99 protein-coding genes, 3 tRNA genes and 1 riboswitch (1 of these 103 running past the window's edge) are annotated in these 115,343 nt (G+C 60.0%); of the genes, 53 read left to right on the top strand and 49 right to left on the bottom strand.

Going from position 1 to position 115,343, the window contains the following annotated elements:
• The 3 genes from M5G18_RS14730 to M5G18_RS14720 all read left to right on the top strand — a co-directional run.
• On the top strand, positions 1–2,112 hold the 3' portion of the coding sequence (locus tag M5G18_RS14730; protein WP_273899566.1) for an efflux RND transporter permease subunit. Its footprint begins 987 nt before the window's first position; only the last 2,112 of its 3,099 coding nucleotides appear in the window; its start codon lies off the left edge, out of view; the stop codon is at positions 2,110–2,112.
• Between the two features lie 79 nt (positions 2,113–2,191).
• Complete coding sequence (locus M5G18_RS14725; protein ID WP_273899567.1) at positions 2,192–2,833, top strand: DUF1345 domain-containing protein; 642 nt, start codon at positions 2,192–2,194, stop codon at positions 2,831–2,833.
• 158 nt (positions 2,834–2,991) lie between these two features.
• Positions 2,992–3,441: a hypothetical protein gene (locus tag M5G18_RS14720; protein WP_273899568.1), complete on the top strand. Its 450-nt coding sequence runs from the start codon at positions 2,992–2,994 to the stop codon at positions 3,439–3,441.
• 57 nt (positions 3,442–3,498) lie between these two features.
• Here the strand turns inward: M5G18_RS14720 and M5G18_RS14715 are convergent, their stop codons facing one another.
• From M5G18_RS14715 to M5G18_RS14705, 3 genes are all read right to left on the bottom strand, one after another.
• Entirely contained in the window at positions 3,499–5,946 is a 2,448-nt protein-coding gene (locus M5G18_RS14715; RefSeq protein WP_273899569.1) for an autotransporter outer membrane beta-barrel domain-containing protein, read from the bottom strand.
• A gap of 253 nt (positions 5,947–6,199) precedes the next feature.
• Complete coding sequence (locus tag M5G18_RS14710) at positions 6,200–8,320, bottom strand: hypothetical protein (RefSeq protein WP_273899570.1); 2,121 nt, start codon at positions 8,318–8,320, stop codon at positions 6,200–6,202.
• A 157-nt stretch (positions 8,321–8,477) separates the two neighbouring features.
• Positions 8,478–9,311, bottom strand: a complete 834-nt coding sequence (locus tag M5G18_RS14705) for a hypothetical protein (RefSeq protein ID WP_273899571.1) — start codon at positions 9,309–9,311, stop codon at positions 8,478–8,480.
• 241 nt (positions 9,312–9,552) lie between these two features.
• Here M5G18_RS14705 and M5G18_RS14700 point away from each other — a divergent pair, with 241 nt between their 5' ends.
• The 5 genes from M5G18_RS14700 (at position 9,553) to M5G18_RS14680 (ending at position 14,811) form a co-directional block, all read left to right on the top strand.
• On the top strand, positions 9,553–10,578 hold the full coding sequence (locus M5G18_RS14700) for a LacI family DNA-binding transcriptional regulator (RefSeq protein WP_273899572.1): 1,026 nt from the start codon (positions 9,553–9,555) through the stop codon (positions 10,576–10,578).
• 64 nt (positions 10,579–10,642) lie between these two features.
• The gene (locus M5G18_RS14695; protein ID WP_273899573.1) at positions 10,643–11,425 is read left to right on the top strand and encodes a sugar phosphate isomerase/epimerase family protein; all 783 of its coding nucleotides are present in this window, start codon (positions 10,643–10,645) and stop codon (positions 11,423–11,425) included.
• Positions 11,418–12,455, top strand: a complete 1,038-nt coding sequence (locus M5G18_RS14690; RefSeq protein ID WP_273899574.1) for a sugar kinase — start codon at positions 11,418–11,420, stop codon at positions 12,453–12,455. Before M5G18_RS14695 ends, M5G18_RS14690 begins: the two co-directional genes overlap by 8 nt.
• A gap of 58 nt (positions 12,456–12,513) precedes the next feature.
• The gene (locus M5G18_RS14685; RefSeq protein ID WP_273899575.1) at positions 12,514–13,812 is read left to right on the top strand and encodes an MFS transporter; all 1,299 of its coding nucleotides are present in this window, start codon (positions 12,514–12,516) and stop codon (positions 13,810–13,812) included.
• 21 nt (positions 13,813–13,833) lie between these two features.
• Positions 13,834–14,811, top strand: a complete 978-nt coding sequence (locus M5G18_RS14680) for a 2-hydroxyacid dehydrogenase (RefSeq protein WP_273899576.1) — start codon at positions 13,834–13,836, stop codon at positions 14,809–14,811.
• 124 nt (positions 14,812–14,935) lie between these two features.
• On the opposite strand, the gene M5G18_RS14675 is transcribed toward M5G18_RS14680, so the two are convergent.
• The 4 genes from M5G18_RS14675 to M5G18_RS14660 all read right to left on the bottom strand — a co-directional run bounded on the left by M5G18_RS14675 (position 14,936) and on the right by M5G18_RS14660 (position 20,368).
• Complete coding sequence (locus tag M5G18_RS14675; RefSeq protein ID WP_273899577.1) at positions 14,936–16,123, bottom strand: pyridoxal phosphate-dependent aminotransferase; 1,188 nt, start codon at positions 16,121–16,123, stop codon at positions 14,936–14,938.
• Positions 16,124–16,164: 41 nt separating this feature from the next.
• Positions 16,165–17,784 carry a methyl-accepting chemotaxis protein gene (locus M5G18_RS14670; protein WP_420793901.1) on the bottom strand — a complete coding sequence of 540 codons (1,620 nt, stop codon included), beginning with the start codon at positions 17,782–17,784 and terminating at the stop codon, positions 16,165–16,167.
• A 228-nt stretch (positions 17,785–18,012) separates the two neighbouring features.
• Positions 18,013–19,152: a glycerate kinase gene (locus M5G18_RS14665; protein WP_273899579.1), complete on the bottom strand. Its 1,140-nt coding sequence runs from the start codon at positions 19,150–19,152 to the stop codon at positions 18,013–18,015.
• A 91-nt stretch (positions 19,153–19,243) separates the two neighbouring features.
• Positions 19,244–20,368, bottom strand: a complete 1,125-nt coding sequence (locus M5G18_RS14660; RefSeq protein WP_273899580.1) for a sugar diacid recognition domain-containing protein — start codon at positions 20,366–20,368, stop codon at positions 19,244–19,246.
• A 171-nt stretch (positions 20,369–20,539) separates the two neighbouring features.
• Here M5G18_RS14660 and M5G18_RS14655 point away from each other — a divergent pair, with 171 nt between their 5' ends.
• Entirely contained in the window at positions 20,540–21,850 is a 1,311-nt protein-coding gene (locus M5G18_RS14655) for an MFS transporter (protein WP_085603380.1), read from the top strand.
• Positions 21,851–22,119: 269 nt separating this feature from the next.
• Here the strand turns inward: M5G18_RS14655 and M5G18_RS14650 are convergent, their stop codons facing one another.
• Positions 22,120–22,479, bottom strand: coding sequence for a DUF6124 family protein (locus tag M5G18_RS14650; RefSeq protein WP_273899581.1), 360 nt, complete (start codon positions 22,477–22,479; stop codon positions 22,120–22,122).
• 1,328 nt (positions 22,480–23,807) lie between these two features.
• Positions 23,808–24,173 carry a VOC family protein gene (locus M5G18_RS14645; protein WP_273899582.1) on the bottom strand — a complete coding sequence of 122 codons (366 nt, stop codon included), beginning with the start codon at positions 24,171–24,173 and terminating at the stop codon, positions 23,808–23,810.
• Positions 24,174–24,270: 97 nt separating this feature from the next.
• On the opposite strand from M5G18_RS14645, the gene M5G18_RS14640 reads away from it, so the two are divergent.
• Positions 24,271–25,200, top strand: coding sequence for a LysR family transcriptional regulator (locus tag M5G18_RS14640; RefSeq protein WP_273899583.1), 930 nt, complete (start codon positions 24,271–24,273; stop codon positions 25,198–25,200).
• On the opposite strand, the gene M5G18_RS14635 is transcribed toward M5G18_RS14640, so the two are convergent.
• Together M5G18_RS14635 and M5G18_RS14630 are read right to left on the bottom strand one after the other, a co-directional pair.
• On the bottom strand, positions 25,176–26,780 hold the full coding sequence (locus tag M5G18_RS14635) for an OTU domain-containing protein (RefSeq protein WP_273899584.1): 1,605 nt from the start codon (positions 26,778–26,780) through the stop codon (positions 25,176–25,178). The genes M5G18_RS14640 and M5G18_RS14635 overlap by 25 nt on opposite strands.
• Positions 26,781–26,782: 2 nt before the next feature.
• Positions 26,783–27,136, bottom strand: coding sequence for a hypothetical protein (locus tag M5G18_RS14630; RefSeq protein WP_273899585.1), 354 nt, complete (start codon positions 27,134–27,136; stop codon positions 26,783–26,785).
• A 211-nt stretch (positions 27,137–27,347) separates the two neighbouring features.
• Between M5G18_RS14630 and M5G18_RS14625 the strand changes: the two genes are divergently transcribed.
• Together M5G18_RS14625 and rarD are read left to right on the top strand one after the other, a co-directional pair.
• Positions 27,348–28,361, top strand: a complete 1,014-nt coding sequence (locus M5G18_RS14625; protein WP_273899586.1) for an aldo/keto reductase — start codon at positions 27,348–27,350, stop codon at positions 28,359–28,361.
• Positions 28,362–28,646: 285 nt separating this feature from the next.
• Positions 28,647–29,528 carry an EamA family transporter RarD gene (gene rarD / locus M5G18_RS14620; protein WP_127798276.1) on the top strand — a complete coding sequence of 294 codons (882 nt, stop codon included), beginning with the start codon at positions 28,647–28,649 and terminating at the stop codon, positions 29,526–29,528.
• 63 nt (positions 29,529–29,591) lie between these two features.
• Here rarD and hppD read toward each other — a convergent pair whose 3' ends face one another.
• Together hppD and M5G18_RS14610 are read right to left on the bottom strand one after the other, a co-directional pair.
• Positions 29,592–30,668, bottom strand: a complete 1,077-nt coding sequence (gene hppD / locus M5G18_RS14615) for a 4-hydroxyphenylpyruvate dioxygenase (RefSeq protein ID WP_273899587.1) — start codon at positions 30,666–30,668, stop codon at positions 29,592–29,594.
• A gap of 246 nt (positions 30,669–30,914) precedes the next feature.
• Positions 30,915–31,862, bottom strand: a complete 948-nt coding sequence (locus M5G18_RS14610) for a DMT family transporter (RefSeq protein ID WP_273899588.1) — start codon at positions 31,860–31,862, stop codon at positions 30,915–30,917.
• A 77-nt stretch (positions 31,863–31,939) separates the two neighbouring features.
• Between M5G18_RS14610 and M5G18_RS14605 the strand changes: the two genes are divergently transcribed.
• The 3 genes from M5G18_RS14605 (at position 31,940) to M5G18_RS14595 (ending at position 35,054) form a co-directional block, all read left to right on the top strand.
• The gene (locus M5G18_RS14605) at positions 31,940–32,812 is read left to right on the top strand and encodes a LysR family transcriptional regulator (protein WP_273899589.1); all 873 of its coding nucleotides are present in this window, start codon (positions 31,940–31,942) and stop codon (positions 32,810–32,812) included.
• Between the two features lie 106 nt (positions 32,813–32,918).
• Positions 32,919–34,454 carry an EAL domain-containing protein gene (locus M5G18_RS14600; RefSeq protein WP_273899590.1) on the top strand — a complete coding sequence of 512 codons (1,536 nt, stop codon included), beginning with the start codon at positions 32,919–32,921 and terminating at the stop codon, positions 34,452–34,454.
• Between the two features lie 234 nt (positions 34,455–34,688).
• Entirely contained in the window at positions 34,689–35,054 is a 366-nt protein-coding gene (locus M5G18_RS14595) for a histone-like nucleoid-structuring protein, MvaT/MvaU family (protein WP_011334329.1), read from the top strand.
• A 207-nt stretch (positions 35,055–35,261) separates the two neighbouring features.
• Here the strand turns inward: M5G18_RS14595 and M5G18_RS14590 are convergent, their stop codons facing one another.
• Entirely contained in the window at positions 35,262–35,780 is a 519-nt protein-coding gene (locus tag M5G18_RS14590) for a DUF4946 domain-containing protein (protein WP_007958947.1), read from the bottom strand.
• Between the two features lie 142 nt (positions 35,781–35,922).
• Here M5G18_RS14590 and gloA point away from each other — a divergent pair, with 142 nt between their 5' ends.
• Positions 35,923–36,444 carry a lactoylglutathione lyase gene (gene gloA, locus M5G18_RS14585; RefSeq protein ID WP_065260490.1) on the top strand — a complete coding sequence of 174 codons (522 nt, stop codon included), beginning with the start codon at positions 35,923–35,925 and terminating at the stop codon, positions 36,442–36,444.
• 82 nt (positions 36,445–36,526) lie between these two features.
• On the opposite strand, the gene ahpF is transcribed toward gloA, so the two are convergent.
• The 3 genes from ahpF to M5G18_RS14570 all read right to left on the bottom strand — a co-directional run bounded on the left by ahpF (position 36,527) and on the right by M5G18_RS14570 (position 39,858).
• Complete coding sequence (gene ahpF / locus M5G18_RS14580) at positions 36,527–38,089, bottom strand: alkyl hydroperoxide reductase subunit F (protein ID WP_273899592.1); 1,563 nt, start codon at positions 38,087–38,089, stop codon at positions 36,527–36,529.
• A 130-nt stretch (positions 38,090–38,219) separates the two neighbouring features.
• Positions 38,220–38,783 carry an alkyl hydroperoxide reductase subunit C gene (gene ahpC / locus M5G18_RS14575; RefSeq protein ID WP_007958941.1) on the bottom strand — a complete coding sequence of 188 codons (564 nt, stop codon included), beginning with the start codon at positions 38,781–38,783 and terminating at the stop codon, positions 38,220–38,222.
• Positions 38,784–38,919: 136 nt separating this feature from the next.
• Positions 38,920–39,858, bottom strand: a complete 939-nt coding sequence (locus M5G18_RS14570) for a site-specific integrase (RefSeq protein ID WP_129973257.1) — start codon at positions 39,856–39,858, stop codon at positions 38,920–38,922.
• Between the two features lie 177 nt (positions 39,859–40,035).
• On the opposite strand from M5G18_RS14570, the gene M5G18_RS14565 reads away from it, so the two are divergent.
• Positions 40,036–41,040, top strand: coding sequence for a DNA-binding protein (locus tag M5G18_RS14565; RefSeq protein ID WP_273899593.1), 1,005 nt, complete (start codon positions 40,036–40,038; stop codon positions 41,038–41,040).
• Here the strand turns inward: M5G18_RS14565 and gorA are convergent.
• Together gorA and galU are read right to left on the bottom strand one after the other, a co-directional pair.
• Positions 41,037–42,395, bottom strand: a complete 1,359-nt coding sequence (gene gorA, locus M5G18_RS14560) for a glutathione-disulfide reductase (protein ID WP_273899594.1) — start codon at positions 42,393–42,395, stop codon at positions 41,037–41,039. The genes M5G18_RS14565 and gorA overlap by 4 nt on opposite strands.
• A 129-nt stretch (positions 42,396–42,524) precedes the next feature.
• The gene (galU, locus tag M5G18_RS14555) at positions 42,525–43,364 is read right to left on the bottom strand and encodes a UTP--glucose-1-phosphate uridylyltransferase GalU (protein ID WP_007958937.1); all 840 of its coding nucleotides are present in this window, start codon (positions 43,362–43,364) and stop codon (positions 42,525–42,527) included.
• Positions 43,365–43,611: 247 nt separating this feature from the next.
• Between galU and M5G18_RS14550 the strand changes: the two genes are divergently transcribed.
• Together M5G18_RS14550 and M5G18_RS14545 are read left to right on the top strand one after the other, a co-directional pair.
• Positions 43,612–43,800, top strand: a complete 189-nt coding sequence (locus M5G18_RS14550) for a hypothetical protein (RefSeq protein WP_007958936.1) — start codon at positions 43,612–43,614, stop codon at positions 43,798–43,800.
• 140 nt (positions 43,801–43,940) lie between these two features.
• The gene (locus M5G18_RS14545; protein ID WP_127798285.1) at positions 43,941–44,237 is read left to right on the top strand and encodes a hypothetical protein; all 297 of its coding nucleotides are present in this window, start codon (positions 43,941–43,943) and stop codon (positions 44,235–44,237) included.
• Between the two features lie 2 nt (positions 44,238–44,239).
• On the opposite strand, the gene M5G18_RS14540 is transcribed toward M5G18_RS14545, so the two are convergent.
• Positions 44,240–44,470, bottom strand: a complete 231-nt coding sequence (locus M5G18_RS14540; RefSeq protein ID WP_011334337.1) for a hypothetical protein — start codon at positions 44,468–44,470, stop codon at positions 44,240–44,242.
• Between the two features lie 73 nt (positions 44,471–44,543).
• Entirely contained in the window at positions 44,544–44,900 is a 357-nt protein-coding gene (locus M5G18_RS14535) for a hypothetical protein (protein ID WP_273899596.1), read from the bottom strand.
• Positions 44,901–45,111: 211 nt separating this feature from the next.
• Here M5G18_RS14535 and M5G18_RS14530 point away from each other — a divergent pair, with 211 nt between their 5' ends.
• From M5G18_RS14530 to ada, 5 genes are all read left to right on the top strand, one after another.
• Positions 45,112–45,414, top strand: coding sequence for a DUF1883 domain-containing protein (locus M5G18_RS14530; protein ID WP_007958929.1), 303 nt, complete (start codon positions 45,112–45,114; stop codon positions 45,412–45,414).
• A 34-nt stretch (positions 45,415–45,448) separates the two neighbouring features.
• On the top strand, positions 45,449–45,619 hold the full coding sequence (locus M5G18_RS14525; protein ID WP_007958927.1) for a hypothetical protein: 171 nt from the start codon (positions 45,449–45,451) through the stop codon (positions 45,617–45,619).
• Between the two features lie 90 nt (positions 45,620–45,709).
• Positions 45,710–46,423, top strand: a complete 714-nt coding sequence (locus tag M5G18_RS14520; protein ID WP_273899597.1) for a 2OG-Fe(II) oxygenase — start codon at positions 45,710–45,712, stop codon at positions 46,421–46,423.
• 5 nt (positions 46,424–46,428) lie between these two features.
• Positions 46,429–47,091 (top strand): DNA oxidative demethylase AlkB, encoded by a 663-nt coding sequence (alkB, locus tag M5G18_RS14515; protein WP_273899598.1) that lies wholly within the window; start codon positions 46,429–46,431, stop codon positions 47,089–47,091.
• Positions 47,092–47,179: 88 nt separating this feature from the next.
• Positions 47,180–48,247 (top strand): bifunctional DNA-binding transcriptional regulator/O6-methylguanine-DNA methyltransferase Ada, encoded by a 1,068-nt coding sequence (gene ada, locus M5G18_RS14510; protein WP_273899599.1) that lies wholly within the window; start codon positions 47,180–47,182, stop codon positions 48,245–48,247.
• On the opposite strand, the gene M5G18_RS14505 is transcribed toward ada, so the two are convergent.
• Both M5G18_RS14505 and acuI read right to left on the bottom strand, forming a co-directional pair.
• The gene (locus M5G18_RS14505) at positions 48,244–48,702 is read right to left on the bottom strand and encodes a GyrI-like domain-containing protein (protein WP_273899600.1); all 459 of its coding nucleotides are present in this window, start codon (positions 48,700–48,702) and stop codon (positions 48,244–48,246) included. The two genes, ada and M5G18_RS14505, sit on opposite strands and share 4 nt — an antisense overlap.
• Before the next feature lie 61 nt (positions 48,703–48,763).
• A complete protein-coding gene (gene acuI / locus M5G18_RS14500; protein ID WP_273899601.1) occupies positions 48,764–49,747 on the bottom strand; it encodes an acrylyl-CoA reductase (NADPH) in 984 nt (327 codons plus the stop codon).
• 214 nt (positions 49,748–49,961) lie between these two features.
• Between acuI and M5G18_RS14495 the strand changes: the two genes are divergently transcribed.
• From M5G18_RS14495 to M5G18_RS14455, 9 genes are all read left to right on the top strand, one after another.
• Positions 49,962–51,023, top strand: coding sequence for an NAD(P)H-dependent flavin oxidoreductase (locus M5G18_RS14495; RefSeq protein ID WP_273899602.1), 1,062 nt, complete (start codon positions 49,962–49,964; stop codon positions 51,021–51,023).
• Between the two features lie 173 nt (positions 51,024–51,196).
• Positions 51,197–51,952: a molybdate ABC transporter substrate-binding protein gene (gene modA, locus M5G18_RS14490; RefSeq protein WP_273899603.1), complete on the top strand. Its 756-nt coding sequence runs from the start codon at positions 51,197–51,199 to the stop codon at positions 51,950–51,952.
• Positions 51,953–52,633: a molybdate ABC transporter permease subunit gene (gene modB / locus M5G18_RS14485; RefSeq protein ID WP_007958914.1), complete on the top strand. Its 681-nt coding sequence runs from the start codon at positions 51,953–51,955 to the stop codon at positions 52,631–52,633.
• A 3-nt stretch (positions 52,634–52,636) separates the two neighbouring features.
• On the top strand, positions 52,637–53,716 hold the full coding sequence (modC, locus tag M5G18_RS14480; protein WP_273899605.1) for a molybdenum ABC transporter ATP-binding protein: 1,080 nt from the start codon (positions 52,637–52,639) through the stop codon (positions 53,714–53,716).
• Between the two features lie 73 nt (positions 53,717–53,789).
• The gene (locus tag M5G18_RS14475; RefSeq protein ID WP_273899606.1) at positions 53,790–54,827 is read left to right on the top strand and encodes a DNA topoisomerase IB; all 1,038 of its coding nucleotides are present in this window, start codon (positions 53,790–53,792) and stop codon (positions 54,825–54,827) included.
• Positions 54,828–54,970: 143 nt separating this feature from the next.
• Positions 54,971–56,596: an ABC-F family ATP-binding cassette domain-containing protein gene (locus M5G18_RS14470; protein WP_273899607.1), complete on the top strand. Its 1,626-nt coding sequence runs from the start codon at positions 54,971–54,973 to the stop codon at positions 56,594–56,596.
• A gap of 71 nt (positions 56,597–56,667) precedes the next feature.
• Positions 56,668–56,898: a hypothetical protein gene (locus M5G18_RS14465; RefSeq protein ID WP_273899608.1), complete on the top strand. Its 231-nt coding sequence runs from the start codon at positions 56,668–56,670 to the stop codon at positions 56,896–56,898.
• 120 nt (positions 56,899–57,018) lie between these two features.
• Positions 57,019–57,249, top strand: a complete 231-nt coding sequence (locus M5G18_RS14460; protein WP_007958902.1) for a hypothetical protein — start codon at positions 57,019–57,021, stop codon at positions 57,247–57,249.
• An 83-nt stretch (positions 57,250–57,332) separates the two neighbouring features.
• Entirely contained in the window at positions 57,333–57,617 is a 285-nt protein-coding gene (locus tag M5G18_RS14455) for a hypothetical protein (RefSeq protein WP_273899609.1), read from the top strand.
• 86 nt (positions 57,618–57,703) lie between these two features.
• On the opposite strand, the gene M5G18_RS14450 is transcribed toward M5G18_RS14455, so the two are convergent.
• From M5G18_RS14450 to M5G18_RS14415, 8 genes are all read right to left on the bottom strand, one after another.
• Complete coding sequence (locus M5G18_RS14450) at positions 57,704–57,997, bottom strand: hypothetical protein (RefSeq protein WP_273899641.1); 294 nt, start codon at positions 57,995–57,997, stop codon at positions 57,704–57,706.
• Between the two features lie 192 nt (positions 57,998–58,189).
• A tRNA-Leu gene (locus M5G18_RS14445) sits at positions 58,190–58,276 on the bottom strand.
• Between the two features lie 195 nt (positions 58,277–58,471).
• Positions 58,472–58,545, bottom strand: a tRNA-Cys gene (locus tag M5G18_RS14440).
• Between the two features lie 46 nt (positions 58,546–58,591).
• Positions 58,592–58,667 (bottom strand) — tRNA-Gly (locus M5G18_RS14435).
• Positions 58,668–58,727: 60 nt separating this feature from the next.
• Entirely contained in the window at positions 58,728–59,288 is a 561-nt protein-coding gene (gene pgsA / locus M5G18_RS14430) for a CDP-diacylglycerol--glycerol-3-phosphate 3-phosphatidyltransferase (RefSeq protein ID WP_085603312.1), read from the bottom strand.
• Between the two features lie 32 nt (positions 59,289–59,320).
• Positions 59,321–61,144, bottom strand: coding sequence for an excinuclease ABC subunit UvrC (gene uvrC, locus M5G18_RS14425; RefSeq protein WP_085603310.1), 1,824 nt, complete (start codon positions 61,142–61,144; stop codon positions 59,321–59,323).
• Between the two features lie 2 nt (positions 61,145–61,146).
• Positions 61,147–61,788, bottom strand: a complete 642-nt coding sequence (gene gacA, locus M5G18_RS14420; protein ID WP_032829778.1) for a response regulator transcription factor GacA — start codon at positions 61,786–61,788, stop codon at positions 61,147–61,149.
• Positions 61,789–61,915: 127 nt separating this feature from the next.
• Positions 61,916–62,359: a GNAT family N-acetyltransferase gene (locus tag M5G18_RS14415; protein ID WP_273899642.1), complete on the bottom strand. Its 444-nt coding sequence runs from the start codon at positions 62,357–62,359 to the stop codon at positions 61,916–61,918.
• A gap of 650 nt (positions 62,360–63,009) precedes the next feature.
• Here M5G18_RS14415 and M5G18_RS14410 point away from each other — a divergent pair.
• On the top strand, positions 63,010–64,080 hold the full coding sequence (locus M5G18_RS14410) for a 3-deoxy-7-phosphoheptulonate synthase (RefSeq protein ID WP_273899610.1): 1,071 nt from the start codon (positions 63,010–63,012) through the stop codon (positions 64,078–64,080).
• Between the two features lie 63 nt (positions 64,081–64,143).
• Here the strand turns inward: M5G18_RS14410 and M5G18_RS14405 are convergent, their stop codons facing one another.
• A complete protein-coding gene (locus tag M5G18_RS14405; RefSeq protein WP_273899611.1) occupies positions 64,144–65,343 on the bottom strand; it encodes a hypothetical protein in 1,200 nt (399 codons plus the stop codon).
• 256 nt (positions 65,344–65,599) lie between these two features.
• Between M5G18_RS14405 and M5G18_RS14400 the strand changes: the two genes are divergently transcribed.
• From M5G18_RS14400 to M5G18_RS14355, 10 genes are all read left to right on the top strand, one after another.
• Positions 65,600–66,469, top strand: a complete 870-nt coding sequence (locus M5G18_RS14400; RefSeq protein ID WP_273899612.1) for an esterase/lipase family protein — start codon at positions 65,600–65,602, stop codon at positions 66,467–66,469.
• Positions 66,470–66,565: 96 nt separating this feature from the next.
• Positions 66,566–66,847 (top strand): peptidylprolyl isomerase, encoded by a 282-nt coding sequence (locus tag M5G18_RS14395; RefSeq protein WP_007952068.1) that lies wholly within the window; start codon positions 66,566–66,568, stop codon positions 66,845–66,847.
• Positions 66,848–66,982: 135 nt separating this feature from the next.
• Positions 66,983–68,851, top strand: coding sequence for an extracellular solute-binding protein (locus tag M5G18_RS14390; protein ID WP_273899613.1), 1,869 nt, complete (start codon positions 66,983–66,985; stop codon positions 68,849–68,851).
• A complete protein-coding gene (locus M5G18_RS14385) occupies positions 68,851–69,912 on the top strand; it encodes a microcin C ABC transporter permease YejB (protein WP_007952064.1) in 1,062 nt (353 codons plus the stop codon). Before M5G18_RS14390 ends, M5G18_RS14385 begins: the two co-directional genes overlap by 1 nt.
• Positions 69,912–70,934 carry an ABC transporter permease gene (locus M5G18_RS14380; RefSeq protein ID WP_007952058.1) on the top strand — a complete coding sequence of 341 codons (1,023 nt, stop codon included), beginning with the start codon at positions 69,912–69,914 and terminating at the stop codon, positions 70,932–70,934. Before M5G18_RS14385 ends, M5G18_RS14380 begins: the two co-directional genes overlap by 1 nt.
• Positions 70,935–70,947: 13 nt before the next feature.
• The gene (locus M5G18_RS14375) at positions 70,948–72,522 is read left to right on the top strand and encodes an ABC transporter ATP-binding protein (RefSeq protein ID WP_273899614.1); all 1,575 of its coding nucleotides are present in this window, start codon (positions 70,948–70,950) and stop codon (positions 72,520–72,522) included.
• A 40-nt stretch (positions 72,523–72,562) separates the two neighbouring features.
• Positions 72,563–73,978 carry a sigma-54 interaction domain-containing protein gene (locus M5G18_RS14370; RefSeq protein WP_273899615.1) on the top strand — a complete coding sequence of 472 codons (1,416 nt, stop codon included), beginning with the start codon at positions 72,563–72,565 and terminating at the stop codon, positions 73,976–73,978.
• Positions 73,979–74,252: 274 nt separating this feature from the next.
• On the top strand, positions 74,253–75,644 hold the full coding sequence (locus M5G18_RS14365; protein WP_273899616.1) for a GntP family permease: 1,392 nt from the start codon (positions 74,253–74,255) through the stop codon (positions 75,642–75,644).
• 7 nt (positions 75,645–75,651) lie between these two features.
• The gene (hbdH, locus tag M5G18_RS14360) at positions 75,652–76,425 is read left to right on the top strand and encodes a 3-hydroxybutyrate dehydrogenase (protein WP_273899617.1); all 774 of its coding nucleotides are present in this window, start codon (positions 75,652–75,654) and stop codon (positions 76,423–76,425) included.
• Between the two features lie 63 nt (positions 76,426–76,488).
• Positions 76,489–78,444: an acetoacetate--CoA ligase gene (locus M5G18_RS14355; protein WP_273899618.1), complete on the top strand. Its 1,956-nt coding sequence runs from the start codon at positions 76,489–76,491 to the stop codon at positions 78,442–78,444.
• A gap of 46 nt (positions 78,445–78,490) precedes the next feature.
• Here the strand turns inward: M5G18_RS14355 and M5G18_RS14350 are convergent, their stop codons facing one another.
• Together M5G18_RS14350 and M5G18_RS14345 are read right to left on the bottom strand one after the other, a co-directional pair.
• A complete protein-coding gene (locus M5G18_RS14350; RefSeq protein ID WP_273899619.1) occupies positions 78,491–82,294 on the bottom strand; it encodes a hypothetical protein in 3,804 nt (1,267 codons plus the stop codon).
• 127 nt (positions 82,295–82,421) lie between these two features.
• Positions 82,422–83,528, bottom strand: a complete 1,107-nt coding sequence (locus M5G18_RS14345) for a PilT/PilU family type 4a pilus ATPase (RefSeq protein ID WP_273899620.1) — start codon at positions 83,526–83,528, stop codon at positions 82,422–82,424.
• Between the two features lie 127 nt (positions 83,529–83,655).
• Between M5G18_RS14345 and M5G18_RS14340 the strand changes: the two genes are divergently transcribed.
• A complete protein-coding gene (locus M5G18_RS14340) occupies positions 83,656–86,193 on the top strand; it encodes a PAS domain-containing hybrid sensor histidine kinase/response regulator (RefSeq protein ID WP_273899621.1) in 2,538 nt (845 codons plus the stop codon).
• A 50-nt stretch (positions 86,194–86,243) separates the two neighbouring features.
• Positions 86,244–86,519, top strand: coding sequence for a peptidylprolyl isomerase (locus M5G18_RS14335; protein WP_007952044.1), 276 nt, complete (start codon positions 86,244–86,246; stop codon positions 86,517–86,519).
• A gap of 157 nt (positions 86,520–86,676) precedes the next feature.
• Here the strand turns inward: M5G18_RS14335 and M5G18_RS14330 are convergent, their stop codons facing one another.
• From M5G18_RS14330 to M5G18_RS14295, 8 genes are all read right to left on the bottom strand, one after another.
• Positions 86,677–87,609, bottom strand: coding sequence for a sugar kinase (locus M5G18_RS14330; RefSeq protein ID WP_273899622.1), 933 nt, complete (start codon positions 87,607–87,609; stop codon positions 86,677–86,679).
• Positions 87,609–88,829 carry an amino acid deaminase gene (locus M5G18_RS14325; RefSeq protein WP_273899623.1) on the bottom strand — a complete coding sequence of 407 codons (1,221 nt, stop codon included), beginning with the start codon at positions 88,827–88,829 and terminating at the stop codon, positions 87,609–87,611. Before M5G18_RS14325 ends, M5G18_RS14330 begins: the two co-directional genes overlap by 1 nt.
• 39 nt (positions 88,830–88,868) lie before the next feature.
• A complete protein-coding gene (locus tag M5G18_RS14320; protein ID WP_085745508.1) occupies positions 88,869–89,633 on the bottom strand; it encodes an IclR family transcriptional regulator in 765 nt (254 codons plus the stop codon).
• A gap of 311 nt (positions 89,634–89,944) precedes the next feature.
• Entirely contained in the window at positions 89,945–90,334 is a 390-nt protein-coding gene (locus tag M5G18_RS14315) for a RidA family protein (protein WP_007912330.1), read from the bottom strand.
• Between the two features lie 31 nt (positions 90,335–90,365).
• A complete protein-coding gene (locus M5G18_RS14310) occupies positions 90,366–91,163 on the bottom strand; it encodes an amino acid ABC transporter ATP-binding protein (RefSeq protein ID WP_273899624.1) in 798 nt (265 codons plus the stop codon).
• The gene (locus M5G18_RS14305) at positions 91,160–91,822 is read right to left on the bottom strand and encodes an amino acid ABC transporter permease (protein ID WP_007960241.1); all 663 of its coding nucleotides are present in this window, start codon (positions 91,820–91,822) and stop codon (positions 91,160–91,162) included. The genes M5G18_RS14310 and M5G18_RS14305 overlap by 4 nt, the downstream gene beginning before the upstream one ends.
• 9 nt (positions 91,823–91,831) lie before the next feature.
• Positions 91,832–92,494: an amino acid ABC transporter permease gene (locus tag M5G18_RS14300; protein WP_007960243.1), complete on the bottom strand. Its 663-nt coding sequence runs from the start codon at positions 92,492–92,494 to the stop codon at positions 91,832–91,834.
• Positions 92,495–92,545: 51 nt separating this feature from the next.
• A complete protein-coding gene (locus tag M5G18_RS14295; protein WP_085603277.1) occupies positions 92,546–93,394 on the bottom strand; it encodes a transporter substrate-binding domain-containing protein in 849 nt (282 codons plus the stop codon).
• Positions 93,395–93,733: 339 nt separating this feature from the next.
• Between M5G18_RS14295 and M5G18_RS14290 the strand changes: the two genes are divergently transcribed.
• From M5G18_RS14290 to M5G18_RS14265, 6 genes are all read left to right on the top strand, one after another.
• Positions 93,734–94,165, top strand: coding sequence for a thioredoxin family protein (locus M5G18_RS14290; protein ID WP_273899625.1), 432 nt, complete (start codon positions 93,734–93,736; stop codon positions 94,163–94,165).
• A 175-nt stretch (positions 94,166–94,340) separates the two neighbouring features.
• A complete protein-coding gene (gene wecB, locus M5G18_RS14285) occupies positions 94,341–95,495 on the top strand; it encodes a non-hydrolyzing UDP-N-acetylglucosamine 2-epimerase (protein ID WP_085603273.1) in 1,155 nt (384 codons plus the stop codon).
• On the top strand, positions 95,492–97,666 hold the full coding sequence (gene nfrB / locus M5G18_RS14280; protein WP_273899626.1) for a cyclic di-3',5'-guanylate-activated glycosyltransferase NfrB: 2,175 nt from the start codon (positions 95,492–95,494) through the stop codon (positions 97,664–97,666). The genes wecB and nfrB overlap by 4 nt, the downstream gene beginning before the upstream one ends.
• A complete protein-coding gene (locus M5G18_RS14275; protein ID WP_273899627.1) occupies positions 97,663–100,821 on the top strand; it encodes an NfrA family protein in 3,159 nt (1,052 codons plus the stop codon). Before nfrB ends, M5G18_RS14275 begins: the two co-directional genes overlap by 4 nt.
• Positions 100,821–101,699 (top strand): DUF4434 family protein, encoded by an 879-nt coding sequence (locus M5G18_RS14270; RefSeq protein WP_273899628.1) that lies wholly within the window; start codon positions 100,821–100,823, stop codon positions 101,697–101,699. The genes M5G18_RS14275 and M5G18_RS14270 overlap by 1 nt, the downstream gene beginning before the upstream one ends.
• The gene (locus tag M5G18_RS14265; protein WP_273899629.1) at positions 101,683–102,759 is read left to right on the top strand and encodes a GGDEF domain-containing protein; all 1,077 of its coding nucleotides are present in this window, start codon (positions 101,683–101,685) and stop codon (positions 102,757–102,759) included. The genes M5G18_RS14270 and M5G18_RS14265 overlap by 17 nt, the downstream gene beginning before the upstream one ends.
• Positions 102,760–102,764: 5 nt before the next feature.
• On the opposite strand, the gene M5G18_RS14260 is transcribed toward M5G18_RS14265, so the two are convergent.
• Positions 102,765–104,321 (bottom strand): TerC family protein, encoded by a 1,557-nt coding sequence (locus M5G18_RS14260; RefSeq protein WP_007960262.1) that lies wholly within the window; start codon positions 104,319–104,321, stop codon positions 102,765–102,767.
• A 301-nt stretch (positions 104,322–104,622) separates the two neighbouring features.
• A complete protein-coding gene (locus M5G18_RS14255; protein ID WP_085695943.1) occupies positions 104,623–105,027 on the bottom strand; it encodes a MerR family transcriptional regulator in 405 nt (134 codons plus the stop codon).
• 79 nt (positions 105,028–105,106) lie between these two features.
• Between M5G18_RS14255 and M5G18_RS14250 the strand changes: the two genes are divergently transcribed.
• Positions 105,107–106,330, top strand: a complete 1,224-nt coding sequence (locus M5G18_RS14250) for an NADH:flavin oxidoreductase/NADH oxidase family protein (RefSeq protein ID WP_273899630.1) — start codon at positions 105,107–105,109, stop codon at positions 106,328–106,330.
• Here the strand turns inward: M5G18_RS14250 and M5G18_RS14245 are convergent.
• Genes M5G18_RS14245 through cobW form a run of 5 tightly spaced genes read right to left on the bottom strand, consistent with a single transcriptional unit; the run spans position 106,327 to position 114,539 of the window.
• A complete protein-coding gene (locus M5G18_RS14245) occupies positions 106,327–107,973 on the bottom strand; it encodes a phospholipase D-like domain-containing protein (protein ID WP_273899631.1) in 1,647 nt (548 codons plus the stop codon). The two genes, M5G18_RS14250 and M5G18_RS14245, sit on opposite strands and share 4 nt — an antisense overlap.
• Positions 107,974–108,013: 40 nt before the next feature.
• Positions 108,014–108,697 carry a vWA domain-containing protein gene (locus tag M5G18_RS14240; RefSeq protein ID WP_420793318.1) on the bottom strand — a complete coding sequence of 228 codons (684 nt, stop codon included), beginning with the start codon at positions 108,695–108,697 and terminating at the stop codon, positions 108,014–108,016.
• On the bottom strand, positions 108,679–109,680 hold the full coding sequence (locus M5G18_RS14235) for a magnesium chelatase ATPase subunit I (RefSeq protein ID WP_273899632.1): 1,002 nt from the start codon (positions 109,678–109,680) through the stop codon (positions 108,679–108,681). Before M5G18_RS14235 ends, M5G18_RS14240 begins: the two co-directional genes overlap by 19 nt.
• An 8-nt stretch (positions 109,681–109,688) precedes the next feature.
• Positions 109,689–113,462, bottom strand: a complete 3,774-nt coding sequence (cobN, locus tag M5G18_RS14230) for a cobaltochelatase subunit CobN (RefSeq protein WP_273899633.1) — start codon at positions 113,460–113,462, stop codon at positions 109,689–109,691.
• Positions 113,463–113,465: 3 nt separating this feature from the next.
• Positions 113,466–114,539 (bottom strand): cobalamin biosynthesis protein CobW, encoded by a 1,074-nt coding sequence (gene cobW / locus M5G18_RS14225; RefSeq protein WP_273899634.1) that lies wholly within the window; start codon positions 114,537–114,539, stop codon positions 113,466–113,468.
• Between the two features lie 99 nt (positions 114,540–114,638).
• Positions 114,639–114,848: riboswitch (cobalamin riboswitch) on the bottom strand.
• Between the last annotated feature and the right edge of the window lie 495 nt (positions 114,849–115,343).

Below are 115,343 nucleotides of genomic sequence, written 5' to 3'. Positions count from 1 at the left end.
CCATTCGTGAAGGTATCGATCACCAAAGTGGTCTACACCCTCGGCGAGGCGATGCTGCTGGTGTTCGCGGTGATGTTCCTGTTCCTGCAGAACATCCGCTACACCCTGATTCCGACGCTGGTGGTGCCAGTGGCGCTGATGGGCACCTTCGCGACCATGCTGGCGCTGGGGTTCTCGATCAACGTGCTGACCATGTTCGGCATGGTGCTGGCCATCGGCATTCTGGTGGATGACGCCATCGTCGTGGTGGAGAACGTCGAGCGGATCATGGCCACCGAAGGCCTGTCACCGAAAGAGGCGACACGCAAGGCAATGACCCAGATCACCGGGGCAATCATCGGCATTACGCTGGTGCTGGTGGCGGTGTTCATTCCGATGGCGTTCATGCAGGGTTCGGTGGGCGTGATTTACCGGCAGTTCTCGCTGTCGATGGCCACCTCGATCCTGTTCTCGGCGTTCCTCGCCCTGACCTTGACCCCGGCACTTTGTGCAACCTTGCTCAAGCCGATCGCCAAGGGCGAACACCACGAGAAAACCGGGTTCTTCGGCTGGTTCAACCGTCGCTTCGAGCAACTGACCGATCGCTACCAGGGTTGGGTCGGTTACGCGCTGAAACGCACCGGCCGTTATCTGCTGATCTACGTTGTATTGCTGGTCGGCCTGGGCCTGTGCTTCGCGCGCCTGCCCTCCTCGTTCCTGCCGGTCGAGGATCAGGGTTACACCATCACCGACATCCAGCTGCCACCGGGTGCAACGAAGAATCGTACGGTGCAAGTCGCCGAACAGCTTGAAACGCACAACAACGGTGAACCGGGTGTCAGCGACAGCGTGGTGATTCTGGGCTTCAGCTTCTCCGGCAGCGGGCAGAACGCCGCATTGGCGTTCACCACGCTCAAAGACTGGTCGCAACGTGGCAGCGACGACTCGGCCAGCTCGATTGCCGACCGCGCCAACATCGCCCTCAGCCAGATCAAGGATGCGATGGCGTTCTCTGTTCTCCCGCCGCCGGTTGACGGTCTCGGCACCTCCAGCGGATTCGAGTTCCGCCTGCAGGATCGCGGCGGCCTCGGCCACGCGACATTGATGCAGGCGCGCACCGAATTGCTCGCCGCCGCCGAGAAAAGCCCGATCCTGATGAACGTGCGCGAAAGCGCGCTGGCCGAAGCGCCACAAGTGCAACTGGAAGTGGACCGCAAGCAGGCCAACGCGCTGGGCATTTCCTTCGCCGACGTCGGCAACGTGCTTTCCACTGCCATCGGTTCTTCGTACGTCAACGACTTCCCCAATCAGGGGCGCATGCAACGGGTTGTCGTGCAGGCTGAAGGCGACCGCCGCAGTCAGGTCGACGACTTGTTGAAAATGCACGTGCGCAACGACGCCGGGAAAATGGTGCCCCTGTCGGCGTTCGTCAAAGCCACGTGGACTCAGGGTCCGGCGCAGTTGACCCGCTACAACGGCTACCCGGCGATCTCGATTTCCGGCGAACCGAAACCCGGTCACAGCACCGGCGAAGCCATGGCAGAGATCGAACGGCTAGTAGCCCAGGGACCGAAAGGTCTGGGTCAGGAATGGACCGGTCTGTCGCTGCAGGAGCGTTTGTCCGGAAGCCAGGCGCCGATTTTGCTGGGCCTGTCGCTGCTGATCGTGTTCCTGTGTCTGGCGGCGTTGTACGAGAGCTGGTCGATTCCGACATCGGTATTGCTGGTGGTTCCGCTCGGCGTACTGGGCGCGGTGCTGGCGGTGACCTTGCGCGGGATGCCCAACGACGTGTTCTTCAAGGTCGGCCTGATCACCATCATCGGCCTGTCGGCGAAGAACGCGATCCTGATCATCGAGTTTGCCAAGAGCCTGTATGACGAAGGCCACGATCTGATCGACGCAACGCTGCAAGCGGCGCGTCTGCGGTTGCGGCCGATTGTCATGACTTCGCTGGCGTTCATTCTGGGCGTGGTGCCGCTGGCGATTGCCACGGGCGCAAGTTCGGCGAGCCAGCAGGCGATCGGTACCGGGGTGATTGGCGGGATGATTACCGCGACGTTGGCGGTGATCTTTGTGCCGGTGTTCTTCGTTGTGGTGATCAAGCTTGTGCGCAGGTTCGCCAAGCCTGATTGATTGACCGCTTCCGGCGCGGTGGCCACAGGTCGCCGCGCTGGGCTAAGGTTGTCTGCACACCCTGGCCCATCGAGCTCCCATGCGCTTCCTCGCCCGCACCCACCCTCGCCTCTCTGCCGCCTTCCTGTTCGGCCTCGCCGTCGGCCTGCTGGCGCCCGCCGATTCCATCATCAGCAAGATCCTCATCGGCTGGAATGCCGGGGTCTGGACCTACCTGGCGCTGATGCTTTGGCTGACCGCCCGGGCCAAGGCTCCGGACGTCAAGCAGATCGCCGTCGTCGAAGATGAAAACGCCGGGCTGGTGCTGTTCGTGGTGTGTATTGCGGCGCTGGCCAGCCTGGCGACCATCACCCTGGAACTTGTCGGCAGCAAGGATCTGGATACCCACCACAAATTGATGCACTACGGTTTTACCGCACTGACGGTCATTGGCTCATGGCTGCTGATCGGGGTGATTTTCTGCGTCCACTACGCCCGGCTGTTTTACACCTGGGACGGCAAGGAACCGGCGCTGCGCTTTGCCGAAGGCCTGACGACGCCCAACTACTGGGACTTTCTGTACTTCTCGTTCACCATCGGGGTGGCGGTGCAGACGGCGGATGTTGGCGTGGCAACGCGGGAGATCCGCAAGATCGTGCTGGCGCAGTCGTTGATCGGTTTTGTGTTCAATACGGCGATTCTGGGTTTCTCGATCAACATTGCTGCTGGTTTGTTTGGCTGAGGGTTGGTGTAAGAGGCTATTCGCTCACAGATTTCAAGGGCTGTAACCTGTCAAGTCTGACAGTGTACAGATCGCCTGAATCGCGTTTTTATGATGCATCCAGAGTTAGGGCCCAATGGCCTTTGGATACTTCCCCAAAGTGAACGGAGATCCAATTCATGAACGCTGTGATCAGACGCACCAGTTTTGCCCCCGGTAATTTTGTGACCGCAAAAGTTTTCGCCAACGGTGGAGCCCCTGTCGCGGACTTCATTGCCTCTTCCCGACTGATTGACACCCTAAAGGTCGGCCCTGACAAAATCGACGCGGTACAGATCACCGCCATTGACCGGCCACCTTCGGGAACGAAAGCCAAAACCTACGCGGCACGCGAACTGACCCTGATCGTCCCCAAAGGTTTCCCGATCGGGAAACATGTCTTGACCAGTGGCTCTGACGTAGCCGTCAGCTATAAAGACGGCACTGCGATCAGTGAAGGCATTTCAGGTGACATCGAGATCAAGCCTGCGAGCGATCAAAAGAATGTCGCGGCCGATTTCAATGTGACACTGGAGAACGCCGATGGCACTACCTTCCAGTTGAAGGGAGGTTTTCAAGTCTTGAAGTGATGCAGCCGCAGGCACAAAAAAGGGAAGCCAACGCTTCCCTTTTCAGTTTCCGTTCACTCAGAACCTGTAATGCGCCCCCATGTTCACACCGAAGTCCTTGGTGACGTTGTCGCCCTTGCTGGTGTCCAGCTCTGCGTGCAGTTGCCAGCGGTCATTCAGGGTCCAGGATGCGCCCGCAGCCACTTCGAAGCGCGTGCCGGAAAGATCATTGTTGAACTTGTTGTCGTTGACCCGCACCTCGTTGGTTTTGACGAATTCATGAACGGCAGCCACCCGCACGTGGGGTTGCAGGACGCTGCCATCCGCCAGTTTCATGCCTCGCCCTACGGTCACACCCGCCTTGCCCAGCATGGAACGGGTGGTATCAGCGTCGACACTCAGACCATTGTCCAGACGAAAGTCCTTGCCTTGTACCGAGGCTGCCTGCCATTGGGTGAACGGTTCAATGTAGTAGCCATCCGCGAACTCAATATGCTTGCCGAACTCCACCGACGCGCTGGCACCCAGATTGTTGTAGCTGCCTTTGGTTTTGGTGTTGTCACTCAGCATCACGTCGGCCTTGTTGCGAAAGTGATTGAGCTTGGCCACCGTGTCCAGGTAGTAACCGCTGTCGCCCAGCCAGGTGCCGTAGAGACCCAGCGATGTACTGCCGATTTCACCCGAGCTGCCGCGGCTCAGATCCAGATCGGATTTGCTGTAACCGGCAAACACACCGAGCAGTACCCGCTCACCGGCGATTTGCACCGGCGTATCGACGCCCATCGACAAACCATACTGTCGTTGTTTGTAACCATTTCCGTAAGCATTGTTACTGATGCTGTACTGGCTGCCGAAAGAGCGCACCCAGCCGCCCGTTTGCCCGCCATTGACCCGCAAATCACCCATGCGATTGTTCAACAGAACCATTTCGCCGTAGATCGCTGTCGGGGCGGTACCGGCAATGGCCAATGCTGCGCGTGTCGGTGTGCTGACAACGGTCTTGTCCGGTTGCAGGAACCAGTCATCCCCCTTCTTCACCAGACGATAAATGAATGCACCTACGTCGACACGGTTGTTCACCAGGCCGTACTGCGCACCTGACGCCACGCTCTGCACCACTTTGATGGGCGAGTCATTGACGGGATCGAGACCGGAACTGGTGACCAGCAACTGGTGGTTGCCGGAGGCACTGCCCGTGACATTCAGCAGGTCGCTGAGTCCCTGATTGAAGTCGGTGCCCATCCGGAACGTGCCGTTGCCCGACAGGTTGGCGACGTTCAATTGAAAGTATTGCTGAGGCGTGCCAAAACCTACCGTGCCGCCATTGCCCAGCGACAGATTGTTCACCGATTGACTGCCGGTCATCTGCCATAGCGCCTGATTGTTGATCGCAAAATTGGCGACATTGTTCACCTGGCCGGTCAGCGTGGCAGCATTGTCCAGCGTCAGACTCGAAGCACTGTTGGCAGAAGCGTTGACGTCACCGGTCATGACGCTCTGATTGTTGATTGTCACGGTGGCGACATCGTTCAGATTGCCGGTCAGGGTCGAACCGTTGTCGAGCGTTACGCTCGAAGCCCCCAACACATTACCGGTCATACGCGCCTGGTTGTTCAACACGGCGGTCGTGACGTTTTGCAGATCACCGGTCAGCGACGCATTGTTCTGCAGTGTGACATTCGCGGAACTGCCCGAAACCACCGTGACGTTACCGGTCAAATCACTGTTATCGACGAGAAACCCTGCCGAGGCACCTTGCCGGACTTCAAGCAACGTGTTGTTTCCGGCCACCAGCGTCGAACGGTTACGCACTTCGATGTCTGCCACTGTCGGGAAATTCGGCGCGTTGATGCCGACCACCAGTGCCGAGCCGGTCTGGCCTTCGACGCGAGTGCCATCCAGGACTATTTTGGTCGGGATAACGGCGGTTACCTGAGTGTCTGTACCCACCGTCACGCCGTTAAGGCCGCCGGTTATCGTACTGCCTGTGGCCGACAGGGAACCTTCCAGCATCCTGATCCCGAAGCTGTTGGCGCCAGTGCCTACGGCAGTAGAGTTTTGCAGACTGATGACGCTGAATCGGTTGCCCGCAATGCCCCCGGTCAGGCCCTGAGCAACTGAACCATTACGCAGCGTCACGCTTGAACCACCTACGCTGGCGGGGCTACGGACCGCCGAGATGCCGATACCGGCTGCACTGGTAACCGTTGAGCTGTCCAGAACTGCGCTGGCGTTAGTCAGAAAAATCCCTGAGCCCGCCGCGGCGCTGACATTCGAGCCTGTCAGGTTGATCAGGCCACCGGCAGAACTGGTCATTTCCAGTGTCGTGGCATTGGTGGCGTTCAAGATGGCGTTGTTTTCAAGTTGCCAGGATTGCACCGGCGTCGTGCCGTCAATGGGAAGCGTGGTACCCGCCGGAACGGTAGCCGCCTGGGTGAGCGGCGAATTCATCAATAGGGGCAGCAGGGTCAAGATTCCCAAGCTGATCGAGGTTTTCTGAAACGGGGTGTGCAATTTGGGCGACATGGTTGAGTCCTACTCGATTACATTCCGTGAGGAACGAGCGTCCGACTCAAACAAGTTGCGAGCCGGAACTGAAGCGGCCGCCAGACTACGGATAACTTTCCGAGGGATATGTAGGACTAATCTCCATCTTCGTACGATTTATCCCCTTGTCTCGTAAGAGCACCCGTATCTGACTTCGATTCCTACGATGGGGACGGTATTCACTGCCGTCCCCATCGCAGGAAACTTCACTCGAAGTACTGTTGATCCACGATCAAGGACGGTTCTGTTCGCAATACACCAGGCTCGAGTTCAAGAGCGCGACAGCGACGATGACCGACGCTGTAATGCCGTTGACCACATACTCGATGTACGCATATTGAGTCGCCGGGCGCTGGCCAGGGCCGGGGCTCGGCAGCTGGATCGGACGGACATTGGCGTACGGCACGTCAAACTCCAGAGGGCCCGTTGCAGGCATGGGTTTGGAAGCGGTTACAAGCGTGCCCCCTATCACCGTCCCGCCAGCTCCGTTGGTCGTCCGCCCCTCGAATTTGAACGCAACCGTTGCACCTGTCGGGATGTTGGCATCCCGCTCGACCCTGATCCGCAGTCTGCGTGTAGCCTCATACGGCGGCATCGGTCCGTTCGCGACTGCCGGGTGATCCAGACTCGGGCAGTTGACGGACGTCACGAAACGCTCGGGAACCACGGCACCGGTGGGGGTTCTGAACGCCGAAACGACAATCTTCGGTGCCGGCAGATTGATCACGATCGCTGTCACGTTGACCGGCGTGACAGGTGTCTGCGTCATCGGGTTTGCACTGCCGGGGTAGGAGACAACAATGTAGGCCTCGCGCGCGGTAGCGCCAGTGCCGTTTCCTTCCGCCAGAATCGTGGTCCAAGGCAATCGCGTGGTGACCGTCGTCGCGCCTGCTTGTACGCCAACGGGCGTTCCCACTTGTTTGCCCTGGTAGAAGAACGTGACGATTTCACGACCGGTAATCGGCCGCAGAGGATCCGTCCACAAGTTCCAGATCATGGTTGCATCAAGACCGGCCTGATTCGGGCCAAGTGTGTTTGGCGCAGGTACGGGTGTGCCGCCACCCTGAACCTCCACCGGATCGATATTGGGGTTTTCCAGATCAGGAAGGTTTGGCTGCTCCGACCCGGCGTATGCAAAATCGATAGTGGCAAATTGCTGAGGCGTGGAAACCAGATTGACAGGTTTCGTCGGGTCTATGTATTCGAACCAGTACTCGACCACATGGTCGGTGTCCCGGTTAGGATCGCCGAAGACCGGCGCCAAAAAGGCGTAATCCAACACGAATTTAAGTGGGCCCGAAGTGCCTGGCGCCGGGATTGATTGTTCCGGAAGATCATAGACAATGCCAGTCTCATCCATGATATGCGGCAGGATCTTGTGACCTTGCAGCGAATTGAGCGGGAAATCGATCTCCATGACCACTGCATTTGGATCAGGTCTGAATGACGCGAACGTAATGGGCGTCTGACCGTTGGTACCGGTCACCGGAATCCTTGGAATACCCAGCACCGGCGCCGGTGCGCTGACCCGATTGAACAGCAGCGTGATGGCCGAGTTGTTGCTGATATTGCCTGGGTCATCCTCGAGGTTGTAGGAGTAATAATACGCGCCATCCTTCAACGCTTGCAGAGCAGTCAGTGGAATATTGATAACGCCATTAGCCGGTACCGGGAAATCAGCAACGATGGCGCCCTCACCCTGCATGCCCGTGAATGTCGTGAGCTGGGAGATGAAGAAGTTGACCAGATCAATGCCTGCTTCAAAATTAACCCAGGCCGTTGAAATGGTAATGTTCAAGCCGCCCGCGTTGTTGTTCAACCAATTGTCGTCGATAAGGGTTGGCAAACCTGCTTGGTTGATCAGCGGCGGCCGATTGCCGGTGCCATTGCCGGTGCCGGGTTGGCGCTGCCAGGGTCCGGTGAGATCGGCGAAAAAAACCAGAGTCGGCTGGGAGGTATCGGCGTTGTCAAATTCGTCATAGATGATGAACGCGGCGCCGAACTCATTGTAGGCACCCGCCGCATCGAATTTGTCTACCAGGGCAGCGATCGCTGCGCCAGTCAGGTCAAAATCCACCGGGAAGGTCCAGTTGCCCCCTGTCTGGTTGGCTTTCAACAATTCCATGACCACATACGTAGGGTCAAACTCTACCGGCGTGTAGCCTTTTGGATATACCAGCAACTGGATCCTGTGGGCTCCACTAGGCGTTTTGTCATCAACGTCGGCCAACTGAAACGTCACCTTGCGATCAACTTTCAGTTGCTGATAGGTCAGTCGATCACCCGACACCAGTCCCACAACCGTTGGCGGCAACGCCAGGACACCACCACCCGCTTTAACCTGCATATTCATGTTCGTGAACTCCATCGATGAGTGTGTTGTTGAACCATCAACGTTGTTTCCCAATGAAGAATTTCGCGACTGCAGGCTGCATGTTCCTGGGATTGACGTTCAGCCAACGCTTTGTTGGATCTATCGCTTTTAACGGCTTTCTTTCGGACTGCTTGATTCAAGGACCGCAAGGCGGTTTCCCGGGATTGCGCCTGTCGATCTTCACGAATTCCGGATATGAACTGGCCAGCGCAACACCGTTTCGGTAGTGGGTGTAGGTGCACATCGCAGATCCGTATTCGATCGGTTTGATGTAATCGACGTAGTACTCACTTTCGAGTCTGAAATCGAACCCTTGGGGAGAGGTGGCTTCCTGTTGTGTCAGTGTTTTTGGCAAGAGCAACTTGGTGCCGGGAATGGCATTGAGGATTGCGTGCGGAGGTTCCTTGTCCTTTACGGCGCCGTTGAGGCCGGTGAAACCCTCCCAATTCAGTTCACAAACATCACCAGCGAGGAATGTTCCCGGTTGCGCCGGAACCCGCACGACCACCACATCCCAGATCGCCGGGAATGTTAAACACATGAGCCAGCCCCAAAAGTTCGCGTCGGGATAAACCACCTCTTTCAATTTGACCGGCACCGGGCGCCTGAGGATGAACACTTGTGGTATCGAGTCATCCTCATTACCGGTATCACCGTGTGTCACCCTGTACCTCAGCGTGATGTCGCCTGTCTGTTGCAAGTACTCCGCAGGCAGTTGGATCGGGCCAGGAAACACCACCGGCACGGGAATTGGGTTGCTGTAGAAACGCGTCTCGGAAGTCGCCCCAGGTTCACGTACCCAGATCTGATGCAAATCGCTATTGCCCGGAAAGATCGAGGGATCACTCCAAGGGGGAGTCCGCAGCGTGACGCCATTGATATGCGCATCCGGGGGAAGCACTTTGTCGGCTCCTACCCCGTCGATGGTCAACGGCAAGGCGAATATCCCGATTGATTTTTTGGCGCTCATCCACTGTTCTCCAGAGGCGTAAAAAACACTTTGCTTCGGAAGAAATTAAACGCAGTAACCGCGCTTTCGCCTACTGTCAGATCTGACAGGTTTGATGACCGCTGGTCGGAATTGAGCTTGCGCTGTTTCTGATTCAGGCGTTCTCGGGCTTGACGAGGCGATGGCGAATGCGGTTATCTGAAACCGGTTTCAGCCTTGCCGTGCTGACTCGGATAACTCCAATAAAAAAGGCTTTTCAACCGTGAACGATTTCTCCGCCGCCCAGCGCAGCCGCGTCACCATGCTCGACGTCGCCGAACACGCCGGCGTGTCCAAGGCCAGCGTCTCGCGCTTCATCGGCGATGACCGCGCCCTGCTCTCCGATGCCATTGCCCAGCGCATCGAGCAGGCAATTGCCGAGCTGGGCTACCGTCCCAATCAAATGGCCCGTGGTTTGAAACGCGGCCGCACCCGCCTGATCGGCATGCTGGTGGCCGATATCCGCAACCCTTATTCGATTGCCGTGATGCACGGCGTGGAAACCGCCTGCCGCCGGCACGGCTACAGCCTGGTGGTGTGCAACACTGACCGCGATGACGAGCAGGAACGCCAGCACCTGGCGCTGCTGCGCTCGTACAACATTGAGGGGCTGATCGTGAACACCCTGGGTCATCACCGGGATGAACTGGATGAGTTGAAGCGTGAAATGCCGCTGGTGCTGGTGGATCGCAAGGTCGACGGGCTCGACAGCGACATGGTCGGGTTGAACAACCCACAGGCCATCGAGATGGCGCTCGAACACCTTCAGCAGCGCGGCTATCGCGATGTGCTGCTGGTAACTGAACCCTATGACGGCACCAGTTCGCGGATCGAGCGGGTCAGCAGTTTCCAGCAGCAGATTGGCCAGCGCAAAGACATGAATGGCGCTGTGCTGGAAACCGGCTCCAGTCTGGTTAAAGACCTTCAAACCTTTTTGAACACACATGATTCGGGCCCGAAAGCCCTGTTCTGCGCCAACGGCGTGGCAGCACTGGCTTGCACCCTGGCCCTGCGCGAGATTGGCTGCCGGTTGTTCGAGGATGTCGGGCTGATCGCGCTGGATGATCTGGACTGGTATCCGTTGGTGGGCAGCGGGATTACTGCCCTCGCCCAGCCTACAGAGGAGATGGGTGCGCGGGCGTTTGAGTGTTTGCTCAAGCGTTTGCGTGGGGATGACGAAGCAGCGCGAACCCTGGATTTTGCACCGGTGCTGGTCGAGCGCGGCTCGACGCACGGTATGGCGGAATAAGGCCCCTCGGGGCCAGCCAAAATTTTTTGTACAAAAATGAAACCGGTTTCAGAGGTAGATAACAATGAATAAACCTGCCGTTTCCATCAGCCTGTCCAGCTACGGCGCCGACCTTGTTCGCCGTCGTGGCCAGGCTTCGTTCATCGAAGTGCTGGCCGCTGCCGGCGCCGATCGCATCGAATGGCGCGAAGAGCTGCTGACCAACGAAGTCCCCGAAAAACTCTCCACCGCCACGCAAGCTCAAGGCCTGCAAAGCATCTATTCCTCACCCACCGAACTGTGGCTGGCCGGTCAGTCGCGGCCCAATCCCGAACTCATCAACGCGCTGCAAAACGCCGAAGCGTTCGGTTCTAAGTGGCTAAAGGTTTCCCTTGGATTCTTCACCGATAACAACGATCTGCAGACGCTGGGGCAAATCCTTGCGCAAAGCCCGGTGCACCTGCTGGTGGAGAACGATCAGACCCTGCACGGCGGGCGCATCGAACCGTTCCAGCGTTTCTTCGCCGCCGTCGAGCAACACAATCTGCCGATCAAGATGACCTTCGATATCGGCAACTGGCAGTGGCAAGACCAGTCCGCCACCAGCGCCGCTCGACTGCTGGGCCGTCACGTCGGCTACGTGCATTGCAAAGCCGTGGCCCGCCGCGCCGACGGCAAACTGGTCGCGGTGCCACCGGCCGCCACCGACCTGCATCTGTGGGAACAACTGTTACGGCACATGGCCCAAGGGGTCATGCGCGCCGCCGAATACCCGTTGCAGGGCGATGACCTGGTACAACTCACCACCGAACACGTCGCCGCCCTCGCCCGCCTCGGCCAGTCCCGTCTGGAGCCTGCTCATGTCTGAGATCGATATTCTGTCGTTCGGCGAAACCATGGCCATGTTTGTCGCCGAACAGAGCGGTGATCTGGCCTCCGTCGAGCAGTTTCACAAACGGATTGCCGGGGCCGACAGCAACGTGGCCATCGGACTTTCGCGGCTGGGTTTCAAAGTCGCATGGCTGAGCCGGGTCGGTGCAGATTCGCTGGGTCGCTTTGTCGTCGAAACCCTGGCCCGCGAAGGTCTGGATTGCAGCCATGTGGAAGTCGACAACGCGCACCCGACCGGTTTCCAGCTCAAATCGCGCACCGATGACGGCAGCGATCCGACGGTCGAGTACTTCCGTCGCGGCTCGGCGGCCAGTCATCTGTCGCCACAGTCGATTACCCCGACGCTGCTCGGCGCCCGGCATCTGCACGCCACTGGTATTCCGCCGGCGCTGTCGGCCTCGGCGCGGGAAATGTCCCGTGAACTGATGACCCGTATGCGCAACGCCGGGCGCAGTGTGTCGTTCGACCCGAACCTGCGCCCGAGCCTGTGGGCCAGCGAGCGGGAGATGATCACCGAAATCAACCGCCTCGCCGCCCTCGCCCACTGGGTGTTGCCGGGGTTGAGCGAAGGGCGACTGCTGACCGGGTTTGAAGACCCGGCGGACATCGCCGCGTTCTATCTCGATCAGGGTGCTGAAGCGGTGGCGATCAAGCTGGGGCCGCAGGGTGCGTATTACCGCACGCATCTGGATCAGGGGTTTGTCGCCGGGGTGCCGGTCGAAACCGTGGTCGATACGGTCGGCGCCGGCGATGGATTCGCGGTCGGGATGATCAGTGCCCTGCTGGAGCATCAGAGTTTTCCCGAGGCGGTCAGACGCGCCAACTGGATTGGCAGCCGTGCGGTGCAAAGCCGTGGCGATATGGAAGGACTGCCGACCCGATCCGAACTCACCGCTGAACTCGAAGCCGCCATCGCTGGCAAGTCGAATCGTCGCACCGCAGCTCCCACAAGTTTTGTGTACACCACGGACACTGTGGGAGCGGGCTTGCCCGCGATGAGGCCCTGACAGGCAACACATTTTTTGAACCTGCTGCGACAAAAACAACAAGCTCAGGAGCAAGACCATGAAAACCGCAACCCTCGCCACCCGCCGCTGGTGGTACATCATGCCGATCGTGTTCATCACCTACAGCCTGGCGTACCTGGACCGCGCCAATTACGGATTCGCTGCCGCGTCCGGAATGGCTGAGGACCTGATGATCACCCCGGGCCTGTCGTCCCTGCTCGGCGCGCTGTTCTTCCTTGGTTACTTTTTCTTCCAGGTGCCCGGCGCGATCTACGCGCAGAAGCACAGCGTCAAGAAGCTGATTTTCGTCAGCCTGATCCTCTGGGGCGGGCTCGCCACGCTGACCGGCGTGGTCTCCAACGCCTATTGGCTGATCGTCATCCGCTTCATGCTCGGTGTGGTCGAAGCGGCGGTGATGCCAGCGATGCTGGTCTATCTCTGCCATTGGTTCACCCGCGCCGAACGCTCGCGGGCCAACACCTTCCTGATCCTCGGCAACCCGGTAACGATGCTGTGGATGTCGGTGGTTTCGGGCTATCTGGTGCAGCATTTCAGCTGGCGCTGGATGTTCATCATCGAAGGCCTGCCGGCGGTGCTCTGGGCGTTTATCTGGTGGAAACTCGCTGATGATCGTCCGGCCCAGGCGAAGTGGCTCAACGAGCAGGAAAAGCACGATCTGGAAAGCGCACTGGCGGCCGAACAGGTCGGGATCAAAGCGGTGAAGAACTACGCCGAAGCCTTCCGTTCGCCGAAGGTGATCATTCTGGCGCTGCAATTTTTCTGCTGGAGCATCGGCGTCTACGGCTTCGTGTTGTGGCTGCCGTCGATCCTCAAGGCCGGCGCGCAGATGGACATGATCGAGGCCGGCTGGCTGTCGGCCCTGCCGTATCTGGCGGCGGTGATCGGCATGCTGCTGGTGTCGTGGGGCTCGGACAAACTGCAAAAGCGCAAACGCTTCGTCTGGCCGCCGCTGCTGATTGCCTCGGTGGCGTTCTACGGCTCCTACGCTTTGGGCGCCGAACATTTCTGGTGGTCGTACACGCTGCTGGTGATTGCCGGCGCCTGCATGTACGCGCCGTACGGGCCGTTCTTCGCCATCGTGCCGGAGATCCTGCCGGCCAACGTCGCCGGTGGCGCCATGGCGCTGATCAACAGCATGGGCGCTCTCGGTTCGTTCGGCGGTTCCTATCTGGTCGGTTACCTGAACAGCTCCACCGGTTCGCCCGGCGCTTCGTATCTGCTGATGAGCGGCGCGCTGATGCTCTCGGTGGTGCTGACGATTTTTCTCAAGCCCGGCGCCAGCGACCGGGTGACGGCCAAGCGCGCCGCACCGCGTCCGCTGCCGGCCCACTCCTGAATTGATAGAGAGATGACTGCGATGAAAAAGCAGGTTGTGCTGTACAAGAAACTGTCGCCGGCGCTGATGGCGCGCCTTGAGCAACAGGTCGACGTGACGCTGATCGACAGCCTCGACGCCGACGGCCTGATGAAGCTTCGCGACGCCCTGCCGGTTGCCCACGGGTTGCTCGGCGCCAGCCTGAAACTGGACGCGGCGCTGCTCGATCTGGCGCCGCAGCTCGAAGCGATTTCCAGCGTCTCGGTGGGTGTCGACAACTACGACATCGACTACCTGACCCGGCGCAAGGTCATGCTGACCAACACTCCGGACGTGCTAACCGAAACCACTGCCGACACCGGCTTCGCGCTAATCCTGGCCACCGCCCGGCGCGTGGTCGAACTGGCGAATATGGTGCGCGGCGGCCACTGGCATCGCAGCATCGGCCCGGCGCATTTCGGTACTGATGTGCATGGCAAGACGCTGGGCATCATCGGCATGGGGCGGATCGGCGAGGCGCTGGCGCAGCGTGGGCATTTCGGGTTCGGGATGCCGGTGATCTATCACAGCCAGTCGCGCAAACCGGCGGTTGAAGAACGTTTCGATGCGCAGTACCGCAGTCTGGAGGATCTGTTGCGACAGGCGGATTTCATCTGTCTGACCTTGCCGCTGACGGCGCAGACTGAAGGTTTGATTGGCGCCGAGCAGTTTGCCTTGATGCGGCCGGAGAGCATCTTCATCAACATTTCCCGAGGCAAGGTCGTAGACGAAGCCGCGATGATCGACACCTTGCGGCATAACCGGATTCGCGCGGCGGGGCTGGATGTGTTTGAGCGTGAACCGCTGAATCATGACTCGCAGTTGTTGCAGCTGAACAACGTGGTGGCGACACCGCACATGGGTTCGGCGACCCATGAAACGCGCGAGGCGATGGCGCGGTGTGCGGTGGAGAATCTGTTGGCGGCGCTGGCCGGGAAGAAGCCGGTGAATCTGGTGAATTCATCAGCTTGGCAAGGCTGACATCTTCAGCGCCTGTCAGGCCGTCTTCGCGGGCAAGCCCGCTCCCACAGGTTTTGTGTACACCGCAGAACAATGTGGGAGCGGGCTTGCCCGCGAAGGGGCCGGTACTGTCGATGCAAAAATTTCAGGCACTGCGCACCTGGAGAAGCTGCGCAGCGCACAGGGCAATCCTTGAACACGCATCCGCCAGCTTCACCCGATCCACCACCAGCCCGATGCGAATATGCCCCGCCGCACTCGGTCCGAACGCTTCACCGGCCAGCACCGAAACCCCATACCCCTCCAGCAACCGCTCGGCAAAATCCTGCGCGCCGAGCCCGGTCTGGCGCACATCGACCATCACGAACATCCCGCCATCCGGTTTGATCGGATACAACCCCGGACAGCCGCGCAAGCGCTCGCACACCAGATCCCGACGCAACCGGTATTCCTCGCGCATCTGCGTCACTTCCGGCAGATCTTTCTCCAGCGCGATCTGCGCCGCTTTCTGCACAAAATCCGGCAGACCGAACAGCATGCTCAACGACAAATTCACCAAATGCTCGGCCAACGGTTTCGGTCCTATCATCCACCCGATGCGCCACCCGGTCATCGCATGGGATTTCGACAGACTGTTGATGGTCGCGGTGCGCTCGGCCATGCCCGGCAGGCTCGCCGGGCTGACGTGCTCGCCTTCGTATAACAATTCGCTGTAGACCTCATCGCTGATCAGCCACAGGTCATGACGGATGCACAACGCCGCCAGCTCCTGCCAGATCAACAACGACAGGCTCGCACCGGAAGGATTGTTGGGACTGTTGAGCAACATGGCCCGCGTCTTCCGAGTGATCCGCGCCGCAACATCCGCCGGATCGACGCGAAAACCGTTTTCCGGCCGCACCGGAACAGGCACCACGGTTGCGCCGCAGGCACCGAACACACCTTCATAAGTCACATACATCGGCTCGGCGACGATCACTTCATCGCCCGGATCCAGCAGACATTGCGCCACCGAATACACCGCGCATTGCGCGCCGGGCATCACGATCACATGCTCGGCATCGACGTCCTGGCCGCTGCGGCGCCGATGACGCTCGGCGATCCGCTTGCGCAGCTCCAGCCGGCCACGCACTTCGGAATAATGGGTATCGCCCGCCAGCAGGCTGTCGATGGCGCCGTGGATGATCGGCAGCGGCGTATCGAAATCCGGATCACCCACGGACAGCAGCAACACATCAATGCCCTCGGCGCGTAACTCCAGCGCTCGGTCGTGAATCCGCCAGGCCGCTGCTCCCTCCCCGGCGATTCGTTGGGTCAAGGCTGAATAGCGCATGTACGTCTCCTGATTGCGCGGTCTCCAGCCTTCACCCTAGGTCAAATCACGAAGCGCGCCACCATCGCGTTCAAATCCACTGCCAGACGCGACAGTTCGTGGGTCGCGGCGCTGGTTTGATTCGCGCCAGCGGCCGATTGGGTAGCCAGGTCGCGGATGTTGACCAGATTGCGATCGACCTCGCGGGACACCTGCGCCTGTTCTTCCGAGGCGCTGGCGATCACCAGATTGCGCTCGTTGATCTGGTGAATCGATTGAGTGATCTGCTCCAGCGCCACGCCAGCGGCGCGGGCCATTTCCAGGGTGGACTGGGTGCGCTGGTTGCTTTGCTGCATCGACTCCACCGCTTCGCCGGTGCCGTTCTGAATGCCGGCGACCATTTTTTCGATTTCCTGGGTCGATTGCGCAGTGCGATGGGCCAGCGCGCGAACCTCGTCCGCGACCACGGCGAAACCGCGTCCCGCTTCACCGGCACGGGCCGCTTCGATGGCGGCGTTGAGCGCCAGCAGGTTGGTCTGTTCGGCGATGGCGCGGATCACGTCCAGCACCTTGCCGATGTCGCGGCCCTGAGCGGCCAGGCCTTCGATCATTTGGGCGGTGTTCTGCACGTCGTGGGTCATGGTCTGGATCGCATCGACGGTTTTCACCACTTGATCGCGACCTTCGCGGGCGGCGTGGGTCGACTGGTTCGAGGCTTCGGAGGTCGACACCGCGTTGCGTGCCACCTCTTCCACCGCTGCGGTCATTTCGTTGACGGCGGTGGCGGCCTGTTCGATTTCGTCGTTCTGCTGTTGCAGGCCACGGGACGCTTCTTCGGTCACGGCGCTGAGCTCTTCGGCAGCGGCGCCCAGTTGCGTGGCGGAGCCGGCGATCTGTTCGATGGTCTTTCGCAGATTGGTCTGCATCGCGGCCAGCGCTTCCAGAAGGCGCGCCGGTTCGTCCTTGCCGTCGACTTCGATAACTTTGGTCAGGTTGCCGCCGGCGATGGTTTGCGCCGCAGCAACGGCGCGGTTCAACGGCGTGACGATGCTGCGTGTCAGCAGCCAGGCCAGCAGCACCGTGGCCAGTGCCGCGATGAGCGCAACAATGACGATGCCGGTAATCGCGCTGTCGTAATGGTCGCCGGCCTGGGTGGAGGCGGTTTTCGCATCAGCGGCGTTGATCGCAATCAGCTTGTTGAGCTGCTCGCCCATCTGGTCGGTGCCGTCCTTGATCTTCGTGTTGATCAGGGTGCGCATCTCATCGACCTTGTCCTGACGCGACAGGTCCATCATCTGGTTCTGCGCTTGCAGGTAGTTGTCGAGCGTCGTCGCGAAAGTCTGATACAGCGCGCGTTCTTCCGAGCCGGCCGGCAGTGCCGCGTAACTGGCCTGGGCGGCTCGCACCTTGTCCACCAGCACGCCGATGCGGGTCTGGGCTTCCTGCAAACCGGCCGGGTCGCGGTTGACCAGAATGCGGAACGAGAGGATGCGCAGGCGCAGGACGTTTTCCGTGACCACGGCAAGTTGCGTGACGCTCGGCAACTGCGTCGACTCCATCTCCAGCGACGCCTGGCGGATGATCGACATGCGGTTGACGGCGAACACGCCAAGCACGATCACCAGCAAGGCAATAAAGGCAAAACCGAGGAAGGCACGGGGCGCGATATTCAGATTACGCATGGACATAGGAGGACTCTCGGATGATTGAAACTACGAGCGTCCATGCCGTGATCACTGGCCCATGGGCGGGCTTCAGTCCGGCGTCACTTTTTTGGAAAGTCTTGTGCGCGCCTGACTTCTGTATCGGCCAGGCTTGAGGAAGTTTGCGGGGAAAGATGAAATATTTTTCAAGGTGTTGCGGGTGTTTCAGCGGTGAAACACCCGTTGTTTTAGATGATGGGCGACAGGTCAGGCCGGGGATGCCATGCGCCAGACGCGAGCGATATCCGTGGCACGCTCGCGCAATAAACGTGGTGCTTCGGCGCAGGCCTGTTCGAGGGACATCGGGCCGCTGGTGACGGCGAAGGCGGCGTCGATGCCGTGATCGTAGAGTTCCTGATAGCCCTCGCCCAAGGTGCCGGCGATGACGATCACCGGCACGCCGTGTTGCTTGGCGATCCGCGCGACACCGAACGGAGTTTTGCCGCGCAGGGTCTGGGCATCGAAGCGCCCTTCTCCGGTGATGACCAGATCCGCGCCCTTCACCGCGTCGGCCAGTCCGACCAGTTCCGCGACGACTTCGACACCGGCCTGGAAGCGTGCGCCGAGAAACGCCTTGGCGGCAAAACCCAGTCCGCCTGCCGCGCCGCTGCCCGGTTCATCGCGAACATCGTTGCCCAGCGCTTGCGCGCAGAGTTCGGCGAAGTGGCCAAGAGCCTGATCCAGTTGTTGCACCTGCGCCGGTGATGCGCCCTTCTGCGGGCCGAAAATCGACGATGCACCGTGGGGGCCGCACAGTGGATTATTGACGTCGGCGGCGATGTCGAAGCGGACGTGCGCCAGACGCGGGTCGAATTCGCTCAAGTCCAGACGTGCGAGTTGCGCCAGAGCCAGACCGCCCGGCACCAATGATTGCCCTTGAGCATCCAGCAGCTTCACGCCGAGCGCCTGCATCGCGCCGGCGCCGCCGTCGTTGGTGGCGCTGCCGCCGATGGCCAGAATGACGCGTTGTGCGCCGGCATCCAGCGCAGCGCGAATCAGTTCACCGGTGCCGAACGTGCTGCTGATGCACGCATCACGCTGCCCCGGCGGCACCAGTTGCAAGCCACTGGCCTCGGCCATTTCGATGATTGCGGTGTGGTTGTGCGGCAGCCAGCCCCACGCGGCTTCGACCGCTGCACCCAACGGGCCGCGCACACGGGTGCGACGCAGTTCGCCTTCGCACGCGGCGAGAATCGACTCCACCGTGCCTTCGCCACCGTCGGCCATCGGGCATTTGACCAGCGTCGCCTGCGGCCAGACCTGCGCCAGGCCCAGCGCGATGGCTTCTGCAACGCCTTGGGCACTCAGGCTGTCCTTGAACGAATCGGGGGCGATGACGATTTTCATGCGAATTCTCCAGTTCCAATGCCCCTCATGCTGCCAGTCGCCTTGCGCGTTGACGCCTGTCCGCTGCACAAGTTGGGTAGGCGTTTATTGTTCATTTCGACAAATCGTCGGTCTGCGGCAGCAATTGCACACCCAGATACAGCGCCAGCATGCCATCGAGTTTCAGCGGATCGACACCGCTCAACTCGGCAATCCGCTCCATCCGGTAACGCAGGCTGTTGCGGTGAATCCCTAAGGCATCGGCGCAGGCCTGGCTCTGGCCGTCGTGATCGCACCAGCTGCGCAGGGTCGCGAGCAACTGGCCGTTACTGTCCTTTGCGATGACCTTGCGCAACGGTTTGAGCAGTTCATCCAGCGCATCGTCGTTGCGATGGCGCCAGAGCATCACTGGCAAGCGATAGCGATTGAGGGTCAGCAGCCGTGAACGCGGCAGCACTTCGCGGCCGTAAGCGAGCAGATCGCCGACCCGTCGATAGCAGCGGCGCAACCCGGCCAGCCCATCGGCCTGCCCGCCGACGGCGATACGCAGGATGTTCCAGCCCAGGCCATCGAGTTTTTCCAGCAGGCGATCATGCTCGATGTTCTGGCTCGCCGGCCGGCACCACAGCAGTGACGACTTGGCCGAACTTACGCACCAACTGTCGGGATAGCGCGTCATCAGCCAGGCACTCAGCGCCTCGACGGTTTGCCCCGGTCCGTGTTCCAGGCCCAACTCGAACAGATACGGCACTCGTGTCAGTTGTGGTTTGAGCCCAAGCTGTTGAGCCTCGTCGACCAGCCTTGGCGAATCCCCCGCTTCACTCAACAGCAGCGCGAGCAAGTCATCGCAACGCTGCCGCCGCCATTGCTGCTCGGATTGCTGGTTGCGTTGGCCGACCAGCATCTCGGCGGTCATGCGCACCAGTTCGGCGTAAGTGCGCAGTTGCTCGGGCTCGCCGGTAATGCCGAGCACGCCGATCAAACGCTGATCCAGCAGCAGCGGCAGATTGATCCCCGGCTGCACGCCCTTCAAATGCACGGCGGTCTGCGCGTCGATCTCCACCACCCGCCCGTTGGCCAGCACCAGTTGCGCGCCTTCGTGACGGGTGTTGATCCGCTCCGGCTCGCCACTGCCCAGGATCAAGCCCTGGCTGTCCATGACGTTGACGTTGTACGGCAAAATGGCCATGGCCCGGTCGACGATGTCCTGGGCGAGGTCGTGATCGAGTTCGAACATAGGGGCTTGAATCCTTGAAAACAGGCGCGGACGGTTGTTCACCCGCACAGGGTCTGGCAACAAACCCTGTGCTCAGGCACAAAGACAATCCGGCCAAAGGTGGCCGAGACTCTCAGGGCGATCAACGTTACCCTTTGCATCGCAAAAAATCATAATAAAGAGAGAGCCGCCATGTCGCAGAGCGCCGCTGCCGCCCAGACCATCGATGACGATAAAAATGCCGTCTACAAACGCATCACCCTGCGTTTGATCCCCTTCATCTTCATCTGCTACCTGTTCAACTACCTCGACCGGGTCAACGTTGGATTCGCCAAACTGCAGATGCTCGACGCGCTGAAATTCAGCGAAACCGTGTACGGCCTCGGTGCCGGTATCTTCTTCATCGGCTACGTGCTGTGCGGCGTACCGAGCAACCTGGCGCTGACCAAGTTCGGCCCACGGCGCTGGATCGCGCTGATGATGATCACCTGGGGCACGCTGTCGACCTGCCTGCTGTTCGTCACCACGCCGACCGAGTTCTACACCCTGCGCCTGTTCACTGGCGCGGCTGAAGCCGGGTTCTTCCCGGGCGTTGTGCTCTACCTCTCGCAGTGGTTCCCGACGTTCCGCCGTGGCCGGATCATGGCACTGTTCATGTCGGCGATCCCGGTGTCGGGCCTGCTCGGCAGCCCGTTCTCCGGCTGGATCCTCAATCACTTTGCCGCCGGCCAGGGTGGCCTCGCCGGCTGGCAGTGGATGTTCCTGCTGCAAGGCATTCCGACTGTCGTGCTGGGCGCCCTCGCCTACTTCCTGCTCAGCGATAACTTCGCCAACGCCAAGTGGCTGACCCCGCATGAGCGCTCGGTGCTGGAAGCGGATCAGGCGGAAGACCTGGCGAACAAACCGAAAACCACTTCCGATTCGTTGATTGCCGTGTTCAAGAATCCGGCCATCTGGGCCTTCGGCCTGATCTACTTCTGCATCCAGAGCGGCGTGTACGCGATCAACTTCTGGCTGCCGTCGATCATCAAGAACCTCGGCTTCAGCGACAACCTGGTGATTGGCTGGTTGAGCGCGATTCCGTACCTGCTGGCGGCGGTGTTCATGCTGGTGGTCGGGCGTTCGGCGGACTTGCGTAAGGAACGTCGCTGGCATTTGGTGGTGCCGATGTTGATGGGCGCTGTCGGCCTGCTGATTGCGGTGAACTTCGCGGCGAATCCGGCGATTGCGATTCTCGGTCTGACCATTGCGACCATGGGCGCGTTGACTGGTTTGCCGATGTTCTGGCCGGTGCCGACTGCCATGCTGAGCGCAGGTGCTGCGGCGGGTGGGTTGGCGTTGATCAACTCGATGGGGCAGATGGCCGGGTTCCTGAGCCCTTACCTTGTGGGTTGGGTCAAGGACAGCACCGGGTCGACGGATGCGGCGTTGTATCTGCTGGCGGGGGTGATTGTTGGCGGGAGTTTGCTGGCGTTGCGGATGACGCGGACGCTGCGGGCTTAAGCCTTAGTCGAAATACAGAAACGGCCCATTACGGGCCGTTTTTTATTCTGGGCGTATGACTTCTGTTTTGCAGTGTCGCTGCAAACGTCACCCCCTCACCCCAGCCCTCTCCCCCAGGGGGGCGAGGGGGAAAGGGAGCCGATCTGGGTGCTTTTCAAAATCGGAGTTCGACTCGACATTTCAGGTCGATGTATTTCGTGAGAACCCCTCGGTAGGCTCCCTCTCCCTCTCCCTCCGGGAGAGGGCTGGGGTGAGGGCGCTTTTGATTTTCAGCTTCCTACTTCCAGATTATCCAGCGCCCTGTTCACCGCCAGTTCACTCAGCATGATCAGTTGCGCGATACCCAGCAGCACATGCCGCTGCGAGCCATCCACCAGCCCGGCGAAGTCAGTGGCCATGGTTTTGGCGCAGGTCAGGGTTTCAGAGGCGTCGGCCAACAACTCTTCGCTGTCGATGCCGGGGGCGATGAGGTAACGAGTGTTGGGTTTGAGCAGCGGTTTTCTGGGGAGCAGCGGATTGAGGTAATGATCGAGGGCGCGCTCGGCGGCTTCGTGGAATGTCTTGGAGTCGAGGGTTTCGTAGGGCGAAGTGGTGTCGGTTTCGGGTGGGTTGGGTGTTGGTTTGATCATGGTGAAACTCCTAAGGCACTTATTGGAGCCACCACTCTCGCTACCAAACGATGGTGGTGGCCAGACGCAGGTTGGTAGACCGGGCCTTAGGAGAAACGGCGCACCCGAAGGTGCCCTGCGAATGACCACCATAAAACAGAGACAAAAGACTCTACAAAATGGAGCACTCTGCACTTAAAGACCCGGGCTACCAAACCCGATCGCTGTTCTTTTCAGCGACGAGATAACGATAAAACCCGGCCCTTGAGCGCACAAGCCGGCGGATTCTGGCTTAGTCGTAGGCAACGGCGCAAGGTTGTGTAGCCTGGGAGGCGTGTCTGGACGTGTCACTTAAACACCAGACTTAAACGCACAAAAAATTCCGAAAAATAAAGCTGTCACTGTGCAGCCCATGACGAAAATGCTCCGCATCTTTAAATACGGAGCATTTTTTACATCGGGCAGATTGCCTGGTTTCCACATCCCCCAGAAAGACAGGTTTCTTATTTCCACTAATTAATTGTCAATGTGACTAGACTTCACCAGCATCTTTAATTATGACCTTGTCGTGCTGTTCTGCTCAGCTCCCCACTCTGGCTTTTTGCTTTAATCAAGAATATGTAATAGGTAACGGCAGCGAAACGATTGCTACCGAAGTTGGAGAAGTCCAGTATGTGACTTTTATGTCATAGGTCCCTGGTGGGACTTGGTTATTTTTCAGCGCATCCCACAACCCCCACCACTTGAATACACCGTTCTGATCCTTGTACATAACTGACAACAAATTTTGATCTAGTGTCACACTGTAAAGAGTCCAGAGCTGGGCGTTGGCCGCATTTGACAAATAAATAGTTATAGTTTGCCCATTCCTGGCAGTAGCCGGTATTGGGTGTTGAACAACACGACCCGAGGAGTCCAGCACCGGTGCTGGGGCGACGTTTGGTACCGCTGGCGGAAACAAAGGAGGGGTAGTAGTACTAAGAGCTGTTGTTAGGGGAATCGATGGGGACGTCGGAAGTGGTGCAGGTGGCTGATTCTGTGTGACGGTCATGATGCATTCCTTTTACGATGTACATCGACGTGGGCTTGCTTCTTTTTTTCAATGAAGTCAATTTTCAATGTGTGATGCCGGGTTCAATACCGATATGAATAGCTCTTGGCACTTGAATAAATCCTGACGTGTCGCGGAGCGAATTTCCACTGTCAGTTCTGACAGTCTCCAAGTGCTTTTTTGAATAACCAAGCCTCGTTTATAGCCAAGCGCGCTAATTAAGCTGAAAACCTCAAGAATCAAAGGACAAAATGCTAATTGTGAAAAATATTAGAGTGAAACAAGTGGTGGCTTAATTTCACAAAACCTCCGTTTTCGCATCCAGCTCAAGCACCAACCCGCCCGGCATCTGCACAAAAATCTGCCAAACCCCATCCTCGGGCACCTGCGCCACCTGATACGGCAACCCACTCCCCTGCACCCGCTTCAAAACCACCGCCGCATCTTCATCCGTACGAAACGCAATATGGCTCAAAGCAGCGTCCTCAAACGAAGGCTGCTCAATCACATGCACCAACGCCTCTGCATCCTGATACAACCAACGCCCGGGAAACGGAAATGGCGGCCGACGCCCCGGCGTCAGCCCCAGTAACCCACCAAAAGCATCCTGCAGCGCCTGACCGTCACCCGTGTTGAAGGCCAGATGATCAAATGTCCACGTCATGTCTGTCTCCTGCGGTTATTCAGAATTCCAGTATCCGCGCTTGCCAATCCGGGAAAAATCCCGCAAAACGCCAAGGATCTTCAACGGATTTTTACTAATGAGCTCAATCCTCGATCTGGAAATCTTCGTTCGCACCGCCGACTCCGGCAGCATCTCCGCCGCCGCCCGAACTCTGGAGCTGACTCCGGCTGCCGCCAGCATCGCGCTGAAACGTCTGGAAACCCGCCTCGGTATCCGCCTCTTCGCCCGCTCGACCCGCAGCATGCGCCTGACCGAAGAAGGCCGACGCTATCTGGAAAGCGTGCGTCTGGCCCTGGCCACCCTGGCCGAGGGAGAGCAGGCGCTGAAGCAGCAGACCGAAGGCCTGAGCGGCGTGCTGCAACTGGCGGCACCGTCGGATTTCGGGCGCAATGTGTTGCTGCCTTGGCTGGACGATTTCAAGCGCGAGCACCCGCACATTCAGCTGCAATTGCTGCTCAACGACCGGCATGCGGATCTGTTTCGCGAAACCGTAGATGTGGCGTTGCGCTTTGGTGTGCCGAGTGATTCGACGCTGGTGGCGTTGCCGATTCTGCCTGAGCATCGTCGTGTCGCCTGCGCCAGCCCCACGTATCTGGAGCGCCAGGGCACACCGCAAAATCCTGCCGAATTGAGCGAGCACAGCGCCCTGCTCTACCTGCGCAACGGTCGGCCCTATAACACCTGGCGTTTCCATCGCGACGACGAAACCGTCGAGGTCGAAGTACGCGGCGACTACCTCAGCGACGACGGCGAAGTCGCTCGCCGCTGGGCGCTCGCCGGGCACGGGATCGCCTACAAGGCCTGGCTCGACGTCGCCGAAGACGTCCGCGCCGGGCGGCTGGTGACGCTGTTCGATGACTGGCAAGGCGAGAGTGTGCCGTTCAATCTGCTGTGCCCGCACCGGGTGCAAGTCTCGGAGCGGGTCAAGGTGTTGCAGGCGTTCTTGCGGGTGCGTTGCCGAGCGCTCGACATTGCCGACCGTCAGGGCTCACGCAAACCGTTGTAATGATTCAGTTGCCCGCCTCTACCCTCCGTCGAGCAATAGTAAATATGGATATCGTCGGCAGACGGTTCCCCATGTTCCCCATGTCCGCCAGGCAATATCCTGATGTTGTCCTGACCGTCTTGGTGAATCACGATAGCCCGATTCAGTTCCCGAGCCAGCGCGCGCAGTTCCGGCTCTCCACCCCAAAGAATGTTCCCTTCCGTGTTCCGCAGATCGTTGATGTACTGATCCTGGTTCTGTTGATGCGCAATCAGACCCCGATTTTCGCTGATATGTCTGGCAGCCAGCTCGCGCAACTGGCGGCCGCTTTGGCCCACTCTGAGACCGATAGCGGAAAACATGCAGTGGCCATCATCGGCGACCCGCTCGACCAGCAAGTCATCTACCACGGGTGGATACCGTTCGGGATCGATTTTCCACTGCCTCTCCAGATCGGCGAGCGCACCGAGGGTATCCGGGCCACCATGCTGGTAAAGCCCACACGGCACACGTACCTGATAGGACTTGTTTCCTTTGGTAAACGTCGCGTCCGTCGTCTTTTCAAGACATGCATGGGTAAAAGCCGGGGCGCGGCCGATCGCTTTAATCGCTTCGGGATCTTTTTTGCGGTGCGCCCCCCAGAGATGAGTTATACAAGTTGAAACATTCGCCGCTGCGGCGTCTTTAAGGCTCATTATTGCTTTGTCGGGGGGATTCACCGTGTTGGGACTGTCCTCGCAGGCTTCGACAGAGGAAAGCGTTTTGCCAAAAAACATTTTGACTTTGCGAAAGTTGGCGGTGAGGTCGTCTTGGTCAGATAGCAGCTTGAACACCAGTGGCGGTACCTGACTGACACCGTGGGTAAAGCAGGACCGATTGTTCTGCGTCACCAGAAACATGCGATCTGGCGCGTTCGGAATCTTTTGCGCTTCAGTGTCCGCCACCTTGATCAGGCACACGTTGAACACGTACAGATGCCAGCTGTCGGCGTGATTTTCAGTGAGGTCTATCATCCCGGCCAGTACAGAGTTGCCAGTCAGCGGTCCATGAGCGAACACCGGGGTCAGCCCCAAATGGCTCGAATGCACCCGCATCCGATCGAAGTCGTGGGAGAATTCGTCAGCCCATCTCTCCGATAGATATTCTTGAAACGCCTGGTGTGGAGGCCCTTGCAAATGATGGCGCTTCATCGTTGCAATCAGGACCGCGATCGTGGTGCGTTCGATGATCGTGTACAAGCGTTTAAATTCAGCTCGGGCCAACGCTTCGTCAATGAACGTCCGTTTGTCAGCGTTTTCATTAGTCCAGCGGTTTTCGACATCCTCGCCAACCATCCCTCCCTTCTTGGTCGGGACTTTGTGGTTATTTTTCTTTTTCTCTGCTGTCTCGCCAACCGGGTCCCTGGCAAGACTGCAATGAAACTGCGTGTAGCGGTAAACGAGATCAGCGGTCCCTGAGACGAGCATTTGTTCCAGTGTGGCCAATGAAACTGCATTGCTGGCGCGAAGCGCTCTCAGCTTGTCTAAGTACAACTTCTCCAGCTCCATGGGCGGCTTCAAAGAACTGCAATAATTGTTAAATTTTTCGAGGAAATCCGACATCCCTATCCCTCCGACGCAAACGTCAACACGGCCCGCAAGCCATCGTTGAGATCATCGAAGGTGTGACCGCTCTTAGCGAAGACTGCATCAATGGTCTCGGCATCGAAGCGGGAGTTCAGATTCAACCGGCTTAGCAGCAGTGTTTCCAGCACGGTCACGACCTCCACTTGTGAGGAAATCCCATGCATGACGACGCGCGGGGTGAATTTTTCCACGAGGTGGATGACGTCTCGGCGGCCACGCTGCGCGCAGCGGACCGGATGTTCCTGATGGAAAAACTCCACCACTGTCTCGCCGAACGCTTGCTGCTGTGCGCGTTCAAGCACTTCAATCTGCTCTCTTCGGATCTTGATCATGTTCAAAACTTCCCTGGATAAGGCATGTGCGGCTCCCTGCTCACTGCTTAATGCTGATGATCAACGGTGCGGAGCATAGACAATCCAAATTGTTGTGCCGTGCAAGGTTTGAAATATTTCCAGGCGGGCATCACGTTCAGTCTTTCCCATTGCCCTTCGCGACGCTTCTGGTATTTGATTGGAGTTTTCCCACCGACAAAAGGATTTCGGCATGAGCTATCGCACACTGGGTCACTCGGGGTTGCAGGTGTCCACCCTCACCCTCGGCACGATGATGTTCGGCGAGCAGACCAGCGCAGAAGACTCGCTGCGCATCATCGACAAGGCCTGGGATCAGGGCATCAATTTCATCGACACCGCGGACGTCTACACCAACGGCCGCTCGGAAGAGATCGTCGGCGAGGCCATCGCCCGTCATCGGCATGAATGGGTGCTGGCGACCAAGGTCGGTTTCGGCCCGGTGGACGGCGTGCCGAACCGCAGCGGTTTGAGCCGCAAACACATCTTCAATGGTCTGGAGGCCAGCCTGACCCGGCTCGGCACCGACTACCTCGACATCTATTACCTGCACCGCGAAGACCACAACACCCCGCTGGAAGTGACGATCTCGGCGGTTGGCGATCTGATTCGTCAGGGCAAGATCCGTTATTGGGGCCTGTCGAACTATCGCGGCTGGCGGATTGCCGAGGTGATTCGCGTGGCGGACAAACTGGGCGTCGATCGCCCGGTGATCAGCCAGCCGCTGTACAACATCGTCAACCGTCAGGCCGAAACCGAGCAGATCACCGCCGCCCAGACTTACGGCCTCGGCGTGGTGCCGTACAGCCCGCTGGCCCGTGGCGTGCTGAGCGGCAAGTACGCACCGGACGTAACCCCGGACGCCAACAGCCGCGCCGGGCGTCAGGACAAACGGATTCTGGAAACCGAATGGCGGGTGGAGTCGTTGCGCATTGCCCAGCAGATTCAGCAATACACCCAGGAGCGTGGGGTCGGGATTGTCGAGTTTGCGATTGCCTGGGTGCTGAACAACGGCGCGGTGACGTCGGCGATTGTCGGGCCGCGTACTGAGGAACAGTGGGATGCGTACACCAAGGCGCAGGCGGTGAAGATTACGGCGGAGGATGAGGCGTTTATCGACTCGCTGGTGACGCCGGGGCATGCGTCTACGCCGGGGTTTAATGATGTGAGTCATTTTGTGTCGGGGCGGAAATCGCGCTCGGCTTGAGACCGTAGCCCTCACCCTAGCCCTCTCCCGGAGGGAGAGGGAACCGATTGGGGAATATTGAAGCTAAGCTTTTGCCTGAAGCTGTTGTGTTGAATCCATAATCAACTGGCCTTTTCAGGTCGACGGATTTCCTGAGACACCTCGGTCGGCTCCCTCTCCCTCTGGGAGAGGGCTGGGGTGAGGGGCTTTTGGATCTGTTGAAAATAATGACCATCTGGCCAATATTCAGCACAAAAACCACGTATCCTGCGCGCCCCGTTTCACCATCACCCCCGCGAGGACAGTTTGTCTAAAGGTATCGCTCTATCGGTGACAGCATCGACGCTGTTTGCCGTCATGTATTACTACACCTCGCTGCTCACCCCATTGAGCGGCGTGGAAATCTTCGGTTGGCGGATGCTGCTGACCGTGCCCTGCATGACCGTGTTCATGTTGTTGTCCGGCGAATGGCGGCGGGTGCTCGAGCTGCTGCGCCGGGTCCCTGCGTTGCCGAAGTTGATCGGCGGTCTGATCCTCTCGTCAGCGTTGCTGGGCGTGCAGTTGTGGCTGTTCATGTGGGCGCCGCTCAACGGCTACAGCCTTGATGTGTCGCTGGGCTACTTCCTGTTGCCGCTGGCCATGGTCCTGACCGGACGCATCGCTTATGGCGAAAGCCTGTCGTACCTGCAAAAAGTCGCGGTGTTTTTTGCCAGCCTCGGCGTGCTGAACGAGTTGTATCAGGTCGGCGGGTTTTCCTGGGCGACGCTGGTGGTGGTCGTCGGCTACCCGCTGTACTTCGTGCTGCGCAAATACCTCAAGACCGACAACCTCGGCGGTTTGTGGGTCGACATGACTTTGATGCTGCCGGTGGCGTACTGGTTTGTGCGCGGCGGTGAACAGGGTTTCGGGGTGTTCGATCAGTATCCTGCGCTGACATGGCTGATTCCGCTGCTCGGTCTGATCAGTGCGTCGGCGCTGGTGGTGTACATCATCGCCAGCCGTTTGCTGCCGTTCAGTCTGTTTGGTTTGTTGAGTTACGTTGAGCCGGTGCTGTTGCTCGGTGTGGCGCTGCTGCTCGGTGAAAGCATCAAACCCGGTGAATGGCTGACCTACATCCCGATCTGGCTCGCGGTGGTAGTGCTGGTGTTTGAAGGCTTCAAGCATCTGATGCGCCAACGGCGCCCATAAGACGCGCAATAAAAAGCCCGGCCTGCATTTCTACAGGCCGGGCTTTTTTACATCTGATGCGGATTACTCGGTAGCGAGTACGCCACGACGCACCTGGTCACGCTCGATCGATTCGAACAGTGCCTTGAAGTTGCCTTCGCCGAAACCATCGTCGCCCTTGCGCTGGATGAATTCGAAGAACACCGGGCCCATCAGGGTTTCCGAGAAGATCTGCAGCAGCAGACGCTTGTCTTCTTTATCCGACGCACCGTCGAGCAGGATGCCGCGCGATTGCAGTTGATCGACCGGCTCGCCGTGGTTCGGCAGGCGGCCTTCGAGCATTTCGTAATAGGTGTCCGGCGGCGCGGTCATGAAGCGCATGCCGATCTTCTTCAACTGATCCCAGGTCTTGACCAGGTCGTCGGTGAGGAACGCCACGTGCTGGATGCCCTCGCCATTGAACTGCATCAGGAACTCTTCGATCTGCCCGGCGCCCTTCGACGATTCTTCGTTGAGCGGGATGCGGATCATGCCGTCCGGCGCGGTCATCGCTTTCGAGGTCAGGCCGGTGTATTCACCTTTGATGTCGAAGTAGCGGATCTCGCGGAAGTTGAACAGCTTCTCGTAGAAGTTCGCCCAGTAGGCCATGCGGCCGCGATACACGTTGTGGGTCAGGTGATCGATGATCTTCAGGCCGGCACCGACCGGGTTGCGGTCGACGCCTTCCAGGAACACGAAGTCGATGTCATAGATCGAGCTGCCTTCGCCGAAACGGTCGATCAGGTACAGCGGCGCGCCGCCAATGCCTTTGATCGCCGGCAGGTTCAGCTCCATCGGGCCGGTTTCGATGTGGATCGGCTGGGCGCCGAGTTCCAGTGCGCGGCTGTAGGCTTTTTGCGAGTCCTTGACCCGGAACGCCATGCCGCAAACAGACGGGCCGTGTTCGGCCGCGAAGTACGAAGCAACGCTGTGGGGTTCGTTGTTGAGGATCAGGTTGATCGCGCCCTGGCGATACAGGTGCACGTTCTTGGAACGGTGGGTCGCGACCTTGGTGAAGCCCATGATCTCGAAGATCGGCTCCAGGGTGCCAGGCGTCGGCGATGCGAACTCGATGAACTCGAAGCCCATCAGGCCCATTGGGTTTTCGTATAAATCTGCCATGGTTGGCGCCTCATCATTCTTATCAATTAACCAGAGTTATTTGTCAGTAATGCTGAGACCGGTGGGTGGCGCACAGGAGATGCCACGCACACTGCGGGCGAGGAAGTCACCGTAGATCAGTTGAAACCCGAATATCTTCATTGTCGACCCAAGGCTCTTGCGGGCGAGGCTTCTGCTGCCAGAAGACGATTATTATTGTATGCGTAACCCGATTCTACACAGCGTAAATAGGGTTGTCTGCCCTCTCTATAAAATCCGCTTTTTTCGGCCCGGTGCAAGAGGTTTGTTGCACAGCCAGATGCCCACCAGAATCAGCACGCCGCCCATACACATGGCCAGCGTCAGCTGTTCGCCCAGGAGGATTGCACCGGCCAGCACGGCGGTCAGCGGGTTGAGCGCAATGAACACGCCGGAGCGCGTGGCGCCGATTTTGCGGATGCCATCGTAGTAACCGATATAGGCCAGCGCCGAACCGAGTACGCCCAGATAGGCCAGGCTCAGCCATTGGCGCGTGCCAAGTGCCGCCAGCGCTGCAACATCCACTTCGCCACGGCTCAGGGCCAGCGCCCATAACATCAGGGTGCCCAGCAGAATCGAAAAGCTCACGGTCTGCACCGGGCCGATGCTCTGGTTGAGGCTGCGGGAGAACAGCGAATAGACGCCCCAGCTCAAAACGCAGCCGAGGATCAGCAGGTCGCCAATCCATGCGTCTGGCGTTTCGCTCAGCAGTTGCGGATTGCGACTGACGATCACCACCCCCGCCCCGCCGATGCAGATTGCGATGCCGGTCACCTTCAATCGACTCAGCCGCTCCTTGAACAGCAGCCATGACGCGAGACCGATTACCGCCGGATTCAGCGCCACGATCAACGAAGCCCGGGAAGCGTTGATGTATTGCAACCCGTAAAAGAAGCACAGGTTGTAGAAGAAAATCCCGAAGAACCCCAACAGCGTCAGTTGCAGCCATTGCCGGGGCGTGGGCCGCGCCAACGCAACCCGCGCCAGCCGCAGAAACCCGAGCAACGCCACGCTGGCCAGCAGAAACCGCAGGCTGGCAGCAAACACCGGGCTCAGGCTACCGGCCAGAAACCGCCCGGCCACCCACGTTCCGCCCCAGATCATGGTGACCAGGGCCAGGTTCAGGTAGACGGGCATGTCCGAAGTGGCCGGACGATCAAGTTCATGACAACTCATAACGCTCCCAACGATGAGACTGACGGATGACGTATCATTCGATTGATTCCTCATCATCGTAAAATGAGTCTTTACTCATGACCCTGACCCAACTCGAAATCTTCTCGCTGGTGGCCGAACTGCGCGGCTTCACCCTCGCCGCCCATCGTCTGGGGATTTCCCAGTCAGCGGTGTCTCACGCCTTGAAGTCGCTGGAACAGGAACTGGGCGTCGAGCTGCTGCGTCGCCACCAATCGCAAGTGGAACTGAGCGACATCGGCGAGCAACTGCTTTTGCGGGCGCGGGCGATGCTCGGGCTGGCTAACACCTTGCGCCAAGAGGCGGCGGATGCGCGCGGCATGAAACGCGGCACGCTGCGCATCGGCTCGTTCGGCCCGACGTCCTCGATCAAGTTGTTGCCGCGGATTCTTCAGCAGTATCGCGAGGCGCATCCGGGGATCGAAGTGCACATCGACGAAGGCCCGGATCGGCAAGTGATTCAGTGGCTGGAGGAGCGGCGGATCGACATCGGTTTTGTGGTGCTGACCGAGGAGCGCTTCGACACGTTTGCCCTGATCGAAGATCAGATGGTCGCCCTGCTTCCGCTCGGTCACCCGTTGGCGACGCATGAATCAGTGAGCCTTAAAGACCTGTGCAATGATCCGTTCGTGCTGACCGAGGCCGGTTCGTCGGAGCTGGTATCGCGTCTGTTCAACGCGGCCCGGTTGAGCCCGAACATCCGCTATCGCTGCTCGCAGCTGCTCAGCACCCTCGACACCGTGGGCCGGGGCGATGCGATGACTGTGGTGGCCGAAGGATCGTTGCCTTTCGATCCCGACCCGCGCTATGTCAAGCGACCGCTGTCCCCTGCCGTTACCCGGCAAGTCGGTCTGGCGGTGCTGGACCAACGTCAGGCATCACCCGCCACGCTGGCATTCATTCAGCTGGCAACACGGCTGGATTATCGTTGAGCGGCGCAGCTGTCATTGGCCATCTATCATGGGCTCAGACCTTGGGCTTTGCTCGCACGCTTCGCCTGCCATCACGAGCCCCACTCCATCGCGACAGGATGCGCCCATGCCACTGACCGTCAGGCCCCGCCGCAAGCGCAGCACCCGGATTATCGTGACATTGCTGTGCGGCCTGCTGCCGATCGTACTCGGCAGCGGGATTCTTTATATGCAGGCCGGACGCGCCCTTCAGCAGAGTTCGCAACACACCGCCGATGAAGCCCTGCGGCAGTTCGAACTGATGCTCGACAACACCGCCCAGGCCGCCCGGGAACTGTTGCCTTTGGCCGGCCAGACCTGCGAGACCGTCAAACTGGCCTTGCGAGAGCAAGTCACCCGCCGTCCGTTTGTGCGCTCGACCAATCTGGTGTGGGACGACAATCTTTATTGCAGCTCCTTGTTCGGCGACTTCAAGGAAGCCGTGAATCCGGGCGACTACGCCCAAGGCAAGTTGTGGCTCATGAATGGCAACCCGGTCACGCCTGACACCGCGCTGCTGGTGTATCGCCTGAGCGAGGGTCGCGGCGGCGCACTGACCACGCTGGACGGCTATCACCTGAGCAACATCCTGCGCCTGATCGGCCGGCACACGCTGTTGTTGCTGCAAGTCGGCAACAACTGGCTCTCCGCCGACGGCAAAGTGCATCAAGGCGCCCTGCCCGCGTTGCCCGTGGCGCAAAGTACCTTGCACTCGTCGCACTACGCGTTCACGGTCAGCGCCGCGTTTCCGGCAGGCGAAACCTGGCGCTACATGAAAGACGAATATCCGCCGCTGTTCAGTCTGCTGATGTTCTTCGGTGCGGTATCGGGAGCGATCGGCTACATCTTGCAGAGGCGCTCCACATCGCCCAGCCATGAGATGCTGCGAGCGCTGGAGGCGGGAGAATTCATTCCCTACTTTCAACCGGTGGTGCACGGCGACAGCAAACGCTGGTCGGGCACGGAAGTGCTGATGCGCTGGAACCATCCCAAGGAGGGGCTGGTGCGTCCGGACCTGTTCATACCCTTTGCCGAACACTCAGGGTTGATCGTGCCGATGACCCGCGCCTTGATGCAGCAAACCGCTGTCGTACTGGGGCCGCTGTCATCGACCTTTACCGCGCCGTTCCACATCGGCATCAACATCACCGCCAGCCACTGCCACGATCTGGAGCTGGTTGAGGATTGCCGTGAATTTTTGTCAGCGTTCCAGCCCGGCAGCATCAGCCTGGTACTGGAGTTGACCGAGCGCGAGCTGATCGTGCCGTCCGACATCACCCATCAACTGTTCGCGCAACTGCGTGCAATGGGCGTGAAGATCGCGATTGACGACTTTGGTACCGGTCACTCAAGCCTCGGCTACTTGAGGACCTTCAATGTCGACTTCCTCAAGATCGATCAGACATTTGTCGCCATGATCGATAAAGATGCCCTGTCCCGGCACATTCTGGACAGCATCATCGAGCTTTCCACCAAACTGGATCTGGGCATTGTGGCTGAAGGTGTAGAGACGCAAGCCCAGTGCGATTACCTGGCCGCTCATCATGTCAACTTTCTGCAGGGCTACCTTTTCGGCAAACCGATGCCGGCTGCAGACTTCATCGAAGCATTAACTCATCATTAACTTCTCTGGATAAATCCTGACTCGCCGACAGCTCGCACCAAATTGATACAAAACAGCGTTGTTGTTACATGAAGAAAAAGTCAGGATTTACTCTTGCCGCATTAACTACTACAATTTTTCTTACCTGTTGCAAGATGGGCAGGTGAGCCATTATCACCGAGTCGCTTCAAGGCTCTTGGCTTATAGCTTTGTTTGCGGTTGGTATCAGCCAAACACACTATTGGAGTAAAGATATTGTCCAGACTCGCTGAATTTCGTGCAGCTGAAAAGGCCCTTCAGGAACAGCTCAAGCAGCTGGAATCGCTGAAGAACGATGCCGGGCTCAAGAAAGAAATCGAATTCGAAGAAAAGCTCCAGGGGCTGATGAAAACCTACGGCAAAGGCCTGAAAGACATCATCGCCATTCTCGATCCGAACCCGGCGAAATCCGGTCTGCAATCGACCGCCGCACCTAAAACCCGCCGTGCTCGCGTGGTCAAGGTCTATCAGAACCCGCACACCGGCGAGCTGATCGAGACCAAGGGTGGCAACCACCGTGGCCTGAAAGCCTGGAAGGAACAATACGGTGCAGCCACCGTTGATTCCTGGTTGCGCGGTTAATCCCTCGCAAACATGAAAGCCCTGCATATGCAGGGCTTTTTTTCGGACAATATTTAACAAATGCAACGATTTTTCTGGCGGGCAAGTTGAGTCTCAAACCGCTGTCGCGCTGAAACTATGCTTCCGAATGTTGCCCCGTTAGCCGGAGATTAACTTTATGTTTAATCAGTTCCGGTATCTAACATCAGGCTTAGCACGAACAGACGACTAGAATTTCAAGCTGTTTCGCGCAGCCACTATGTCGTCGCCGCTCGCCTTATAAACCTCTGCCTGTCCGGCATACGAAAGTACGTAAGCCTTATCCGCCTCGACCGCTGCAACCAATGTTTGCGACAACACATGACGGCCGTTTTCAGTCACCGTACAAGTGGTCTCAAGCGCGGTCAGCGAGCCCAGCGTGCTCGCATGAACCTTGTTGCAGACACTCTGATAACCGCTCTGAAAAAAGTCTTTCTGTACCGACTTGCGCATTTCCAGCAACACGCCCTGCAAGTTGACCTGATGACCACTTTCCACGCGGGTCATCGTCAACTCCATCACCATCACCTGATTGCCATCGGCGTCAGTCTTCACCGCGCGCTGACGGGAGACTTCCGGGGAGGTTTCGGGCAGCGCCTCGACTTCCCAGCCGGCGGGCCAGGTGATGCTCGGCGCCTCGGCAAAGGCCGGCAGAGCAAGCAGGGAAAAACCCAGGAAAACGAACAGCGATTTGAACGGTCGGATCATTACCAGAGGCACTCGCGGATTGAGCCGTAAAGTCTGAGGCCCGCCCGCTCGCAGGGCAAGCCCGCGCTTTCGGTTTGGCGATGCAGCCAGGCATGCGTATCATTGCGCCCATTCACTCGCCCCAATTTGTTACGGAGGGCCCATGAGCCTGCAAGAACTGAACACCTTCCCTGGCGTCACCGCCACCCCGGACAGCGCAACCCGCAACTTCGTGTTCAACCACACCATGCTGCGCGTCAAAGACATCACCAAATCGCTGGATTTCTACACCCGCGTACTGGGTTTCTCGCTGGTAGAGAAGCGTGATTTCCCGGAAGCGGAATTCAGCCTGTACTTCCTCGCCCTGGTCGACAAATCGCAGATCCCGGCCGACGCCGCTGCACGCACCGAGTGGATGAAGTCGATTCCCGGCATTCTGGAACTGACCCACAACCACGGCACCGAAAACGACGCGGATTTCGCCTACCACAACGGCAACACCGACCCGCGCGGTTTCGGCCACATCTGCATCTCGGTACCGGACATCGTCGCTGCCTGCGCACGCTTTGAAGAACTGGGCTGCGACTTCCAGAAGCGCCTGACCGACGGCCGCATGAAGAGCCTGGCGTTCATCAAGGATCCGGATGGCTACTGGGTCGAGATCATCCAGCCAGCGCCGCTGTAAAGCTGAACCTGGGTAGAAAGCACCCCGCAAAGAAAAACCCCCATCATCACTGATGGGGGTTTTCTTTTTTCAGGCCCGGGATTTATGCCGGAGCCGAAGTGCGGATCAGGTGATCGAAAGCGCTGAGGGAAGCCTTGGCGCCCTCGCCCACCGCGATCACGATCTGCTTGTACGGCACGGTGGTCACGTCACCGGCAGCGAAGATGCCCGGGATCGAGGTTTCACCGCGGTTGTCGACGATGATCTCGCCGCGCGGCGACAGCTCGATGGTGCCTTTGAGCCAATCGGTGTTGGGCAACAGGCCGATCTGCACGAAGATCCCTTCCAGCTCGACCGTGCGCAGCTCGTCAGTGTTGCGATCCTTGTAGTGCAGACCGTTGACCTTCTGGCCATCGCCGGTGACTTCAGTGGTCAGTGCACTGGTGATCACGGTAACGTTCGGCAAGCTGTGCAGCTTGCGTTGCAATACGGCGTCGGCGCGCAACTGAACGTCGAACTCCAGCAGGGTCACGTGGGACACGATACCCGCCAGGTCAATAGCCGCTTCGACGCCGGAGTTACCGCCGCCAATCACCGCCACACGCTTGCCTTTGAACAGCGGACCGTCACAGTGCGGGCAGTACGCCACGCCCTTGTTGCGGTATTCCTGCTCGCCCGGCACGTTCATTTCACGCCACCGCGCGCCGGTCGCCAGAATCACGCTCTTGGCCTTGAGGGTCGCGCCGCTGGCGAAGCGGACTTCATGCAGCTCGCCATTCTTGCCCGGGATCAGCTTGTCGGCGCGTTGCAGATTCATGATATCGACGTCGTACTGTTTGACGTGCTCTTCCAGCGCGGTCGCCAGTTTCGGGCCTTCGGTTTCCTGCACGGAAATGAAGTTCTCGATGGCCATGGTGTCCAGCACCTGACCGCCGAAGCGCTCGGCTGCAACACCGGTGCGAATGCCTTTACGTGCGGCATAGATCGCCGCCGACGCACCGGCCGGGCCACCGCCAACCACCAGTACATCAAAGGCTTGCTTGGCGCTGATTTTCTCGGCCTGGCGCTCGATGGCGCCGGTGTCGAGTTTGGCGAGGATCTCTTCCAGGCCCATGCGGCCCTGGCCGAAATTTTCGCCGTTGAGGTAGATGCTCGGCACGGCCATGATCTTGCGATCGTTGACTTCGTCCTGGAACAGCGCGCCGTCGATGGCGACGTGGCGGATGTTCGGGTTCAGCACGGCCATCAGGTTCAGTGCCTGAACGACGTCCGGGCAGTTCTGGCAGGACAGCGAGAAGTAAGTTTCGAAAGTGAACTCGCCCTTGAGCGAGCGGATCTGTTCGATCACTTCGACACTGGCCTTCGAAGGGTGGCCGCCGACTTGCAGCAGAGCCAGCACCAGCGAAGTGAATTCATGGCCCATCGGGATGCCGGCAAAACGCAGGCTGATATCAGCACCGGGGCGGTTGATCGAGAACGACGGTTTGCGTGCATCGTCGCCGCTGTCGATCAAGGTAATCTGGTGCGAAAGACTGGCAACTTCTTTCAGCAGGTCGAGCATTTCACGGGATTTCGCACCGTCGTCGAGTGAAGCAACGATCTCGATCGGCTGGGTGACCCGTTCCAGGTACGATTTCAACTGGGCTTTAAGATTGGCGTCCAACATACGGGCGATCTCCTGACTTTATTTGAGGCGAAAAAAAGCCCGAGCGAATCTCGCCCGGGCTTTTCTATTGGGCGGTGCAGCTTACTTGAGTAGGTGCGGAGTCCCGCCCTGCATTGCGTGTGTCACAGACTTAGATCTTGCCGACCAGGTCCAGGGACGGAGCCAGAGTGGCCTCGCCTTCTTTCCACTTGGCCGGGCAAACTTCGCCTGGGTGAGCGGCAACGTACTGAGCAGCCTTGATTTTGCGCAGCAGCTCGGAAGCGTCACGGCCAACGCCGCCATCGTTCAGCTCAACGATTTTGATCTGGCCTTCAGGGTTGATCACGAAGGTGCCACGGTCTGCCAGACCAGCTTCTTCGATCAGCACGTCGAAGTTGCGGGAGATGACCTGAGTCGGGTCGCCGATCATGGTGTACTGGATTTTGCCGATGGCTGGCGAAGTGTTGTGCCAGGCAGCGTGGGCAAAGTGGGTGTCGGTCGAAACGCTGTAGATCTCTACGCCCAGTTTCTGGAAGGCAGCGTAGTTGTCAGCCAGGTCTTCGAGCTCGGTTGGGCAAACGAAGGTGAAGTCGGCCGGGTAGAAGAACACTACGGACCATTTGCCTTTCAGGTCAGCGTCCGAGACTTGTACGAAGTCGCCGTTTTTGAACGCGGTAGCTTTGAACGGTTTTACTTGGCTGTTGATGATAGGCATTGATGACTCTCCGTCAGGGTTGTGAATTCGATGGGTGAATCCTACCCAGTCACTCGACGGATGGCTCATTGGCAAACCTGATGCTGCTGATTTGTTTTCGCTATTAGCTGAGGGTATTAATAGAAGAAAACGATATCTACGGCGACAGCGGCTTATCCGTAATCCGGGCCATCCCGTGAAAGGGGCTCGCTTCAACATAGCGCATGGCAGACTTCATATCCTTCCAGCCCACGTAACTCATCAACGATTTGAGATCCCAGCCGCTTTGGTGGGCCCACGTTGCGAAGCCGCGTCGCAGGGAATGGCTGGTGTAGCGCTCGGCGGAGATACCGGCTCGCTCCAGGGCCTGACGCAGCAACGGAATCACGCTGTTGGCGTGCAAGCCCTCCTCGCTCAGATTGCCCCAGCGGTCGACGGCACGAAATACCGGGCCTCGCACCAGTGCCGCTTCGGTGATCCATTCGATGTAAGCCTGCACCGGACATAGCTTGAGCAACGCCGGGGCCTGATAGGTCTGACCGAGGTTTTCCCGGTCGCCCTTGCTGCGCGGCAGGTATAGGGTGATGCCGCTGCCGGCATGCGCCTGCACGTGCTCGATCTGCACCCGACACAGTTCATCGCTGCGGAAGCCACGCCAGAAGCCCAGCAGGATCAAGGCGCGGTCGCGGCAAGCTCTTAGCAGCAGCGGCCGGTCCTGTTGTTCCCGGGCGTCTTTCATTTCCTGCTCAAGCCAGGCGACGGTCTGCTCAAGATCGCGCAGCTGAAGTGGCTCGGCCTGTTTTTCCTGCGCGGGATGCAGGGCACGAATGCCCTTGAACACTTTGCGCACCACCGGCGACTTGGTGGGATCGGCGAAGCCCTGACTGTTGTGCCACTGCGCCAGCGCCGACAGACGCAACTTCAGCGTGTTGACCGACAACACGCCGGCATGCGCCACCAGATACCGCGCGATGCTGTCAGCCGTGGCAGGCAGGAACCCGCCCCAGACCGTTTCGAAATGCTCGACGGCCGCACGATAGCTGCGGCGGGTGTTGTCACGGGTGGCGGCTTGCAGATAGCGATCGATATCGCTCATGGGCAGATTTTCTCGTGGCGTACTGAGGTTTTTTGCGGAAACCGATTTTAGGGGTTTCACATGGGGTAATACCAGTATATCCCGCCCGTTTATCGGTGCTTGTTTCACTTTATTTTCAACATGGTACACTGCGTACTTTAGTGGCATGTACCACAGTACGAAATGGTAGGAGCAGATATGGCCCGTGGCGGCGTTAACAAAGCAGTAGTCCAGATCGCGCGCACAGCGATCCTCGCCCGTGGCGAACACCCCAGCATCGACGCAGTACGTATAGAGCTGGGCAATACGGGCTCCAAAACCACAATTCATCGTTACCTGAAGGAGCTGGATGACGGCAGCGAACCGGCCGATCCTTCGGCAGAACCCATCGATGACGAGCTGCTGGCACTCGTCACGCGCCTTGCCCAACGCCTGAAAGAACAGGCGCAGGAGCCGATTGATCAGGCGCGCGAGCAGTATGAGCAACAGCGTCAGGCACTGGAGGACGAGCTGAATCAGCTTCGTCAGGATTACGCGCAACTGGAGAAGAAGCACGACATACAGGCCGCCGCGCTGGCCAAGGAATCCGAAGCACTGAGTGACACCCGCTCGATGCTGCAGACCGAACAGACCCGCAACGCCGGGCTGAATCAGGCGTTGGCAGATTTTGAACTGCGCTTGCAGGACAAGGACGAGCAGATCCGCTCGCTGGAAGAAAAACACCTGCACGCCCGTGATGCGCTTGAACACTACCGCAACGCCATCAAGGAACAGCGCGAGCAGGAACAGAGCCGTCACGAAACCCAGGTTCAGCAGTTGCAGATGGAGTTGCGTCAATCGCAACAAAGCGCACTGGTACGTCAGGACGAGATCACCCAGCTGCACCGCGACAACGAACGCCTGCTGACCGAGAATCGCGGCACCCTGCGCGAACTGAGCCTGATGCAGGATCAGCTCAAGCACAGCAATCAGCGTCAGGATCAATTGCTGGAGCAAGTGTCCCGCGTCGACAGCGAGCGCACCCTCCTCCAGGAACGCCTGCGCGTGGCCCTGCTGGAAAGCCAGACGCTCAAGCAGAACGTCGACGAGCAGTCGCAGCTCAATCAGTCATTGGAGAAGGAGTTGACCAAGGCGCAAGACAGCCTGCGCCTGGCCACAACCGTTGCGGCAGCGCCAGACGCAGCAGAACCGAAAAAGACTTAAGCGCCGACCGGCGTACGCATCGTGACAAATTCTTCGGCCGCCGTCGGGTGCACCCCGATGGTGTCGTCGAAATCACGCTTGGTGGCGCCAGCCTTCAACGCGATCGCCAGACCCTGCACGATCTCGCCGGCATCCGGACCGACCATGTGGCAGCCCAACACTTTGTCAGACTTGCCATCGACCACCAGCTTCATCAGCGTGCGCTCCTGGCACTCGGTCAAGGTCAGCTTCATCGGCCGGAAGCGGCTTTCGTAGATCACGACGTCGTGACCCGCTTCCCGCGCCTCTTCTTCGGTCAGGCCGACGGTGCCGATATTCGGCAGGCTGAACACCGCCGTCGGGATCATCTTGTAATCCACCGGACGGTATTGCTCAGGCTTGAACAGACGTCGCGCCACCGCCATGCCTTCAGCCAGCGCCACTGGCGTCAACTGCACACGACCAATGACATCGCCCAGCGCCAGGATTGATGGCTCGGTGGTCTGGTATTGCTCATCGACCTTGATGAAGCCTTTGTCGTCGAGCTGCACATCGGTATTTTCCAGCCCCAGGTTGTCCAGCATCGGACGCCGGCCGGTGGCGTAGAACACACAATCCGCTTCCAGTACGCGGCCGTCCTTGAGGGTGGCCTTCAGGCTGCCATCCGATTGCTTGTCGATACGGGCAATGTCGGCATTGAATTGCAGATCCAGACCGCGCTTGGTCAGTTCTTCCTTCAGGTGGTTACGCACCGAACCGTCGAAACCGCGCAGGAACAGATCCCCGCGATACAGCAACGTCGTGTTGGCGCCCAGGCCATGGAAAATCCCGGCAAATTCGACGGCGATGTAACCGCCGCCAACGACCAGCACACGCTTGGGCAATTCTTTGAGGAAGAACGCCTGGTTCGAGCTGATCGCGTGCTCATGCCCCGGAATCTCCGGGATCTGCGGCCAGCCACCGGTGGCGATCAGAATATTCTTCGCGGTGTAGCGCTCGCCGTTCACCTCGACTTCGTGCGGACCAACGATTTTTGCGTGCGCTTCATGCAGGGTCACGCCGCTGTTGACCAGCAGATTGCGATAAATGCCGTTCAGGCGATTGATCTCGCGATCCTTGTTGGCAATCAGCGTGGCCCAATCGAAATCCGCCTCGCCCAGGCTCCAGCCAAAACCCGAGGACTGTTCGAAGTCTTCGGCAAAGTGGGCGCCGTACACCAACAGTTTTTTCGGTACGCAACCGACGTTGACGCAGGTACCGCCCAAATAACGGCTCTCGGCCACCGCCACTTTCGCACCGAACCCGGCAGCAAAACGCGCAGCCCGCACACCGCCGGAACCGGCGCCAATCACATAAAGGTCAAAATCGTAGGCCATTTCTATCTCCTCGGCAGGCGATCAGCATACCCGCCGTCGTCCGTTGGGCAAGCACTCCTGCCGATATAGGGGCGGAAAATGAAAAAGCCACCCGAAGGTGGCTTTTTCGTACAGGCAGATCAGGCTTTATCAGTAAGCCTTGCCAGTCTTGTAGAAGTTCTCGAAGCAGAAGTTGGTTGCTTCGATGTAGCCTTCAGCACCACCGCAGTCGAAACGCTTGCCCTTGAACTTGTAGGCCATGACGCAGCCGTTCTGGGCTTGTTTCATCAGGGCGTCGGTAATCTGGATTTCACCGCCTTTGCCTGGCTCGGTCTGTTCGATCAGGTCGAAGATGTCCGGGGTCAGGATGTAACGGCCAATGATCGCCAGGTTCGACGGTGCATCTTCCGGCTTTGGCTTCTCGACCATGCTGTGTACGCGGTAGATGTCGTCGCGGATCATTTCGCCAGCGATCACGCCGTACTTGCTGGTTTCCTGCGGATCGACTTCCTGGATGGCGATGATCGAGCAGCGGAACTGCTTGTACAGTTTGACCATCTGGGTCAGCACGCCGTCGCCTTCGAGGTTGACACACAGGTCGTCTGCCAGCACCACGGCGAACGGTTCGTCACCGATCAGCGGGCGGCCGGTCAGGATCGCGTGACCCAGGCCTTTCATTTCGGTCTGACGGGTGTACGAGAACGAGCACTCGTCCAGCAGCTTGCGGATACCGACCAGGTATTTTTCCTTGTCGGTGCCTTTGATCTGGTTTTCCAGCTCATAGCTGATGTCGAAGTGGTCTTCCAGGGCGCGCTTGCCACGACCGGTCACGATGGAGATTTCGTTCAGGCCAGCATCCAGAGCTTCTTCGACGCCGTACTGGATCAGTGGCTTGTTTACCACCGGCAGCATTTCTTTGGGCATGGCCTTAGTCGCTGGGAGGAAGCGAGTACCGTAACCGGCTGCTGGGAACAAGCATTTCTTGATCATATAAGTCCTTGAAAGGGCTGTGTGTACGAGTTTCGGCGCAGTCTAATCAGGCGGCGTGCACCTTACAATGCCCCGCACTGGCTAACCGATGTCAACATAGAGAAATATTCTGGCGGATAGTTCAATCCGCACACAGAGGCTGCGCAATCAGCGTAGCCCAAAGATCTCGGAACACCTCATCGAGCTGCGCCCATTCGCCCATTTACCGTTATCATGGCGCCTTTGAACCAGCCAACGAGGCCGTTAGATGTCCGCAGCAAAAATCATCAATGGGTACACCGTCGCCAAGGGGAAAGATGGCCAGTGGCATATCACCGCCGCGAACGGCGAAGATGTGTCCGGTCCGTTGCCCACTGAAGCGATGGCGATTGAAGTAGCCGCGGTGCTTGATTACACGCCTCCTGCACCGAAGCGTCGCGGCAAGGATCAAGACTGATCCGCAACGACGAATCCCGGCCCTGCCTTCGCGCAGGGCTTTTTTTGGACTGCGCACAAAGACGTGGCCAATCGCTATAACCTTTTCATGCCGGCGCTGTCATAGCGTCTAGCCCCCTCCTCCTCGAAGACGACATTGCCATGATCAACCGCCCCTTCATCAGCTTCCTGCCCCTGATTGCGCTCGCGGCCCTGGCCGGCTGCGCCACTTCGCAGACCACCTACCTGAACAACGGCGAACAAGGCTTGAGCATCGACTGCTCCGGCGAAGCCAATTCCTGGGCCACCTGTTACGAAAAGGCAGACGCATCCTGCGCCGGAACCGGTTACCGCATCGTCGGGACTGATGGCACGCCAGCGCCCAAGGAAGACGACAAGACGCTGGGCGTCGACGTCGGCAACTACAAAACCCGCAGCGTGGTAGTGGTGTGTAAGTAGCCTTACATGTGAATTTCGGCGAACTTGATCCCCAGACCGCGCACGACCTCGATCAGGTCGTCGAGACGGTTGAAGGATTCGACTTCGTCGTTATCGTCGACCAGGAAGTAACTGCGACCGGCGCTTTTCTTGAAAAACACGATCCACTCCCCCGGATTCGCCGGGTTCTGGATCACATGGGTCGCCGCAATGAGTCCTTCCTTATGTCGCTCCCGCACCTGCTCTCTCTTCATTCACCTCTCCCAGAAATGACAATGCCGCCACAGCAACGCTGTGACGGCATCAATGCTGACTGCTGACAGTCTATCAGCCGGAAATACAGGCCGTGGCGGCTTTGCGCACATCCCATGGACGCAGTGGCACATTGGACATTCGCTCGTGCAGCTTGATGCTGCTGCCACCGGAGCGATCCTCGATGTCAAACACCGCGGCCGGACCCGATCCCAGCTTGCCCGGAACGATGACCCGGACTTCGTCCTTGCCCCGCTCCACCTGCAGGGCACCCCGGCTGCCGGACAGCTTTTCGGCCAGGCACTCAGCATATTCATGGGGTTTCTTGCCGGAAATGACGCTCATGGTCGGCAGCGTTTCATTGATTTCCGAAACGCTTGCGCAACCACCCATAGCCAATGCCAACGGCAGAATCACCACACCCCACTTCATACAAAACCTCCGATAAAGACCCTCCGACAGCACGAATGCCGTTTTTCTCCGAGGCCTGCTGCATTTAACCCACATGGAATCGTGAATATCTGTTTTTAATTGTCAAAGCGGTGCCCGACGGCCGGATAATAACCTGTCCGGGCTGATAAACTGCGCCAATCGACAATGCTATCGTTTTGATTTTGTAGAAAAAGCCCTTCTGGAGGCGCCCATGAAATTCATTCACCAGCGCGAGCACCTCAACGAAGACGACATCGTCGTCATTCAATGCTCGCAAACCTGCAACATCCGCTTGATGAACGACGCCAACTTTCGCAGCTTCAAGAATGGCGGCCGTCACACCTATCACGGCGGCGCTTTCGACACGTTCCCGGCCCGTATCACCGCGCCGAGCACCGGTTTCTGGAACATCACCATCGACACCGTCAACCGCCGCGCGATCAGCGTGACTCGCAAGCCGACCCTGACGCATTCGATCAAGATCATTCGCCGCTCGAGCTCCAAACTCAGCTGAGCAGTTCCGCCAACGCAGACAGGTAAGCATCAACGTGGCCCAAACGACCAAATACGTGATCAAGTACAAACTCAACGGTGAACGCCGCTTCGAGTTTGCCCAGCTGGAAAACGGCACGCCGGAAGAGGCCAAGGCCGCACTGGACGCCCTGCATGGCCAGAGCGACGATGTGATCAGCGACATCAGCGTCAGCAAGGCCCTGTAAAACCCGGACGAAATTCGACCGCAAGCGGCGGAGTGTTGCGGCCGGGTGGACGGCCCAGACTGATACCTGAATGTAAGCCAAGGAATCAGCATGTCACCCTCACCCGCCTCCCCGCTCGATGCGCTCGACTGGATCGCCCTGGAGCTGCAACTGGATCAGGACGGTTGTGCCGTCATCCGCACGCTGCTGCGCCCGGACACCTGTGATCGGTTGAGTGCGCTTTACCCACAAAGCGAACCATTTCGATCCCAGGTCATCATGGCCCGCCACGGTTTCGGGCGCGGGGAATACAAATACCTGCGCTATCCGCTTCCATCCGTGGTTGAACGCCTGCGCAGCGCGCTTTACCCGCGACTCGTGCCGCTGGCCAACCGCTGGCATGAACGCATGGGCCTGCCAGCGCGCTTTCCAGCGCAACACAGCGAATTTCTCGAGCGCTGCCACGCCGCCGGTCAACTGCGGCCGACCCCGCTCTTGCTGCAATACGGCCCGCAGGACTACAACTGTCTGCATCAGGACCTGTACGGCGAACATGTATTTCCGCTGCAAGTGGCGATTCTTCTGTCAGAACCTGGCGAAGATTTCACCGGCGGTGAGTTCGTCATGACCGAACAACGTCCGAGAATGCAGTCGCGCCCAATGGTGATGGACCTGAGAAAAGGCGACGCGCTGATCTTTGCCGTCAACCAACGCCCGGTCAAAGGCGTGCGCGGCGACTATCGGGTGACCATGCGCCACGGCGTCAGCCGACTGCACAACGGAAAACGGCATACTCTGGGCATCATCTTCCACGACGCGACCTGACGATCATGCAAACCACCTTCGATCTGTTCGCCGACACAGAATCCGAGCAGCCCCGACGCGCCGACCAGATCGGCGAGCAATCCTGGGTGCTGCGCGGCTTTGCCCTGCCACAAATCGATCAGTTGTTGCCGGCCCTGGAATCGATCATCGCCTGCGCCCCATTGCGCCACATGATGACGCCCGGGGGCTTCAGCATGTCGGTGGCCACCAGCAGCTGCGGCGCACTGGGCTGGATCACCGATCGAAACGGCTACCGCTATTCATCCGAAGACCCCGTGAGCCATCAACCCTGGCCGGCCATGCCCGAGGTGTTTCGCGAGCTCGCCCAGGCCGCAGCGAAACGCGCGGGATTTGCCGACTTCGTACCGGATTCCTGCCTGATCAATCGTTATGTCCCAGGCGCGAAGATGTCGTTGCATCAGGACAAAGACGAAAATGCCTACGAAGCGCCGATCGTTTCACTGTCATTGGGCTTGCCGGCCACGTTTCTGTTCGGCGGTTTCGCGCGTGGTGACAGGAGCCAGAAAATCTCGCTGCTGCACGGCGACATGGTGATCTGGGGCGGCGTCGACCGACTGCGCTATCACGGCATTCTGCCGATCAAGCCCGGCCGGCACCCGCGCCTTGGCGAACAGCGTTTCAACCTGACGTTTCGCACCGCCGGATAATCCTGCAAAGTTTGACCGCAAGGGTCGGAGTGTTCCGGCCGGTGGCACTGGTTAACCTGAAATTCAACAGGTCAACGGACTCTCCATCATGAAAACGCTTTCCACCTCGCTGAACACTGAAGACGATCCACGCTGGGCCGCTGTCGTGGCACGCGACCCTCGGGCGGACGGCCAGTTTGTCTATGCCGTGAAAACCACCGGCATTTATTGCCGCCCCAGCAGCCTGGCGCGCTTGCCGAAACCGCAGAACGTCGAGTTTTTCGACAGCGCCGAGGACGCCGAGGCAGCGGGCTATCGCCCCAGCAAGCGGGCGAGCAAGGATCAGACCGAAGTCGCCGCGCAACATGCTGCGACCGTCGCGGCAGCCTGTCGCCAGATCGAGGCGTCGGACAGCCTGCCGGCGCTCAACGATCTCGCCGAGACCGCCGGCCTGAGCGCCTTCCATTTTCATCGTGTATTCAAGGCCGCAACGGGCCTGACGCCCAAAGGCTATGCCGCCGCGCATCGCTCGCGCCGGGTACGTCAGCGCCTGGCAGATGGCGGCACGGTGACCGACGCACTGTATGATGCCGGCTTCAATTCCAACAGCCGTTTCTACGAGGCGGCCGATCAGGTACTGGGGATGAAACCCGGCGACTTCCGGGCTGCCGGGCAGAACAACGACATCCGCTTCGCTGTCGGCCAGTGCTCGCTCGGCGCCATTCTGGTGGCACAGAGCGAGCGCGGGATCTGCGCGATTCTGCTGGGGGACGACCCGCACCAATTGGTGTGCGACCTGCAGGACCAGTTTCGCCGCGCCAACCTGATCGGCGCCGATGCCGAGTTCGAACAGCTGATCGCTCACGTCGTCGGCTTCATCGAAGCGCCTGCCATCGGACTGGATTTGCCGCTGGATGTGCGCGGCACGGCGTTTCAGGAACGGGTGTGGCAGGCGCTGCGGGAAATACCGGTCGGCAGCACCGCCAGCTACGCGGACATCGCCTTGCGTATCGGCTCGCCAAAAGCCGTGCGCGCAGTGGCTCAGGCTTGCGGCGCCAACAGCCTCGCGGTGGCCATTCCGTGCCACCGCGTGGTGCGTAGCGACGGCAACCTCAGCGGCTATCGCTGGGGCGTGGAGCGCAAGCGTGAGTTGTTGCTGCGCGAAACGCCGGCTTAACGCAGGCCGATGTAAATCGCCACCGATTCGGGGCCGGTATAGGCTTCGAAATCGGTGGCGAATCGACGCTCGATCTGCGGATTGGCTTCAAAGTGCCGCCAGATCCGGCCCCAGGTCTCGATGACCGCTCCCGGCAATGGGCCGCGTCCTTCGAACACCAGATAATTGCCGCTTTCGATGCGGATCGTCTCGAAGTCTGCTGAAGGTTCGGCCACCGCCACCCCGGCGGTGACATCGAATGCCCCGGAGGCATCCGACTCGTAAGCCGAATACACGCCATACACAGACGACTCGGTCAGCTTGCCGGGAATCACCTCCGCCAGCCCCTTGGCAAAAAACTGTCCCCACATCGGACCGATCTGCGCGGTTTCAGGGTTGTGTTCGGCTGCGTTGGTGGTGCGTACGCGCAGGCCGGAAACCGTGAATGCATCGACGTATTGCTGTTGTAAGTCCATCGAAAACGCCACTCCATTAGCTCGAAGTGCGGCCCGGGCGGGCCGCGGTGGCGCTAATGTGTCAGCGATTGACGTCGACCACAACCCGCCCGCGCAACTGACCGGCGAGCAACTTCGGGGCTGCTTCGAGGGCTTCGCCGAGGCCGATTTCATGGCTGATCAGCGGCAACAGCGCGAAATCCAGATCCTTCGCCAGACGATCCCAGGCCTCGATGCGGCGCGCCTTGGGCTGAGTCACGCTGTTGATCCCTGCCAGCGTCACGCCACGCAAAATAAACGGCGCCACGGATGCCGGAAAATCCATGCCCTGAGCCAGACCGCACGCGGCCACCGTGCCTTCGGCCCGGGTGCTGGCGCAGGCATTGGCGAGCGTGTGGCTGCCGACCGAATCGATGACGCCCGCCCAGCGCTCCTTGGCCAGCGGCTTGCCGGGTTCGGACAGAGTGGCGCGATCAATGATTTCGCTGGCACCCAGTTGTTTCAGGTACTCGTGTTCCGACACTCGACCGGTCGAAGCGACCACGCGGTAGCCCAGCTTGCTCAGCAACGCGATGGCAAAACTGCCGACGCCGCCGTTGGCACCGGTCACCAGCACTTCGCCCTGTTGCGGGGCCACGCCGTTACGCTCCAGCGCCATGACGCACAGCATCGCCGTATAACCCGCCGTGCCAATGGCCATGGCTTGCGCAGCGGTGAATGCCTTGGGCAGCGGAATCAGCCAGTCACCGTTCAATCGCGCCTTCTGCGCCAGACCGCCCCAGTGGTTTTCACCGACGCCCCAGCCATTGAGCACGACCGCATCGCCAACCTTGTAGTCCGGATGCGAGCTGACTTCGACGGTGCCCGCCAGATCGATCCCCGGCACCATCGGAAACTTGCGCACCACCGGGCTGCTGCCGGTGATCGCCAGGCCGTCCTTGAAGTTCAGCGTGCTGTACGCGACGCGAACCGTCACATCGCCCTCCGGCAACTGCTCGTCGTTGATCTCGTGCAGGTTGGCGCGATAACCGCTGTCGTCTTTGTCGATCAAAATGCCTTTGAACATGACTGCCTCTCACGGGTGGAATTCAGGATGTCGAGGGATTGGAATAGCACACTGCAACATTTTGCCCCACTCGACCTTTAGCCAATCGGGCCCGAACGTCGAGCCGGCGCCAGTTGCTCAAGCTACAAATCTGTGCTGGTCATGGGGGTGGCTTTGCGTTAAAAAACCGGCTGCTACCGTCCCTGCCCTGTTTTGTCGTCGGAGAAGCTATTTTATGAGCCAATGGCCTGATACCCGCATTCTTGACCTGTTCGGCATCGAGCTGCCGATCATCCAGGGCCCCATGGCCGGTGCCACCAATTCTTCCATGGTCATCGCAGCGTGCAACGCCGGGGGCCTCGGTTCGATGCCGGCCGCGATGCTGACCATCGAGCAACTGCGCGAAGAGCTGAAGACCATTCGCCAGGGCACGAGCAATCCGTTCAACGTCAACTTTTTCTGCCATCAGCCTCCGGCCGCCGATAAGCAAAAGGCCCGTGACTGGAAAAATCTGCTGGAACCCTACTATCGCGAACTGGGTGTCGATTTCGATGCACCGACGCCGGTGTCCAACCGCGCGCCCTTCGATGCGGCTGCCTGCGAAGTGCTGGAAGAGTTTTGCCCTGAAGTGGTGAGTTTCCACTTCGGCCTGCCGGAAAAATCCCTGCTGGATCGGGTCAAGGCCACCGGTGCGAAAATCATCTCGTCGGCGACCACCGTCGACGAGGCGATCTGGCTGGAGCAGAACGGTTGCGACGCGATCATCGCCATGGGTTACGAGGCCGGCGGCCATCGCGGGATGTTCCTCAGCGATGACCTGAGCAGCCAGGTCGGTACGTTTGCCCTGGTGCCGCAAGTGGTCGACGCGGTGAGTGTGCCGGTGATCGCTGCCGGTGCGATTGCCGATGCACGCGGCGTGGCGGCAGCGTTCCTGCTCGGCGCTTCAGCGGTTCAGGTCGGCACGGCGTATCTGTTTACTCCGGAAGCGAAAGTCAGTGCGTCGCACCACAAGGCCTTGCGTACCGCCAAGGAAAGCGAGACGGCGGTGACCAATCTGTTTACCGGGCGCCCGGCGCGGGGGATTCTCAATCGGGTGATGCGCGAGCTGGGCCCGATGTCGGACAAGGCCCCTGCCTTTCCGCTGGCGGGCGGTGCCCTGATGCCGCTGCGCGCGAAGGGTGAAGCCGAATTCAGCAACCTCTGGGCCGGCCAGGCCTTCACGCTCGGCAGAGACCTCGGTACCGCCGAACTGACCCGGCAACTGGCTGAAGGTGCGCTGAAAAAACTGACGCGATGATGAACCCGAACGGGTGAGGAGCGTGGCGCCCTCGCCCGGTTTAAAAGCAGTGCTTCCCGTTTGGCGGCATTTCGCTATATATTTCGCTATATAGCGTTTCACCCCCTCGCATAGGCGCAGTCTACCTTCCAATAATAACTGCCCACTGCACTTGCCACCCACGGAGCCGTTACATGATCAATCGTGCCTCACGTTTTGCCCCTGCCCTGCTCGCGGTATTCGCCATCGGCGCCGCTCAGGCCGACGAAGTGCAAGTCGCTGTCGCGGCCAACTTCACCGCGCCGATCCAGGCGATTGCCGCCGATTTCGAAAAAGACACCGGGCACAAACTGGTCGCTGCGTACGGCGCTACCGGCCAGTTCTACACCCAGATCAAAAACGGCGCGCCGTTCGAAGTATTCCTCTCGGCCGATGACACCACCCCTGAAAAACTCGAAAAAGAAGGCGACACCGTCAAGGGCTCGCGCTTCACCTACGCCATCGGCACCCTGGCGCTGTGGTCGGCCAAGGAAGGTTACGTCGATGTCAAAGGCGACGTTCTGAAGAAAAACGAGTACCAGCACCTGTCCATCGCCAACCCGAAAGCCGCCCCTTACGGTCTGGCCGCCACTCAGGTGCTGGAAAAACTGAAACTGACTGAAGCCACCAAAGCCAAGATCGTCGAAGGCCAGAACATCACTCAGGCCTACCAGTTCGTGTCCACCGGCAACGCCGAACTGGGCTTCGTCGCCCTGTCGCAGATCTACAAGGACGGCAAGGTCAGCAGCGGTTCGGCGTGGATCGTGCCGGCGAGCATGCACGACCCGATCAAGCAAGACGCAGTGATCCTCAACAAAGGCAAAGACAACGCCGCTGCCAAGGCGCTGGTTGATTACCTCAAAGGCCCGAAAGCCGCTGCGGTCATCAAGTCCTACGGTTACCAGCTGTAAATGTCGCTGACGAGTGCCGATTTCGCGGCGATCTGGCTGACCCTGAAACTGGCGTCCCTGACCACCGCAATCCTGCTGGTCGTCGGCACTCCGATTGCCCTGTGGTTGTCGCGCAGCCGTTCCTGGCTGCGCGGCCCAATCGGCGCGATTGTCGCCCTGCCGTTGGTGCTGCCTCCTACAGTCATCGGTTTCTATCTGTTGCTGGCGCTCGGCCCCAATGGCTTCATTGGCCATTTCACTCAATGGCTGGGGCTTGGCACCCTGACCTTCAGCTTCACCGGCCTGGTGATCGGTTCGGTGCTCTATTCCATGCCGTTCGTGGTGCAGCCGTTGCAAAACGCCTTCTCCGCGATCGGCACACGCCCACTGGAAGTGGCTGCGACCTTGCGCGCCAATCCCTGGGATACCTTTTTCAGCGTGATTCTGCCCCTGGCCCGTCCCGGCTTCATCACTGCGGCCATCCTCGGCTTCGCCCACACCGTCGGCGAATTCGGCGTGGTGCTGATGATCGGCGGGAATATTCCCGACAAGACCCGGGTGGTTTCCGTACAAATCTACGACCACGTCGAAGCCATGGAGTACGCACAGGCGCACTGGCTCGCCGGGGCGATGCTGGTGTTTTCGTTTCTGGTGTTGCTGGCGCTGTATTCCAGCCGCAAGACCCGCGCGGGCTGGAGTTGATCGATGATTGACGCACGTCTGAAACTGGCCTGGTCGGGCTTCAGCCTCGATGTTGACCTGCAGATGCCCGGTCGCGGCGTGACGGCGCTGTTCGGTCAGTCCGGCTCGGGCAAGACCACTTGCCTGCGCTGCATCGCCGGGCTCGAACGCGCGCCTCAAGCCTTTATCCGTATCAATGACGAGGTCTGGCAGGACAGCGAGAAAGGCATTTTCGTGCCACCGCACAAACGCGCGCTCGGCTATGTGTTTCAGGAAGCCAGCCTGTTTCCGCACCTGTCGGTGCTGGCCAATCTGCAATTCGGCCTCAAGCGCATCCCAAAGGCGCAGCGCCGGGTCGACATGACCCAAGCCACCGAACTGCTAGGGATCGGCCACTTGCTCGATCGTCACCCGCAGCACTTGTCCGGCGGCGAGCGTCAGCGTGTCGGCATCGCTCGCGCGCTGTTGACCAGCCCCAAATTGCTGCTGATGGACGAGCCGTTGGCGGCCCTCGACAGTCAGCGCAAAAGCGAAATCCTGCCCTACCTGCAACGCCTGCACGACGAACTGGAAATCCCGGTGCTGTATGTTAGCCACGCGCAGGACGAAGTGGCCAGGCTCGCCGATCATCTGGTGCTGCTCAGCGACGGCAAAGCGCTGGCCAGCGGTCCGCTCGGCGAAACCCTGGCGCGGCTCGACCTGCCCCTGGCCATGGACAACGACGCCGGGGTGATCATCGAAGGCCAGGTCAGCGGCTACGATGCCGACTATCAATTGCTCACCCTGCAACTGCCGGAGTCGTCACTGAGCATTCGCGTGACACACGCTCCGATGACATCGGGTCAGAGACTGCGTTGCAAGGTTCACACGCGCGACATCAGCCTGACCCTGCAAAACAGCGAGTTCAGCAGCATCCTCAATCGCCTGCCGGTCACGGTCGTCAGCGAACAGTCGGCCGATAACGCCGCGCACGTGCTCATTCGCCTCGATGTCGGCGGAACACCGCTGCTGGCGCGCATCACTCGCTATTCGCGGGATCAGCTTGGCGTGCATCCGGGCCAGTCATTGTGGGCCCAGATCAAGGCTGTTGCGGTACTGGCGTAAATCCGCGGGCACGACCGTCATGACGCGCGGTCAATGGCTTTAACAGCCTGATTTGCCGCGAAGGAAGTCCGCCATGCCCGATACTGCGCTCACCGAAGTGTTGCCTTCGGACCTGCATTACGTCGATGACACGCAGCCCGGTATCACCCGCAAAAAACTGCGCGGAAAATTCGCCTACTTCGACCCCGAAGGCCAGCGCATCACCGATCCCGACGAGATCAAACGCATCAACGCACTGGCCGTTCCACCGGCGTACATCGACGTGTGGATCTGCGCCGACCCGCGCGGCCATCTGCAAGCCACCGGCCGCGATGCCCGAGGACGCAAGCAATATCGCTATCACGCTCGCTGGCGCGAAGTGCGCGACGCGGACAAGTATTCGCGTCTTCGTGAATTTGGTCTGGCGCTGCCCAAACTACGCAAACAGCTGGAAGCGCTGCTGGCCTCGCCCGGCTTCAGCCGCGACAAAGTCATGGCGACGGTTATCACGCTGCTCGACGCCACCCTGATCCGCGTCGGCAATACGCAATACGCGCGGGACAATCGCTCCTATGGTCTTACAACGCTGCGCAGCCGGCATGTCGAGGTCAACGGCAGCGCGATCCTGTTCCAGTTTCGCGGCAAGAGCGGCATCGAACATCAGATCACGGTGAAGGACCGGCGCCTGGCACGGATCATCAAGCGCTGCCTGGAAATTCCGGGACAGAACCTGTTTCAGTATCTGGATGAAAACGGCGAGCGGCACACCGTCAGCTCCTCTGACGTCAACACCTACCTGCAAACCCTGACAGGCGCCGACTTCACCGCGAAGGATTACCGGACCTGGGCCGGTAGTGCCTTGGCGTTGGCGGTTCTGCGGGAGCTGCAATGGGAGTCCGAGACCGAGGCCAAGCGGCATGTGGTCGAGATGGTGAAGGGCGTCGCGCGGCAACTGGGCAACACACCGGCGGTCTGTCGCAAGTGCTACATCCACCCGGCGGTGGTTGAGCATTTCATGCTCGGGGCTCTGGCCGAGTTGCCGAAGCCGCGCCTCCGCAAGGGCCTGCGCAAGGAAGAAGTCGCGCTGGCGCTATTCCTTGAACGGATGGTCGAGCAGGCAAACGTGTCTTGAAGCCTTCCGCCGTCTCGACTAGGCTACGCCCTCCTACCTCCCCGGGACGACCGCAGAAGTGAACAACTAAGCCTTCAAAAATGTAATCGCGACACGCCGCTCATGGCGCGTGTCAGTGTTCACGACATTTCTTGGAGGTGCCGATGACTCACGTCTCGCGTACGCCTGCTCTCGTCTCCCTGAATCAACTGGGTTTTCAGTTCGCCAATGGCGAGACGATTTTCACTGCACTCAATCTGAAATTCGATCACACCCCGACCGCCATCGTCGGGCGCAACGGCGTTGGCAAAAGCATTTTGGTGCGCCTGATCGCCGGAGAATGGCAACCCACCAGCGGCAGCGTGACGCGCGCCGTGGCGACGACCTATGTGGCGCAGAGCTTTGTCGCTGCACCGGGCGAGACGGTCGCCGAGTCCACCGGCAGCGCCGCGATTCTTCAGGCGCTGGAGCGAATGAACCGGGGCTGCGGATCAGTCGAGGATTTCGATCTTATTGGCGAACAATGGGATCTGGCGGACCGTCTGCGGCGCCTGCTTGATGACGCCGGCCTGACAGAAGTTGCCTTCACTGATTACACCGGGAACCTCAGTGGCGGCCAGCAAGCGCGCATCGCCCTGATTGGCGCGTTTTTGAGTCAGGCTCCGTTGCTGGTTCTCGATGAGCCGACCAACCATCTGGATGCATCGGGACGGCAATGGCTGATGAACTCGCTGGAGCGGTGGCACACCGGTTTGATCGTCGTCAGCCATGATCGGCAATTGCTCGACCGGATGCAGCGGATTGTCGAGTTGAGCGCGTCGGGGGCTATCGAATTCGGTGGCAATTACTCGGCATTCCGCGAACATCAGCGAATCCATCAAGCCGCGGCGCAGGCACGTCTCGACCACGCCAAAAGTGAACGCCAGCGCGAGCGGATTCGGCTACGGCGCGAGCACGACACCATACAGCGCCACGCCGCCAACTCGCGGCGCAACGCCGAAACCGCCAACATTGCCAGTTTCGAATACGTGGCGATCAAGGGCGCCGCCCGTGAAATCATGGGGCATGTCCGTCAGGGGCATCAGGCCCGCAAGTCAGAGCTGGATGCCCAGGTGCGCGAGGCTTACGCAAAGGTGCAGCCCGAAGGCAGCGTGCTGATCAACCTGCCCGGGAGCGCCGTGCCGAACAACCGTCAGATCTGCACGCTGATTGACGCTCGGCTGCCATGGCTGCCGAACGATGCACTGAATTTGACGATCCACGGCCCGATGCGCATCGCTGTCAGCGGTCCCAACGGGTGCGGCAAATCAACTCTGTTGAAAGTGCTCGCCGAAGAACTGGCACCCGTCGATGGAGCCGCCACGACTCACGTGCCCTTCGCATTCCTGGATCAGCAACTGGCACAACTGGACGATCAGCGTTCCATTACCGAACAGTTGATGACGCAAGGCGCCACGCTGGCCGAGGGCACCCTGCGCAGTTATCTCGCCCACTTGCAGCTGGATGCAAGCCGCGCCACGGCTCCCTGCGCTGCGTTGAGCGGTGGCGAGCGCCTGAAAGCCGCGCTGGCACTGGCCTTGTGGCGAGAGGATCCTGCGCAGCTGTTGCTGCTGGATGAGCCGACCAATCACCTGGATCTGCCTTCGGTGGAAGCATTCGAACGAGCATTACAGACATTTCCCGGCGCCGTTGTCGCCGTTTCCCACGATCAGGACTTCCTTGAGGCGTTGAATCCGACTCACCACTTGCGCTGGCAACCATCAGGCTGGCAACTGCACCCGACGAACTGACCTGTGTATTTTTTGCACGATTGGTCAGGGCTTCTATAGTTGATCTGGTACGAATCAGCCGCGGTGACGCCATGGAAGACATATTCGTCGTGAAGCGCTGCAACAAGATCGTCATCCACGGCCGGCGCGCCGGAGAAACACTCCATGAGCCCGCCGAAGCCCTGGGCTGGTATCGCATCTGCGACACGCGAACCGGCGGTTTCATCGGCGATGGCTACGATCGGGAAGACGACGCCCGCAAGGAATGTCATCGGCTCAACGCCGCCAGCTCCCGAGTGACCGCCCCCGAGTCGTCGGGCTGATAGCTGTCATTTACGGGTCTATACTCAAACCAGCTGAAGGAGCAGCGCCCCAACGGCAGAAAGCTCGCCCTTCGCGGGCTTTTTGCTGCCACCGAGCGGATTAATGAACGGAGGTGTTCCATGTCCGAAAGAGAGTCCATCACCACTCTCCTCACCTTGCTCGATGCCCGCGAAGCACGCCTCGCCGCGGCCTGCAAAGAGATCGCCGACTGGGTCGACCATCAAGGCGGGCACCCCACCGCCCTGCGCATCCGCGACCGGCTGAACGATATCGAAAAGGATACCCCGCTGATTCGTAGCACCTTGTCATCGCTCAAACCGATCGACCGGCCGTTGCCACGCTTCAGGTAGGTCATCGATACACGGTGCCCGAAAAAAGAACGTCCTTGGTCGTGTGAGGTCAATACCTTTACACGTCACCAAGGAGGCGTCTTATGGTCATTCATTTCAAAGTCGACGGGCACCTGGCCTGTGGGCACAAGGGCAACAACCTCTCCTCCAGCAACGAACTCAATCGAGTGAAGTGCCGCAGCTGCCGCAATACCGACGCTTACAAGGATGCGCGCAAAGACCAGCGCAATGCGGCGCGGCGCGCGGCTCGCCATTCAAAGGACCAGCACACGGCGTCCGACTGGCGTTCGGAGTGGATCGAGCGTTTGACCGCGATGGCCGGACTTCAGCGTTTGCCTAGAGGGTTTACCGGGCAAGCATTTGTCTGAACAAAAAAATGGGCCGATTGGATCGGCCCATTTTGCTGTTCGCTAAACGCTCTGGTGATTAGAGCCCGGTTAATGGAGTAGTCGACTTACTTCGTTTCCTTTACTTGGCAAACTCCATTGGCTTTGTTCTTGCCCGTGTATGAAACATCAGGTGAGCCGTCGGGCATGATCGTCAACGAGATGGTCACGCCACTGCCTTTGGCTTCGAAGGCGTTATCGTTGAATTTCTTCAGTTTTCCTTCTTTGCCATTGATGTAGATCGGGCCGCCTTTGTCTGCGTGGACCTCGATGTTTCCAGGGCATGTTGCGTTCAATAGCGGGATGCCGGCTTGAGCAGCGGCGGAAGACATCAGCAAAACGCCCAGTAGCAGTCTTTTCATCATTATTGCCCTGTGTTGGGGTGAGCTAGAAAGAAACACTAGCTCACTTCGTTCGCAATGACCGAAGAGTACGTCTGGAATCGCAACGGAAAGAAAGTGAAATCCGCGAATTGATTGGCGGAAAGGAATTTTCCATTGCGGAAAAACCAAAAGGGCTTGCATGAGGTATCTCATGCAAGCCCTTGATATTCATGGTGCCCGAAGCCGGAATCGAACCGGCACGTCCTTACGAACGGGGGATTTTAAGTCCCATGCGTCTACCAGTTTCGCCATTCGGGCGGTAGCGCGGTGTTGCTTGGCTCTGAAGACGATTCACAGTCCTGACAGGAACTGCGCGTCGGCGGCAGAGGGGGAAATATATACATCACTTCCCGGTGAAGCAAGTTTGCAGTTGCCGTTTCAAAGACTAAATCTTTCAGTGCAACGCAAATAAAAAAGCTCCGTAAATCATGGATCTACGGAGCTTGTTTATAGTGGAGGCCGAGGTCGGAATCGAACCGGCGTAGGCGGATTTGCAATCCGCTGCATAACCATTTTGCTACTCGGCCTCAAAACATTTGCTGTCAGTAGCGCAACAACAAACGTTGTACAAATTGGAGCGGGAAACGAGACTCGAACTCGCGACCCCGACCTTGGCAAGGTCGTGCTCTACCAACTGAGCTATTCCCGCTTGGTGTGGCGCATTCTATAGATTCCAGATGCCCCGTCAACCCTTTGATTCAAAAAAGTTTTATTTCTTTTCAACATCGGTCTTCAGATGCGGCCAGGCAGCGCGAAGGTATTGAACCATCGACCACAAGGTCAGGCCTGCCGACACCATCAACAACGCGTAACCGATGAAAACCCAGAAACTGAAAACCTTGGGGTTGGCCAGGAGGATCACCAGTGCAAGCATTTGCGCAGCAGTTTTCCACTTGCCCAGATTCGACACGGCTACATGAGCCCGTGCACCGAGTTCGGCCATCCACTCACGCAGTGCCGAGACAACGATCTCGCGACCGATGATGACAGCGGCCGGCAACGTGAGCCAAAGGTTGCCATGTTCTTGCACCAGCAATACCAGGGCAACAGCCACCATCAGCTTGTCAGCGACAGGATCCAGAAACGCACCAAACGGTGTGCTTTGCTCCAGACGTCGCGCGAGATAGCCATCCAGCCAGTCCGTTGCCGCCGCAAAGGCGAATACAGAACTTGAGGCCAGATAGCTCCATTGGTAAGGCAGATAGAACAACAGAATGAAGATCGGGATGAGCAGGACGCGGAGAACGGTAATCAGATTAGGGATATTCATCGGCACAACTGGCTACGAGGTGAATGGGCATTCTACTCACTATGCAGGTTTGCATAAATCGACTCTGCTAGCTTTTTGCTGATCCCCGGTGCTTTGGCGATCTCTTCGATGCTTGCACGAGACAGCTCCTGCAATCCACCAAAATGTTTCAACAAATCCCGACGCCGGGTCGGCCCGACGCCTGCAACGCCTTCCAGGGTCGACGTACGGCGAGTCTTGCCGCGCCGTGCACGGTGGCCGGTGATTGCAAAGCGGTGGGCTTCGTCACGAATCTGCTGGATCAGATGCAGCGCCGGCGAATCCCCCCGCAAGGTGAACTCGTTTGCCGCATCATTCAGATACAAAGTCTCGAATCCCGCCTTGCGCGTGGCCCCCTTGGCGACCCCCAGCAAGATCAGATCCGGAACAGCCAGTTCGTTGAGCACATCACGTGCCATCGACAACTGCCCTTTGCCGCCGTCCACCAACAGGATGTCCGGCAGCTTGCCCTCGCCTTCCTTCAGCTTGCTGAAGCGTCGGGTCAGGGCCTGGTGCATGGCGGCGTAATCGTCGCCGGCGGTCACGCCTTCGATGTTGTAACGACGGTAATCCGACTTGATCGCCCCTTCCGGGCCGAACACCACGCAGGAAGCCACCGTGGCTTCACCACTGGAGTGGCTGATGTCGTAGCACTCCAGCCGTTGCGGCGGCTCATCGAGGTTCAACACCTCAGCCAGCGCTTCGAAACGTGCGGCAACGTGCTGACGATTGGCCAGCCGTGCGCCCAGCGCCTGTTCGGCATTGGTAACGGCCAGTTGCTGCCAGCGCGCCCGCGTACCACGCACCCGATGGCTGATGGTCAGCTCACGCCCGCGCAGCGCCTGAATGGCCTCGATGAGCGCAGGGAAGTCTTCGTGTACGACATTGACGATCAGCTCGCTCGGCAAGTCGCGTTCAGGGCTACTGATGAAGTATTGCCCGAGGAAAGCGGCCATGACCTCGGCCACTTCCTCTTCGATTCCGACTTGTGGGAAGAAATTCTTGCTGCCAAGCACCCGCCCTCCCCGCACGCTGATCAAGTGAACACAGGCACCACCCGGATTGACGAACGCGGCGATCACATCAATGTCGCCCGTTCCACCCTCCATGCTCTGCTGATCCTGCACCCGACGCAGCAAGGCAATCTGGTCGCGCAGTTCGGCGGCGCGTTCGAATTCAAGATTGATTGCAGCCTCTTCCATCGCCGTCGACAGCTCATTGGTCAACGCATGACTGCGCCCTTCGAGGAACATCACCGAGTGACGCACGTCCTCGGCGTAAACCTCAGGCTCGACCAATCCGACACAGGGCGCCTTGCAACGCTTGATCTGATATTGCAGGCACGGCCGGGTCCGGTTCTTGTAGTAGCTGTCCTCGCACTGACGTACGAAGAACGTCTTCTGCAGGAGGCTGAGACTTTCGCGAATCGCCCCCGCACTCGGATAGGGACCGAAATACTTGCCCTTGGCCTTTTTAGCCCCGCGATGAATGCTCAGGCGCGGAAATTGACCGTCAGACAAAAAGACATAGGGATAGGATTTATCGTCGCGCAGCAGGATGTTGTACGGCGGCCGCCACTCCTTGATCAGGGTTTGCTCGAGCAGCAACGCCTCTGTTTCATTGGAGGTGATGGTGGTTTCGACCTGGGCGATACGCCCGACCAGAGCCGCTGTTTTCGGCGCCAGGCCTGTCTTGCGAAAGTAGCTGGCGAGGCGTTTCTTGAGGTTCTTGGCCTTGCCGACGTAGAGCAGACGCGCATCGCTGTCGAACATGCGATACACGCCGGGGCGCCCGCTGACGGTCGAAAGAAAGGCGCCCGAATCGAATGCTTCAGTCATGGTCAGAGGCTGGCATCAACCATGCCGTGTCGAACCGCCAGCAGCGTCAGCTCGACATCGCTGCTGATCGAGAGCTTCTCGAAAATGCGGTAGCGGTAGGTGTTGACGGTTTTCGGCGACAGGCACAATTTGTCGGAAATGATCTGAACCTTCTGACAGCCGACAATCATCAACGCAATCTGGATTTCCCGCTCCGACAAGGCATCGAACGGTGAATCGTTGGTCGGCTGAAAGGATTTGATTGCCAGTTGCTGGGCAATTTGCGGACTGATGTAGCGCTGGCCGGCAAACACCAGCCGAATGGCCTGAACCATTTCCGGCAATCCGGCGCCCTTGGTCAGATACCCCGCCGCACCGGCCTGCAACAACCGTGTAGGAAACGGATCTTCCTCACACACGGTGACCGCGACCACTTTGATGTCGGGATGACTTCGCAACAGTTTGCGCGTGGCTTCGAGACCGCCGATGCCTGGCATCTTGACGTCCATCAGCACCACGTCGGGCTTCAACTCACGAGCCTTGATGAGGGATTCTTCCCCGGACTCGGCCTGGCCTACCACCTGCAGGCCATCGATATCGGCCAGCATCCGTGTAATGCCTGTACGAACGAGATCATGGTCGTCGACCACTAGCACCCTAATCAAGCAGACACCTCGCGATATGGTCTTATTGGGATGCCGGACACCTTAGCAAAAAGTGCCGGGCAGACCTAGCGGCAAGCGACATATAAAAAGTTTCAATTCTTCATCGAAGGCTTGCCAGCCGTGGGTTTCAGAGCACAGGTGTACTGAAATCGAGCTGCATTCGCAGGAAACACTCGTCCTCGCCCTGCACAAACATTCCTTTTCTTCGATACAGATTTTGCGCCGGATTGTTTTTGAACACCGTCAGGCGCAACGCCGGGCGATGCTCCAGCCGAGCCATCGCAACAACCTGATCGATCGCCCAGGATCCCGCGCCCTGGCCTTGAGCACTTTCGACGATCTGCAATTCGCGGATATACACGGCCCGAGCATCACGACTCAGACTGAAATAGCCGATCAATTCGCCTTCACGAAGGATCAACCAGTTTTCGCGCCCGGCCCAGGCAACATCAAACGCCTCGTCCTGCCACAGCAACTCATAGTGAATGTAGTAGCGGAGCATGTTTCGGCAAGTCAGCTCTCGTACAAACGACAGGTCGGCGGACGTTGCCTGGCGTAACTCAAAACTCATTCCTGCCTCGATCGTCTTCAAGTTCATGCCCCTTCCTTGAGCACACGTTTCAGAAAGCAGAGTGTGTCACACCTTGGCGGGCGCTCAATCCATAGAATCCCTCTTGTGCGTTCGATAGCAATTTCTGATTGCTGACGCGCAGCCGCCTCTAGTAAGCTCGGCGCATTCTTTGGAGACAGCTCATGTTCAACGCCCTTTCACAGCTTCGTACCGCCAGCGCCTCGCGCTCGGTTGCGGCTGCCCGGGTGAATGGCGTCTGCGCTGCTCCTGCAAGCTTTTATTTTGGGTATTGGTTTAGCCACTGGCGCGCCTGATACCCAACCGGCGCCCATTTGAACGGGTCGCCTACCAGAGATTTCTCAACCCCCGGTCGGCCTCCCGACCGGGGGTTTTGTTTTTTCAGGCCCGAACTTTTTTCAGCAACACACCAGACACTTTGAGGATTCAACCAATGAACTACGCCACTTATTACCGTTACGACAGTTTTACCGCCTGGCGATTTACCAGCCTCCGCTCGGGACAGCCTGCCGCCTCCGATCGGTCACCCACAGGTGGCAAGCCAAAACACGTAGCCAATCCGGCCAATTGTCGAACACCCCAGTAGGGCCGAGTGAGCGGGAAACCCCGCCGTCCGCCCAGGAAGACCGAACATGAACTCGTCCGTTTCTGCTCTGCCACTGTCCACCCTGAACCCTGCCAACGAAGCATTGACCCTGCGTCTGCCGAGTTCGCTGCAACTCAAACAGCAATTGCCTCTGAGCAATGTGCTGAACCAGCAAGTCGTCGCCCACCGCCAGGCGGTCCGCGCGATTCTCGATGGCCATGACCCGCGTTTGCTGGTGATCGTCGGCCCTTGCTCGATACACCACCCCGAGTCCGCGCTCGAATACGCCAGCAAACTTTCACGCCTGGCCGAAGAAGTCCGTGATGACATGCTGCTTGTGATGCGTGCCTACGTCGAAAAACCTCGCACTACCGTCGGCTGGAAAGGCCTTGCCTACGACCCTCATTTGAATGGCAGCGACGACATGGCTGCCGGCCTCACGCTGTCGCGCGAACTGATGCTGGAAATGATCCGCCTCGGGCTCCCGATCGCCACCGAACTGCTGCAACCCATGGCCGCCGGGTACTTCGATGACTTGCTGAGCTGGGTCGCGATTGGCGCCCGCACAACCGAATCCCAGATCCATCGGGAAATGGCCAGCGGGCTGAGCATGCCGGTCGGCTTCAAGAACGGCACCGATGGCGGAGTGACCGTCGCCGTTGACGCAATGCGTTCGGCAGCGCATGCCCATCGCCACTTCGGCGTAGACAGCCAGGGCCACCCGGCGATCATCCAGACTCCGGGCAACCCGGACACCCACCTGGTGCTGCGTGGTGGTCACCAAGGGCCGAACTACGACCGCGAAAGCGTTGCCGTCATCAACACCGAGTTGAACCGCCTGAAAATTCCGAGCCGGATCATGGTCGATTGCAGCCATGCCAACAGTGGCAAGGACCCGCTCCGCCAGCCGGGCGTGTTCAACGAGGTGCTGGAACAACGACTACAAGGCAATCGTTCATTGATCGGCATGATGCTCGAGTCGCACCTGTTCGAGGGATGTCAGCCCCTGAGCGAGTCGCTGCGTTATGGCGTTTCGGTGACTGATGGCTGCCTCGGATTCGATGCAACAGAACGCCTGTTGCTGGACGCCGCGCAACGCATTCGACAACAGGCCTGACAGCCAAGCCGCCCTCCGGCGTGTCATTCACCGGAGGGCCAGCCGATGCTCAATGTCGACGCATCAACCCTGTACTCGCAGCAGGGTCACACTGGACATCTGACTCACATCATCAAGCCTCTCGACCGAATAGGACACTTGCACACGGCTGCCCACATGTTCACGCCAGAATCGGTACGGCACGATGAAAACCAAAGGCTGCATGGCCATTCCACTGATTATTTCGCGGTCGTCGCGGTGAAAGAATGACTCGCCATCGCACTTGAGATAAACCAGCTCACCCTCTTCCACCCGCGCATCGCTGATCAGCACGCTCACGCCGTCAACCGCGTCCTCCACGCTGAGCACTCCGTCATCGGCTTCGAGCACCTGGGGTGCCGCCAGCTCACCTCTTTCAAGAGGAGCAATGCTGATTCGCGTCGCACCTGATTCGCGAGTCGCGCCGCTTTTCTGTTCGACACAATATCGAACCACCACCTCCCCGCCGAGATGCGGAGTGATAAATTCGGGAGCGATGCCCAACACCAGAGGCAGCCCGACAGCAAAGGACTCGACGATCAGCGTGTCTCGCAGGGAAGCTTCCGGCGCAGGCCCCTCCCACATCAACCACACCCGATCACCAGCACTCATCCCGGCATAGGGTTGAACAGTGACCGAGGTGCCATCAACGACCCGTGCGGGGTCGAGACTGCCTCCGACGGCATCCTCAAGGGTGACTGGCATCAGACTGTATCGAACGTCTCCGACATCCAGTCGCCTGCTCAATGAGGTCAGTGGCTCCGGTCGTGAAGCGCTGGTCAACGTCCAGAACACCTCCAGCGACCCTCCGTCCAGCGCCGCGACGTGGGCACCGCGGACGACGAGAACAATCTCCCTGCCTAGTTGAGCTTCGCTGATAAATCGCGATATGTCATGGTGATACGGCTGACCCTCGATATCGAGACCACGCCAGCTCAATACGATCCTGTCCCCGCACGCCATCCCCGGATAAGGAGCGATTCGCACGACAACCCTGCCGAGTGAGGGATCGAGTACCGCCCCCTCTACCGAATCGAAGGTCGGCAGAGGTAGCCGCAAGGCTTGCTCGCGACTCCGACAATGCGCGAAATCCTCGGCTCTTTCAGCCCCCATCCCCATCTTCCGCTCTCGCGAAGCCGTTGCCACTGCACCTGTCATGTCCATTTGCTGCTCCATTCCCTGGAAATCACACGCCGCCAAAAAGCTGCGTGAAAGAGCCTCTATTTGACGCGTTTCATCGACCACTCGATGTCAGCCCGACACCCTACGAGGCAACGCCAAACGCACTGGAACGAGTAGGCAAAAATTGGAAAATCTCTTTCAACAAGGCGAGAACCCTCCAAATATTCAGAACCGGATCTCATTCAAAAGTGAAATTTCGTACACACACTGATCCAGTTTCCAACACATTAGAAAGACTCTTCAGGCATCGCGAACGTAAGGACTGTTTTAGAGTGGCACGCAGACAACATCGCTGAATCTCTGCGATCACGGAGGAAAAATGCAACGAAATGCCACAACTCTTCATCCTGTTCTGTTGGTGCATGGTCTGTTCGGATTCGAGCGCATTGGCCCTTTCGAACTGTTCCACGACGTCAAACAGGCACTCAAGGCCGCCGGGGTTCAGGTATTTGTTCCGCACCTGTCGTCCATCCATGACAACGAAGTGCGGGGCGAGCAACTGCTCTCGCAAATCGATTCCGTACTGAGAGGCACAGGCGCCACCAAAGTCAACCTGATCGGTCATAGCCAGGGCGCATTGTCTGCTCGATACGCTGCAGCGCTGGCGCCACACAAGGTCGCCTCCGTGGCTTCGGTCAGCGGCCCGAATCATGGCTCGGAGCTGGCAGACTTCCTGCGCAAGGCATTGATTCCCGGACGACTGCCGGAACATGTGGCACAGAATGTGGCCACGCTGTTCGCCGACTTTCTGTCCCTGCTCAGCGCAAGCCCGACGTTGCCCCGCCATGCACTGGCAGCGCTCAACGCCCTGACAACCGAGGGCGTAGGCAGCTTCAATGACAAATACCCGCAAGGCCTTCCTGAAAAATGGGGTGGCCATGGGGCCGAACAGGTCAATGGTGTTCGCTATTACTCCTGGAGCGGCGTCGTGCCAACCATGAGCCTGAAAACTTTCGATCCGGTGCAAGGCATCTGCCTGGCCCTGTCAGAGTATTTCATCACCGAGCCTGCGCAGAATGACGGTTTCGTCGGTCGTTTCAGTTCTCATCTGGGCACTGTTATCCGCTCCGACTACCCTTTTGACCACTTGCGCAGCCTGGGGCGCAACATCGGTCAGCCCGCAGGAGCGAGCGACTCGATAAGTCTCTACGTGGAACACGTCTTACGCCTGCAAGCCGCTAATCTGTAGAGGCTGCATCAGATGAGCGAATGGAACTTTGCCGAGAAATCAGCCACTGATTCCGGTAGGCTCCACCCTTTACTGATTTGATTGGAGAGTTTCCCAATGGCTAAAGCCACTGCCCGCCACATCCTGGTTTCCAGCGAAGCCAAGTGCAACGAACTCAAGGCCCAAATTGAAGGCGGCGCCGATTTCGCCGAAGTGGCCAAGGCCAATTCCACCTGCCCGTCCAGCCGCCAGGGCGGCGATCTGGGCTCGTTCGGTCCTGGCCAGATGGTCAAGGAATTCGACACCGTGGTATTCAGCGCGCCGATCAACGTCGTGCAAGGTCCGGTGAAGACCCAGTTCGGTTACCACCTGCTGGAAGTGACCAGCCGCCAGGACTGATTTTCAGCCCGACCTGCTGTGCAACGGCCCGCCTGATGGCGGGCCGTTTTGTTTTGGTTACATCGCACCGCTGGCGAACGGCGCGCCGCTCGCGTACAAATTGCGCTTATCGATTACCCGGCTTTAAGGCTGACAATGCGACTGGCTTTCCCGACATTGATGTTCACTGCCGTGACCCTGCTGCTGGGGATCACCGGTGTGGACGCCGCACCCCAGCATGCGATGACCGTCTATGGCGAACCGGCAAAGTACCCGCCCGGCTTCAGTCACTTCGACTACACCAACGTCCGGGCGCCCAAAGGCGGGACGATGCGCCGCTCGGCCATCGAGATCGGCCATTTCGACCACGTCCTGCCTTATATCGACAAAGGCATCGGCGTCAGCCAGATCGACGGCCTGCTGTACTCCCCGCTCGCCCAGCGCTCGCTCGACGAGCCCTACACCGTATACGGCCTCGTGGCGCAGAAAATGGAACGCTCGGATGACGGCCTGTCGTTGCGTTTCTTCATCAATCCCAAGGCCCGCTTCGCCGACGGCAAGCCGATCACCGCCGAAGACGTGCGCTACACCTATGACTTGCTGATGACCCAGGGCAGCCTGCGTTATCGCACCCAGTTCGCCGACGTCAAAGGCGTGGAAGTGGAAGCCCCGCTCACCGTGCGCTTCGACTTCAAAAGCAATGAAAACCGTACCCTGCCGCTGGACATCGCGACCCTGCCGGTATTTCCCGAGCATTGGTGGAAGACCCGTGATTTCGCCGGTGGTGGCGGCTATGAACCGCCGCTGGGCAGCGGCCCGTATCGGGTCGGCAAGGTCGACTCCGGGCGCAGCATCACCTTTGAACGCAATCCCGACTGGTGGGGCAAGGACTTGCCGGTCAGCCGTGGCCTGTACAACTTCGACCACTTCAGTATCGAGTACTTCGGCGACACCGACGTCGCCCGCCAGGTCTTGCGCGGCGGCGCCTATGACTACAACCGTGAATTCTCCGCCACCGGCTACTCCATCGGTTACGACAGCCCTGCCCTGAGCGACGGTCGCCTGCAAAAAGCGCATCTGGCCACCGAAGCGCCGCAGTCGGCCCAGGGTTTCGTGTTCAACCAGCAAAAGCCGATATTCCAGGATCGCCGCGTTCGTCAGGCACTGGCCATGCTCTGGGATTTCGAATGGAGCAACCGGCAGATGATGCGCAACATGTACATCCGCCAGCAGAGTTACTTTTCCAACAGTGATCTGGCCGCCCGCAAGCTGCCGGACGCCGCCGAACTGAAGATTCTCGAACCCTTGCGCGGACAGATTCCCGACGAGGTGTTCACCCAGGTCTTCGAAGCACCGAAGACCGATGGCAGCGGCATTATCCGCGACAAACAACTGCAAGCGCTGGAGCTGCTGGAACAGGCCGGCTGGAAACCCGATGGCGACCAGTTGGTCAACGACCGTGGCGAGCCGCTGAGCTTCACCTTCCTGGTCAGCCAGAACGGCATGGACCGTCTGTTGCTGCCGTACAAGCGCACGCTAAAACAGATCGGCATCAACCTCGACATCCGTCGCATCGACTCCTCGCAGTACGTCAATCGCCTGATGAGTCGTGACTACGACATGATCGTCACCGGTTACCCGGTCACCACCTCCCCAGGCGGCGAACTGTTGAACTACTTCGGTTCGGCGTCGGCCAACGACCCGGGCGCCAACAATTACATGGTGCTGAAGAACCCGGCGGTCGACACCTTGATCAACGGCCTGATCCGCGCCTCGACCCAGGCCGACATGTTGCGTTATGCCCATGCGCTGGACCGGGTGCTGCAATGGAACTACTACTGGATTCCCAACTATTACCCGCCGGGCACGTCCACCGTGTGGTGGAACCGTTTCGGCATTCCCACCGTGCAGGCGAGCAATGACGAAGCGATCGAGAGCTGGTGGGAAATCAGCAGCACGCCGCTGACCAACCAGCAGATGACGGCCGAGAAAATCAGCCGTGGCAGACCCGGAGGGCCGCACTGATGTGGGCTTACATACTGCGGCGCCTGCTGCTGATCATCCCGACGCTGGTGATCATTTTGCTGGTCAACTTCGTGATCATCCAGGCCGCGCCGGGTGGTCCGGTTGAACAGGCCATCGCCCACTTGCAGGGGATCGGCGGCGCCAGCGTCGGCGGCGGTGCGAGCGAGACCATGAGCGGCACGTCCCGCGCCAGTCGCGGCCTCGATCCGCAGCTGATCAAGGACATCGAAAAACAGTACGGCTTCGACAAACCGGCCCATGAACGCCTGTGGCTGATGCTCAAGAACTACGCGCAGCTGGATTTCGGCAAGAGCTTCTTCCGCGGCGCCACGGTTACCGACCTGATCCTGCAGAAAATGCCGGTGACCATTTCCCTCGGCCTGTGGGCGACGCTGATCACCTATCTGGTGTCGATCCCGCTGGGCATCCGCAAAGCCGTGCACCACGGCAGCCATTTCGATATCTGGAGCAGCACGGCGATCATCATCGGCTACGCCATGCCGGCATTCCTGTTCGCGATGTTCCTGATCGTGGTGTTCGCTGGCGGCACCTCGCTGAACTGGTTTCCGGTGCGCGGTCTGGTGTCCGACAACTTCGAATCCCTGTCGACGCTGGGCAAGATCACCGACTATTTCTGGCATCTTGTACTGCCGGTCACGGCGCTGGTGATCGGCGGTTTCGCCACCCTGACCATCCTCACCAAAAACTCGTTCCTCAATGAAATCACCCGCCAATACGTGGTCACCGCTCGCGCCAAAGGCCTGAGCGAGAACCGGGTGCTCTACGGACACGTGTTCCGCAACGCGATGCTGCTGGTGGTGTCGGGCATTCCCCAGGCGTTCATCAGCGTGTTCTTCGCGGGTTCGTTGCTGATCGAAGTGATCTTCTCCCTCGACGGTCTCGGGCGCATGAGTTACGAAGCGGCCGTGTCCCGGGACTATCCGGTGGTGTTCGGCTCGCTGTTCATCTTCACCCTGTTCGGCCTCCTGATAAAACTGATCGGCGACCTGTGCTACACCCTGGTCGACCCGCGCATCGACTTCGCCGCGAGGAATGCCTGATGTTCAAGCTCTCGCCTCTGGGCCGTCGCCGTTTCGAACGATTCAAGAAAAACCGCCGGGGCTGGTGGTCGCTGTGGCTGTTCATCGGCCTGTTCCTGCTCAGCCTCGGCGGTGAACTGATCGCCAACGACAAGCCATTGGTCGTCAGTTATCAGGGCCAGTGGTACTTCCCGGTGTTCAAGCGCCACACCGAACAGGAGTTCGGCGGACAACTGCCGTTCCAGGCCGATTACCGCAGCGATTACGTGCAGAAGCTGATCCGCAAGGACGGTGGCTGGCTGCTGTTTCCGCCGATTCCGTTCAGTGACGACACCCCGAACTACGACCTCAACAAACCGGCACCGAGCCCGCCGACTTCGGTCAACTGGCTGGGCACCGACGATCAGGCGCGCGACGTACTGGCTCGGGTGATTTTCGGCGCACGGGTGTCGATCCTGTTCGCCCTGATGCTGACCTTCGTCAGCGCCCTGATCGGCATCGCAGCCGGTGCCCTGCAGGGTTATTACGGGGGCTGGGTCGATCTGCTCGGCCAGCGTTTGCTGGAGGTCTGGTCGGGGTTGCCGGTGCTTTACCTGCTGATCATCCTTTCGGGATTCGTCGAGCCGAACTTCTGGTGGCTGCTGGGGATCATGGCGCTGTTTTCCTGGCTCGCGCTGGTGGACGTAGTGCGCGCCGAGTTTCTGCGCGGGCGCAACCTCGAGTACGTCAAGGCTGCCCGGGCCTTGGGCTTGAGTGATCGCAAGGTGATTGTCCGGCACATTTTGCCCAACGCGATGAACGCAACCTTGAGCTATCTGCCCTTCATTCTGACCGGGGCGATTTCGACCCTGACCGCGCTGGATTTCCTCGGCTTCGGCATGCCTGCCGGCAGCGCGTCACTGGGCGAGCTCATCGGTCAGGGCAAACAGAACCTGCAAGCGCCGTGGCTCGGATTGACCGCATTTTTCACCCTGGCACTGATTCTTTCCCTGTTGGTATTCATCGGCGAAGCGTTGCGCGATGCCTTTGACCCGCGCTCATGAACGGACCCTTGATATGACTGACAATCTGATCGAAATCCGTGACCTCAGCGTCGCCTTCCATGGCCAGACCGTGGTGCGCAACCTGTGCCTGGACATCCGACCCGGCGAGTGCCTGGCACTGGTCGGCGAGTCGGGCTCGGGCAAGTCTGTGACGGCCCATTCGATCCTGCAACTGCTACCCGAATGCGATGCCCGGACCACCGGCAGCATTCGTTATCGTGGACAGGAACTGGTCGGTGCCGATCCCAAGACCCTGCGCGACCTGCGGGGCAACCGCATCGCGATGATTTTCCAGGAGCCGATGACCTCGCTCAATCCGTTGCACACGATTGAAAAGCAAATCGGCGAAACCCTGTTGCTGCACCGTGGCCTCGGCGGCAAAGAGGCTCAGGCACGGATCCTCGAACTGTTGGAACTGGTGGGCATCCAGAAACCAAAAGAACGGCTGAAGGCTTATCCTCATCAGCTGTCCGGTGGCCAGCGCCAGCGGGTGATGATCGCGATGGCCCTGGCCTGCGAACCTGAATTGCTGATCGCCGACGAGCCAACCACCGCCCTCGACGTGACCGTACAGCGCAAGATCCTGCTACTGCTCAAGTCCCTGCAACGGCGCCTGGGCATGTCGCTGCTGCTGATCAGCCATGACCTGAATCTGGTGCGCAGCATCGCCCAGCGGGTGTGCGTGATGAAGGCCGGTGAGATCGTCGAGCAGGCGCCGTGCGAAACCCTGTTCACCGAGCCGAAACACCCTTACAGCTGCGTGTTGCTCAACGCTGAACCGGAAGGCGAAGCACTGCCCCGGGACGAACGCGAGAACGTGCTGGAAGTCGATGACCTGCGGGTTGATTTCACGGTCGGCGGCGGGCTGTTCCAGCGCAAGCAATACCTGCGCGCGGTGGACGGTATCTGCCTGAACATCCAGCGCGGCAAGACGCTGGGCATCGTCGGCGAGTCCGGTTCGGGCAAGTCGACCCTCGGTCAGGCGATCCTGCGGCTGCTCGACTCCAAGGGCAGCATTCGCTTCCAGGGCACGGCACTCGACGGTCTCGACCAGAAGCAGATGCGGCCGTGGCGCCGGCAGATGCAGGTGGTGTTCCAGGACCCGTTCGGCAGCCTCAGCCCGCGCATGTCGGTGGCGCAGATCATCAGCGAAGGGCTGGAGGTGCATTGCCAGTCCACTGCCGAAGAGTGCGACGACCAGGTGATCCGCGTGCTCAAGGAGGTCGGGCTCGACCCTGAAAGCCGTCATCGCTATCCCCATGAGTTCTCTGGCGGGCAGCGTCAGCGCATTGCCATCGCCCGGGCGCTGGTGCTCAAACCGGCGCTGATCCTGCTCGACGAACCTACCTCCGCACTGGATCGCACCGTGCAGAAGCAGGTGGTCGCCCTGCTCCGTCAGCTTCAGGAAAAACACGGACTGACGTATCTGTTCATCAGTCACGATCTGGCCGTGGTGCGGGCGCTGGCCCACGACATGATCGTGATCAAGGACGGCAAGGTGGTCGAAAGCGGCGCCAGCCATGACGTGTTCGATTCACCGCAGCATCCCTATACCAAAGAGCTGTTGGCGGCGGCGCATCCGGGATAGGCATAATCGCGCCACCTGACTTCCGCCAATGGACGCCGCCATGAACACCACCGAAAGCCTCAAGGATTACCAACGGGTTCGCACGCTGGCAATCCGTTCGTTGTTCGAGATCATCGAACAATCCAGTGAAGGCACGGTGATTGTCGACCGCGACGCGAACATCGTCTGGATGAACGAGCGCTATGCGCGGCGTTTTGGTCTCGACTCCGCCGCCGGGGCCATCGGCAAGCCTTGCGAAAGCGTGATCCCCGGCAGCCTGCTGCGCGAGGTGGTGCGCACCGGGCGGCCGATTCTGCTGGACATGCAGGACACCCCGAAAGAACCGCTGGTGGTGATGCGCCTGCCGATCCATGACGACGCCGGCGCGGTGATCGGCGCCATCGGTTTTGCCCTGTTCGACGAATTGCGCACGCTGTCGCCGATGCTCAAACGCTACCTGAGCATGCAGGAAGAACTGGCTTCGACCCGTTCGCTGCTGCGCGCCCGGCAGACCAAATACAACTTCGCCCATTTCATTGGCACCAGCGCCGCGAGCCTGGAAGTCAAACGCCGTGCCCGTCGCAGCGCGAGCGCCGAGTCGCCGGTTCTGTTGCTGGGCGAAACCGGCAGCGGCAAGGAATTGCTGGCCCAGGCCATCCACGGCGCTTCGCCTCGGGCGCACAAGGCGTTCGTCAGCATCAACAGTGCGGCTATTCCGGAAGCACTGCTTGAAGCCGAGTTCTTCGGCACTGCGCCCGGCGCCTTCACCGGCGCCGACCGCAAGGGTCGCACCGGCAAGTTGCAGATTGCCCAGGGCGGGACGCTGTTTCTCGACGAGATCGGCGACATGCCGCTGCCGCTGCAAAGCAAATTGCTGCGGGTGTTGCAGGAAAAGGAGTTCGAGCCCGTAGGCTCCAACGACGTGATCCAGAGCGATGTGCGGGTGATTGCCGCGACCTCGACGGATCTGGAGGCGGCGATCAAGCGCGGCGAGTTCCGCGCGGATTTGTACTACCGGCTCAACGTGTTGCCGATTCAGGTGCCGCCGCTGCGGGAACGACTGGATGATCTGCCGGCGCTCAGTGAAGCGATTCTTGAGGAGTTGCGCAGCCAGCATGAGCTGAATCGCCAAGCGCTGGAGCTATTGGGTCAGCATGCCTGGCCGGGGAATATCCGCGAGCTGCGCAATGTGCTGGAACGGGCGGCGTTGCTCAGTGATGACTTGATGCTGACGGCGGATGACATTCGTGCAGCGATTGGCACGTTTACACCGGTTGAGCGAGCGCTGGCGCCTCTGTCAGAGCCGATAACCAACGAAACCTTCAGTCAGGCTCGAGAGCGGTTTGACCGGCAGTTGATTCAATCCACCCTCGCGCAATGCGGGGGCAAGGTGGTCGAGGCGGCTGAGCGGCTCGGGCTTGGTCGGTCGACGTTGTACAAGAAGATGATTGCGCTCGGGATCGCAGAGTCTCAATAGGGAGACAAAATTCCCCATAGAGAGACAACATCAAAAGCATCGCGGGCAAGCCCGCTCCCACAGGGGAATGCGTCCAACTGTGGGAGCGGGCTTGCCCGCGAAAGCGTCCTCACAGCCATAAAAGTCTCCAACCAGAGACAACTTCTCGAAAACCATCGCCAAATATCAAATTAATTCCTTTTATTTCAATCACTTAAGCATCTGGCACAGTTCTCGCTTTAGCTCCTTTCCACACCCGTTCCACCCACAAAAATAACAATCGAAGGAGCACACCATGAGTGTGATCATCGCCTTGGCAGCCCTCGCACTGCTGATGCTCGCGGCCTACCGTGGCTATAGCGTTATCCTTTTTGCCCCGATCGCCGCCCTCGGCGCCGTCCTGCTCACCGACCCGTCTGCCGTCGCCCCTGCGTTCACCGGGGTGTTCATGGAGAAGATGGTCGGTTTCATCAAACTCTACTTTCCCGTGTTCCTGCTCGGCGCCGTGTTCGGCAAGCTGATCGAGTTGTCGGGTTTTTCGCGCTCGATTGTTGCCGCAGCGATTCGTCTGCTCGGCACCCGTCAGGCGATGCTGGTGATCGTGCTGGTCTGCGCCCTGCTCACCTACGGCGGCGTTTCGCTGTTCGTCGTAGTGTTTGCGGTCTACCCGTTCGCAGCGGAAATGTTCCGCCAGAGCAACATCCCCAAGCGCCTGATCCCGGCAACCATCGCCCTCGGCGCGTTTTCGTTCACCATGGACGCCCTGCCCGGCACGCCGCAGATCCAGAACATCATCCCCAGCACCTTCTTCAACACCACCGCGTGGGCGGCGCCATGGCTGGGTGTGATCGGCACGATCTTCGTGTTCTGCGCCGGCATGCTGTTCCTGCAGCGCCAGCGCAACAAGGCTCAGCGCGCGGGTGAAGGCTACGGCACCGAACTGCGCAACGAACCGGAAACCGCCGAAGACCTGAAACTGCCGAACCCGTGGATCGCCCTGTCGCCGCTGCTGGCGGTGGGCATCATGAACCTGCTGTTCACCCAATGGATTCCGCAGTGGTACGGCAAGACCCACAGCCTCGCACTGCCGGGCATGGCCGCGCCGGTTACCACCGAGATCGCCAAACTCACGGCGATCTGGGCGGTGCAGGCAGCCCTTTTGGTCGGCATCCTGATGGTGCTGGCATTCGGTTTTAAAGCGATCAAAAGCAAGCTCGCCGAAGGCAGCAAAAGCGCAGTCAGCGGTGCACTGCTGGCGGCGATGAACACCGCGTCGGAATACGGTTTCGGCGCGGTCATCGCCTCGTTGCCAGGTTTTCTGGTGCTGGCCGACTGGCTCAAGAGCATTCCCAATCCGCTGGTCAACGAAGCGATCACCGTGACCCTGCTGGCCGGTATCACCGGTTCCGCTTCGGGCGGCATGAGCATCGCGCTCGCGGCGATGTCCGAACAATTCACCAGTGCTGCCCACGCCGCCAACATCCCGTTGGAAGTGCTGCACCGGGTGGCCGCGATGGCCAGCGGCGGCATGGACACCCTGCCACACAACGGCGCGGTGATTACCCTGCTCGCCGTCACCGGCCTGACTCACCGTGAGGCCTACAAGGACATTTTCTGTATTACGCTGATCAAGACCCTGGCGGTTTTCGTGGTGATCGGCACTTTCTACGCCACTGGCATTGTGTGAGGTATTGATGACGACTCTTTCTGGCAAGACCGCACTGGTTACCGGCTCCACCAGCGGCATCGGGCTGGGCATCGCCCTGACACTGGCCAAGGCCGGCGCCAACCTGATCCTTAATGGTTTTGGCGACGCCTCCAAGGTGATCGCCGAAGTCGAGCAGTTCGGCGGCAAGGTCGGCCATCACTCGGCAGACGTCAGCGACCCGGCGCAGATCGCCGACATGATCGCCTACGCCGAGCGCGAATTCGGCGGCGTGGACATTCTGGTCAACAACGCCGGCATCCAGCACGTCGCGGCGGTGGAAGAGTTTCCGGTGGAGCGCTGGGATTCGATCATTGCGATCAACCTGTCCTCGGTGTTTCACAGCACTCGCCTGAGTTTGCCGGGCATGCGCGCCAAGGGCTGGGGACGGATCGTCAACATCGCCTCGGTGCACGGTCTGGTGGGTTCCACCGGCAAAGCCGCGTACGTGGCGGCCAAACATGGCGTGATCGGCCTGACCAAAGTGGTCGGCCTGGAAACCGCCGCCAGCAACGTCACCTGCAACGCGATCTGCCCGGGCTGGGTCCTGACGCCGCTGGTGCAGAAACAGATCGACGATCGCGCGGCCAAGGGTGTCGACCCGCAACAGGCACAACACGATCTGCTGGCCGAAAAACAGCCGTCGCTGGAGTTCGTCACCCCTGCGCACCTGGGTGAACTGGTGTTGTTTCTGTGCAGCGAAGCCGGCAGCCAGGTGCGAGGCGCCGCGTGGAATATCGATGGCGGGTGGCTCGCGCAGTAAGCTTGCAACTGATCGCTCCCACGTTGTCGTGGGAGCTTTCTGACCAACAATAAGAGGCAAACCATGTCCGACATTCTCTGGCAGCCCGATGCCAAACGCATTGCCCGGTCCCGCATGGACGGCTTTCGGCGCTTCATCATTCAGCGTCATCACGTGCACCTCGATGACTACCCTGCCCTGCACCAATGGTCCATCGACCATCGTGAAGCCTTCTGGCAGGCGATCGTGGATTTCTTCGGTATCAGTTTTCACACCCAGCCGGACGCCGTTCTGCGTGGAGGCCTGAAAATGCCGGGGGCCGAATGGTTTCCCGGCGCCACCCTGAATTTCGCCGAACACCTGCTGAGTCGCCGCGACGATGCCACCGCCGTGATCGCTATCGGGGAAAACGGCCAGCGTGAACTGCTGACCTGGGCCGAACTGGCCCAGCAAGTCGCCGGGTTCCAGGCCAGCCTGCAAGCGGCCGGCGTCGTGCTCGGCGACCGGGTCGCAGCCTGCATGCCCAACACCTGGCAAACCCTGGTGGCGATGCTCGCGACCACCAGTCTCGGCGCGATCTGGTCGTGCTCGTCGCCGGACTTCGGCACCCACGGCGTGATCGACCGCTTCGGCCAGATTGAACCGAAAGTGCTGATTACCTGCGCCGGTTACCGCTATGCCGGCAAAGAGATCGACCAGACCGTCAAGATCAATGAAATCCTCGAACAGCTGCCGTCACTCCAACAGCTGATCATCGTGCCCTACGCGCGACCTCAGGCCCATGCCACGGATTACCGGACACCCGCCAACGTCACGCTGTGGGACGATTTCTACGAACCCGGCGATGAGCCGCAATTCGTCCCAGTGCCGTTCGATCATCCGCTGTACGTGCTGTATTCCAGCGGCACCACCGGCGTGCCGAAATGCATCGTTCACAGCACCGGCGGCGTGTTGCTGCAACACGCCAAGGAACACGGGCTGCATGTCGACCTGGGCCCTGGCGACCGCTTGTTCTACTACACCACCTGCGGCTGGATGATGTGGAACTGGCTGGTCTCGGCACTGGCGGTCGGCAGTGCGGTGGTGCTGTATGACGGCTCACCGTTTTATCCGGACAACGAGCGGTTGCTGGAGCTGCTCGACGACGAGCAGGTCAGCGTGTTCGGCACCAGTCCGAAATTCCTCGCGACCCTGGAAAGCAGCGGCATCAAGCCGCGCGAAAGCTACGACCTGAGCCACCTGAAAACCCTGCTCTGCACCGGCTCCGCGCTGTCGCCGCAGAGTTATGACTTCGTCTATCGCGACTTCAAACCGGACGTCTGCCTGTCCTCGATGTCCGGCGGCACGGACATCGTGTCCTGCTTCGTCAACGGCAACCCTATGTCGGCGGTCCGCCGGGGCGAGATCATGGGCAAGAGCCTGGCCATGGCGGTGGAAGTGTGGAACGACGCCGGGCAACCGGTGATCGGCGAAAAAGGTGAGTTGGTGTGCACTCGACCATTCCCGGCGATGCCCATCGGACTCTGGAACGATCCGGACGGCGAGAAGTTGCGCAAATCCTATTTCAGCCAGTTCCCCGGCGTCTGGGCCCAGGGTGACTACGCCGAGCAACTGCCCCACGGCGGAATGCTGATTCACGGCCGCTCCGACGCCGTGCTCAACCCCGGCGGCGTGCGCATCGGCACGGCGGAAATCTACCGACAGGTGGAGAAAGTCCCGCAGGTGCTGGACAGCGTCGCCATCGGCCAACAGTGGCAGGACGACGTGCGGGTGGTGCTGTTCGTGCGCCTCAAGGAAGACGTAACGCTGGATGAGGCACTGCAACAGCAGATTCGCCAAGTGATCCGCGCCAACACCACACCGCGCCATGTACCGGCAAAGATCGTCGCGGTCACTGACATTCCGCGCACCATCAGCGGCAAAGTGGTGGAGCTGGCCGTGCGCAATGTAGTGCACGGTGAACAAGTGAAAAACACCGATGCGCTAGCCAATCCGCAAGCGCTTGAGCAATTTCGCAATCGAACGGAGCTGAACCACTGAAACAGCGCCCCCTTGTCAGGGGGCACTGTTGTGTAGTGCAGGCGGATTATTGAGATCGGTTCAGGGTCAGCACCACCGGTTCGACAATCGCGCCGGTTCGATGGATCGCGAGACACTGCTCAAGGGTATCAAGGTTGCGCTCGAATTCGGGTTTGTCGGTGTAGTACTGATCGAGCAATGAGATGACCAAGGCCAGCGAGTCAGCGTTTTCAACGGCCTTCGTTGCCGACTGGTATAGCGTCGTGGTGCCCTCTTCGTCCATCGGCAGGTTGCCGCTGGCGAGGTTGAGCAGCGACGTCACGTTCAGCGTCTGGTCAGCGCTCCCGCTCTTGGCAGTATCGCTGGCGTAGCTGACGTCCTCAGTCTGCGCCGCACCATGCAGCATCTCGTGAATCAGGTCATCCGCCACTACGGCATGGTTGTAACCGTGCCCGGTGAAATGAGCGTTCAGATTGCGCGCATAGACTTCCATGAACATCACGTCTGGCCGCTCGCTGGCACTGGCGGCGATCCATTGCCGGTACGCCTCGGGATTGAAGGCGGCGATATTGCCGCTGTCCTTGTACTGTTCAAGAATCAGATTGCTCAGGGAAAAACCGGCGAAATCGGTACGGATCAGGTTCAGGTATTTCAATATCCGATCCGTGGCATCCGAAGTGTTGCTGCCCAGAAATGCTTTGATGATGAAGTCTCGATCCCTCGTAAAGTCATGATCGCCGATGGCCTTGATCGCCTGTTCGATCTTGGCCTTGACCTTCGGCAAGCTGTTCTTGATGACGTCTCGGGTATAACTGATCGGCAGTGTCTTGTGGGAACGGTTCGCCCTCAAAGGCGCATCGAACATGAAGTTGCTCAGCTTTGGCCCCCAGGCCTTGCCCGTACGATCCAGCGCATACCAGTGGAAGTCCTTGCGTGCAGCCAGCACGGTCAAGGTGTCTGCACTGGCCGTTTTCGGGCGCCAGGTGCCTTGTCCGACGATCGCGCTGTCACTTGTACCGAGCAATTGCCCGGATTTTTGAGTGCCTTTGATATGCCCCATCTGTGATTTGGCCAGCGCAATGATTTCCTGGGTCTGACGACTCAGACGCATCCCGCCCTTGTAGACCAGCTTGCCCGTGCCGCGCACGACTGAAGGCAGGTCGTCCAGCGGGTTGAAAATGGAAATCCCGGTGGCAATCGCCAACCTGGCGAGGTTCCCCAGCCTGGTGGCCAGCGTGGAAGCCTTTGACACGATCGAAACTGTTTTGCTGACCACGCCCGCAACGGTGCCCACCAGGGCAATGGCATCCATGGCACAACCGTAGAGGCCGTCGACCACCAGATTGTGTTCGCCGGTGCTGAGGTCCTGGATGCAGCGTTTGAATGGCACGGCCAGATCCACGATATAGGTCGTCACCGCTTCACCTTTTGCCCGCTCACGTTCAAGTTCCGTGGGCAGAGTGGCGGTCGCTCGCAGTTGTTCGAAGGTCATCAACGGATGCCGTGAAACGATGAGCGCCGAAATCTGCCCGATCCGAGGGTCAGAGAAGTTCTGGTACTCGCTGTTTTTCGGTTTCGAAGGTGTGGCCGGTGCAGACAACACAATCAACTTGTCGATAATCGCTTCACTGCGCGTGACTTTGAAATCATTCGCCACACCTTCGATGTAGCACTTGATATTGATCGGCAAGCGCTGTTTGGGAGTCGGTGCTACGTGGGTCTTCAGATCGCCTTTGAAATCCACCCTGGCCGGGGCCTGGAGCTTGCCACCGCTGACGATCAGCTTTCCCAGTTCATCGTTGCGGTGGATCTCGCCCCGCAGGGTGAACACTTCAAAGCAACTCGTTTTACCGCGATGCGAGGCACACATGACCAAACCGAATCGTCCCGTCGCAGCGTCCTTTCCGGCCTGGCTCTCGACCGGCTCTTTCCGGTGCAGCGGACCGCCTATCGGCGTAGTGCGAGTGATGACGGCAGAGTCACGTACCGTGAAAAACGTCAGCTCACCACGCAGCACATCCTGCAGGTCGAAATAGGACATCCGCGACAGCGCCAGTTTGAGTGTGGTGGCCAAAGCCACGTTCATCTCGCCCAGATAACTGCGCAACTGTCGGCTGAACTCGACGTTGTTGTCTGCCAGTTGCAAGAGTTTCGGATAGCGGCGGTAAATACTCACGACTGATGGATCGTGAGTCGCGGGTCTGCTGCCGGTGATCTGGGATTGCAGATCGGGGGCCTTGCTGTCTGGAAAGACAGGGTGAAAGTCCCACTCCTGCTTTGTCAGATCACCGGACATATGCAAGTCGACCATCGACACAGTGGTCGGAGAAGTCCAAAGCCCGGGACGCTGATTGAGCCGCGGTTTTTCCAGAAAGTCGCAACCTGGGGCTGCAGCCTCCAGCACGGCCCTGGCGATGGCTCTGCGATCGGGCAATGGCGTGGAATAGGCGATGCCGACCTGAGAAAAATTCGCCACGTATTGCTGATAGGCGACGATGGCCCGCTGCGTCGTCGCCTTCTCATCCTGCTTCAGTTCGGCTTCAGTGACGACAGCGTTGATCAACGCCCAGTCCACGATCGGATCGATCAATGCCAGCATATGCACATCAGCCAGCGACTGGCTGACGGGTTCGAGCTGCGCATAGGCCATGATCTGCGGATAAGTCATCACTCGCGCAGCGCCTTGAACGGCTGCTTCGACCAACGCGACACCCCGACAGAAGGCAACCCACTCCAGCGACCCGATCGCGATGGATGTCGGTACCTGCCTGACAATGAATTCAGGGGCGATCTGCGCCAGGCACAAGTGTATCGCCAGCGGTGCCGCGTCATGGCCGACCCATTGGTTGGCGACCATGTGATCGCGCAACCCCTCCAGGACAACGGACGCAGGCCTGCCGAGATAGCGTGGCGAATACAGCTCGTAACTGCCGACCGACTTTCTGTTCTGCTGCTTGCCGATAAAGGGATTGATGTCCAGCAACATGGCGGTCACCAACAGTTGGCCAAGTTGTGATTCAGAGATTGTCTGTCCCGCCTGAGAGCCTAGCCAGTGAAGTCGTTGAAGGCATGAACGCGCCCATCCCTGCGAAACCGAATGAGCGATAACCTGCTTTAACATGACTGCCGCATTGTCATGCACTGCGATCCCGGGTCGTGAACCCGACATCAAACTGTCCAGCAATCTGGATTGACTGGGCAGTTGCTGAGACGTGACATTTTTGATCGCCAGGCATTGTTCGGAAGACAATGTAATGAATGACTGATCATCCACGACAAGTTGCCCGCCATAGTTCCCCAGATCATCAACTTCCGGAAACTCGAACTCGAAGTAGGCAATCAGGTTAGTCAGCTGGGCAGCCGTACCGGGCACATCATAGCCATGAAAGCTTAGCCATTGATCCACGGTAATTTCGTCGTCCGTCCATACATACCCGCCCGTTTCCTTGGCGATATCCGTTATCAGCGACAACACAGAGTGATCGAAATTCAGGCCCTTGTGATTGTAATGGTCCTTGAAATCAATCCAGCCGTCTGGAGCGAACACTTCCATTTTTCCGGATTGGGCCACGCAGATCGGCGGCCTGTCATCCAGCGTCAAACTCAGCAGATAGCTGCGCATGGCAGTCGTGCGGGTCAGCTTGATCAAAAGCATCTGACCGGGTGCATGGATTTCATGCAAGGACGAGTTCTTCTGCAACTCGATCTGGTAATCCCATCCCAGAATCTTCTGTTCTGCCGGATACTTCGCGAGGCACGATTTCAACTCAGCCAATACCCGATTGCGTTCTACAGCATCCGCATCCAGCCGCTGCTGCATGTTCGCACCGGCTGCATACTTGAAAAACTTCCCTTTGGATTCAAAACTCATATCTTCCCCATCATTCAATGAATGCGCCTTTTTTGGCCGGGGCGATATTACTTACACCAAACATGCTTTCCAGTCGTTATTTATAAGTTAACGTTTCGAACCCAAGACCACCAAATTCAACTTCCCCTCAATCTACCAATCCCCACTCACCAGTACCTGAATCAGAAGCCACACCCTGATGTTCGAGTTTCAACTTCAACTTTAAATTATTAACTGAGTCAGCATGTTTAAGTGCCTCTTGTACACCGAGAACACCTTCCACCACCAACTTGTAAAGTGCATCATCAAAAGTCTGCATGCCCAGTTCTGTGGATTTCTCCATGATGGTTTTCAACTCCCCCAGTTCATTGCGCCGTATGAGATCGGCGATGGTGGGTGTCCCCAACATGACTTCCGCAGCGGCCCGGCGCTGCCCGTCCAGAGTCCGTACCAGGCGCTGGGAAACGAACGCCTTCAAATGATTACCCAACACATGCAATAGCTGCGGCCGGCGCTCTTCGGGAAAGAAATTGATGATCCGGTCCAGCGCCTGATTGGCGTTGTTGGCGTGCAATGTCGACAGCACCAGATGCCCGGTTTCGGCGAAGGCCAACGCATGTTCCATGGTCTCGCGATCTCGGATTTCGCCGATCAGCACCACGTCCGGGGCCTGACGCAGAGTGTTTTTCAGCGCAGCGTGAAAGCTGCGGGTATCGACCCCGACTTCGCGCTGGTTGATGATCGATTTCTTGTGGCGATGGATGTATTCCACCGGGTCTTCAATGGTGATGATGTGCCCGCTGCTGTGGCGATTGCGATGGTCGATCAGCGCCGCCAGCGACGTGGATTTGCCCGAGTCGGTGGCGCCGACGAACAGGATCAGGCCTTGCTTGAGCATCACCGACTCGAGCAATACCGACGGCAGTTTCAGGTCTTCGAATCGCGGAATGTCGAGTTTGACGTTACGGATCACGATCGACACGTCGTTGCGCTGTTTGAAGATGTTGACCCGGAAGCGCCCGATCCCGGTGCGAGAAATCGCCAGGTTCATTTCGAGATCCCGGTCGAACTCCCGGCGCTGCTCGGCGTCCATCAGGGAGGCGGCGACAGTTGCCACCTCACCGGGTTTGAAGGGCTGTTCGCTCAAGGGCGTCAGCACCCCGTCGAACCGCGCACTGGGCGGTGCGCCCGTGGACAGGAACAGATCTGAACCGTGGCGGCTCGCCAGTTGTTTGAGCAATGCATCGATTTCCATGGCCAAAAGCACCTGCGAAGCTTTCAATGAACTTGAGACCGTGCGTCGTGACGCGGCGGGCCTTACAGCGTCTACCGCACTAGGATAGTAGACGCCGCCTCACCGACCGACGCCCAGGATTGATGTGATGAACGCTGTACCGAACACCAACGACGCCCAGGCATTGATTGCCCGCACCGACTGGAGCCGCAGCCCGCTGGGCGCCGCTGGCACCTGGCCACAGAGCCTGCGCACCGCGGTGGACATCGTGATTCACTCGCCGATGCCGATGCTGCTGTTGTGGGGCCCGCACCTGACCCAAATCTACAACGACGGCTTCGCGTTGCTGGCCGGCAGCAAGCATCCGCACGCTTTCGGACAACCGGCGCACCAGATATGGCCGGAACTTCGAGACTTTACCGACCCGATTTACAGCGCCGTCCTACAAGGGCAGGTGCGAACCTACAGCGAACGGCGCTTCACCCTGCAACGGGACGGCCAGGATTCCGATTTCTGGCTGGATTTGACCTACAGCCCGATCCGCGACGAAAGCGCGCAAGTGGCCGGGATTCTGGTTACCGCCATCGAAACCAACGAACGCCGGCGCATCGCCCTGGAACTGCAGCAGCGCTCCGAAGACAGCCTCAAGGCCCAGCGCGAAAGCGAAGAACGCCTGCAACTGGCGCTGGCGGCCACCGATGCGGTCGGCACTTGGGATTGGGACATTGGCGAAGACCGCTTCATTGCCGACGCGCATTTCGCCCAGTTGCACGGTGTCGATCCGGCGCTGGCCGGTCAGTTGCCGATCAGCGAATACCTGCACGGCGTGCACCCCGAAGACCGCGCGCTGATCGCCCGCAGCATCAAGCATTGCATTACCCATGGCACCGAATACGCCGAGGAATACCGCCTGCTGCAAGCCAATGGCGAGCTGCGCTGGGTATTCGCCCGCGGGCGCTGCTACAAGGATCATCATGGCCGGCCGATGCGTTTCCTCGGCGCCGCGCTGGACCTGACCGAGCGCAAACACACCGAGCAGGCACTGCGTCAAAGCCAGACCGAGCTGCAGCTGATCATCAACGCCATGCCGATCCTCATCAGTTATGTCGACCATGAGGAACGCTTTCGCCTGAACAACGCCGCGTACCTCGACTGGTACGGACTCACGCCGCAGGAGCTGTACGGTCGCACGATCCGCGAGGTGATCGGCGAAGAGGCCTATTTCCTGCGGGCGCCGTACATCGCCGAAGCCCTGGCCGGTCGTCCCTGCTCGTTCAGCCTGTATACGCCGCACCGCGACGGGAGCCAGCGGCATGCCTTGATGAATTACCTGCCGCGCCACGGCGCGGACGGTGCGGTGAACGGTTTCTACATCTTCGTGATCGACGAGACCGAACGCAAAAAGACCGAAGAAGCCCTGCGCAACCTCAATGAAACTCTTGAGGAACGCGTGAGTGCGCGCACCGAGCAACTGGCCCAGGCCAACCAGCGTTTGCAGAACGAAATGTTCGAACGCGAGCGCGCCGAAGACGCTCTGCGCCACGCGCAGAAAATGGAAGCGGTCGGCCAGCTCACCGGCGGCATCGCCCATGACTTCAACAACATGCTGACCGGCATCATCGGCAGCCTCGACCTGATGCAGCGCTACATCGCCAGTGGTCGCGCCGATGAGATCGGCCGGTTCACCGATGCGGCGGTGTCCTCGGCCAACCGCGCGGCGGCACTGACCCACCGTCTGCTGGCGTTCTCCCGGCGTCAGTCGCTGGATCGCAAAACCATCGACGTCAACGAGCTGATCCACTCGCTGGAAGACCTGATCCGCCGCACCAAGGGCGATCCGATCGAGCTCAAGTTGCGCCTTGCCGACAATGTCTGGTCGGTCAGCACCGATGTCAGTCAACTGGAAAACGCCCTGCTCAATCTGGTGATCAACGCCCGCGACGCCATGCCCGACGGCGGCGAACTGCTGATCGAAACCGCCAATGTCTATCTCGACGGCAACGACATCACCACCCTCGAACCGGTCAAGGCCGGCGATTACTTGATGCTCGCAGTCAGCGACAACGGCACCGGCATGACGCCTTCGGTACGTTCGAAGGCGTTCGATCCGTTCTTCACCACCAAGCCGATCGGCCAGGGCACCGGGCTCGGGTTGTCGATGATTTATGGCTTTGCCCAGCAATCCGGCGGGCACGTCAGCCTCGACAGTCTGCCCGGCCAGGGCACCTGCGTGCGCTTGTACTTGCCGCGTTTGTATGCACTGGAACCGGAGCGGCCGGTCATCGAAACGGTTACCGAAGCCCCCGCTGTGGCGACCGGCGAGACCGTGGTGGTGGTCGAGGACGATCCGGCGGTGCGGATGCTGGTCATGGACCTGCTCAAGGAGCTGGGTTATCGCGCCCATGAGGCCGAAGACGCCAAGGGTGCCCTGCCATTGCTCGAATCGGATCTGCGGGTGGACCTGCTGGTGACCGACGTCGGCCTGCCGGGCATGAACGGCCGGCAAATGGCGGAGATCGCCCGCCAGCACCGTCCGGGGCTCAAGGTGTTGTTCATGACCGGTTACGCGCAGAAAGCCGCCGAGCGTCAGGGCTTCCTCGAGGACGGCATGGACATGGTCGCCAAGCCGTTTTCCATCGAGCAGCTGGCCGGCAAGATCCGCACGATGATCAGCCAAAACCCGTGACTTGAGGCATAATCCGCGCCCCGCCGTCACCCCGCTACAGGTATTGCACGATGAAAGCCCAAGCCCGCCACATTCTGGTGAAAACCGCCGAAGAGGCCGAAAAACTCAAACAACGCATCGCCAACGGTGAAGCGTTCGATGTGCTGGCGAAGAAATTTTCGACCTGCCCGTCCGGCAAGCGCGGCGGCGATCTGGGTGAAGTGCGGCCGGGGCAGATGGTCGGTGCGATCGATGCGGTGATCTTCAAGAAACCGCTACGTACTGTGCACGGGCCGATCAAGAGCAAGTTCGGCTATCACCTGGTGCAGGTGTTTTACCGCGATTAAGTGTTTGGCTTCAGGGCCTCTTCGCGGGCAAGTCGAATCGTCGCACCGCCGCTCCCACAAGATTCTGCTGTGTGGCATCGATAGCATTCACAACAGTCATCCCTGTGGGAGCGGGCTTGCCCGCGAACCGATTGCGCAGCAATCGGCCATTCACCGATTACTTCGGAATCAGAGCGCCGGGGACCTGAATAACCTGGCTCGCTAACAGATGCCCGGCCTGCGCCGCTTCCGTCGGACTCCCCCCAAGCAAGCGACTCGCCAGATACGCCGCACTGAACGAATCCCCCGCCGCCGTGGTGTCCACCACCTTCTCGACCTTCTGCGCCGGGACTTCGAACGCTTCCCCGGCGCAACGGATCAGACAGGCTTCAGCGCCGCGCTTGAGCACCACTTCCGGCGTACCGATCTGCGCGTACGCTTCAAACACCGCGCCACAGTCTTCGAAATGGAACAGCGCCTGCTCGTCGTCCACCGTCAGCAACGCCAGATCGACATGGGGCAAAACGCTGCGATAGGCCGCCCGCGCCTCCTCCACTGTAGCCCACAAACGTGGCCGATAGTTGTTGTCGAAGACGATTCGCGCATCGCGCTGACGGGCTTCGATCAAGGTCTGGATCAGCTTTTCCCGCCCCTGCGCACCCAGCACTGCCAGCGTGATACCGCTGAAATACAGCACGTCGTAATCCGGCAGCGCCGCCAGAATCGGTGCGGCGGCTGGCGTGGTGAAGCAGTCGCGAACGGCGGCTTCGTTGCGCCAGTACAGAAAGCGCCGCTCCCCGGCAGCGTCGGTCTGGATGCAATACAAACCGGGCAGGCGACCGGGTAAACGCTGGACGAGATCCAGACCAATGCCTTCGTCGGCCCAAATGCGGCACATCGCGTCACTGAAGCTGTCATCACCCAGCGCCGTGACGTAATCGACCTGCGCCTTGTCGCCCATCGCGCGGGACAGATAGACCGCCGTGTTCAGCGTGTCACCGCCGAAGCTCTGTTGCAGGCTGCCATCGGCACGTTGCTGGAGTTCGATCATGCATTCGCCGATCAGCGCAATGCGCGGGGTGTTCGGACCCAATGGACTGAGCGTGTTCATCAGAAGCAGGTTTCCATGGTTTCGATCACCGACAGCTGCTCGTCAACCAGCAGGCCTACGCGCCACTTGTCGAAAGTCAGGCACGGGTGCGAAGTGCCAAAGGAAATGATGTCGCCGACGCGCAACTCCACGCCCGGCGCCACGGTCATGAACGCGTGCTGGTCCATCACCGCCGTCACCTTGCAGGCGCCTACATCGTCGCCCACCGCCGGCAGCACACCGGCCTTGTAACGCAGCAACGGCACCGGCATCCCGGCATCGAACGCCACGTCACGCTTGCCCAGGGCAATCACGGCAAACCCCGGCTCCGGCATCGACTGCACGTGAGCCCAGACTTCCAGCGCCGGACGCAGGCCTTCGTGCAGATCGCTGCGACGGTCGAGCACGCAGCACTGCGCCTCTTTATAGATGCCATGGTCGTGGGCCACGTAACTGCCAGGGCGCAACACGCTGAGGAAACGCCCGCCGGCGTTCTGCGCTTCGAACGACTCGGCGATCAGGTCGTACCACGCCGAACCCGACGCGGTGATGATCGGCTTGGCGATAGCGAACGCGCCGCTGTCCTGCAACTGCACCGCCAGGCGCACCAGCGAGGCGGCGAATTCACGGATGCCACTGACGGCGTGATCGCCATGGATCACGCCTTCGTAACCTTCGATGCCGGTCAGGGCCAGCGCCGGTTGTGCGCCGATGGCCTTGGCCAGTTCGATGACTTCCTGCTCGCTACGGCAACCGCAACGGCCACCGACCACGCCGTATTCGATCATCACGTTCAGACGCACGCCACGCGACGCAAAGTAAGCGCCCAGATCGGCGACGTTGTCCGGGTGATCGACCATGCAATAGAAATCGAAACCGGAATCGGCCGCCAGCAGATCGGCAATCAACGCCATGTTCGGCGTACCGACCAGTTGGTTGGCCATCAACACCCGGCGCACGCCGTGGGCGTATGCGGCGCGGGTCTGGGTGGCGCTGGCCAGGGTGATGCCCCACGCGCCGGCGTCGAGCTGACGACGAAACAGCGCCGGGGTCATGCTGGTCTTGCCGTGGGGCGCGAGTTCGGCGCCGCTGTCGCTGACGAATTTCTGCATCCAGCGGATGTTGTGTTCCAGCGCTTCGCGGTGCAGCACCAGCGCCGGCAGGCTGATGTCACGCACCAGTTGCGCGCCGACGGCGGCATCGCCCTTTTGCACGGCAGCAGTGTTGTTGGCAGTCGTCATGGTCGAACTCCTCACAGTCGCGCCCGCAGGCAGGCGCGGTTATTCGTTGATTCGCCGGGCGAGGCTGTTGGCGCTCTCGATCAAGACCCGGCGATAGTCGTTGTAATTAGTCTTGGCGTCGGCGCGCGGGGCGACGATGCACAGGGTGCAGATGGCAACGCCTTGAGGGTCTTTGACCGGGGCGGCGAAGCAATGGGTGAAGGTGTCGGCGACACTGTCGAAGGAGAAGAAACCGTCGATGCCGGCCTGACGGATTTCCGCCAGAAACGTCTCCATCGGCAGGCGTTCGCCACCCGGCAAAATGAAGTCGTCGGGGTCGATCAGGTCGCTGATCTGCTGGTCGCTCAAGTGCGCCAGCAGTAATCGTCCGGACGCGGTCCACGGGATCGGCGCGTTTTCTCCGATATCGGAAGAAATACGGAAATGCCGCTCGCCCTCCTTCATCAGCGCCACCGTGTATTTGCGACCGTTGAGCAGGCACATCTGCGCGGTTTCCCGGGTCTGGCTGACGATCTCCTGCAACGCGTGATCGGCCTCGCGACTGAGGTCGAAGTGACGCAGATGCGCCTGACCGAGGAAGTACAGCTGACGACCGAGATAGACGTGACCGTCCTTGCCCACCGGCTCCAGAATTCGCCGCTCAAGCAATGACGCCACCAGTTCGTAGACCGTGGATTTCGGGCTGCCGATGCCGTTGGCGATGTCGTTCGGACGCAGTGGCTGGCCAATTTCCTTGAGGAAATCGAGGATATCGAACGCCCGGTCCAGACCGCGTGCCCGGCGCTTGATGGTGTCTTCGGTCATTTCTGTTGTTCCCATAAAAGATGCCGGGATGGTAACTGGCCCTTGGCGTTGTGTCAGTTGGATCGCAGCCCTCACCCCCCGCCCTCTCCCAGGGGGAGAGGGAGCCTGATCGCATCGATGCAAATGCCATCGTCTGACACAACAATCCGCATCGATACAAATCATTCCCCTCTCCTAGGGAAAAGGAGCCTGACCGCATCGATGCATGACTAGCTGCCAAACGCCGGGCCCTGCATCGATAGAGATCAGTCCCCTCTCCTGGGGGAGAGGGCTAGGGTGAGGGGGCTACGGCCTCAGCGACGCCACATCTCTCAAGCCTTCTTCTTGTACGCAATGCAGTCGATCTCGACCTTGCAGTCGACCATCATGCTCGCCTGCACACAGGCCCTGGCCGGTGCGTGCTCAGGCTTGAAGTACTCGCCGAAGACCTTGTTGAAACTGCTGAAATCCCGCGGATCGTCCAGCCACACGCCGGCGCGTACCACGTCTTCCAGGCCATAACCGGCCTCTTCGAGAATCGCGATCAGGTTCTTCATGGTCTGGTGCGTCTGCTCGACGATGCCGCCCACAATGATCTCGCCATCCACCGCCGGCACCTGCCCGGAAACGTGCAGCCAGCCATCGGCTTCAACGGCGCGGGCGAATGGACGAGGCTGGCCGCCAGCGGCGGTGCTGCCGGTGCCGTAACGAGTAATGCTCATGGGTGTTTCTCCTGATTGAAAAAGTGAAAAGTCAGAACCGCGTGCTTTTGAGAAATTCCGTCAGCCGCGGCGATTGAGGACGCTCGAACAGTTCCTTGGGAGGCCCCTGCTCTTCGATGCGCCCCTGATTCATGAAAACGATCTTGTCCGAGACCTCGAAGGCAAAACGCATTTCGTGGGTCACCAGCAACATGGTCATGCCGTCCTCGGCCAGACCCTTGATCACGTTCAGCACTTCGCCGACCAGTTCCGGGTCGAGGGCCGAGGTGACCTCGTCGAACAGCATCAGACTCGGGTTCATCGCAATCGCCCGGGCAATCGCCACGCGCTGTTGCTGACCGCCGGACAACTGGCCGGGAAAGTGATTGCGCCGCTCCAGCAGGCCGACCCGCTCCAGCCATTTCTCGGCCAGGACCACGGCTTCGTCCTTGTGCATCTTTTTGACTTTCAGCAAGCCGAGCGTGACGTTCTGCAACGCGGTGAGGTGCGGGAACAGGTTGAATTGCTGGAACGCCATGCCGGTCATCGCTCGATGGCGCGCGATGACTTTTTCCGGGTGGCGCACGCGTTTGCCGTTGAGTTCGTCATAGCCGATGGATTCGCCGTCGAGCAGGATCTGCCCGCCCTGGAATTCCTCCAGCATGTTCACGCAGCGCAACAGCGTGGTCTTGCCCGAGCCGCTGGAACCGATGAGTGTCACCACGTTGCCGCGCTGCATGCTCAGGTCGACGCCCTTGAGCACTTCGACCGCGCCGTATTGTTTGTGCAGGCCACGGATGTCCAGCAGGGGCTGACCGTTCTGGACGTTGGAAACTTGAGCTTGAGTCATGGCAGGGCCACCCGCTTTTCAATGTGCCGGCCGAGTAATTCGATGCCGTAGTTGATGACGAAGAACAGAAAACCGGCGAACAAGTAAAACTCCAGGGTCATGAACGTCCGGGCGATGATCTGCTGGGTGCTGAGCAACAGCTCGGCCACGCCGATCACCGACAGCAAGGTCGAGGCCTTGACGATTTCCGTGGACGAGTTGACCCAAGTCGGCAGGATCTGCCGCAGCGCCTGAGGCAACAGCACGTAGCCGAGGGACTGATAGAACGTCAGGCCGATGGCCTTGCCGGCTTCCATCTGCCCGCGTGGCAAGGCCTGCAACGCGCCGCGCACGATCTCGGCCACGTGGGAGCCGCAAAACAGCGTCAGCCCGAGTGCGCCAGCCTGAAACGCGCTGATCTGCCAGCCGAGCGCCGGTGCCATGTAAAAGCACGCCAGCACCAGCACGAACACCGGCGTGCCACGAATCAGATCGACATAAAAGCGGAACGGCGCGCGCATCCAGAACTTGCCGTAAGTCAGCACCAGACCGGCAAACACACCGATAACCGTACCAAACAGAATCGCCAGCGCCGACACCTGCACGCTGGTCAGAAAGCCTTGCCACAAGGCTTCGCGGGCAATCCACAACTCATGCAACCAACTGGGGGATTCGTACATCGCAGCCTCCTATCGGCGGATTGCCAGACGCTGCTCGAGGTAACGCAGCAGCATGGCAATGAGGTAACAGGCCGCGACATACAACGCCGTGGTCACCAGCCAGGTTTCGATCACCCGGTAGCTTTCGACGTTGATCTTGCGCGCGTAATAGGTCAGCTCCGGCACCGCGATCGCGGCGGCCAGCGAGGTGTCCTTGAACAGCGAAATGAAGTTGTTCGACAGCGCCGGCAGCACGTTGCGCAACATCACCGGCACGGTGACGTAGGCTTTCACCTGCCACTCGCCCAGGCCGATAGCCAGCCCCGCTTCGCGCTGGCCTTTGGGGATGCTCAACAGACCGCCGCGGAACACTTCGGTCAGGTACGCCCCGGCATACAGCGACAGGGTGATGATGAACGACGGGATCTTGTCCAGCCGGATCCCCAGGCTCGGTAACGCAAAGTAGATCAACAGAATCAACACCAGAATCGGCGTGTTACGGATCACCGTCACATACACCGATGCCAGCACCCGCAAGGCGCGATGCCTGGACAGCAAGGCAAACGCCATCAGCAGGCCGATCACGCAGCCGATGGCGATCGATACCAGCGCCAGTTCGAGGCCCAGACCGAGCCCCGCCAGCAAGGTGTCGAAATCGCGCCACACGGCGGCAAAGTTCAACTGATAGTTCATGGTCGGCAGTACCTTGAGCGGGGCGCATCAGGGCGCCCCACTCTCACGGGTTCATTTGAATTCGACAGGGAAACCGATGGCCGGCGATGGCAGATCGACACCGAACCATTGCTTGAACGACGCGGCGTAGGTCGGGAACTCCACACCGGTCATGGCTTCATGCAGCGCGGTGTTGACGAAGTTCAGCCAGTCCTGATCGCCACGTTTGACGGCACAGGCGTAGGTCTGCGGGCTCCAGGCGTACGTCGGGCTGCGATAGCGGCCAGGGTTCTGCACCATCAGGTATTTGACCGAGGACTGGTCGGTGGCGGCGGCATCGGCGCGGCCGGAGTTCACGGCCTGATACATCAGATCGACGCTGTCGTACTGATCGACCTTGGCCTTGGGCAGCGCCTGATGCACCAGCTCTTCGGCGTACACGTTCTGCAATACGGCTACGGTCACGCCATCACCACCGGCCTGCAGGTCTTCGATTTCCTTGTATTTGCTGTTGTTCGGCAGCAGCAGGCCGACGCCTTCGCGGTAGTACGGCAGGGTGAACGCCACTTGCTGCGCGCGGCTGGCGGTGACAGTGATGAACTGGCAGCTCATGTCGACCTTGTCGGTCAGCAGGTTGGGAATCCGCGCATCGGACGACTGCACCACGAACTCGACCTTGCTCGGGTCATTGAACAGACCTTTGGCCACGATCCGCGCGATGTCGATATCAAAGCCCTGCAACTTGCCGTCCGCGCCCTGAAAGTGCCACGGAGCATTGGTGCTGCCGGTGCCCACAATCAGCTTTCCACGGGCCAGGACGCTGTCGAGCTTGCTGTCGGCCGCCTGGGCCATACCCATGACAGCGGACGAAGCCGCGAGAACAAAAACACACGCTTTGAACAAGGAAGGTCGGCGATGCATGGCAAGCACTCCAGAGGATTGTTTATTCCGCTATACCGGAACACGGTTTGTTACTACGGAATAGACAGCAGAAAGTGTGCCACAGGATTCGCGGGGAATCTGCAATGGATTGAAATTTGTTTTGAATCAAAGAGATAAAAAGAAGGGTGAAACCCGTGTTACGCGAGGTGTCATCAACCCGCGCTACCGTTGGCTACACAGTGCGAGTATCTGGGCCACATTTCAGTGCGCAACGCACAAAAAATCGCGCGCGGCACCTGTCAACTCTGACAGTAGCCGCAGAAGCATTACCTGCCTTACCGTCAGCTTCATCCGGAACCGACGAACAGGTACGTCTCCATGCGCTCGACATCCGAATACTCGACCCTTGCGCCCGCCTACCGCAAAGCCTTGAAAACCAGACGATTGGTGGCTTTGTACTTCTACAGCGAGCAATGCCACGCCTGCCATTGGGCCAGCCGGGTATTCCGGCGGATTGCCGAAGGTTTCAAACCCTTGGCCGACAGCTACATGCTTGATGTCGACAAGTCACCCAGACACGAGCGCGTCTCTGGGTTCCCGACAATCCTGTTCTACAAAAACGGAAAGCTGCTGGAGCATTTGAAAGGAATCGGCGATGAGGAAATGCTGGAGCAATCCTTTATTCGCTACATCGGCAAGATCAAACCTGCGCCCGTACAACACAAGCCAAAACACGACACCGCCTGGCTTTACCAGGCTCTGAGAAATCTCCGCACCCTTCCCCGCACCTCTCCACGGAACTTTTCCTGAAAGTGCCACCTAAGAGCCATCAGGTAATGGCACCGTCGTTCCAATTGATCTGTAACAACTAGCCTCGAAGCCGGATTGGACAAGCTCCCATCCGGCTGCTTTTCTTTATTTCTCAGAAAGAGATAAGTGCTGCCGGCCCTTTGGTCGCAGCCTTGCTTCGTCCCAGGAGGGGTCAATGTCCTTTAATGTCATGATGGTTTTCGGTACTCGCCCGGAGGCCATCAAAATGGCCCCGCTGGCCCGGGTTCTGCGTCAGTGGCCCGACATCACACTCAACATCTGCTCCACCGGCCAGCATCGCGAGATGCTCACTCAGGTGCTGGATGCGTTCGAACTGACGGTCGACGAAGACCTGCAAGTCATGACCCAGGGCCAGACCCTGAACGGTCTGTCGCAGCATCTGCTCGCCCAGCTCGATCAGGCCTACGAGCGGGTCAAGCCGGACATCGTACTGGTCCACGGCGACACCACCACCAGCTTCATCGCCGCCCTCGCCGCCTTCAATCGTCAGTTGCCCATCGGTCACGTCGAGGCAGGCCTGCGTACCGGCAACCTGCGCGCGCCCTGGCCCGAGGAAGCGAATCGACGCCTGACCGGCGTGATTACCGACCTGCATTTCCCGCCGACCTCCAAGTCCGCCGCCAATTTACTGCGCGAAGGCGTACCCGAAGACAACATTGAAATCACCGGCAACACCGTGATCGATGCCTTGCTGTGGATGCGCAAGCACCAGCAGGAGATCGATTGGCATCCGCCTGCCGATTCGCCCCTGGCGGCGCTGGACGACCAGCGACGGATGATTCTGGTCACCAGCCATCGACGGGAAAATCTCGGCGACGGTTTCCGCAATATCTGCCAGGCGCTGGCCGAACTGGCCGAGCAATACCCGGACGTACAATTCGTCTATCCGGTGCACCTCAACCCGCTGGTGCAGGAGGTGGTGTACGGCATGCTGGCCGACAAACCGAACATCTATCTGGTGCCACCGCAGGACTATCCGAACTTCGTCTGGCTGATGGGCCGCGCGCACTTCATCCTGACCGACTCCGGCGGCGTCCAGGAGGAGGCCCCGGCGATCGGCAAACCACTGCTGGTGCTGCGCGACGTCACCGAACGCCCTTCCGTGCTGGAGAGCGGCACCATGCTGCTGGTCGGCACCGACAAGGCGCGCATCGTCAAGGAAGCCCGACAACTGCTGGACGACCCGGACACCTACGCGCGCATGAGCCGCGTGCACTTTCCCTATGGCGACGGTCACGCCAGCGAACTGATCGCCACCCGCCTCCACGCCTGGCTGAGCGCACGCTCGGCGGCGGGTAAAGGGGTATGAGTCTGGGTTGGGTCGATTTCTTCGCGTATGTGCTGTTCGGTCTCAAATATGTGGCGATTGCCCTCGCCCTGCTGATGTTCATCCTCGGGCTCGATGACCTGTTCATCGACCTCGTGTACTGGAGCCGCAAGCTCATCCGGCGCTGGCGGATCTACGAAAAATTCAAGCGTGCCGACGAGGAACGCCTGTATTCGATTCCCGAGAAACCGCTGGCAATCATGGTGCCGGCGTGGAACGAAGTCGGCGTGGTCGGTGAAATGGCGCGTCTGGCCGCCTCGACCATCGACTACGAGAACTATCAGATTTTCGTCGGCACCTACCCCAACGACGCCGAAACCCAGGCCGATGTCGACGCGGTGTGCCAGCACTACCCCAACGTGCACAAAGTGGTCTGCGCCCGCCCCGGCCCGACCAGCAAGGCCGACTGCCTGAACAACATCATCGACGCGATCCTGCGCTTCGAGAGCGAGGCGAAAATCCAGTTCGCCGGGTTCATCCTGCACGACGCCGAAGACGTGATTTCGCCGATGGAATTACGCCTCTACAACTACCTGCTGCCGAACAAAGACCTGATCCAGATTCCGGTCTACCCCTACGCGCCGGAGTGGAAAGGCTTCACCGCCGGGCACTACGTCGATGAGTTCGCCGAGAACCACGGCAAGGACGTCATCGTCCGCGAAGCCCTCACCGGTCAGGTGCCCAGCGCCGGCGTCGGCACCTGCTTCAGCCGTAAGGCCATCAGTGCCCTGCTGGAAGACGGCGACGGCATTGCCTTCGATGTGCAGAGTCTCACCGAGGACTACGACATCGGTTTCCGCCTCAAGCAGAAAGGCATGAAATGCATTTTCGCCCGTTATTCGGTCAGCGATCCGAAACTGGCGCTGGAGCAACCCTGGGTGTTCGGCATGAACCGCGAATTCTCTCAGGTGATCTGCGTCCGGGAACACTTCCCGCGTGACTTGCAACACGCAATCCGGCAGAAATCGCGGTGGATTGTCGGCATCGTGTTCCAGGGCACCAAGAACCTCGGCTGGAGCCGCAAGGGTCTGCTCAACTACTTCCTGTGGCGCGACCGTCGCGGGCTGATCGCCTACCTGCTGAGCTTTCTGGTGAACCTGCTGTTCCTGGTATTGCTGGCGATGTGGGCGGTGACGATCATTTCCCCGGACTCGTGGCGCTATCCCTCGATCCTCGCCGACAGCTCGCTGCTCTCGGTGCTGCTGTGGCTCAACGGCCTGATGCTGCTCAACCGCCTGTTCCAGCGCGGCTGGTTTGTCACTCGTTACTACGGTTTGGTTGAAGGTCTGCTGTCGGCGCCGCGCATGATGTGGAGCAACTTCGTCAACTTCTTCGCCAACCTGCGTGCCCTGCGTCAGGTCATGGAAATGGGCGATTCACGACGTGTGGCCTGGGACAAGACCACCCACGAATTCCCGGCGCTGACCAAGGCGCAGCGCACCCCGCTCGGCCATCGTCTGGTGGAAAAAGGTCTGCTTACCGAAGAGCAACTGGAAGCGGCGATCACCAGCCCCGTACGCCGTCGACTTGGCCGCGAACTGCTGCTGCGTGAGTACATCGACAGCACTCAACTGGTTCAAACCCTCGCCGAGCAGCTTGATCTCGAATGGGCGCCACTCAATCCGTTCAAGCTCGACAAGCGCCTGATCGATGCCGTACCGCGCCGAGTCGCCTCCCACTACGGCATTTTGCCGGTGGCCGAAGAAGGCGACACCCTGATCCTGGCCTCCGAAGGCCCGGTCAGCCAGGTCTCGCTGGGCGCCATCAGCCGTCAATTGCAACGCCCGGTGCGCAGCCGTCTCGCACCTCAGGGCCGCGTCACATTGGGGATTCGTTACTGGTACGCCAGCCCCCGCCAGAATGAGGAAGTGCGTCATATGCTCGAAGTGCTTGAGCGCCATCAGGACGATGAAGCCCTGCTGGAACGGGTCAGCCGCCATCAGGTGCTGCTGGGCAATCTGTTGCAGGTGCGCGGCATGGTGCCGCCGACCCTGTTCAATCAGGCGCTGATCGACTTCGATGCCGAGAACATGTCACTCGGCGAGCATCTGATTTCCCGGGGCATGATCACCCAGGAAGTACTGGAACAGGCCCTCGCCGATCAGGCCAGCGAACAGCAAGCCGCCTACCGCATTGTCCGGGAGGTCGCATGAAGCCTGTGCATCGTCAAACCCTGCTGATGGGCAGCCTGCTGCTGGGCCTGAGCACCGCGTATCCGCTGCAAGCGGCACCGCTGAGCGACTTTGAACAGTTCCGCAGCTACCCCTACATGGACCGCAGCTATCGCGAGGCGAAAAAGGGCAACTGGAAAGAAGTCGAACGGCTGATGCGCCACTTGCTGGAAAAGGTCCCGAAAAACGACGAGGCCCGGGCACTGCTGGTGGAGTCCCTGGCCAAGCAACGTCGTTACAAGGAAGCGCTGCAAGCCTTGCCGGACAACAGCGATGCCCTGCTCGACCTGCGCCTGACCTGGATCGAACAGGATCCGCCGACCAGCACGCAAGTTGAAAGCTGGATGGCCACCAGCAGCCTGAATGACCGCGTGCGCCTGTGGCAGGCCTACAGCCTGAGCCTGGCCAAGTTCGGCGGCGCGGCCAAGGCCCATGACTGGCTGGCACAACTGGCGCCCAAGGGTGATGACAATATCCTGCGCCTGGCCCGCGCCAACTGGTCGGAGCAATTGCGCGACTGGAGCGGCACCATCGACCAACTGGCGCCACTGGCCGCACGCAAACAACTGGACGCCGAAGGCTGGCAACGGCTGGCCAACGCTTACGTGCAACGCCTCGATGAAAAGCCGCTGCAGCAACTGCTGCAACAGGCGCCGAGTCCCGAGGCCGCACGCAACATTCGCCTGGCAATGGTCGATCGCGCCATCGCCATGGGTCACGAGCAACAGGCCCAGCGCTGGATGCAGTCGCTGCCGGCCAGCGATCTCGCCGATCCGGCGCAACGACAGCGGCTGTGGGAACTGGCACGCAAGACCGAAGACGTGCCCACCGTGCAGCGTCTGAGCAACGATCTGCAACGGCCTTGCCTGGAAACCGCCGAATGGCTATCACGCCAGGATCCGGAAGCGGCGCTCAAGCAACTGCGCAGCTGCACGCCGACGGACGATCCACAGACCTGGCTGGTACTCGCCCAGCGCCTGCAAGCCACTGACCTTTTGCAAAGCACCCGTCTACCGGAGCCTTGGGACAGCCGACGGCAAACGCAGGTGCTCGACATCTGGCAGGAGCAAGGTCGCAGCGCCGAGGTCAATGCCTGGCTGGCCGGGCAGAAACAGACGCCCGATATCGTCAAGCGCCGAGCCGAACTGACGCAGCGCATGGGACGGATGATTGAAGCGGAAACCCTGTGGGAACTGCATTACCGGCAAACCGGCAATCTTTCCTCGCTCAATCAGGCCACTTACCTGGCGGTAAATGCCGGTGATCGCGCGCACGCTCAACAGTTGCTGGAATCTGCGTTCGATCGTCATGGCGGACGTCTGCCGGCGACGGCGTTGCAGCGTCTGGCCGGTTTGTATGCCGCAGCGCCCTCCACGACACCGGAGCAACAGCGACGCATGGCGTTGCTGCTCAACCGGGTAGACGGTGCCACGCGCGGCCAACTGCTCGCACAACTCGCGGAGACCGGCCAGTGCGACGCCGTGCAGCAAGCCATCGGCAGCCACCCGCAAGCGGCTGGCGATTACCGCGCGCTCGGTCGCTGCGCCATGCCTGATCGCCCGGGTGAAGCCGTCGTCTATTACCAGCAGGCTGAAAAGCTCGGCGATCGCGGCAGTCGTCTGCCGCTGGCCTATGCCCTGGAAGCGGCCGGTGATTCTGCCGGCGCACTGACGATCTGGCGCAGCATCCCGACCGCCGAACTCAGCGACAACGCGCGTCTGACGGCCAGTCGCAGCGCGCTGAATGTCGGCGACAGCCAGACCGCGGAAACCTACTGGCAACAGAGCACCACTCGCGGCGCCAATGAGTGGGCCCTCGGCGCAGCCATCGCCGACGCACGGGGTGATCACGCCCAGGCACTGCAACGTCAGCGTCAGGCCCTGCAGCAGGCACCGGATGCCGGGCATTTCTACGCCGCGTCGGTCACCGCGCAAAAGGCCGGGGACTTGCCACAAAGCACCGCGTGGCTGGCCGAAGCGGTACGCCGCGAGCCGAACAACCCGCGTTATCGCGCCGACTACGGCATGCGTCTGGCCGGCGCCGAAACCCGCGAAGAGCGCGCCACGGCGATTCCGTATCTGCAACAGGCGACCCGGGATTTCCCCGAGGATTACCGCCTCGGCGAAACCCTGGCCTGGCGCTACGACGAAGTGGAAGACAGTGCCTCCGCACGCAAGGAACTGCGTCGGGTGATCGATCTGGAGCAGAACCCGGTGGCGGCCGATGACGAAGACGGCAGCATGGAAGCCAGGCGGTATCGCCAGCGACGCGCCCATGAAACCTTGTCCCGGCGTGACAATTTCACTGTTGCCAGCACCTGGTCACCGGCCGGGGTCTCGACCAACGACTTTCTGCGCCCGGATGACAGCGAAGGCAGCAAACGGGTTACCCGCTCGCAGAACGTTCAGGTCGCGATGTGGGATCACGCGCTGGGTGAAGAACCGAGTCGGGCCGGCAGTACGCTGTCGGTTTATGGCCGGCTGCTGTTCGGAGGCCAGGGTCGTTCCAGCTATGGCGAAACCTTCGCTACCGGCGTCGGCCTGCGCTACAAACCGTGGGGCACGGCCAACGTCAACCTGTATGCCGAAATCTACAAGCAAACCGGCGTCAGCGACGATGGCAGCGGCGGCATGCGCCTGGGGCAGTTGTTCAGCCCGGTGAAAGTCTGGGATCAGGGTCACGACTACGATCGCTTCGGTCGAACCAGCACCGACTACCTGCTGCGCGCCACCGCCTCATTCCTCGATCAGGGCAAATACCGCAACGATTGGCGCGTCGACGAGAACGAATGGGACGAGCGCTTTCTCTACCTCGATGCCGCATGGTGGACCAAGGCCGGCGATCACCAATGGCTGTCGCGTTTCCAGCAAGGTCACGCCTGGAAACTGCCGTTCAGCGGAGCCCAGACCATCATGCCTTACGGCTTCCTCGAATTTGCCAGCCAGGATCCGAGCAACGACTGGCGCCAGGACCTGCGCACCGGTGTCGGTCTGCGCTGGCAATGGTGGTACGACGAGGATCGCTACAACGCCTACCGTTCGAAACTGACGGTTCGCACCGAATATCAACAGTCGCTGGGCGGCAATCTGTATGAAGGCGGCAACGGTGTGTTGCTGGGCGTGGAGTGGAATTTCTGATGGCTCGATGGATGTTGTGTTTGTGCCTGCTGATGAGCGCCACTGTCGCCAAGGCCGATGAGCGGGTGTTCTATCAGCCGCTGAATGTCGATGCCGGCCTGACCCAGGCGCAGTGGCAGAAAGTCTGGCAAGACACCGCGAAACAAGGCACGCGTACCGTGATCGTGCAGTGGACGGCCTACGGTGACTCGGACTTCGGCGGTGCCAATGGCTGGCTCGCCAATAGTCTGAAACTCGCTCAACGACAAGGTCTGCAACTGGTGCTCGGCCTGGCGATGGACCCGGCCTACTACAAGCGTATCGATGAACTGGACAGCGCCGGTCTCGGCGCCTACTGGCAGGCGCAGTTGGGGCAGTCGCTGGCCCAGCAACAGAAGCTGCGTCAGGACTGGAGGCTGCCAGTCAGCGGTTGGTATCTGCCATTGGAGCTGGACGACCTGCACTTTCTGGCGGCAGATCGACGGGCCACGCTTCAGCGCCAGTTGAAGGACTTCGCCGCGAAGCTGGATGCGCCGCTGCATGTCAGCGCCTTCAGTGCCGGCAAGCTGGCCCCGGCGGTCAACGGTCAATGGCTGGGTGAATTGACGGCGGCCGGTGCACAGGTCTGGTGGCAGGACGGCGCGGGCACCGGTCGTTTGTCACCGCTGGTGCGCAACGGTTATGCCAGTGCACTGCCCTGCTCCGTGGGTATCGTGCGCGAGGCCTTCCGGCAAGTCAGCCGTGAGGGCGAGCCCTTCCGTGCCGAACCGGCCAGCCCGGATGCGACCTCGACCGGCTGCCATCAGAACGCGGTGTTTTCCCTGCGCTATCGACCGTGGGGCTCGGTAATCCTCGATAACCAACGCAAGCATCCGGGCAGCAATGTACAAAACCATTGAAGACGAAGTCCTGAAAAAGACCGCGCCTGCCGAGCTGTGGAGCGAGTTCATCCAGCATGAATTCGAGCGGCTGCACAGATTCTGCCTGCTGATTTATCTGGCGAGCATCAGTGTCTGGATAGTCTTCGATCTGATCGTCAGTTTCCTGGGCGGGCAAGGTTTTACCTGGCGATCGATGGTGTTTCTGACGGTATTTTCGATTCAGGCGGTCATTTTGCTGTTCACGCGAAAGGCCGCCCATTTCGACATCCTGAACATCCTGTTCATCGTTGCCATGACCCTTGGCGTGCGACTGCTGATCGACGGCCTTCCCGCAAGCTTTCAACCCGCGTGGCTGGTGCTGGGCGCTTCGAGCATGCTCTACAGCATCTCGGTTCTGCCCATCAGCCGCTGGTCGTTCTACACCTCGCAAGGGGTGATCTGGCTGGTGCTCAATCCGTTTTTTGGTACCGAAGTCGGGCTGTTCGAACTCAAAGGCGTGATGACCATCGCTTACGCCGTGTTTCTCTGCGGGTTGACGATCTATACGTTTTTGAAGCTGCGCGAGGCCAAGCTCTACAACTACATCATGTCCAAGCTGTTGCTGGACCAGGCCTACAACGACACCCTCACCGAAATCCCCAACCGCCGCTCATTCATGACCCGCGCCGGAAAAACCCTGCAAACCGTACCGCGCGAGCACGACCATTACCTGGCGATGATCGACATCGACAACTTCAAGAAAGTGAATGATGTGTACGGCCACGACATCGGCGATGAGGTGCTCAAGCGCATCGCGGCGGACATCAAAACCGTGATGTCACGCTTTGAATACGCACGATTGGGCGGTGAGGAATTTGCGATCTATCTGGCTGGGGTGCGCCGCGAGGATGTCGAGGCGCTGGCCGGGGAATTGTGCCGGGTGGTGCGTGAGCAACCGACCCGGCACCCGGTGACCATCAGCATCGGTCTGGCCCGGGTCGAAGATGACGACACCCTCAATCAGGCGCTGATCAAGGCTGACGAAGCGTTGTACGAGTCAAAGCATACCGGCAAGGACCGGTACACTTTTCATCAGTGAGGCCGTCAGGCCTCACGCACCAGCAACACCCGCGTCACGCGACGCTCTTCGACCGCCATCACGGTCATGCCCCAGCCTTCATGCTCCAGTCGATCGCCCTTCATCGGCAGGCGATCCAGCAGGCTCATCACCAGCCCGGCGAGGGTCTGGTAATCCTCGGTCGGCTCGGCGCGAAAACCGGTGTGCTCGCGGATGCGGGTCAGGTTCAGCGCACCGTTGACGATGTACCCGCCCTGCTCCTCGACCACGTCCGGTCCGGCGATTTCGCTGGCGTCGGGCAGTTCACCGGCAATCGATTCGAGAATGTCGGTCATGGTCAGCACACCGACAAAATCACCGAATTCATTGACTACAAAGGCAATGTGGGTCGAAGCCGCACGCATTTGTTCCAGTGCGTTGAGGATCGAATAACTGTCCAGCAGATTGACGGTCTTGCGCGCCAGGTGTTCAAGGTTCGGCTCGTTGCCGGCCAGATATTCCTTGAGCAATTCCTTCTTGTGCACGAAGCCCAGTGGCTCATCGACCGCGCCATTACGAATCAGCGGCAAGCGCGAGTAGGATGAATGCATCAACCGTGTACGAATAGCCTCGGCGTCGTCCGCCAGATCAATGTGATCGACATCGGCGCGCACCGTCATCAAGGCGCGGATCGGTCGCTCGGCCAATTGCAGTACGCCGCTGATCATCACCCGCTCGCGACGGTCGAACAGCTCCGCACTCGGCGCTTCACCGTTATCCAGCAAGTCGGAAATTTCCTCGCCGACCTCCTCCACCGCCAGTTTGCGACCACCCAACAGACGCATCACCGCATGGGCCGTGCGCTCGCGCATCGGGCGCAAGCCCTGCATCGAGCGCTTGCGACGAGCGCGGGCGATCTGGTTGAAGATCTCGATCAGGATCGAGAAACCAATGGCCGCGTACAGATAACCTTTCGGAATGTGGAAGCCCAGGCCTTCGGCCGTCAGGGCAAAACCGATCATCATCAGGAAGCCCAGACACAGCATGATCACCGTCGGGTGGGCGTTGACGAAGCGGGTCAGCGGCTTGCTGGCAACGATCATCACACCGATGGACACGACCACCGCGATCATCATCACCGCCAGTTCATCGACCATGCCCACGGCCGTAATCACTGCGTCCAGGGAGAACACCGCGTCGAGCACGACGATCTGCGCCACGATCGGCCAGAACAACGCATAAGCGGTGTTGGTCGAGCGCTCGCCAATGTGACCTTCCAGCCGTTCGTGCAACTCCATGGTCGCCTTGAACAACAGGAACACACCACCGAACAGCATGATCAGGTCACGGCCGGAGAAACTCTTGCCGAACACTTCGAACAAAGGTGCCGTGAGGGTGACCAGCCAGGAAATACTCGCCAGCAGACCAAGACGCATGATCAGCGCCAGGCTCAAACCGATGATGCGTGCGCGGTCGCGCTGATGCGGCGGCAGTTTGTCCGCCAGGATCGCGATGAACACCAGGTTGTCGATACCCAGTACCAGTTCCAGCACGATCAGTGTCAACAAGCCCAGCCATGCCGTGGGATCCGCTAACCATTCCATAATCTGTCTCTATCTCTCGTCGGTGAATTCAGGCTGCCGGACACGGCAAAGTGCGGCGCGAAAGCTCGAAGGCTGCGCCAACAACGATAGTCGGTAGTCGGAAGACTGGATGTTGCGAGTGCGTCAAGACCGCGCGGTGGCGCGAGGGGAACAGGGTTCTTTGAATAGAACTGGGAGGCTCCGAGAGGGTGTTCATGCAAATCCTGAATGAAAAAAGGCCTTGAAGCGTACAGGCTCTGATGACTTTTCCTACAGCTGGAAATCATTTCAAAATCTGTACGCCGCACACGTCTCCGGACTTTTACGGGTAAAGCGTCGACAACACCCGGTCGGCATTGGCACCGCAGCTCATGCCTTCGGGCTTGGATTGAATGTTCTCGATCACCTCCAGCAACCGCGCCTTGCTCTGGGCCAGATGCTGCTGCATGACTTCGATCTGCTCGACCTTGCGCGTCAGGCCTGCCACCAGCTCATCGTGCTTGAATTCACCGGTTCCGGCAGCCGGCAACAACTGTTTGAGTTCTTCCAAGGAAAAGCCGGCCTGCTGGGCACTGCGGATGATGTTCAGGGTCTGCAGCACTTGTGGCGGGTAACGTCGGTAACCATTGCCCTGGCGCTCCACTTTGGGGATCAGACCCTGGGCCTCATAAAAACGAATACTCGAAGCGCTCAACCCGCTCTGCTGCGCCAATTCACCGATTTTCATTTCAGCCTCGATTTGCCCGCTTGACATTAAAGTTAACTTTAAGCTTAGCCTCTCTCCATCACTGATGAGGAGTCAAGCAATGTCGCCCTTCCAGATTTTGAATCTGCCCAACGGTCAGACCGTCGGCAACCGTATCGCCAAAGCCGCCATGGAAGAAAACCTCGCGGACCGTGACCAGGCACCGTCTCGCGAACTGTTCCGCCTGTATCAGGCCTGGGCCGACGGCGGTGCCGGATTGCTGTTGACCGGTAACGTGATGATTGACCGCCGTGCCATGACCGGGCCCGGTGGCGTGGTGCTCGAAGACGAGCGGCATCTGGAGCGTTTCCGCCAATGGGCCGAAATCGCCCGCAGCGGCGGCGCACAGGTCTGGGTACAGCTCAATCACCCCGGTCGTCAGACCTTCGCCAACATGGGTCAGCAAGCGCTGGCGCCGTCGGCGGTGGCACTGGAAATGGGCTCGTTCTCGAAACTGTTCGCCGAGCCCAAGCCGATGACCGAGGACGACATCGAAGAAGTCATTCGGCGTTTCGCCAAAAGTGCCGCGCTTGCCGAAAAAGCCGGATTCACCGGCGTGCAGATTCACGCTGCCCACGGCTATCTGCTCAGTCAGTTTCTCTCGCCGCTGACCAATCGCCGCACCGACCGCTGGGGTGGTTCGCTGGAAAACCGCGCGCGCCTGCTGCTGTCGGTGATCGAGGCCATCCGCCAAGCGGTGTCGCCGCAGTTCTGCGTGGCGGTGAAGCTCAATTCGGCGGACTTCCAGCGCGGCGGATTCGACACCGATGACGCGCGCCAGGTGATCGAATGGCTCAACGAGCAACCGATCGACCTGCTGGAACTGTCCGGCGGCAGCTACGAAGCCCCGGCCATGCAAGGCGAAGCGCGTGACGGGCGCACCCTCGCTCGCGAGGCGTTCTTTCTGGAAATGGCCACGGAACTGGCCAGCGTCGCGCGCATGCCGGTGATGGTCACCGGCGGCATCCGTCGCTTGCCCGTGGTCGAACAAGTGCTGGACAGCGGCATCGCCATGGCCGGCATCGCCACTGCATTGGCCATCGAGCCAAGCCTGGTCAAGCACTGGCGCGAAGGCCGCAACAGTGAGCCGCAACTGCCGCCGATCCGCTGGAAACGCAAACCACTGGCCGCACTGGCGAACATGGCCGTGGTGCGCTTCCAGATGGCCCGCCTGAGCCGTGGCCGCCAGCCCAAGCCCGAGGTGTCGGCACTCTGGGCGCTGATCCGCGACCGGTTGTACCTCAGCCGCCGGACCCGTCAGTACCGTCAGGCGATGGAAGTCTAACGCCCGGCAAACCGCAGGCGAGACAACTGACGCAGGTCGTCCTCGACGTAATAGTCGTTGGTCCAGCTGTCATCCGCCGCCAACGGCTGCACCTGCTTCAACGCCAGTTTTTTCGCGAAGTAGCGAAAACGGTAATGTTCGTAGAACCGCAGCAGTTCCAGGCCATAACGGTCCGCCAGGTCGGTGTCGCCGCGAATGATCAGGTAGTTCTCGTCATTGCCGTTGCTGGCCGAGGAACTGAGGTTGTGGCTGCCGCTGATGAGGGTCGGGCTGTCGCTGGTGAAGTCGGTGACTACCGCTTTGGTGTGCACCAGCAGGTTGCCTTTCTGGCCTTTCATGTTTTCCCGCAGCCAGCCTTCCAGCCCGGTGTTGAGCAACGCGGTGGCGGCGAATTCGGCAGTTCGGTCGGCGTGAAACCCGGTGATGCGGCTGACCGTGTTTTGCAGGCCGTAACGCAGGATGTCGTCGTGGGGCTGGCCGAGCAACGCGTTGAGAATCGCGTCGGGCAAGGCGAATGCGGTAACGAACAGCAGGTCTTTTTTCGCCGCCTCGATGATATCGACGAACTCCCGCAGATCCGCGCCGCCGGTACGCGGTGAGAACCCGGCGAACAAAGGCTGCGCCGGATTCATTGGGTTGTGCTGGGTGATCCAGTCGCGCGTGGCGCCGACGTCCGCCGGCTCGGCCCAGATCTGTTCGAAGGTTTTCAGGTAACTCGCGCTGACCGCCGAATCGTCCAGCACATGCACCACGTTGGCCTGGCGGTACACGCCGTTGGCCGTGAAGTTGGTGCTGCCGCACAGAACCGCTTGCGGCTGGCGCTCGCCGCCTCCGTCGAGGTGGCTCAGGACGATGAACTTGTTATGGAAAATGTTGTGAGTGACCCGCCCGCGCTTGCTGGTCGCGGGCAGTTTCGCAAGGCTTGCTTCGTTGATCGTCGTGTCTTCGTCGTCGGGCCGGGCGTGATACAGCACGCGCACCTGAACACCTCGATCGAACGCCGCGTTCACCGTGTCGATGATGGCTTGCAACTGGTATTCGTAGATCGCGATGTCCAGCGCCCACTGCCCGTCCACCGCACGCTCGATAAAGCCTTGCAGGCGCCCGAGCAGACCGTTCTCCAGCCACTGACGCGCCGCAGCGGGCCAGGCTTCGATGGGCATGTTTTTGTTGGCGCTGATCTGTGCGTCAAGATCGGGAAATTTGCGCTGAAACGCCTGACTGGCGGCCACGGCGCGGTTGAAGATCACGCCCTGATTGGCGGGATGACCGTCATCGGTGCGGATTGTCAGTTCCAGCGCTTCACCGAGTTGCGGCGCATCCGGCGTGCCATACGCCAGGTGCACGCGATAGTGAATCGTCATCCCCGGATTGACCGCGTAATCGGCCCAGCGAAATTTCTGCAACGGTGCCTTGTCGCTCGGCGTGGCGTGAAACTGCGGGAAGGTGTGAACCTTGCCGGGAAAAGTCAGGCTGTTGAACAGGAACAGCCACGGCTTGTCGCCCTGCTGCTTTTCGATGGCAAACCCCAGCAGGCCTTTGCGGCGGGGTTCGGCGAGGTCCATCGCCAGTAGTACGCCGTTGGTGCCGGCGTAGGCCTTGACGCGAAAATCGTCCTGCGGATTGGCGACCAGTACGCGCATGATTCACTCCCTGTGATTTGGCCTCACTGCAGCATAGCTCTCAGACCGACAACAACTCGTCGATATGCCGGTAATCGGCGTTCAGTGCTGTCGCCAATTGTTTCGCGCGGCCCAGCCGGATCGGTCCGCGCTCGATATCGATCAACAGGCCCGGACACGCCAGCGCTGGCAGTTCCGGACAGTCTTTCAAACGACCATCGGTGATCACCAGCAATCGTTGTTGTTCGGCGGGGAAGCGCTTGCGCCGTACCGCCAGCCAATGCCCGGCTTCCGTCAACGCTGCCAACAGAGGCGTACCGCCTCCCGCACCCAATCCATCGAGCCACGCGCGCAACCCGCTGGAGGCTTTCAGCCCTTGCACCTGCCATTTCGGCGCCGCACCACTCGCGGTCAACAAGGCCAGGCGCGCGCGCTGCCGGTAAGCGTCGTCGAACAGTTGCGCGAGTACGCCTTTGGCATCGCTCAAGGCTTGATGGCGACGGGTCGAGGCCGAGGCGTCGACGATCACCAGCCACAGTTCATGGGGCGTGCGGGTGCGCAGTTGAAACAGCAGATCCGCCCGGGTTTTCGGGCGGCCTTTGAGCAAGGTGCCCGGCCAGTTCACCGAGCCACTGCGAGCCGCGTGACGCTTGCCCTGGCGACCGTTATCGAGGCGTCCGGCGCGGGGTCTGGCATTCGCCCCCGCGTCGGATCGGGGGCGAATGCCTAAGGCTTTTTTGGCCAGACGGGCACTTCGCGGCGGGCACCCGTGGCGAGGGTGGGTGCCGGCATTTCGCCCCACTGCCCCTGCCCTTCGCTCGGTTCGGCGTTAGTGCCGGACGGCGATTGCGCCGGTGGCTGTGCAGGGGGTGAAGACTGCTCGCGACGACGATGACGCAGTGCAAACTCAGCCACGGCATCGATGTCTTGCTCGGCAATGGCTTCAGCACCGCGCCACGCTGCATGTGCACGCGCCGCACGCAACCAGACCAGATCGGCGCGCAAACCGTCGACGCCAGCCGCGAAGCAGCGCTCGGTGATCTGCGCCAACGCCACGTCATCCAGCGGAATACCCGGTAAAACCTTGCGGGCGTTCTCGCAGCGCTCGCGCAAAGCTTGCTGCTCAGCCTCCCACTGCGCACAGAACGCCTGCGGATCGCTGTCGAAATCCAGCCGACGACGAATGATCTGACCACGTTCGACCGGCGCCGTGTGACCGCTCAGTGCGACGTTCAAACCAAAGCGATCCAGCAATTGCGGACGCAATTCCCCCTCTTCCGGGTTCATCGTGCCGATCAATACGAACTTCGCCGAATGCCGATGGGAAATGCCGTCGCGCTCGATCAGGTTGGTGCCACTGGCAGCCACATCAAGCAGCAGATCCACCAGATGATCCGGCAACAGATTCACCTCATCGACATACAACACGCCGCCATCAGCCTTGGCCAGCACACCTGGAGAAAACTGTGCACGACCGTTGCTCAACGCCGCGTCCAGATCAAGCGTGCCGACCAGCCGCTCTTCAGTCGCACCCAATGGCAAGGTGACGAACTGACCACTGGCCAACAGATCCGCCAGACCCCGGGCCAGCGTGGACTTGGCCATGCCACGCGGGCCTTCGATCAGCACGCCGCCGATCTTCGGATCGATGGCCGTCAGGTACAGCGCAAGTTTCAGGTCATCGGCGCCGACCACGGCGGAGAGCGGGAAATGCGGGGTGTCGGTCATGTTCAGTCTCAGCTCTCTTCTTCTATGTCCAGCAGCAGGTTTTCCAGGGCCTCTTTGTAGGCGCCCGGCTCCTGCCACATCCCGCGCTGCTGCGCTTCGAGCATGCGTTCGGTCATGTCGCGCAGCGCGTGGGGATTATGCTCGCGCACAAAGTCGCGGGTCGCCGGGTCCAGCAGATACGCATCGGCCAGCAAGGCGTACTGGTGATCGTCGATCAATTGCGTGGTGGCGTCGAAGGCAAACAGGTTATCGACCGTCGCCGCCAGTTCGAACGCGCCTTTATAGCCGTGGCGCTTGACCCCGTCGATCCATTTCGGATTCGCCGCCCGGGAGCGAATGACCCGGTTCAGTTCTTCTTTCAAGGTGCGGATCTTCGGCAGGTCCGGCTGACTGTGATCGCCGTGATAACTGGCAGCCGCTTCACCGCGCAGGCTTTCCACGGCAGCGAGCATGCCGCCCTGGAACTGGTAATAGTCGTTGGAATCGAGCAGGTCATGCTCGCGGTTGTCCTGGTTTTGCAGCACGGCCTGCACCTGGCTCAGGCGCTGGACGAATTGCTCGCGGGCGGCGGTGCCTTCGTCGGAACCACCGTAAGCATAGGCGCCCCAGTTCAGGTAGACCTCGGCCAGATCCTCGCGGGTTTGCCACAGGCGTCCATCGATGGCGCCCTGCACGCCCGCGCCATACGCGCCGGGTTTGGCACCGAAGATCCGCCAGCCAGCCTGACGCCGGGCAGCGTCTTCATCCAGCCCTGACTGTCGCAACGCCTCACGTTCGGCACGCACTTTTGCGACCAGCGGATTGAGATCGTCCGGCTCGTCGAGCTCCGCCACGGCTTGTACGGCGGCGTCGAACAGGCGGATCAGGTTGGCGAACGCGTCGCGGAAGAAACCGGAGACCCGCAGCGTGACATCGACCCGAGGACGGTCGAGCAGGCTCAGCGGCAGAATCTCGAAATCATCGACCCGCTGACTGCCGGTGGCCCACACCGGACGCACGCCCATCAGCGCCATGGCCTGGGCAATGTCATCGCCACCGGTGCGCATGGTCGCGGTGCCCCAGACCGACAGACCCAGCTGGCGCAGATGGTCGCCGTGATCCTGCAGGTGCCGCTCGAGAATCAGGGTTGCCGACTGGAAGCCGATTCGCCATGCAGTGGTGGTCGGCAGATTGCGCACGTCCACCGAATAGAAATTGCGCCCGGTGGGCAGCACGTCGAGGCGGCCGCGACTTGGCGCACCGCTCGGGCCGGCCGGGACGAAACGGCCGCTGAGGGTGTCGAGCAGGCCGTGCATTTCGGCCGGGCCGCAGGCGTCGAGGCGTGGGGCGATCACTTCGCGCAGCGCTTGGATGATCGTCTGCACATCTGTCCAGCCTGAAGCATCCAGTTGCGCCACATCACCCACCAGCGACTGCTCGATCAATTGCGCCGCGAACAGCTCAAGGCGTTCACGGGTATCACCCGCCGTACGCCAGATTTCATCGCTGACCGACAGCAGCTCCATTGGGCGCGGGCCCGCCCAGGGATCAGCCAGTGCGCAATCCAGCGGATCGAATCCCAGCTGAAATGCCTTGGCCAACGCCCGCAACAGGCTCGATTGCGCGCCCTTGCCATCGCCACGAGGAATCCGCAGCAGCGCCAGCAAGGTGTCGATGCGCAGCCGTCCGGTCGGCGACTCACCGAAAATATGCAGGCCATCGCGGATCTGCGATTCCTTCAGATCACACAGATAGGTGTCCAGACGCGGCAGCCAGATCGCCGCATCGGCATCGCTGTCGAGGGCTTCGTCCAGCTGCAATTCACGATCGATTTGCGTATCACGCACCAGTTGCAGAATGTCACGCTGCAATTCCCGGGCGCGGCGCGGATCGAGCAACTGAGCTTCGTAATATTCGTCCGCCAACAGTTCCAGATTGCGCAGCGGACCGTAGGTTTCGGCACGGGTCAGCGGCGGCATCAAGTGGTCAATGATCACCGCCTGAGTGCGACGTTTGGCCTGAGCGCCCTCGCCCGGATCATTGACGATAAATGGATAGATGTTCGGCAGCGGCCCGAGCAATGCGTCGGGCCAGCAGTTCTCCGACAGGCCCACACCTTTTCCGGGCAGCCATTCGAGGTTGCCGTGCTTGCCGACGTGGATCACGCCATGGGCGCCGTAGGTCTGGCGAAGCCAGAAATAGAACGCGAGGTACGCGTGCGGCGGCACCAGATCCGGGTCGTGATACACCGCGCTCGGATCAACCTGATAACCCCGCGCCGGTTGAATCCCGACGAAGGTCAGGCCAAAACGTAGACCAGCGATCATCATCCGCCCGTCACGGCACATCGGATCGTTCTGCGGCGAACCCCAACGCTCCAGCACCGCCGTGCGATTGGCTTCCGGCATTGCGTTGAACATCGCGAGGTAATCGTCCATCGCCAGGCTCTGCTGGCACGGGCGCTGATCGAGGGTATCGAGGTCATTGCTGACGCCGCCGAGCAATTGCTGGATCAACTCGGTGCCGCTGTCCGGCAGTTCGGCCGGCAGCGGATAACCTTCAGCCTGCAACGCTCGCAGGATATTCAGCGCGGCAGCCGGCGTGTCGAGGCCGACGCCGTTGCCGATGCGCCCGTCCCGGGTCGGGTAGTTGGCGAGGATGAGGGCGATGCGCTTTTCAGCGTTCGGCACCCGCGCCAGATCGACCCAGCGGCGCGCCAGTTCAGCCACAAAATCCATGCGCTCGGGCTGAGCGCGATAACACACCACGTCGGACTGACTGCGCTCGCTGCGCCAGGCCAGATCCTTGAAGCTGATCGGCCGGCTGATGATCCGACCGTCGAGCTCCGGCAATGCGATGTGCATCGCCAGATCCCGCGGGCCTAGGCCCTGCTCGCTGTCGCGCCAACCGGGCTCGTTGTCCTGGGCGCAGATCGCCTGGATCACCGGAATATTGCGACGGAATGGCCGTAGATGCGGTGCTTCCGGGCTGGATTGGGCGAAACCGGTGGTATTCAGAATCACCGAGGCCTCGACTTCATCAAGCCAGTCCTCGACCACCGACAGACAGCCGGGTTCTTTCAAACTGGCCACGGCGATCGGCAGCGGATTGAGACCGGCCGTCTGAAGCCGTTGGCAGAACACATCGATGAACGCCGTGTTCGCCGCTTGCAAATGCGAGCGATAAAACAACACCGCCGCCACTGGTTGACCGGGCAGCCAATCGGCTTGCCAGTCACTCAGTGCGGCGGTGTTTTTGTTCGGGTGGTAAATCGCCGTGCGTGGCAACGTTTGTGGCTCGCCCCACACGTAATCGCGCGCCAGCCAGCGATTGGCCAGGCAACGGAAAAAGTCCAGCGCATTGCCCATGCCGCCCTGACGCAAAAACTGCCAGAGCCGGTCGCGATCCTCGGCGCCCACGGTGCTCAGGTCGCTGAGCTCCGGGTCAGGACGGTCATCGCCCGGCACCAGAATCACCTGCACGCCACGTTCGGACAACTCGACCAGCCGCTCGACGCCATAACGCCAATAAGCGATGCCGCCGTGCAGTGAAATCAGAATGACCTTGGCGTGGCGCAGCACTTCATCGACGTACAGGTCGACCGACGCATGGTTCTGCACCTGCATCGGGTTGGCCAGCCGCACGCTCGGGTAATCTTCGGGCAGTTGTTGCGCGGCTTCGGCGAGCAGCGCGAGGCTGGAATCGCCGCTGCATAGAATCACCAGCTCGGCGGGAGTTTGTCCAAGGTCGGCAATGTTGTCATCCGACACGAAACCGCCGGGCTGGGTCCTGAGCAGGTGCATGGCTTAAACGCTGAGCGCGGCGCGCAATTGCGCTTCGAGCTTGGCCGCGTCCAGCGCCTGACCGATCAACACCAGACGCGTCACGCGCGCTTCATCGGCACCCCACTGACGGTCGAAGTGCTTGTCGAAGCGCGTGCCCACGCCCTGGATCAACAGACGCATCGGCTTGTTCGGGATCGCCGCGAAGCCTTTGACCCGCAGGATGCCGTGCTGAACCACCAGTTGCGTCAGTGCGTCGAGCAGCAGGCTTTCGTCGGCTTGCGGCAGTTCGATGGAGATCGAGTCGAAAGCATCGTGATCGTGGTCATCATGATCGTCATCGCCTTCACCGTGATGGTGATCATGATGGCTGTGACGGCTGTCGATGTGTTCTTCGGAACCGGCACCCAGACCAATCAACACGTCCAGCGGCAGACGACCGTTGCTGGCTTCGATGATTTTCACCGCTGGCGGCAATTCTTCGGCGACTTCCAGACGGACGCGCGCGAGGTCTTCAGGGCTGGTCTGGTCGGCCTTGTTGAGGATCACCAGATCGGCGCTGGCCAGTTGGTCGGCGAACAGTTCGTGCAGCGGCGATTCGTGGTCCAGGTTCGGATCGAGTTTGCGCTGGGCATCGACCTGATCCGGGAATGCGGCAAAGGTGCCGGCGGCCACGGCCGGGCTGTCGACCACGGTGATCACCGCGTCGACGGTGCAGGCGCTGCGGATTTCCGGCCACTGGAAGGCTTGCACCAGCGGCTTTGGCAGGGCCAGGCCCGAGGTTTCGATCAGGATGTGGTCGAGGTCGCCGCGACGGGCCACCAGTTCGCGCATCACCGGGAAGAACTCTTCCTGCACCGTGCAGCACAGGCAACCGTTGGCCAGTTCGTAGACGCGGCCGGTGGCTTCTTCTTCGGTGCAGCCGATGGTGCACTGCTTGAGGATTTCACCGTCGATGCCCAGCTCGCCAAACTCGTTGACGATCACCGCGATGCGGCGGCCCTGGGCGTTGTCGAGCATGTGCCGCAGCAAGGTGGTTTTGCCCGAGCCGAGGAAGCCGGTGACGATGGTGACGGGGAGTTTGGCCAGTGTTTTCATCGGATGCCCTTTGGCAAGGTGGCGGGCATACGGGACGAGACCGGCAACGCGGGTGCGTGCCTGGAGAGTTCGCCACCGGATCACCCCGCCCGGTTGAAAGTGAGAATCTGTGACGAGGCAGGTCTCCTGGCTGACGGTGTTCGGGCCTTGGCCCGGTATTCGCTGCGCCTTCCCGCTGGCTCTGGATTGAGTTGGCAGTGGCGTGGCAGCGAACAGCACCGTTCACAGTTGCGGGGGCAGCCGCGGCTTGGACCGCGTTCCCTTCTTAGCTTCGGCGTGGGCCGAAGAACCTCGAAAGCGCAAGGCTACGCATGGGTTGGTGATGGGTCAATGGGAGGTTGGTTTTGTGGGCATATCCGTTGCTGCGGTAACGGCTTCTTATGGTTTCGCTCTTACAGCGAGTCCCTTTTTCAAACGCCAAAAAGGAACCAAAAGGCTTTTGCCCCGGCGTACGGCACTTCGCTTAGGCTCAGTGTTCCCTCGCTACGGTGTCCATCAGGGGGCATCGCCTACGGTTTGCTTCGCTGCACCTCCTCTCGATGTATGCGGCTTCGCCGCACGGCGCTGCGCGCCTACCCCCTGATGAACACCTCCGCTCGGCCTGCCGAAGGGGCTTGAGATCAAAAGCAGATCAAGAGCCAGATCAAGAGCCAGATCAAAAGCCCTCCCTCACCCTAGCCCTCTCCCGGAGGGAGAGGGAACCGACCGAGTTGATTGGGAGAGTTGCGCCGACATGCGATACCGCGTTGAACTCCGGCTTTGAAAAACACACCAATCGGCCCCCTCTCCCTCTGGGAGAGGGTT

It is taken from the genome of Pseudomonas aphyarum, from assembly GCF_028657055.1.
Lineage (GTDB): Bacteria > Pseudomonadota > Gammaproteobacteria > Pseudomonadales > Pseudomonadaceae > Aquipseudomonas > Aquipseudomonas aphyarum.
The sequence above is the reverse complement of the archived record's forward strand: the minus strand, read 5'-3'. Positions and strand labels throughout refer to the sequence as shown.

Excerpts from the sequence above, each read along its gene's own strand:
- M5G18_RS14725 (WP_273899567.1), top strand. The coding sequence starts at position 2,192 with ATGCGCTTCCTCGCCCGCACCCACCCTCGCCTCTCTGCCGCCTTCCTG.
- M5G18_RS14720 (WP_273899568.1), top strand. The coding sequence starts at position 2,992 with ATGAACGCTGTGATCAGACGCACCAGTTTTGCCCCCGGTAATTTTGTG.
- M5G18_RS14715 (WP_273899569.1), bottom strand. The coding sequence starts at position 5,946 with ATGTCGCCCAAATTGCACACCCCGTTTCAGAAAACCTCGATCAGCTTG.
- M5G18_RS14710 (WP_273899570.1), bottom strand. The coding sequence starts at position 8,320 with ATGAATATGCAGGTTAAAGCGGGTGGTGGTGTCCTGGCGTTGCCGCCA.
- M5G18_RS14705 (WP_273899571.1), bottom strand. The coding sequence starts at position 9,311 with ATGAGCGCCAAAAAATCAATCGGGATATTCGCCTTGCCGTTGACCATC.
- M5G18_RS14695 (WP_273899573.1), top strand. The coding sequence starts at position 10,643 with ATGAATAAACCTGCCGTTTCCATCAGCCTGTCCAGCTACGGCGCCGAC.
- M5G18_RS14690 (WP_273899574.1), top strand. The coding sequence starts at position 11,418 with ATGTCTGAGATCGATATTCTGTCGTTCGGCGAAACCATGGCCATGTTT.
- M5G18_RS14685 (WP_273899575.1), top strand. The coding sequence starts at position 12,514 with ATGAAAACCGCAACCCTCGCCACCCGCCGCTGGTGGTACATCATGCCG.
- M5G18_RS14680 (WP_273899576.1), top strand. The coding sequence starts at position 13,834 with ATGAAAAAGCAGGTTGTGCTGTACAAGAAACTGTCGCCGGCGCTGATG.
- M5G18_RS14675 (WP_273899577.1), bottom strand. The coding sequence starts at position 16,123 with ATGCGCTATTCAGCCTTGACCCAACGAATCGCCGGGGAGGGAGCAGCG.
- M5G18_RS14670 (WP_420793901.1), bottom strand. The coding sequence starts at position 17,784 with ATGCGTAATCTGAATATCGCGCCCCGTGCCTTCCTCGGTTTTGCCTTT.
- M5G18_RS14665 (WP_273899579.1), bottom strand. The coding sequence starts at position 19,152 with ATGAAAATCGTCATCGCCCCCGATTCGTTCAAGGACAGCCTGAGTGCC.
- M5G18_RS14660 (WP_273899580.1), bottom strand. The coding sequence starts at position 20,368 with ATGTTCGAACTCGATCACGACCTCGCCCAGGACATCGTCGACCGGGCC.
- M5G18_RS14655 (WP_085603380.1), top strand. The coding sequence starts at position 20,540 with ATGTCGCAGAGCGCCGCTGCCGCCCAGACCATCGATGACGATAAAAAT.
- M5G18_RS14650 (WP_273899581.1), bottom strand. The coding sequence starts at position 22,479 with ATGATCAAACCAACACCCAACCCACCCGAAACCGACACCACTTCGCCC.
- M5G18_RS14645 (WP_273899582.1), bottom strand. The coding sequence starts at position 24,173 with ATGACGTGGACATTTGATCATCTGGCCTTCAACACGGGTGACGGTCAG.
- M5G18_RS14640 (WP_273899583.1), top strand. The coding sequence starts at position 24,271 with ATGAGCTCAATCCTCGATCTGGAAATCTTCGTTCGCACCGCCGACTCC.
- M5G18_RS14635 (WP_273899584.1), bottom strand. The coding sequence starts at position 26,780 with ATGTCGGATTTCCTCGAAAAATTTAACAATTATTGCAGTTCTTTGAAG.
- M5G18_RS14630 (WP_273899585.1), bottom strand. The coding sequence starts at position 27,136 with ATGATCAAGATCCGAAGAGAGCAGATTGAAGTGCTTGAACGCGCACAG.
- M5G18_RS14625 (WP_273899586.1), top strand. The coding sequence starts at position 27,348 with ATGAGCTATCGCACACTGGGTCACTCGGGGTTGCAGGTGTCCACCCTC.
- hppD (WP_273899587.1), bottom strand. The coding sequence starts at position 30,668 with ATGGCAGATTTATACGAAAACCCAATGGGCCTGATGGGCTTCGAGTTC.
- M5G18_RS14610 (WP_273899588.1), bottom strand. The coding sequence starts at position 31,862 with ATGAGTTGTCATGAACTTGATCGTCCGGCCACTTCGGACATGCCCGTC.
- M5G18_RS14605 (WP_273899589.1), top strand. The coding sequence starts at position 31,940 with ATGACCCTGACCCAACTCGAAATCTTCTCGCTGGTGGCCGAACTGCGC.
- M5G18_RS14600 (WP_273899590.1), top strand. The coding sequence starts at position 32,919 with ATGCCACTGACCGTCAGGCCCCGCCGCAAGCGCAGCACCCGGATTATC.
- M5G18_RS14590 (WP_007958947.1), bottom strand. The coding sequence starts at position 35,780 with ATGATCCGACCGTTCAAATCGCTGTTCGTTTTCCTGGGTTTTTCCCTG.
- gloA (WP_065260490.1), top strand. The coding sequence starts at position 35,923 with ATGAGCCTGCAAGAACTGAACACCTTCCCTGGCGTCACCGCCACCCCG.
- ahpF (WP_273899592.1), bottom strand. The coding sequence starts at position 38,089 with ATGTTGGACGCCAATCTTAAAGCCCAGTTGAAATCGTACCTGGAACGG.
- ahpC (WP_007958941.1), bottom strand. The coding sequence starts at position 38,783 with ATGCCTATCATCAACAGCCAAGTAAAACCGTTCAAAGCTACCGCGTTC.
- M5G18_RS14570 (WP_129973257.1), bottom strand. The coding sequence starts at position 39,858 with ATGAGCGATATCGATCGCTATCTGCAAGCCGCCACCCGTGACAACACC.
- M5G18_RS14565 (WP_273899593.1), top strand. The coding sequence starts at position 40,036 with ATGGCCCGTGGCGGCGTTAACAAAGCAGTAGTCCAGATCGCGCGCACA.
- gorA (WP_273899594.1), bottom strand. The coding sequence starts at position 42,395 with ATGGCCTACGATTTTGACCTTTATGTGATTGGCGCCGGTTCCGGCGGT.
- galU (WP_007958937.1), bottom strand. The coding sequence starts at position 43,364 with ATGATCAAGAAATGCTTGTTCCCAGCAGCCGGTTACGGTACTCGCTTC.
- M5G18_RS14550 (WP_007958936.1), top strand. The coding sequence starts at position 43,612 with ATGTCCGCAGCAAAAATCATCAATGGGTACACCGTCGCCAAGGGGAAA.
- M5G18_RS14545 (WP_127798285.1), top strand. The coding sequence starts at position 43,941 with ATGATCAACCGCCCCTTCATCAGCTTCCTGCCCCTGATTGCGCTCGCG.
- M5G18_RS14540 (WP_011334337.1), bottom strand. The coding sequence starts at position 44,470 with ATGAAGAGAGAGCAGGTGCGGGAGCGACATAAGGAAGGACTCATTGCG.
- M5G18_RS14535 (WP_273899596.1), bottom strand. The coding sequence starts at position 44,900 with ATGAAGTGGGGTGTGGTGATTCTGCCGTTGGCATTGGCTATGGGTGGT.
- M5G18_RS14530 (WP_007958929.1), top strand. The coding sequence starts at position 45,112 with ATGAAATTCATTCACCAGCGCGAGCACCTCAACGAAGACGACATCGTC.
- M5G18_RS14520 (WP_273899597.1), top strand. The coding sequence starts at position 45,710 with ATGTCACCCTCACCCGCCTCCCCGCTCGATGCGCTCGACTGGATCGCC.
- alkB (WP_273899598.1), top strand. The coding sequence starts at position 46,429 with ATGCAAACCACCTTCGATCTGTTCGCCGACACAGAATCCGAGCAGCCC.
- ada (WP_273899599.1), top strand. The coding sequence starts at position 47,180 with ATGAAAACGCTTTCCACCTCGCTGAACACTGAAGACGATCCACGCTGG.
- M5G18_RS14505 (WP_273899600.1), bottom strand. The coding sequence starts at position 48,702 with ATGGACTTACAACAGCAATACGTCGATGCATTCACGGTTTCCGGCCTG.
- acuI (WP_273899601.1), bottom strand. The coding sequence starts at position 49,747 with ATGTTCAAAGGCATTTTGATCGACAAAGACGACAGCGGTTATCGCGCC.
- M5G18_RS14495 (WP_273899602.1), top strand. The coding sequence starts at position 49,962 with ATGAGCCAATGGCCTGATACCCGCATTCTTGACCTGTTCGGCATCGAG.
- modA (WP_273899603.1), top strand. The coding sequence starts at position 51,197 with ATGATCAATCGTGCCTCACGTTTTGCCCCTGCCCTGCTCGCGGTATTC.
- modB (WP_007958914.1), top strand. The coding sequence starts at position 51,953 with ATGTCGCTGACGAGTGCCGATTTCGCGGCGATCTGGCTGACCCTGAAA.
- modC (WP_273899605.1), top strand. The coding sequence starts at position 52,637 with ATGATTGACGCACGTCTGAAACTGGCCTGGTCGGGCTTCAGCCTCGAT.
- M5G18_RS14475 (WP_273899606.1), top strand. The coding sequence starts at position 53,790 with ATGCCCGATACTGCGCTCACCGAAGTGTTGCCTTCGGACCTGCATTAC.
- M5G18_RS14470 (WP_273899607.1), top strand. The coding sequence starts at position 54,971 with ATGACTCACGTCTCGCGTACGCCTGCTCTCGTCTCCCTGAATCAACTG.
- M5G18_RS14465 (WP_273899608.1), top strand. The coding sequence starts at position 56,668 with ATGGAAGACATATTCGTCGTGAAGCGCTGCAACAAGATCGTCATCCAC.
- M5G18_RS14460 (WP_007958902.1), top strand. The coding sequence starts at position 57,019 with ATGTCCGAAAGAGAGTCCATCACCACTCTCCTCACCTTGCTCGATGCC.
- M5G18_RS14455 (WP_273899609.1), top strand. The coding sequence starts at position 57,333 with ATGGTCATTCATTTCAAAGTCGACGGGCACCTGGCCTGTGGGCACAAG.
- M5G18_RS14450 (WP_273899641.1), bottom strand. The coding sequence starts at position 57,997 with ATGAAAAGACTGCTACTGGGCGTTTTGCTGATGTCTTCCGCCGCTGCT.
- pgsA (WP_085603312.1), bottom strand. The coding sequence starts at position 59,288 with ATGAATATCCCTAATCTGATTACCGTTCTCCGCGTCCTGCTCATCCCG.
- uvrC (WP_085603310.1), bottom strand. The coding sequence starts at position 61,144 with ATGACTGAAGCATTCGATTCGGGCGCCTTTCTTTCGACCGTCAGCGGG.
- M5G18_RS14415 (WP_273899642.1), bottom strand. The coding sequence starts at position 62,359 with ATGAGTTTTGAGTTACGCCAGGCAACGTCCGCCGACCTGTCGTTTGTA.
- M5G18_RS14410 (WP_273899610.1), top strand. The coding sequence starts at position 63,010 with ATGAACTCGTCCGTTTCTGCTCTGCCACTGTCCACCCTGAACCCTGCC.
- M5G18_RS14400 (WP_273899612.1), top strand. The coding sequence starts at position 65,600 with ATGCAACGAAATGCCACAACTCTTCATCCTGTTCTGTTGGTGCATGGT.
- M5G18_RS14395 (WP_007952068.1), top strand. The coding sequence starts at position 66,566 with ATGGCTAAAGCCACTGCCCGCCACATCCTGGTTTCCAGCGAAGCCAAG.
- M5G18_RS14390 (WP_273899613.1), top strand. The coding sequence starts at position 66,983 with ATGCGACTGGCTTTCCCGACATTGATGTTCACTGCCGTGACCCTGCTG.
- M5G18_RS14385 (WP_007952064.1), top strand. The coding sequence starts at position 68,851 with ATGTGGGCTTACATACTGCGGCGCCTGCTGCTGATCATCCCGACGCTG.
- M5G18_RS14380 (WP_007952058.1), top strand. The coding sequence starts at position 69,912 with ATGTTCAAGCTCTCGCCTCTGGGCCGTCGCCGTTTCGAACGATTCAAG.
- M5G18_RS14375 (WP_273899614.1), top strand. The coding sequence starts at position 70,948 with ATGACTGACAATCTGATCGAAATCCGTGACCTCAGCGTCGCCTTCCAT.
- M5G18_RS14370 (WP_273899615.1), top strand. The coding sequence starts at position 72,563 with ATGAACACCACCGAAAGCCTCAAGGATTACCAACGGGTTCGCACGCTG.
- M5G18_RS14365 (WP_273899616.1), top strand. The coding sequence starts at position 74,253 with ATGAGTGTGATCATCGCCTTGGCAGCCCTCGCACTGCTGATGCTCGCG.
- hbdH (WP_273899617.1), top strand. The coding sequence starts at position 75,652 with ATGACGACTCTTTCTGGCAAGACCGCACTGGTTACCGGCTCCACCAGC.
- M5G18_RS14355 (WP_273899618.1), top strand. The coding sequence starts at position 76,489 with ATGTCCGACATTCTCTGGCAGCCCGATGCCAAACGCATTGCCCGGTCC.
- M5G18_RS14350 (WP_273899619.1), bottom strand. The coding sequence starts at position 82,294 with ATGAGTTTTGAATCCAAAGGGAAGTTTTTCAAGTATGCAGCCGGTGCG.
- M5G18_RS14345 (WP_273899620.1), bottom strand. The coding sequence starts at position 83,528 with ATGGAAATCGATGCATTGCTCAAACAACTGGCGAGCCGCCACGGTTCA.
- M5G18_RS14340 (WP_273899621.1), top strand. The coding sequence starts at position 83,656 with ATGAACGCTGTACCGAACACCAACGACGCCCAGGCATTGATTGCCCGC.
- M5G18_RS14335 (WP_007952044.1), top strand. The coding sequence starts at position 86,244 with ATGAAAGCCCAAGCCCGCCACATTCTGGTGAAAACCGCCGAAGAGGCC.
- M5G18_RS14330 (WP_273899622.1), bottom strand. The coding sequence starts at position 87,609 with ATGAACACGCTCAGTCCATTGGGTCCGAACACCCCGCGCATTGCGCTG.
- M5G18_RS14325 (WP_273899623.1), bottom strand. The coding sequence starts at position 88,829 with ATGACGACTGCCAACAACACTGCTGCCGTGCAAAAGGGCGATGCCGCC.
- M5G18_RS14320 (WP_085745508.1), bottom strand. The coding sequence starts at position 89,633 with ATGACCGAAGACACCATCAAGCGCCGGGCACGCGGTCTGGACCGGGCG.
- M5G18_RS14315 (WP_007912330.1), bottom strand. The coding sequence starts at position 90,334 with ATGAGCATTACTCGTTACGGCACCGGCAGCACCGCCGCTGGCGGCCAG.
- M5G18_RS14310 (WP_273899624.1), bottom strand. The coding sequence starts at position 91,163 with ATGACTCAAGCTCAAGTTTCCAACGTCCAGAACGGTCAGCCCCTGCTG.
- M5G18_RS14305 (WP_007960241.1), bottom strand. The coding sequence starts at position 91,822 with ATGTACGAATCCCCCAGTTGGTTGCATGAGTTGTGGATTGCCCGCGAA.
- M5G18_RS14300 (WP_007960243.1), bottom strand. The coding sequence starts at position 92,494 with ATGAACTATCAGTTGAACTTTGCCGCCGTGTGGCGCGATTTCGACACC.
- M5G18_RS14295 (WP_085603277.1), bottom strand. The coding sequence starts at position 93,394 with ATGCATCGCCGACCTTCCTTGTTCAAAGCGTGTGTTTTTGTTCTCGCG.
- M5G18_RS14290 (WP_273899625.1), top strand. The coding sequence starts at position 93,734 with ATGCGCTCGACATCCGAATACTCGACCCTTGCGCCCGCCTACCGCAAA.
- wecB (WP_085603273.1), top strand. The coding sequence starts at position 94,341 with ATGTCCTTTAATGTCATGATGGTTTTCGGTACTCGCCCGGAGGCCATC.
- nfrB (WP_273899626.1), top strand. The coding sequence starts at position 95,492 with ATGAGTCTGGGTTGGGTCGATTTCTTCGCGTATGTGCTGTTCGGTCTC.
- M5G18_RS14275 (WP_273899627.1), top strand. The coding sequence starts at position 97,663 with ATGAAGCCTGTGCATCGTCAAACCCTGCTGATGGGCAGCCTGCTGCTG.
- M5G18_RS14270 (WP_273899628.1), top strand. The coding sequence starts at position 100,821 with ATGGCTCGATGGATGTTGTGTTTGTGCCTGCTGATGAGCGCCACTGTC.
- M5G18_RS14265 (WP_273899629.1), top strand. The coding sequence starts at position 101,683 with ATGTACAAAACCATTGAAGACGAAGTCCTGAAAAAGACCGCGCCTGCC.
- M5G18_RS14260 (WP_007960262.1), bottom strand. The coding sequence starts at position 104,321 with ATGGAATGGTTAGCGGATCCCACGGCATGGCTGGGCTTGTTGACACTG.
- M5G18_RS14255 (WP_085695943.1), bottom strand. The coding sequence starts at position 105,027 with ATGAAAATCGGTGAATTGGCGCAGCAGAGCGGGTTGAGCGCTTCGAGT.
- M5G18_RS14250 (WP_273899630.1), top strand. The coding sequence starts at position 105,107 with ATGTCGCCCTTCCAGATTTTGAATCTGCCCAACGGTCAGACCGTCGGC.
- M5G18_RS14245 (WP_273899631.1), bottom strand. The coding sequence starts at position 107,973 with ATGCGCGTACTGGTCGCCAATCCGCAGGACGATTTTCGCGTCAAGGCC.
- M5G18_RS14235 (WP_273899632.1), bottom strand. The coding sequence starts at position 109,680 with ATGACCGACACCCCGCATTTCCCGCTCTCCGCCGTGGTCGGCGCCGAT.
- cobN (WP_273899633.1), bottom strand. The coding sequence starts at position 113,462 with ATGCACCTGCTCAGGACCCAGCCCGGCGGTTTCGTGTCGGATGACAAC.
- cobW (WP_273899634.1), bottom strand. The coding sequence starts at position 114,539 with ATGAAAACACTGGCCAAACTCCCCGTCACCATCGTCACCGGCTTCCTC.